Source organism: Streptomyces sp. NPDC053673, assembly GCF_055585225.1.
In genome coordinates, this window is record NZ_JBVJKN010000019.1 from 57,672 (window position 1) to 139,582 (window position 81,911).

76 protein-coding genes (1 of these 76 only partly in view) are annotated in these 81,911 nt (G+C 70.5%); 43 read left to right on the top strand and 33 right to left on the bottom strand.

Annotated features, from left to right (window positions below; all coding sequences use genetic code 11):
* From ACZ6ZQ_RS25035 to ACZ6ZQ_RS25045, 3 genes are all read right to left on the bottom strand, one after another.
* On the bottom strand, window positions 1–603 hold the start of the coding sequence (locus ACZ6ZQ_RS25035) for a glutamate decarboxylase (protein ID WP_469770738.1). The gene continues 816 nt to the left of window position 1, outside the view; the window shows 603 of its 1,419 coding nt (coding positions 1–603); the start codon lies at window positions 601–603; its stop codon lies beyond the left edge, outside the window.
* A 13-nt stretch (window positions 604–616) separates the two neighbouring features.
* On the bottom strand, window positions 617–1,888 hold the full coding sequence (locus ACZ6ZQ_RS25040; RefSeq protein WP_469770739.1) for an ion channel protein: 1,272 nt from the start codon (window positions 1,886–1,888) through the stop codon (window positions 617–619).
* A gap of 134 nt (window positions 1,889–2,022) precedes the next feature.
* Complete coding sequence (locus tag ACZ6ZQ_RS25045; RefSeq protein ID WP_469770740.1) at window positions 2,023–2,388, bottom strand: YbjQ family protein; 366 nt, start codon at window positions 2,386–2,388, stop codon at window positions 2,023–2,025.
* A 132-nt stretch (window positions 2,389–2,520) separates the two neighbouring features.
* On the opposite strand from ACZ6ZQ_RS25045, the gene ACZ6ZQ_RS25050 reads away from it, so the two are divergent.
* Window positions 2,521–3,210, top strand: coding sequence for a DedA family protein (locus tag ACZ6ZQ_RS25050; RefSeq protein ID WP_469770741.1), 690 nt, complete (start codon window positions 2,521–2,523; stop codon window positions 3,208–3,210).
* A gap of 253 nt (window positions 3,211–3,463) precedes the next feature.
* Here ACZ6ZQ_RS25050 and ACZ6ZQ_RS25055 read toward each other — a convergent pair whose 3' ends face one another.
* Both ACZ6ZQ_RS25055 and ACZ6ZQ_RS25060 read right to left on the bottom strand, forming a co-directional pair.
* Entirely contained in the window at window positions 3,464–5,113 is a 1,650-nt protein-coding gene (locus ACZ6ZQ_RS25055) for a threonine/serine exporter family protein (RefSeq protein ID WP_469770742.1), read from the bottom strand.
* Window positions 5,114–5,229: 116 nt separating this feature from the next.
* Window positions 5,230–5,724: an inorganic diphosphatase gene (locus ACZ6ZQ_RS25060; RefSeq protein ID WP_019888410.1), complete on the bottom strand. Its 495-nt coding sequence runs from the start codon at window positions 5,722–5,724 to the stop codon at window positions 5,230–5,232.
* 105 nt (window positions 5,725–5,829) lie between these two features.
* Here ACZ6ZQ_RS25060 and dacB (ACZ6ZQ_RS25065) point away from each other — a divergent pair, with 105 nt between their 5' ends.
* The 7 genes from dacB (ACZ6ZQ_RS25065) (at window position 5,830) to ACZ6ZQ_RS25095 (ending at window position 14,449) form a co-directional block, all read left to right on the top strand.
* Window positions 5,830–7,227: a D-alanyl-D-alanine carboxypeptidase/D-alanyl-D-alanine endopeptidase gene (dacB, locus tag ACZ6ZQ_RS25065; protein ID WP_469770743.1), complete on the top strand. Its 1,398-nt coding sequence runs from the start codon at window positions 5,830–5,832 to the stop codon at window positions 7,225–7,227.
* 268 nt (window positions 7,228–7,495) lie between these two features.
* On the top strand, window positions 7,496–8,623 hold the full coding sequence (locus ACZ6ZQ_RS25070; protein ID WP_469770744.1) for a zinc-dependent metalloprotease: 1,128 nt from the start codon (window positions 7,496–7,498) through the stop codon (window positions 8,621–8,623).
* Window positions 8,624–8,813: 190 nt separating this feature from the next.
* A complete protein-coding gene (gene tilS, locus ACZ6ZQ_RS25075) occupies window positions 8,814–9,857 on the top strand; it encodes a tRNA lysidine(34) synthetase TilS (protein ID WP_469770745.1) in 1,044 nt (347 codons plus the stop codon).
* A gap of 63 nt (window positions 9,858–9,920) precedes the next feature.
* Window positions 9,921–10,460, top strand: a complete 540-nt coding sequence (gene hpt, locus ACZ6ZQ_RS25080; protein WP_093660903.1) for a hypoxanthine phosphoribosyltransferase — start codon at window positions 9,921–9,923, stop codon at window positions 10,458–10,460.
* A 186-nt stretch (window positions 10,461–10,646) separates the two neighbouring features.
* Window positions 10,647–12,671 (top strand): ATP-dependent zinc metalloprotease FtsH, encoded by a 2,025-nt coding sequence (gene ftsH / locus ACZ6ZQ_RS25085; protein ID WP_469770746.1) that lies wholly within the window; start codon window positions 10,647–10,649, stop codon window positions 12,669–12,671.
* A 117-nt stretch (window positions 12,672–12,788) separates the two neighbouring features.
* Window positions 12,789–13,394 (top strand): GTP cyclohydrolase I FolE, encoded by a 606-nt coding sequence (gene folE, locus ACZ6ZQ_RS25090; protein WP_469770747.1) that lies wholly within the window; start codon window positions 12,789–12,791, stop codon window positions 13,392–13,394.
* A gap of 587 nt (window positions 13,395–13,981) precedes the next feature.
* The gene (locus ACZ6ZQ_RS25095) at window positions 13,982–14,449 is read left to right on the top strand and encodes a hypothetical protein (RefSeq protein ID WP_469770748.1); all 468 of its coding nucleotides are present in this window, start codon (window positions 13,982–13,984) and stop codon (window positions 14,447–14,449) included.
* A 16-nt stretch (window positions 14,450–14,465) separates the two neighbouring features.
* On the opposite strand, the gene ACZ6ZQ_RS25100 is transcribed toward ACZ6ZQ_RS25095, so the two are convergent.
* From ACZ6ZQ_RS25100 to ACZ6ZQ_RS25125, 6 genes are all read right to left on the bottom strand, one after another.
* The gene (locus ACZ6ZQ_RS25100; RefSeq protein ID WP_469770749.1) at window positions 14,466–14,957 is read right to left on the bottom strand and encodes a DUF3180 domain-containing protein; all 492 of its coding nucleotides are present in this window, start codon (window positions 14,955–14,957) and stop codon (window positions 14,466–14,468) included.
* A 71-nt stretch (window positions 14,958–15,028) separates the two neighbouring features.
* On the bottom strand, window positions 15,029–15,616 hold the full coding sequence (folK, locus tag ACZ6ZQ_RS25105; RefSeq protein ID WP_469770750.1) for a 2-amino-4-hydroxy-6-hydroxymethyldihydropteridine diphosphokinase: 588 nt from the start codon (window positions 15,614–15,616) through the stop codon (window positions 15,029–15,031).
* Window positions 15,613–15,972 (bottom strand): dihydroneopterin aldolase, encoded by a 360-nt coding sequence (gene folB / locus ACZ6ZQ_RS25110; RefSeq protein WP_453661061.1) that lies wholly within the window; start codon window positions 15,970–15,972, stop codon window positions 15,613–15,615. Before folB ends, folK begins: the two co-directional genes overlap by 4 nt.
* Before the next feature lie 192 nt (window positions 15,973–16,164).
* Window positions 16,165–16,626 (bottom strand): nuclear transport factor 2 family protein, encoded by a 462-nt coding sequence (locus tag ACZ6ZQ_RS25115; protein ID WP_469770751.1) that lies wholly within the window; start codon window positions 16,624–16,626, stop codon window positions 16,165–16,167.
* A 259-nt stretch (window positions 16,627–16,885) separates the two neighbouring features.
* Window positions 16,886–17,746, bottom strand: coding sequence for a dihydropteroate synthase (gene folP / locus ACZ6ZQ_RS25120; protein ID WP_469770752.1), 861 nt, complete (start codon window positions 17,744–17,746; stop codon window positions 16,886–16,888).
* A 50-nt stretch (window positions 17,747–17,796) separates the two neighbouring features.
* Window positions 17,797–19,638 (bottom strand): phosphatidylglycerol lysyltransferase domain-containing protein, encoded by a 1,842-nt coding sequence (locus ACZ6ZQ_RS25125; protein ID WP_469770753.1) that lies wholly within the window; start codon window positions 19,636–19,638, stop codon window positions 17,797–17,799.
* 144 nt (window positions 19,639–19,782) lie between these two features.
* Between ACZ6ZQ_RS25125 and ACZ6ZQ_RS25130 the strand changes: the two genes are divergently transcribed.
* A complete protein-coding gene (locus tag ACZ6ZQ_RS25130) occupies window positions 19,783–20,895 on the top strand; it encodes an alpha/beta hydrolase (RefSeq protein WP_469770754.1) in 1,113 nt (370 codons plus the stop codon).
* Here the strand turns inward: ACZ6ZQ_RS25130 and ACZ6ZQ_RS25135 are convergent.
* Window positions 20,882–22,045 (bottom strand): ABC transporter ATP-binding protein, encoded by a 1,164-nt coding sequence (locus tag ACZ6ZQ_RS25135; protein ID WP_469770755.1) that lies wholly within the window; start codon window positions 22,043–22,045, stop codon window positions 20,882–20,884. The genes ACZ6ZQ_RS25130 and ACZ6ZQ_RS25135 overlap by 14 nt on opposite strands.
* Window positions 22,046–22,188: 143 nt before the next feature.
* Between ACZ6ZQ_RS25135 and ACZ6ZQ_RS25140 the strand changes: the two genes are divergently transcribed.
* The 4 genes from ACZ6ZQ_RS25140 to ACZ6ZQ_RS25155 all read left to right on the top strand — a co-directional run bounded on the left by ACZ6ZQ_RS25140 (window position 22,189) and on the right by ACZ6ZQ_RS25155 (window position 25,793).
* Window positions 22,189–22,881: an ABC transporter permease gene (locus ACZ6ZQ_RS25140; protein WP_469770756.1), complete on the top strand. Its 693-nt coding sequence runs from the start codon at window positions 22,189–22,191 to the stop codon at window positions 22,879–22,881.
* Window positions 22,881–23,549 carry an ABC transporter permease gene (locus ACZ6ZQ_RS25145; RefSeq protein ID WP_469770757.1) on the top strand — a complete coding sequence of 223 codons (669 nt, stop codon included), beginning with the start codon at window positions 22,881–22,883 and terminating at the stop codon, window positions 23,547–23,549. Before ACZ6ZQ_RS25140 ends, ACZ6ZQ_RS25145 begins: the two co-directional genes overlap by 1 nt.
* Before the next feature lie 27 nt (window positions 23,550–23,576).
* Window positions 23,577–24,563, top strand: coding sequence for an ABC transporter substrate-binding protein (locus tag ACZ6ZQ_RS25150; RefSeq protein ID WP_469770758.1), 987 nt, complete (start codon window positions 23,577–23,579; stop codon window positions 24,561–24,563).
* Between the two features lie 141 nt (window positions 24,564–24,704).
* Complete coding sequence (locus tag ACZ6ZQ_RS25155) at window positions 24,705–25,793, top strand: hypothetical protein (RefSeq protein WP_469770759.1); 1,089 nt, start codon at window positions 24,705–24,707, stop codon at window positions 25,791–25,793.
* A gap of 137 nt (window positions 25,794–25,930) precedes the next feature.
* On the opposite strand, the gene ACZ6ZQ_RS25160 is transcribed toward ACZ6ZQ_RS25155, so the two are convergent.
* Together ACZ6ZQ_RS25160 and ACZ6ZQ_RS25165 are read right to left on the bottom strand one after the other, a co-directional pair.
* A complete protein-coding gene (locus ACZ6ZQ_RS25160) occupies window positions 25,931–27,073 on the bottom strand; it encodes an NADH-quinone oxidoreductase subunit D (RefSeq protein WP_469770760.1) in 1,143 nt (380 codons plus the stop codon).
* 283 nt (window positions 27,074–27,356) lie between these two features.
* The gene (locus ACZ6ZQ_RS25165; RefSeq protein WP_469770761.1) at window positions 27,357–28,352 is read right to left on the bottom strand and encodes an SAM-dependent methyltransferase; all 996 of its coding nucleotides are present in this window, start codon (window positions 28,350–28,352) and stop codon (window positions 27,357–27,359) included.
* Window positions 28,353–28,470: 118 nt separating this feature from the next.
* Here ACZ6ZQ_RS25165 and ACZ6ZQ_RS25170 point away from each other — a divergent pair, with 118 nt between their 5' ends.
* Both ACZ6ZQ_RS25170 and ACZ6ZQ_RS25175 read left to right on the top strand, forming a co-directional pair.
* Complete coding sequence (locus tag ACZ6ZQ_RS25170; RefSeq protein ID WP_469770762.1) at window positions 28,471–29,670, top strand: sensor histidine kinase; 1,200 nt, start codon at window positions 28,471–28,473, stop codon at window positions 29,668–29,670.
* 53 nt (window positions 29,671–29,723) lie between these two features.
* A complete protein-coding gene (locus tag ACZ6ZQ_RS25175; RefSeq protein WP_453661038.1) occupies window positions 29,724–30,401 on the top strand; it encodes a response regulator transcription factor in 678 nt (225 codons plus the stop codon).
* Between the two features lie 75 nt (window positions 30,402–30,476).
* Here the strand turns inward: ACZ6ZQ_RS25175 and ACZ6ZQ_RS25180 are convergent, their stop codons facing one another.
* A complete protein-coding gene (locus ACZ6ZQ_RS25180) occupies window positions 30,477–31,814 on the bottom strand; it encodes a threonine aldolase family protein (RefSeq protein ID WP_469770763.1) in 1,338 nt (445 codons plus the stop codon).
* A gap of 178 nt (window positions 31,815–31,992) precedes the next feature.
* On the opposite strand from ACZ6ZQ_RS25180, the gene ACZ6ZQ_RS25185 reads away from it, so the two are divergent.
* The 10 genes from ACZ6ZQ_RS25185 (at window position 31,993) to ACZ6ZQ_RS25230 (ending at window position 40,341) form a co-directional block, all read left to right on the top strand.
* A complete protein-coding gene (locus tag ACZ6ZQ_RS25185) occupies window positions 31,993–32,988 on the top strand; it encodes a Rossmann-like and DUF2520 domain-containing protein (protein WP_469770764.1) in 996 nt (331 codons plus the stop codon).
* Complete coding sequence (gene panC, locus ACZ6ZQ_RS25190) at window positions 32,988–33,983, top strand: pantoate--beta-alanine ligase (protein ID WP_469770811.1); 996 nt, start codon at window positions 32,988–32,990, stop codon at window positions 33,981–33,983. Before ACZ6ZQ_RS25185 ends, panC begins: the two co-directional genes overlap by 1 nt.
* Window positions 33,983–35,869: an L-aspartate oxidase gene (locus tag ACZ6ZQ_RS25195; protein WP_469770765.1), complete on the top strand. Its 1,887-nt coding sequence runs from the start codon at window positions 33,983–33,985 to the stop codon at window positions 35,867–35,869. Before panC ends, ACZ6ZQ_RS25195 begins: the two co-directional genes overlap by 1 nt.
* Window positions 35,866–36,909 (top strand): carboxylating nicotinate-nucleotide diphosphorylase, encoded by a 1,044-nt coding sequence (gene nadC, locus ACZ6ZQ_RS25200; RefSeq protein ID WP_469770766.1) that lies wholly within the window; start codon window positions 35,866–35,868, stop codon window positions 36,907–36,909. The genes ACZ6ZQ_RS25195 and nadC overlap by 4 nt, the downstream gene beginning before the upstream one ends.
* The gene (locus ACZ6ZQ_RS25205; RefSeq protein WP_469770767.1) at window positions 36,909–37,706 is read left to right on the top strand and encodes a type III pantothenate kinase; all 798 of its coding nucleotides are present in this window, start codon (window positions 36,909–36,911) and stop codon (window positions 37,704–37,706) included. Before nadC ends, ACZ6ZQ_RS25205 begins: the two co-directional genes overlap by 1 nt.
* A gap of 134 nt (window positions 37,707–37,840) precedes the next feature.
* On the top strand, window positions 37,841–38,434 hold the full coding sequence (locus ACZ6ZQ_RS25210; RefSeq protein WP_469770812.1) for a hypothetical protein: 594 nt from the start codon (window positions 37,841–37,843) through the stop codon (window positions 38,432–38,434).
* Window positions 38,435–38,448: 14 nt separating this feature from the next.
* The gene (locus ACZ6ZQ_RS25215; protein ID WP_469770768.1) at window positions 38,449–38,637 is read left to right on the top strand and encodes a hypothetical protein; all 189 of its coding nucleotides are present in this window, start codon (window positions 38,449–38,451) and stop codon (window positions 38,635–38,637) included.
* Window positions 38,638–38,777: 140 nt separating this feature from the next.
* On the top strand, window positions 38,778–39,227 hold the full coding sequence (locus ACZ6ZQ_RS25220; RefSeq protein WP_469770769.1) for a BlaI/MecI/CopY family transcriptional regulator: 450 nt from the start codon (window positions 38,778–38,780) through the stop codon (window positions 39,225–39,227).
* Window positions 39,228–39,236: 9 nt separating this feature from the next.
* Window positions 39,237–39,776, top strand: coding sequence for an amino-acid N-acetyltransferase (locus ACZ6ZQ_RS25225; RefSeq protein ID WP_469770770.1), 540 nt, complete (start codon window positions 39,237–39,239; stop codon window positions 39,774–39,776).
* Between the two features lie 226 nt (window positions 39,777–40,002).
* Window positions 40,003–40,341, top strand: coding sequence for a histone-like nucleoid-structuring protein Lsr2 (locus ACZ6ZQ_RS25230; protein WP_469770771.1), 339 nt, complete (start codon window positions 40,003–40,005; stop codon window positions 40,339–40,341).
* Here the strand turns inward: ACZ6ZQ_RS25230 and ACZ6ZQ_RS25235 are convergent.
* Complete coding sequence (locus ACZ6ZQ_RS25235) at window positions 40,320–40,925, bottom strand: SCO3374 family protein (protein ID WP_469770772.1); 606 nt, start codon at window positions 40,923–40,925, stop codon at window positions 40,320–40,322. The genes ACZ6ZQ_RS25230 and ACZ6ZQ_RS25235 overlap by 22 nt on opposite strands.
* 428 nt (window positions 40,926–41,353) lie before the next feature.
* On the opposite strand from ACZ6ZQ_RS25235, the gene ACZ6ZQ_RS25240 reads away from it, so the two are divergent.
* A complete protein-coding gene (locus ACZ6ZQ_RS25240; protein WP_469770773.1) occupies window positions 41,354–43,882 on the top strand; it encodes an ATP-dependent Clp protease ATP-binding subunit in 2,529 nt (842 codons plus the stop codon).
* Window positions 43,883–44,010: 128 nt separating this feature from the next.
* On the opposite strand, the gene dacB (ACZ6ZQ_RS25245) is transcribed toward ACZ6ZQ_RS25240, so the two are convergent.
* Together dacB (ACZ6ZQ_RS25245) and ACZ6ZQ_RS25250 are read right to left on the bottom strand one after the other, a co-directional pair.
* Window positions 44,011–45,627: a D-alanyl-D-alanine carboxypeptidase/D-alanyl-D-alanine endopeptidase gene (gene dacB, locus ACZ6ZQ_RS25245; protein WP_469770774.1), complete on the bottom strand. Its 1,617-nt coding sequence runs from the start codon at window positions 45,625–45,627 to the stop codon at window positions 44,011–44,013.
* A 125-nt stretch (window positions 45,628–45,752) separates the two neighbouring features.
* Window positions 45,753–48,761 carry an NACHT domain-containing protein gene (locus tag ACZ6ZQ_RS25250; protein ID WP_469770775.1) on the bottom strand — a complete coding sequence of 1,003 codons (3,009 nt, stop codon included), beginning with the start codon at window positions 48,759–48,761 and terminating at the stop codon, window positions 45,753–45,755.
* 494 nt (window positions 48,762–49,255) lie between these two features.
* Between ACZ6ZQ_RS25250 and ACZ6ZQ_RS25255 the strand changes: the two genes are divergently transcribed.
* Window positions 49,256–49,870 (top strand): M23 family metallopeptidase, encoded by a 615-nt coding sequence (locus ACZ6ZQ_RS25255; RefSeq protein WP_469770776.1) that lies wholly within the window; start codon window positions 49,256–49,258, stop codon window positions 49,868–49,870.
* Window positions 49,871–49,902: 32 nt separating this feature from the next.
* On the opposite strand, the gene ACZ6ZQ_RS25260 is transcribed toward ACZ6ZQ_RS25255, so the two are convergent.
* Window positions 49,903–50,469, bottom strand: coding sequence for a TetR/AcrR family transcriptional regulator (locus ACZ6ZQ_RS25260; protein ID WP_469770777.1), 567 nt, complete (start codon window positions 50,467–50,469; stop codon window positions 49,903–49,905).
* A gap of 132 nt (window positions 50,470–50,601) precedes the next feature.
* Here ACZ6ZQ_RS25260 and ACZ6ZQ_RS25265 point away from each other — a divergent pair, with 132 nt between their 5' ends.
* The 3 genes from ACZ6ZQ_RS25265 (at window position 50,602) to ACZ6ZQ_RS25275 (ending at window position 53,420) form a co-directional block, all read left to right on the top strand.
* Window positions 50,602–52,290 carry an MDR family MFS transporter gene (locus ACZ6ZQ_RS25265; protein ID WP_469770778.1) on the top strand — a complete coding sequence of 563 codons (1,689 nt, stop codon included), beginning with the start codon at window positions 50,602–50,604 and terminating at the stop codon, window positions 52,288–52,290.
* A gap of 111 nt (window positions 52,291–52,401) precedes the next feature.
* A complete protein-coding gene (locus ACZ6ZQ_RS25270; RefSeq protein WP_469770779.1) occupies window positions 52,402–52,977 on the top strand; it encodes a helix-turn-helix domain-containing protein in 576 nt (191 codons plus the stop codon).
* Entirely contained in the window at window positions 52,974–53,420 is a 447-nt protein-coding gene (locus tag ACZ6ZQ_RS25275; RefSeq protein ID WP_453666540.1) for a VOC family protein, read from the top strand. The genes ACZ6ZQ_RS25270 and ACZ6ZQ_RS25275 overlap by 4 nt, the downstream gene beginning before the upstream one ends.
* Window positions 53,421–53,440: 20 nt before the next feature.
* On the opposite strand, the gene cseC is transcribed toward ACZ6ZQ_RS25275, so the two are convergent.
* The 6 genes from cseC to ACZ6ZQ_RS25305 all read right to left on the bottom strand — a co-directional run bounded on the left by cseC (window position 53,441) and on the right by ACZ6ZQ_RS25305 (window position 58,788).
* Window positions 53,441–54,763 (bottom strand): two-component system sensor histidine kinase CseC, encoded by a 1,323-nt coding sequence (gene cseC, locus ACZ6ZQ_RS25280; RefSeq protein ID WP_469770780.1) that lies wholly within the window; start codon window positions 54,761–54,763, stop codon window positions 53,441–53,443.
* Between the two features lie 115 nt (window positions 54,764–54,878).
* Window positions 54,879–55,583 (bottom strand): two-component system response regulator CseB, encoded by a 705-nt coding sequence (gene cseB, locus ACZ6ZQ_RS25285; RefSeq protein WP_469770781.1) that lies wholly within the window; start codon window positions 55,581–55,583, stop codon window positions 54,879–54,881.
* A gap of 73 nt (window positions 55,584–55,656) precedes the next feature.
* Window positions 55,657–56,265: a hypothetical protein gene (locus ACZ6ZQ_RS25290; RefSeq protein ID WP_469770782.1), complete on the bottom strand. Its 609-nt coding sequence runs from the start codon at window positions 56,263–56,265 to the stop codon at window positions 55,657–55,659.
* An 80-nt stretch (window positions 56,266–56,345) separates the two neighbouring features.
* Window positions 56,346–56,924 (bottom strand): SigE family RNA polymerase sigma factor, encoded by a 579-nt coding sequence (locus ACZ6ZQ_RS25295; RefSeq protein WP_469770783.1) that lies wholly within the window; start codon window positions 56,922–56,924, stop codon window positions 56,346–56,348.
* Between the two features lie 177 nt (window positions 56,925–57,101).
* The gene (locus ACZ6ZQ_RS25300; RefSeq protein WP_469770784.1) at window positions 57,102–58,106 is read right to left on the bottom strand and encodes an HhH-GPD family protein; all 1,005 of its coding nucleotides are present in this window, start codon (window positions 58,104–58,106) and stop codon (window positions 57,102–57,104) included.
* Between the two features lie 22 nt (window positions 58,107–58,128).
* On the bottom strand, window positions 58,129–58,788 hold the full coding sequence (locus ACZ6ZQ_RS25305; RefSeq protein ID WP_469770785.1) for a phosphatase PAP2 family protein: 660 nt from the start codon (window positions 58,786–58,788) through the stop codon (window positions 58,129–58,131).
* 185 nt (window positions 58,789–58,973) lie between these two features.
* Here ACZ6ZQ_RS25305 and ACZ6ZQ_RS25310 point away from each other — a divergent pair, with 185 nt between their 5' ends.
* Window positions 58,974–59,789 carry a hypothetical protein gene (locus tag ACZ6ZQ_RS25310; RefSeq protein ID WP_469770786.1) on the top strand — a complete coding sequence of 272 codons (816 nt, stop codon included), beginning with the start codon at window positions 58,974–58,976 and terminating at the stop codon, window positions 59,787–59,789.
* A gap of 204 nt (window positions 59,790–59,993) precedes the next feature.
* On the opposite strand, the gene ACZ6ZQ_RS25315 is transcribed toward ACZ6ZQ_RS25310, so the two are convergent.
* The 4 genes from ACZ6ZQ_RS25315 to radA all read right to left on the bottom strand — a co-directional run bounded on the left by ACZ6ZQ_RS25315 (window position 59,994) and on the right by radA (window position 64,754).
* On the bottom strand, window positions 59,994–60,260 hold the full coding sequence (locus ACZ6ZQ_RS25315) for a hypothetical protein (RefSeq protein WP_469770787.1): 267 nt from the start codon (window positions 60,258–60,260) through the stop codon (window positions 59,994–59,996).
* Window positions 60,261–60,276: 16 nt separating this feature from the next.
* A complete protein-coding gene (locus ACZ6ZQ_RS25320; RefSeq protein ID WP_469770788.1) occupies window positions 60,277–61,755 on the bottom strand; it encodes an NF041680 family putative transposase in 1,479 nt (492 codons plus the stop codon).
* Between the two features lie 284 nt (window positions 61,756–62,039).
* The gene (gene disA, locus ACZ6ZQ_RS25325; protein ID WP_469770789.1) at window positions 62,040–63,173 is read right to left on the bottom strand and encodes a DNA integrity scanning diadenylate cyclase DisA; all 1,134 of its coding nucleotides are present in this window, start codon (window positions 63,171–63,173) and stop codon (window positions 62,040–62,042) included.
* Between the two features lie 171 nt (window positions 63,174–63,344).
* Window positions 63,345–64,754 (bottom strand): DNA repair protein RadA, encoded by a 1,410-nt coding sequence (gene radA / locus ACZ6ZQ_RS25330; RefSeq protein WP_469770790.1) that lies wholly within the window; start codon window positions 64,752–64,754, stop codon window positions 63,345–63,347.
* A 220-nt stretch (window positions 64,755–64,974) separates the two neighbouring features.
* Between radA and ACZ6ZQ_RS25335 the strand changes: the two genes are divergently transcribed.
* The gene (locus ACZ6ZQ_RS25335; RefSeq protein WP_469770791.1) at window positions 64,975–66,717 is read left to right on the top strand and encodes a BACON domain-containing protein; all 1,743 of its coding nucleotides are present in this window, start codon (window positions 64,975–64,977) and stop codon (window positions 66,715–66,717) included.
* Between the two features lie 47 nt (window positions 66,718–66,764).
* On the opposite strand, the gene ACZ6ZQ_RS25340 is transcribed toward ACZ6ZQ_RS25335, so the two are convergent.
* Complete coding sequence (locus ACZ6ZQ_RS25340; RefSeq protein ID WP_469770792.1) at window positions 66,765–67,595, bottom strand: DUF3109 family protein; 831 nt, start codon at window positions 67,593–67,595, stop codon at window positions 66,765–66,767.
* 40 nt (window positions 67,596–67,635) lie between these two features.
* Between ACZ6ZQ_RS25340 and ACZ6ZQ_RS25345 the strand changes: the two genes are divergently transcribed.
* From ACZ6ZQ_RS25345 to ilvD, 4 genes are all read left to right on the top strand, one after another.
* Window positions 67,636–68,568 carry a Ppx/GppA family phosphatase gene (locus ACZ6ZQ_RS25345; protein WP_469770793.1) on the top strand — a complete coding sequence of 311 codons (933 nt, stop codon included), beginning with the start codon at window positions 67,636–67,638 and terminating at the stop codon, window positions 68,566–68,568.
* A gap of 23 nt (window positions 68,569–68,591) precedes the next feature.
* Entirely contained in the window at window positions 68,592–69,473 is an 882-nt protein-coding gene (locus ACZ6ZQ_RS25350) for a sugar phosphate isomerase/epimerase family protein (protein WP_469770794.1), read from the top strand.
* Window positions 69,470–70,081 carry a TetR/AcrR family transcriptional regulator gene (locus ACZ6ZQ_RS25355; protein ID WP_469770795.1) on the top strand — a complete coding sequence of 204 codons (612 nt, stop codon included), beginning with the start codon at window positions 69,470–69,472 and terminating at the stop codon, window positions 70,079–70,081. The genes ACZ6ZQ_RS25350 and ACZ6ZQ_RS25355 overlap by 4 nt, the downstream gene beginning before the upstream one ends.
* Window positions 70,082–70,227: 146 nt before the next feature.
* Window positions 70,228–72,078: a dihydroxy-acid dehydratase gene (gene ilvD, locus ACZ6ZQ_RS25360; protein WP_469770796.1), complete on the top strand. Its 1,851-nt coding sequence runs from the start codon at window positions 70,228–70,230 to the stop codon at window positions 72,076–72,078.
* A 163-nt stretch (window positions 72,079–72,241) separates the two neighbouring features.
* Here the strand turns inward: ilvD and ACZ6ZQ_RS25365 are convergent, their stop codons facing one another.
* Window positions 72,242–74,506 carry a protein kinase domain-containing protein gene (locus tag ACZ6ZQ_RS25365; RefSeq protein WP_469770797.1) on the bottom strand — a complete coding sequence of 755 codons (2,265 nt, stop codon included), beginning with the start codon at window positions 74,504–74,506 and terminating at the stop codon, window positions 72,242–72,244.
* A gap of 124 nt (window positions 74,507–74,630) precedes the next feature.
* Between ACZ6ZQ_RS25365 and ACZ6ZQ_RS25370 the strand changes: the two genes are divergently transcribed.
* The 6 genes from ACZ6ZQ_RS25370 to proC all read left to right on the top strand — a co-directional run bounded on the left by ACZ6ZQ_RS25370 (window position 74,631) and on the right by proC (window position 78,713).
* Window positions 74,631–74,945: an SH3 domain-containing protein gene (locus ACZ6ZQ_RS25370; protein WP_469770798.1), complete on the top strand. Its 315-nt coding sequence runs from the start codon at window positions 74,631–74,633 to the stop codon at window positions 74,943–74,945.
* A 99-nt stretch (window positions 74,946–75,044) separates the two neighbouring features.
* The gene (locus tag ACZ6ZQ_RS25375) at window positions 75,045–75,650 is read left to right on the top strand and encodes a hypothetical protein (RefSeq protein ID WP_469770799.1); all 606 of its coding nucleotides are present in this window, start codon (window positions 75,045–75,047) and stop codon (window positions 75,648–75,650) included.
* Window positions 75,651–75,706: 56 nt separating this feature from the next.
* Window positions 75,707–76,108 carry a hypothetical protein gene (locus tag ACZ6ZQ_RS25380; protein WP_469770800.1) on the top strand — a complete coding sequence of 134 codons (402 nt, stop codon included), beginning with the start codon at window positions 75,707–75,709 and terminating at the stop codon, window positions 76,106–76,108.
* Window positions 76,109–76,208: 100 nt separating this feature from the next.
* The gene (locus tag ACZ6ZQ_RS25385) at window positions 76,209–77,000 is read left to right on the top strand and encodes an ABC transporter ATP-binding protein (protein WP_469770801.1); all 792 of its coding nucleotides are present in this window, start codon (window positions 76,209–76,211) and stop codon (window positions 76,998–77,000) included.
* Window positions 76,997–77,773 (top strand): ABC transporter permease, encoded by a 777-nt coding sequence (locus ACZ6ZQ_RS25390; RefSeq protein ID WP_469770802.1) that lies wholly within the window; start codon window positions 76,997–76,999, stop codon window positions 77,771–77,773. The genes ACZ6ZQ_RS25385 and ACZ6ZQ_RS25390 overlap by 4 nt, the downstream gene beginning before the upstream one ends.
* Window positions 77,774–77,903: 130 nt before the next feature.
* Entirely contained in the window at window positions 77,904–78,713 is an 810-nt protein-coding gene (gene proC, locus ACZ6ZQ_RS25395) for a pyrroline-5-carboxylate reductase (RefSeq protein ID WP_469770803.1), read from the top strand.
* A gap of 3 nt (window positions 78,714–78,716) precedes the next feature.
* On the opposite strand, the gene ACZ6ZQ_RS25400 is transcribed toward proC, so the two are convergent.
* Complete coding sequence (locus tag ACZ6ZQ_RS25400) at window positions 78,717–79,304, bottom strand: cysteine hydrolase family protein (protein ID WP_469770804.1); 588 nt, start codon at window positions 79,302–79,304, stop codon at window positions 78,717–78,719.
* A gap of 74 nt (window positions 79,305–79,378) precedes the next feature.
* Here ACZ6ZQ_RS25400 and ACZ6ZQ_RS25405 point away from each other — a divergent pair, with 74 nt between their 5' ends.
* Window positions 79,379–80,377: a GlxA family transcriptional regulator gene (locus ACZ6ZQ_RS25405; RefSeq protein ID WP_469770805.1), complete on the top strand. Its 999-nt coding sequence runs from the start codon at window positions 79,379–79,381 to the stop codon at window positions 80,375–80,377.
* On the opposite strand, the gene trpS is transcribed toward ACZ6ZQ_RS25405, so the two are convergent.
* The gene (trpS, locus tag ACZ6ZQ_RS25410) at window positions 80,344–81,342 is read right to left on the bottom strand and encodes a tryptophan--tRNA ligase (protein ID WP_469770806.1); all 999 of its coding nucleotides are present in this window, start codon (window positions 81,340–81,342) and stop codon (window positions 80,344–80,346) included. The genes ACZ6ZQ_RS25405 and trpS overlap by 34 nt on opposite strands.
* Window positions 81,343–81,911: the final 569 nt, after the last annotated feature.

Sequence of the window (81,911 nt, forward strand, 5' to 3'; positions counted from 1 at the left end):
CTGCGGGTCGATGTGGAAGCGGTCGCCCTCCATCGGCACCAGCCGCGGCTCCACCTCCCAGAAGTTGCAGAACTTCTCCCAGCAGACCTGCACATTGACGCCCATGACGAGATTCGGCCGGGCGCCGGGATACCGGTCCGCGTTGCGCTTCGTCCACCGGCGCTTCAGCGCCATCCCGGCGAGCATGCACGCCTCGCTCGATCCGGTCGTCGAGCAGCCGACCGTCGTCTCCGGGGCCGGCGCGTGCCAGAGGTCGGCGAGCATCGCCACACACCGCCGCTCCAGTTCGGCCGTCCGTGGGTACTCGTCCTTGTCGATCATGTTCTTGTCGCGGCACTCTGCCATCAGCACCCCGGCCTCCGGCTCCATCCACGTCGTCACGAACGTCGCCAGATTCAGGCGCGAGTTGCCGTCCAGCATCAGCTCGTCATGGACCAGCTGGTATGCCGTCGCGGGCGCCATCGGCCCTTCCGGAAGCTGATGCTTGGGCGGCGCCGAGGTCATCGACCCGGTCGGATCGGCCTCCCCGTAGAACGGGTTGAGCGAGAGTCTGCGCCGCTCCGGGCTTTCCTCGCGGTCTGTTCCGCCCTTGTGCAGTGCCATGTCCGGTCGCCTTTCAACGCAGGGATGTTCCGTCGTCGTGGAGTTGCATCTGCGGCCGTCCGGTCACCAGCAGCCAGGCGGGCAGCACGGCGACGCACAGCAGCGGGAAAACGTGCGAGTCGGCGGCGAGGACCGCCGCGGTGAACAGGCTCAGCCAGCCCTGCCGGGTGACCGCCAAAAGGACGCCGAGCACCGCGCAGACCACGCCGAGCGTCGGATGCACCTCTGGTACGAGCGCGCTGACGCCCAGCCCGAGCGCGACCCCGACGAACACCGAGGGAAAGATCCGTCCGCCCCGGAACCCGCACGCCGCCGCGACCGTGAGCGCGGCCAGCTTGACCACCGCCATCAGCGCGAACTGCCGGGACGACCAGCCCGTGGGATCCGAGGCCAGCACCTTCATCTCGTCCAGGCCCTTGAAGAGCGTCAGACTCCCGCCCAGCGACCCGAGCAGCCCGAGCACCAGTCCGCCCGCGCCGATCATCAGTACGGGATGCCGGAGTTTCCGGAACACGGCATGGACGCGCGGGAACGCGCACACGGCCGCCATACCGACCAGGGCGCCCAGCGAGGAGACCGCCATCGCCGCCGGCACGTCGCCCCAGCGCGACCCCTGCAGCTCGGGCAGCGCGAGATCGAACGTCGGGTGCGCGATCAGTACGGTGGTCAGCGAGCCGGCCCCGCCCGCGATGAGCGGGGCGAACAGCTTGTCCCAGAGCGCGCCGGGCGCCGGGCGCGACGCCATGCTCTCGGTGATGATGAGCGCGGCCGCCACGGGCGTACCGAAGAGAGCCCCGATCGTGCCCGCGGCGCCGAGGCCCGCCCAAAGCTCAGCGCTCGATCCCCGCATCGCCTTGCGGCCGAGCCAGGCGGCGAGCGCGATGTTCGCGGCGGTGATGGGGTTCTCGGGCCCGAGGCTGACGCCGCCGGCCAGCCCCAGCGCTGCGGCGAGCAGCAGGCTCGGCAACACCGCGGGCGGCAGCGGCGGGTCGACGAGCCCCATCGTGGCCGGATCGGGCCCGGCGTGCCCGGGCACCTTCCACACCACGAGCCCCACGGCCAGGCCTGTCGCCGTCAGCACGGCGATCACCCAGAGCGCCGAATAGGGGCCGATGCCGAGTGCGTCGGGCAGAACCTCCCACAGGACGTCCTTGAGCTGGTCCGAGACCTCGGTCACGCCCAGCAGGATCAGGCTCGAGGCGACTCCGACGACGACTGCGGGGAGGATCAGCGGCAGCAGATCGCGCGCCGGGGTGGCCGGCGGGGCGTGCTCGGTCGTCGTCACGGGCCTCACGATAACGGCACAAATCGCCCGTAAAGCGCGTAATCAAAGGGCTTGCGCCCTGCGTGGCGTGAGGACCGGAGCCGTTGTGCGCACCCCGGCCCGACCGCGGACCGCCGCTGGTCCCGGTGGCGCCGTCACGCCCTGGCGATCACCACGGCCGTGCCGTAGGCGCACACCTCCGTGCCCACGTCCGCCGCCTCCGTCACATCGAAACGGAACATGAGCACGGCGTTCGCGCCCCGCGAGCGTGCTTGTTCGACAAGGCGTTCCATGGCCTGGTTACGGGTCTGCACGAGGGTCTTCGTCAGGCCCTTGAGCTCACCGCCGATCATCGACTTCAGGCCCGCGCCGATCTGGCTGCCCAAGTGCCGTGAACGCACCGTCAGCCCGAAGACCTCGCCGATCACCTGCTCCACCCGGAAGCCCGGGACGTCGTTCGTTGTGACGACCAGCACATCGGCCTGGGGGCCCTGCCCGCCGCCGTAGTCCTCAATACTCATGGCCACAGCTTTGTGGCCGTCCGTTCACCTCGCATCCGGAGAGGGCCGGTGGAACCCGCCACCACCTGGATGCGTTGATAGTTTTGGGCACTCGCCACGTCGATCGACCAATCACACAGGAGCCCGGACCTCGTGAACACCCTTGCGCTCGGACCGAGCTGGCTGGACCCGGACTATCTGATCACCACCTTCGGCCTGATCGGCGTACTCGTCATCGTGTTCGCCGAGTCCGGTCTGCTGATCGGGTTCTTCCTGCCGGGCGACTCGCTGCTGTTCACCACGGGTCTGCTGGTGACCGCGGACAAGATCGACGTACCGCTGTGGATCGTCTGCGCCCTCGTCGTGCTCGCCGCGATCATCGGCGACCAGGTCGGCTATCTCTTCGGCCGCAAGGTCGGGCCCGCACTCTTCAAGCGCCCGGACTCCAAGCTCTTCAAGCAGGAGAACGTGGAGAAGGCGCACGAGTTCTTCGAGAAGTACGGCCCGAAGTCGCTGGTCCTCGCCCGCTTCGTGCCGATCGTCCGTACGTTCACGCCGATCATCGCCGGTGTGAGCCGGATGAACTACCGCTCGTTCCTCACCTTCAACATCATCGGCGGTGTGCTCTGGGGCGCCGGAGTCACGCTCCTCGGCGCCGCGCTCGGCAACGTCGAGTTCGTCCACAAGAACATCGAGGCGATCCTCATCGCCATCGTGCTCATCTCGGTCGTCCCGATCGCGATCGAGTTCCTGCGCGCCCGCTCCAAGGGCAGGAAGGAAGCCGCGGCCGACCCGTCGGCCGAGCCCCAGGGAGCCCAGCGCGGCCGTCACGCCAAGCGCTGAGGGGCCCGCCCTTCTCTTCGGGCCCGGTTCGTTTCCGGGCCTGCAGGCTGAAGCCGCCAGGTCCTGTCCCGGTCCCGGCCACGGCACTAGTTGTGCCCCTCCCTGCAAGCTTTGCCCTGTCGCGTCGTCCTGCACGCACCCTCGCCGCGTTGGCCAAAAGCCCTGGTAGCTCCGCTACAAGGACTTCCGGCCGCCTTGCGATGGCACGCACCGGACGACGCTCCTCGACGGGCAAACATTGCCGGTCGCGGCACTAGAAGCCGCGTGTGCGCTTGGCCGCGCGGCGACGGCCCGCGGCGGCCGGGCTGCGCAGGAACATCCGGGCGATCTCACCGCCCAGGTTCACCCCGATCGCGATGGCCAGTGCCAGCGCCGCCGCCCTGGCCAGCGAGGCGAAGCCCTGGTCCATGTTGTTCTGCGCGATGTGCAGGACCCCGAAGTACGTGGCGCTACCGGGCAGCAGCGGGCCGATCGCCGCCGTCACGTACGGCAGTGACGAGGTGTGCTGGTAGCGCGCCAGGAGCTGCCCGAACAGACCCACCAGACCCGCCGCCACGGCCGTCGCCAGCACCGAAGACCCGCCCGCCGTCACCGCGATCGCCGCGTAGACGACCCATGCGACACCGCCGTTGAACGCCGCGATCAGCACGGTGGAACGGTCCTGCTGCAGTAGTACGGCGAACGTCAGGCACAGCACCATCGACGCCAGGATCTGCACCACGGGCCGCTCGACGACGCTGAGCGCCCCCTCGGGAGTGAGGTTCGCCTCGAACTGCACGCCCACGTACAGCACCGTGAGCACCCCGACGACGATCGCCACGAAGAAGTAGGCGACCTCCAACAGCCGGGCCGAGGCCGTGATGTAGAAGCCCGTCAGCCCGTCCTGGACGGCCGCCACCAGCGCCCGCCCCGGGATCAGCGCGAACAGCCCACCCGTGATCACCGCGGACGGCCTCAGGTCCGCGTGGAGCGCACTGAGCGCCACCCCTATCGCGGCGGGCGGCATCGCCGCCACCACGAACTGGTAGAACTCCGGCAGCCCGCGCCCCGCGCAGAGCCACGCCAGCCGGTCGCCCAGCATCGCGCCGACCGCCGCTGCCAGGAACACCAGCGCCCCGCCGCCCACCAGCACGGACGCCGCGCCGGCCAGGATGCCCGCGGCGAGCGTGAGCACCCAGCCGGGGTACGGGTGCCGGTTACGGCGGATCTCGGCGAGCCGCCGGTACGCCTCGTCCAGCTTGACCTCGTGGTCCTCGGCGCTGATGTCGGCGACAAGCTGGTAGACGGCCGTCAGCCGGGTGTAGTCGGTGCCCCGGCGGCGTACCGTCCGGTTCGCCGTCACCGGGTCGTCGACGAGCGACGGCTGGTACGTGATCGACAGCAGCGTGAACGTGACCGTGGGCTCGCAGTGGTCGAGCCCGTACGAGCTCGTGATCGCGAGCATCGCCGCCTCGACGTCCTCGGCACCCTCGCCGCCCGCCAGCAGCAGCTCGCCGATGCGCAGCGTCAGGTCGAGCACCCGGGGTACGGCGGGCCCGGCCTCGTCGTGCCGCTGCACCGGCTCCGGCACCGGCCGCTCGCTCACCGGGATCCGCAGCATCGTGCGCATCCGGTCCTGCCACGGCGCGTCCTTCGACAGCTGGATCACGGGCATGCCGTGGGCCGGGGTGTAAACGGGCGGCGACTCCCGGGCGCGGTACGTGGACGGCGGCGCGAACGCGGAACCCTCGGGCTCGGCGAGGGGCTCCGTCGACAGGCCGTCGGGGACGGCGAACTCCGAGGACGGATGGTCCTCCTCGGGCGGCCCGGGCTGTTCCACGCCCTCCGGCGGGACGAAGGCGCTGCGCGCCTCGTCCGACTGCGGCTTCCGGTCCTCCACAGGACCTTCCGGCTCCGCCACCACCGCGCTCTCTCCCGACTCTCACCGACGCACCCGTGTGCGGCCAGTATGCGACGGGCGGTGCACCCCGTGTGGGGTGCACCGCCCGTCAGGCCGACCGTCAGGTCAAAGGGGCCGCGTCAGTGCGCGCCGCCCTGCGCCTCAAGACGCTTGTAGGAGGCCTCGATCTCGGCCTCGGCCTCGGCCCGGCCGACCCAGTTGGCGCCCTCGACCGACTTGCCGGGCTCCAGGTCCTTGTAGACCTCGAAGAAGTGCTGGATCTCCAGGCGGTCGAACTCCGACACGTGGTGGATGTCCCGCAGGTGCTCCACGCGCGGGTCGGAAGCCGGGACGCACAGCAGCTTGTCGTCGCCGCCCGCCTCGTCCGTCATCCGGAACATGCCGATGGCGCGGCACTTGATCAGGCAACCGGGGAAGGTGGGCTCGTCCAGGATGACCAGGGCGTCCAGCGGGTCGCCGTCCTCGCCCAGGGTGTTCTCGACGAAGCCGTAGTCGGCGGGGTAGCTGGTCGAGGTGAAGAGGCGTCGGTCCAGACGGATCCGGCCGGTCTCGTGGTCCACCTCGTACTTGTTCCGCGACCCCTTCGGGATCTCGATGGTGACGTCGAACTCCACGGGTGGCACTCCTCCATGATCAACACGTATGTCGGTGACGCGGCTATGCGCAGTGATTAAGTGTCCCCTACGCAGGTGTGTGATCGCGAAAGGGGCTGGTCAAGGGTGCCCGACAGAGGAACATGGCAGCTCACGGCAGGTGCGGCCGTGGTCGGCCTGGCCGTCGCGGCCGCAGTGGTGACCGCGGCCGGCCCCTGGGACAACGGTCAGCGTAAGGCCGAGCGGGAGCGGGCCGCTGCGCTCAGCCGTACAGGTGGCGCACATCACCAGCCGGCGGGGCGGGCACGGACCGCGGCCGAGGCCCCCGGGCCCGCGCCCGCGCCGAGCGCCCCCGGCGTCCTCTCCGCGGCGTCGGCCCCCGCGATCCCGCCCGCGTCCGTTGCCGAGGCCCTCGCCCCGCTGATGGACGACCCGGGGCTCGGTCCCGTCCGCACCGCCTCGGTCGTCGACGTCGCCACGGGCAAGCAGCTGTACGGGCGAGGCGCGAGCACTCCCATGACGCCGGCCTCGACCGTCAAGATCGCCACGGCGGCCGCGGCGCTCTCCGCCACCGGTCCCGGCCACCGCATCCCCACCACGGTCGTCGCCGCGCCGGACTTCCGTGGAATCACGCTGGTCGGCGGCGGCGACCCGACCCTCGACATGCCCCGGCTGCGCGCTCTGGCCGACGGCACCGCGCGTGCCCTGCGCGACCGGGGCGTGAGCACGATTCGACTGGCGTACGACACCTCGCTGTACACGGGGCCCGCTGTGCACCCCATAGGCCGCAACAACGACAACATCGCCCCCGTCAGCCCCCTGATGCTCAATGAGGGACGGCTCGACGACTCGACGAGCGGCACCGCGGACCGCAGCCAGGCCCCGGCGCTCGATGCCGCCGTCGCGTTCGTCGGGCTGCTCAGCGAGCGCGGCGTCAACACGGAGACGGGCCCCGCCTCGGCCAAGGCCCCCGCCAAGGCCGTCCCCCTGGCCAGGACATACTCCGCGCCGGTGTCCGCACTCGTCGAACGGATGCTGACCAACAGCGACAACGACATCGCCGAGGCCCTGGCCCGGCAGACCGCGATCGCCGCGGGCCGCCCGGCGAGCTTCGCCGGGGCGGAGGCCGCCGTCGCCGAACGGCTCAAGCGGCTCGAACTCCCCGTGGTCGGCGCCCGTTTCGCCGACGGCAGCGGGCTCAACCGTGCGGACAAGGTCTCCGCGGCCTTCCTCACCACCCTCCTCGCCCGCTCCGCCGACCCCGCCCGCCCGCAGCTCCGCCCGGTCCTCACAGGTCTCCCGGTCGCCGGCTTCACCGGCACCCTCAGCGGGCGCTCCGCGGCGGGTTCCGCCGGCCTCGTACGGGCCAAGACCGGCACCCTCTCCGGCGTGGACACCCTCGCCGGAACGGTCGTCTCCGCCGACGGCCGACTGCTCGCCTTCGCCTTCCTGGCCGGCGACACCCCGTCCGCGGAAGCAGCCCGCCCGGCCCTGGACCGCCTCGCGGCCGCCCTCGTCCCCTGACGGGCCTCGGGACCGACGCCTCAGCGTGCCCCGAGACCCCGAGACCCCGAGACCCCGAGACCCCGAGACCCCGGAGACCCCGAGACCCCGAGACCGCGAGAGCCCAAGACCCCAAGACACCGCGACCGCGAGACCCCGAGGCCCCGAGACGCCGGGGCCCCGGAGGCCCGGATCCGGGAGGCCCCCGGATACCGCGCACCCCGGCCGGAGGCTCGTGGCGCGGGTCAACACCTCACCGGGTGCCGGGTCGACAACGTACGGTTGACGCATGACGAGCATCGGTGGTGCCGAGATGGTCGACTGGAACCTCGCGGTCGCAACCGCGATCCGCCTCGTACGGCCGGGGCCGGACGTCAGCCGCGACGAGGCACGTGCCGTCGTCGCCGAGCTGCGCCGGCACGCCAAGGCCTCCGAGGAGCACGTCCGGGACTTCACCCGGATGATCCCCGACGGGCACGAGCCGGAGGACACGCCGGTCCTCGTCGTCGACCGGGCAGGCTGGGTCAAGGCGAACGTGGCGGGCTTCCGCGAGCTGCTCAAGCCCCTCCTGGACAAGATGCTGGAGCGTCGCTCCGGCAGCCCCGGCGGAGCCGTGCTCGGTGCCGTCGGCGGCAAGGTGACCGGCGTCGAGCTGGGCATGCTGCTGTCGTTCCTGGCGTCCCGCGTCCTCGGCCAGTACGAGACCTTCGCCCCGCCCACCCGTGAGCTTCCGGGCGCGCCGGGCAGCGGCGGCAGGCTCCTTCTGGTCGCCCCCAACATCGTCCACGTCGAGCGCGAGATGGACGTCGCCCCGCACGACTTCAGGCTCTGGGTCTGCCTCCACGAGGAGACGCACCGCACCCAGTTCACCGCCGTGCCCTGGCTGCGCGACCATCTGGAGGGCGAGATCCAGTCATTCCTCGCCGAGACCGACGTCGACCCCATGACCGTCCTCGAGCGGCTGCGCGAGGCCGCCCAGACCCTCGCCGGCGGCCGTCCCGAGGGTGAGCAGGACGAGGGCCGCTCGCTCGTCGAGCTGGTGCAGACTCCTGAGCAGCGCGAGATCCTCGGCCGGCTGACCGCCGTGATGTCCCTGCTCGAAGGTCACGCGGACTACGTGATGGACGGCGTGGGCCCTCAGGTCGTGCCGTCCGTCGGCGAGATCCGCGAGAAGTTCCAGCAGCGTCGCGCCCGCGGCGCCTCCCGCCTCGACCTGGCGCTGCGCAGGCTGCTCGGCCTCGATGCCAAGCTGCGCCAGTACCGGGACGGCGAGCAGTTCGTACGGGCCGTCGTCGAGGAGGTCGGTATGGACGGCTTCAACCGGGTCTGGACATCGCCGAACACCCTTCCCACCAAGGCGGAGATCGCCAAACCGGCGGACTGGGTCGCGAGGGTGCACCGTAGGGCAGAGCCGTGAGCGTCGTTGCGGCCGACGGCAGAGGGACGCCCCCCTAATCACCCATCCGAGGGACCGTAGGCGATGGGTAGGCGTGCAATGCTCGGGGAACGGCCCGGTTCTGTCACCATCGACGCACTCTGAGTGACCGAATCCCCCGTCCCGACTCCGATCGAGGCTCCCCCCAAACTTTTCACGAAGGGCACCGGACATGGGTCCCCATCCTGCGGTCGCGGCGATACGCCTGGCGGTCCGCCGCGTACTCCACGACGTACTCAACGAACTGAACGAACTCCCCCGCACCGCCGCCGGCGGACGGTCCGGGTCCGGGCAGAGCCCGGACCGGCAGCCCCTCGTGCTGGTCGCCTGTTCCGGCGGGGCCGACTCCATGGCCCTCGCCTCCGCCCTCGCCTTCGAGGCCCCCAAGCTGTCCGTACGCGCAGGCGCCGTGACCGTCGACCACGGCCTGCAGGCCGGTTCCGATCTCCGCGCCGCCGAAGTCGCAGCCCGCCTCACCGCCATGCGCCTCGACCCCGTCGAGGCCATCGCCGTGACCGTCGGCCGCGAAGGCGGACCCGAAGCCGCGGCCCGCGACGCCCGCTACGCCGCCCTCGACGAAGCCGCCGAGCGCCATGGTGCAGCCGCCGTCCTGCTCGGCCACACCCGCGACGACCAGGCCGAGACCGTCCTCCTCGGCCTCGCCCGCGGCTCCGGCATCCGCTCGCTCTCCGGCATGGCCGCCGTCTCCGGAGCCGGCCGCTACCGCCGCCCCTTCCTCAAGCTCGACCGGCAGACCGCCCGCAAGGCCTGCCTGGTGCAGCATCTGCCTGTCTGGGACGACCCGATGAACGCCGACCCGGCGTACACCCGCTCACGACTGCGCCACGAGGGCCTGCCCGCCCTGGAGAAGGCGCTCGGCAAGGGTGTCGTCGAGGCTCTGGCCCGGACCGCCCAGCTCTCCCGCGACGACGCCGACGCCCTGGACGCCTGGGCCGCACAGGCGGACGAGACCGTCCGGGACGACACCGGTCTGCTCGAATGCGCGAAGCTCTACGCACTGCCTCCCGCGGTCCGTCGTCGGGTGCTCCGCCGGGCCCTGGTCGCAGCCGGTTCACCTGCGGGTTCACTCTTCGCCCGGCATGTCGAGGAGGTCGAGCGGCTGATCATCGGCTGGCGCGGCCAGAAGCCCCTGAACCTGCCCGGCCGGGTCGAAGCGCGCCGCCAGGGTGGCAGACTGGTCATTCGGCAAGGCTGAGCCGGCAGCGGGCCGAGCGCCGGGACGCCGAGACAGAAAGCGACGCGGGTGAACGAGAAGGACATGGGCGCCGATCTCAAATCGGTCCTCATCACCAAGGAAGAGATCGACGCGAAGCTGGCCGAGCTGGCCGCGAAGATCGATGCGGAGTACGCGGGCAAGGACCTGCTCATCGTCGGAGTCCTCAAGGGCGCCGTGATGGTGATGGCGGACCTGGCGCGTGCGCTGTCCACCCCCGTCACGATGGACTGGATGGCGGTGTCCTCGTACGGCGCCGGCACCCAGTCCTCCGGAGTGGTCCGCATCCTCAAGGACCTGGACACCGACATCAAGGGCAAGCACGTCCTGATCGTCGAGGACATCATCGACTCCGGTCTGACCCTGTCCTGGCTGCTGTCGAACCTGGGCTCCCGCGAGCCGGCCTCCCTGGAGGTCTGCACGCTGCTGAGGAAGCCGGACGCAGCGAAGGTCGCGATCGACGTGAAGTGGATCGGATTCGACATCCCGAACGAGTTCGTCGTCGGATACGGCCTCGACTACGCCGAGAAGTACCGGAACCTCCCGTTCGTGGGCACCCTCGCTCCGCACGTCTACGGCGGCTGACGACGGCGGCAGAAGCACGGGAACCCGTACCGCCTTCCCGCCGTTGGAGCATGGGAAGGCGGTCACGGGTGACAATGCTGGGGTACCGTCCGAAGAACAGTCTTTTCAGTTAAGTCTCACAGCAGCAGTCTCACTAGCAGCATTTACCTACGGGCAGGAGGGACGGAGCGACACCGCTCCGTATGGATGGACGTGAAGCGATACTTCCGTGGGCCGGTCATGTGGATCGTGCTGGCCGTCCTCGCCGTGGTCGTGCTGATGCAGGTCGTCGGCTCGTCGGGCGGCTACAAGACGGTGGACACCGCCGAGGTTGTCCAGGCGATCTCCAAGAACCAGGTCGAGCAGGCCAAGCTGACGACCGGCGATGAGCAGGTCATCAAGATCGAGCTGAAGGACGGCCAGAAGGTCGACGGCAGCGACAAGGTCCAGGCGAGCTACATCGGCGACCAGGGCGTCGAGCTGGCCAACACCCTGCAGAAGAAGTACGAGGCCGGTGAGATCGACAAGGGCTACACGGTCTCGCCCGAGCGGCAGTCCCCGTTCCTCTCGGTGCTGCTCTCGCTGCTGCCCTTCGTGCTCATCGTCGTCGTCTTCCTGTTCCTGATGAACCAGATGCAGGGCGGCGGCTCCCGGGTCATGAACTTCGGGAAGTCCAAGGCCAAGCTCATCACCAAGGACACCCCGAAGACGACGTTCGCCGACGTGGCCGGGTCCGACGAGGCCGTCGAGGAGCTCCACGAGATCAAGGAGTTCCTGCAGGAGCCGGCGAAGTTCCAGGCAGTCGGCGCCAAGATCCCGAAGGGTGTGCTGCTGTACGGCCCGCCCGGTACGGGCAAGACGCTGCTCGCGCGCGCCGTCGCGGGCGAGGCGGGCGTCCCGTTCTACTCGATCTCCGGCTCCGACTTCGTCGAGATGTTCGTCGGTGTCGGTGCCTCCCGAGTCCGTGACCTCTTCGAGCAGGCCAAGGCGAACGCTCCGGCGATCGTCTTCGTCGACGAGATCGACGCCGTCGGCCGGCACCGCGGTGCGGGCCTCGGCGGTGGCCACGACGAGCGCGAGCAGACGCTGAACCAGCTGCTCGTCGAGATGGACGGCTTCGACGTGAAGGGCGGCGTCATCCTGATCGCCGCGACGAACCGGCCGGACATCCTCGACCCGGCGCTGCTGCGCCCGGGCCGCTTCGACCGGCAGATCGCCGTCGACCGGCCGGACATGCAGGGCCGCCTCGAGATCCTCAAGGTCCACCAGAAGGGCAAGCCGGTCGCCCCGGACGTCGACCTCTCGGCCGTCGCCCGCCGCACCCCCGGCTTCACCGGTGCCGATCTCTCCAACGTGCTGAACGAGGCCGCTCTGCTGACGGCCCGCAGCGACAAGAAGCTGATCGACAACCACTTCCTGGACGAGGCGATCGACCGCGTCGTGGCGGGCCCGCAGAAGCGGACCCGGATCATGTCCGACAAGGAGAAGAAGATCACCGCGTACCACGAGGGCGGACACGCCCTGGTCGCGGCGGCCTCCCCGAACTCCGACCCGGTCCACAAGATCACGATCCTGTCCCGCGGCCGGGCCCTCGGCTACACGATGGTGCTCCCGGACGAGGACAAGTACTCGACCACGCGCAACGAGATGCTCGACCAGCTGGCGTACATGCTGGGCGGCCGCGCGGCCGAGGAGCTCGTCTTCCACGACCCGACCACGGGCGCAGCGAACGACATCGAGAAGGCCACGGCCACGGCCCGCGCGATGGTCACGCAGTACGGCATGACCGAGCGGCTCGGTGCGATCAAGTTCGGCGGCGACAACACGGAGCCGTTCCTCGGCCGCGAGATGGCGCATCAGCGCGACTACTCGGAAGAGGTCGCGGCGCTGGTCGACGAAGAGGTCAAGAAGCTCATCGAGACCGCGCACAACGAGGCCTGGGAGATCCTCGTCGAGAACCGTGACGTGCTCGACAACCTGGTCCTCGCGCTGCTGGAGAAGGAGACGCTCGGCAAGGAGGAGATCGCCGAGATCTTCGCCCCGATCGTGAAGCGCCCGGCCCGCCCGGCGTGGACCGGCTCCGCGCGCCGCACCCCGTCCACCCGTCCGCCGGTGCTCTCCCCGAAGGAGCTCGCTCTGACGAACGGCGCGGCGAACGGCGGAGGCCCGACGGTGACCGATGTCACCAAGTCGGCCGCCGAGGCGATCCAGGACGAGCGTCCGGAGGCCTGACCAGGTAGTTTTCGTGCCTACGGGCCCGAGTACCGGAATGAACGCCGCACCTCCCAGGTTCTAGCCTGGGAGGTGCGGCGTTTTCGCGCCATGGCAGAGCACAGGAACGAGGCACAGATGACCGACCCGGTGACGCTGGACGGTGAGGGCACGATCGGCGAGTTCGACGAGAAGCGCGCCGAGGACGCCGTTCGGGAGCTTCTCATTGCGGTTGGCGAGGACCCAGACCGTGAGGGGCTGCGGGAGACGCCGGGGCGGGTGGCCCGGGCGTACAGGGAGCTCTTGGCGGGGCTGACGCAGCAGCCCGAGGACGTCCTGACCACGACGTTCGACCTGGGGCACGACGAGATGGTCCTGGTGAAGGACATCGAAATCGTAAGTTTGTGCGAACATCATCTCCTGCCGTTCCATGGTGTTGCGCACGTCGGCTACATCCCGGCCACCACAGGTAAGATCACGGGGCTCTCCAAACTGGCGCGGCTCGTCGACGTCTTCGCCCGCCGCCCGCAGGTGCAGGAAAGGCTCACCACGCAGATCGCCGACTCGCTCATGCGGATCCTTGAGGCGCGGGGTGCGATCGTCGTGATCGAGGCCGAGCACATGTGCATGTCGGTGCGCGGCATCCGTAAGCCCGGCGCCAAGACCACGACCTCGGCGGTCCGCGGTCAGCTGCGGGATGCCTCGACGCGCGCTGAGGCGATGAGCCTGATACTGGCGCGATAGCCGGATTGCCAGTGGTGCCCGATACGGTCCCCGATCAGTGGAGTTGATCGCTGATCAAGGGGGATCGCGATGGGGCATGGGCTTCCCAGCCGCCAGACCGTCAACGTCGTCGGCGGTCGTCAACGTGCACGGGACATCCGTGTGGGTGACAGGTTATGGACGCTGGACGGGGAGGGCACGGCTCGGACGGCTGTCACCGGGGTGACAGCCGTCAAAGTGCGTGAGGTGGTCGAGGTTGTGACGGACCACGCCACGTTCATTGCCGCGCCAGGGCAGCTGTTGGGTACGCCCGACGGCTGGGTGCACGCCAGGGACGCTGCCGGGACCGTTGTCGCGTGGACCCATGCGCGGAAGCTGCACCGTGAGCGGCTGACCATCCAACCGGGCTACGAGTTCGGGTACTTCATCGGTGCGACCTGCGCAGACGGCACCGTCGGCAAGAACTACGTTTCTCTCGTCGTGAACGACGAAGAGTTCGCATCGCGGTACGCGGCGTGCCTGATGGCCGCGACCGGGCTGCCCGCCTGGAGCCGGTCACACGACCATCCGGGTGTCTGCAGCGTGATGCCCCAGGGTTCCGGGTCAGAGTGGTCTCGTCGTATCTCGCCGACGCCATGCGGCAGTACACGGGCGGCGATGCGCATCACATGCGGCAGAGCTTTCCACGGGTCGCGCTCCGGGACCGCGAGGTCTTCGACGGGTTCCTGGACGGCTATGCGGACGGTGACGGGTTCCGAGCCAGGCGCTGGAAGGCACGCGTGATCGTCAGCGCCAACGTTCCTTTCCTCGCGGAGTTGGCCGGGATCATCGGAGCGCGGTTCACGCCGAACAACAACGGACGGGCATCGGCCTTGATGGTTTCGGACGCCTGGCCGGAGCGCGGGACGTTTCAGGCGGAGGACCACCCACTGGTGCCGCGGGAATCGCAGTGGGTCCAGGTCCTGGAGGTCCGCAAGCGTGCCATTCCGGTCAAGCCGTTCACCCTCTACAGCTACCGGCTGGACCCGTACCCGACTTTCCTCGTGAACGGGCACCTGGTCCGTGAGCCGTGGTGAGCCCGGATCGGGGCTCTTATGCCGCCGGGACGTGGCCCGGGCCGTTGTCCTCGTCCTCGTCCTCTGGGAGTTTGCAGACCCGCTCCAGGAAGAACGCCGCCGCGATCACCGCGATGCCCGCCAGGACCGAGAACGCGGCGTAGATCGCCTGGTCCCGGCGAGCCGGGATGTCCAGGGAGCCGAGCAGGAAGACACCCGTCCCGCCGTACATACCGCTGACGATCGCCGCGACGAGGGCGCTGGCCTGGCCGAAGACCACCGCGCGCGCCGCCATCAGGGGCTCGACGCCCTTCGCGCCGGGACGGCGCTCGCGCTGGGCGCGAAGGCGGGCGCGCAGCGAGATCGCGGTCGCCGTGAGGACCGCAGCGATCGCCGCCAGGACGATCGGCGCGGCCAGCGGCACGCTCGGCAGGGTGCCGATCGAGTCCCACAGGCGGGCGCCGCCCCAGGACAGCACTCCGGCCACGGCGAAGAGTCCGGCCAGTACCCCGAGCCGTAGTTGCTTCACCGCGTGTCCTTCGTCTTGGGAGTCTTGGCGTGTGGGCAGGTCGTACCGTGCCGACCCCAAGAGCCTAACGACTACTCGGGCAGGCGGAGTTCCAGGTCGGCGCGCGCCGCGACACCCTCCCGGCCCACACTCGCGAGCAGCTCGGCGACCGGCCCGCGGCCCGGCACCTGGGCCTCGGGCTCCACGTCGTGCCACGGGGCGAGGACGAAGGCCCGCTCATGGGCCCGCGGGTGCGGCAGGGTCAGGACCGGGTCGTCGGAGACGACATCCGCGTACGCCACGATGTCCACGTCGATCGTGCGCGGCCCCCAACGCTCGTCGCGCACCCGGTCGAAGGCCTCCTCGATGGCCTGGCCGCGCTCCAGCAGGGAGCTGGGGGGCAGGGTGGTCTTCACCACCACCACCGCGTTGAAGTACGCCGGCTGGGAGCCGGGCTCGACGCCCCACGGCTCCGTCTCGTACACGGGGGAGACCGCCTTGACCCGCACGCCGGGCGTGTCCTCCAGCGCGTCGATGGTGCCCTGGAGCGTCTCCAGCCGGTTGCCCAGGTTGGCGCCGAGCGCGATCACGGCCCGTTTCGGATTGGACAGGGTGACGTCCGCCGCGTCGACCTGCTCGACCACGGCGGCGGGTACGGGCTGCACGGTGGGATCGCTCATACTCGGCTCCGGGTGATCGTGATGGTCACATCGTCGAACGGGACGGTGATCGGGGCGTCCGGCTTGTGCACGACCACCTCGACCTCCTGGACGCCCGCGTGCTTGAGGCACTGCTGGGCGATGCGCTCCGCGAGCGTCTCGATCAGATCCACCGGCTCGCCCTGGACGACATCGACGACCTCCTCCGCCACCACGCCGTAGTGAACGGTCTTCGCCAGGTCGTCGTCCGCCGCCGCGGGGCGGGTGTCGAGGCCGAGCACCAGGTCCACGATGAAGGTCTGGCCCTCCTCGCGCTCCCGGGGGAAGACGCCATGGTGCCCGCGGGCCTTGAGGCCGCGCAGCGCGACACGATCCACGCGAATCACTCCTGCTGTCGTAGGTCCTGCGCGCACGCAGCCGCGTGCGGGCGGCAGCAGTGCACTGATTCGAATCTACCTGCGAGCACCGACAACGCCCGCCCACGGGGGCTATGGACATAACCGTTGGCGACTGGTAGCCGCGCCTACCCCGCACGTGGGAAATCGAACCCCACAAGCCCGTTTACCCACTCAGGAGGGGGATTCGTCGTTCTCCTCGTCCTCGGATTCGGCAAGTACGGGTGACCCGTGGTGTGACCAGATTCTCCACCCGTGCGGTGTGCGGCGGAACACATTCGTGGCCACGACCAGCTGCCCGACGAGCGGCCCGAGCTCACCCTCCTGCTCCGCCGGCCCGCCGCTGAGGATGTTCTCGGTGCAGGTGACGACGGCTGTGTCCCCGGCCACACTGACCCGGACATCGGTCAGGAAGAACTGGATGTACTCGGTGTTCGCCATGATCAGGGCGTACGAACGGAGCACCTCGCCGCGCCCGGACAGCACCGGCCACCCGGGGTGCACGCACGAGATGTCGTCGCCGCCCGCGCCGTCCAGCCAGAGCGCGGAGATCTCCTCGAAGTCACCGCGCTCCATCGCCTCGTAGAAGGCGGTGTTGGCCTCCTCGACCTTTTCGACGTCGGTACGAGGTGTCACAGTGCCGTTCCGATCGTCCCCAGATCCGGCGTCTGGATGGGAGTACCCCCGCCGGAGACAGGCGGCGGACCGCCTGCCCTCAGGCACACAAGTGCGGCGTTGACGGCTGTCTGCGGCCCGGTGGCCTCGCCTGCGTCGCCCTGTGCTTTTCCGTTCTCCCCCAGAGCTGACGCCTGGGAGGGACCCCCATCTCCGCCGGCTCGGCGCAGAGGTGCGGGTTTGGCGGCTGTCTGCGGCCCGGCGGCCTCGCCTGCGTCGCTCACTGTGCTCCCTCTACCGCCCGGGCCACCCGTACCGCGTCCGCCGTGGCCCGTACCTCGTGGACGCGGACCGCCCACGCGCCCTCGTGGGCGGCGATCGCGGAGACCGCGGCGGTGGCCGCGTCGCGCTCCCGGGCGGGCGGCGGGGTCGCGGCGCCGCCGGCCAGCACATGGCCGAGGAACCGCTTGCGGGAAGCCGCGACCAGCAGCGGGCGGCCGAGCTCGCGCAGCGCGGCGAGGTGGGCGACCAGCGCGAGGTCGTGCTCTGCCTGCTTGGCGAAGCCCAGGCCGGGGTCGACGACGATCCGTTCGGGCGCGATACCGCCCGCGACCACCGCGTCCATCCGTTCCCGCAGCTCCGCGACGACCTCGGCGACGACGTCCGCGTACACCGCCCTGCTGTTCATGTCCTCGCTGAAGCCGCGCCAGTGCATGACGACGAAGGGCACCTCGGCGGCGGCGACGGCCGGGACCATCTCCGGGTCGGCGAGGCCGCCGGAGACGTCGTTGACCAGCACCGCGCCGGCCGCGACCGCCCGCGCGGCGACCGAGGCGCGCATGGTGTCGACGGAGACGGTGACGCCCTCGGCCGCCAGACCCCGTACGACGGGGATGACGCGCCGCAGCTCCTCGTCCTCGTCCACCCGGGTGGCGCCCGGCCGGGTGGACTCACCGCCCACGTCCACGAGGTCGGCGCCCTCGGTGACCAGGTCGAGACCGTGCTTGACGGCAGCCGTGGTGTCGAACCAGCGGCCTCCGTCGGAGAAGGAGTCGGGCGTCACATTGACGACTCCCATGACCGCACAGCGGTCCCACTCCGGCAGGCCCACGGCCGTGCCCCGTCCGCGCAACGTACTCATACGACCAGCCTAGGCCTGTATGCCGGTCTCCTATGCCGCCGCCGCTGCGGCTATGCCGCGCGGGCCTCGTGTTCGCCGTCGGTGGCCGGGCGGATGTGGGCGCAGGGGCGGGGCGCGGGGGCCGGCCGGCGGCGGCGGAACGGGCGCGGCAGGGCGAAGGTCACGAAGCCCTCCGCCTGCATCGCGGCGAAGCCGATGCGCGGCAGGTCGCGCGTGTTGCGGAAGACCACGAAGCGCGGCTCCCAGCGCGGCCGGAACTTGGCGTTGAACTTGTACAGCGACTCGATCTGGAACCAGCGGGAGAGGAACACCAGCAGTCCGCGCCAGGTGCGCAGCACAGGGCCGGCGCCCAGCTTCTCGCCGCGGGCGAGCGCCGAGCGGAACATCGCGAAGTTCAGCGAGACCCGCTCGATGCCGAGCTTGGGGGAGGCCTGCAGCGCGGCGACGATCAGTAGCTCGTTCATGCCGGGGTCGGCGGAGCGGTCGCGGCGCATCAGGTCCAGGGACATGCCGTCCGTACCCCAGGGGACGAAGTGGAGGACGGCCTTCAGGTCGCCGTACGGGCCCGGCTCGCCCTCGTCCTGCTTGTGAGCGGTGGCGATCACGCTGTCGCCGTCGGAGGGGTCGCCGATCCGGCCGAGGGCCATGGAGAAGCCGCGCTCGGTCTCGGTGCCGCGCCAGTCGTCCGCGGCCTGGCGTATCCGCTCCAGCTCTCCTTCGGAGAGGTCACGGACGCGGCGTACGCGGGTCTCGTAACCGTTGCGCTCGATGCGCTTCACCATCTGGCGCACATTCCGCATGGCGCGCCCGGTCAGCGAGAAATCCGCGACGTCCACCACCGCTTCGTCGCCGAGCTCCAGGGCGTCCAGGCCGGTCTCGCGGGTCCACACCTCGCCGCCGGTCTCGGAACAGCCCATGACGGCAGGGGTCCAGGAGTGGGCCTTGGCCTCGTCCATGAAGCGCTCGATGGCGCCGGGCCAGGCCTCGACGTCGCCGATCGGGTCGCCGCTGGCGAGCATCACACCGGAGACGACGCGGTAGGTGACGGCGGCCTTGCCGCTGGGGGAGAAGACGACGCCCTTGTCGCGGCGGAGCGCGAAGTGGCCGAGGGAGTCGCGGCCGCCGTGCTTGGCGAGCAGTTCGCGCAGCCTCGCCTCGTCGTCCTCGGTGAGCCGGGCGGCCGGGTGCTCGGGGCGGAAGGCCAGGTAGATGGTGGTGATGGCGGTGAGCAGGCCGAGCGCGCCGAGTGAGTAGCCGACGGTCCAGTCGACGCCGGACTCGTAGTCGACCGGTCCTTCGAAGCCGAAGAGGCCGTACAGGACGTGCTCGAGGCGGTCGGTGAGGCTGGGGTTGCCGATCACCTTGCGCGGATGGGCGCTGACGATGACCAGACCGAGGCCCAGCGAACCCGCGCCCATCAGGACGAAGTTGGCGAGGGCCCGCCAGCGGCTGCTCGGGTCGGGAAGCGCCGCGAACTGGCTGCGGTGGCGCAGCAGAAGCGCGAGCAGCACCAGCGACAGCAGGACGCCGATGACCGAGTGCCGGTAGACGAACTGGGCGGCGGCGCCGGCCGGCAGCAGGACGATCGCGGCGCGCCAGGCACGCCGCTTGTGCCGCTTGAGGCCGTGCGCGAGAAGCAGCAGCAGGACGCCGGCGCTGAGCGAGAGCGCGGCGGCGAAGGGGCCGAGGGCGCCCGGGAGCACCTCGGCGAAGGCGTGCATCCGGCTGTGCCGGAAGCGCGGGAAGACACCGGCGGCGACGTCGATCAGGCCGATGAAGGTGCAGGCCGTGCCGACGAGCGCAGGTACGGATTCGGCGCGCGGGCCGCTGAGGATCCGGCGTACGGCAACCGGAACCAAGCCCGACTTATCCCCATCTATCGTGACAGACATCGCTTCCCGTGACTCCGAGAGAGATCGTGAGTCCTCGGCCGCAGAACAGTCGGCCCGGACAATTTGCGCTCTCTAGGACGGGACTTCGGGGCGGCGGGTTCACTCGCACTCAGGAAATTCTCACGGAAGAAGCTCGATAGCCTCATGGGTCTCACCAGTCACAAGGTTCTGGCGCTGTCCGTTCTGGCCGCAGTTGCTCTCTTCGCCGCGACGATCTGGCTCTGGCCGCGGCTGTCGCGCCGCAGCTGGCGAGCCGTGCTCGGCAGGGTGGGGTTGCTGCTGGTGACCCAGCTGGCACTGTTCGCCTCGGTCGGCCTGGCCGCCAACAATTCCTTTCTGTTCTACGGCTCCTGGGCCGATCTCTTCGGCCAGGAGCAGGACATGGGCGTGGTCGTCGACCACTCGGCCGGCGGCAAGCGCATCAAGATGGTCGGCAAGCAGAAGCTGGACGTCCCGGGCGGCTCGCGACCGGCCGCGGGCGGGCAGATACAGAAGATCGTGATCCACGGGGCGAAGTCGGACATCAAGAGCCCCGCGTACGTCTATCTGCCGCCCGAGTACTTCCAGCCCGCGTACGCGAAGAAGACCTTTCCCGCGGCGGTGGTCCTGACCGGCTACCCGGGTACCGCGGAGAACCTCCTCAAGGGCCTCAAGTACCCGAGAACGGCGTACCAGCAGGCCAAGGACGGAAAGATGCAGCCGATGATCCTGGTGATGCTGCGGCCGACCGTCGCGCCGCCGCGGGACACCGAGTGCGTCGACGTTCCGGGCGGACCCCGGACCGAGACGTTCTTCGCCAAGGACCTGCCGGCCGCCGTGTCGGAGTCGTACCGCGTCGGCACCAAGCCGCGGAACTGGGGCTTCATCGGCAACTCGACGGGCGGCTACTGCGCGCTGAAGATCGCCATGCACCATCCCGAGCAGTTCGCCGCGGGCGCGGGTCTCTCCGCGTACTACAAGGCCGCCGAGGACCCGACGACCGGCAACCTCTTCCACGGGAACAAGAGCGAGCGGAATCGGGCCAATCTGCTGTGGAGCCTCGACCACCGGCCGCAGGGCGCCTCGTCGTTCCTGGTCACCACGTCCAAGGAGGGCGAAGGCAACCTCAAGGGCACCCTCGACTTCATCAAGAAGGTGAAGGCGCCCGCGCGGGTCTCGTCCATCACGCTCGACAGCGGCGGACACAACTTCAACACCTGGCGCCGCGAGATCCCGCCGGCCCTGGTGTGGATGGGCGGCCGGCTCAGCGCGGTGTAGCCGCCTTCGCCGTTTCCACGGTCTCCAGCTCCACCTCGGTACGCGGGATGTCCTGGGCGTCGGCGTCGATGGAGCGGCGCAGGGCCCCGTGCAGCCGAGCCGGGGTCAGGACGCCGAGGAAACGTCCGGTCTCCTCCTTGTCGATGACGGCGATCCAGCCGGCGTCGTGCTGCAGCATCGTCGAGAATGCCTGCTTCAGGGAGGCGCCGACGGGCAGCCAGGCCTCCATGCGGCGGGCGTGCTCGCGTACGGAACCGCTGCGGGCGGCGTGCTCGGCGGAGATCCAGCCGTGCAGATTGTCCTCGCGGTCCAGGACGACGGCCCAGCGGGAGCCGAGCTTGCGGGGCAGCGGGTCGTCGAGGTGCACCACCGGGGGCTGTTCGAGGTCGCCCTCCTCAATCGGGGTGACGGACAGCCGCTTGAGCCCGCGGTCCGCGCCGACGAAGTCCGCGACGTACGGGGTGGCCGGGGTGCCGAGCACGGCGGCGGGTGCGCCGAACTGCTCGATCCTGCCCTGCCCGTAGACCGCGATACGGTCGCCGAGCCGGACGGCCTCCTCGATGTCATGGGTGACGAAGAGGACCGTCTTGCGTACGGCGGCCTGCAGTTTGAGGAACTCGCTCTGCAGATGGTCGCGTACGACGGGGTCGACGGCGCCGAACGGCTCGTCCATCAGCAGGACCGGCGGGTCCGCCGCCAGCGCCCGGGCCACTCCCACGCGCTGTCGCTGGCCGCCGGAGAGCTGCTCGGGGTAGCGGTCGCCGTAGACGCTGGGGTCCAGGCCGACGAGATCGAGGAGTTCGGCGGCGCGCTCGCGGCCCCTGGCGCGCTTCCAGCCCAGCAGATGGGGCACGGTCGCGGTGTTCTCCAGGACCGTTTTGTGGGGGAAGAGCCCGACCTGCTGGATGACATAGCCGATGCGGCGGCGCAGCTCGACGGGGTCGATATCGGATATGTCGTCCCCGTCGAGGTATATCCGCCCCTCGGTCGGCTCGATGAGCCGGTTGACCATCTTCATCGTGGTGGTCTTGCCGCAGCCGGAAGGTCCGACGAGCGTGACCAGTTCGCCGGCGGCCACCTCGAAGGAGAGGTCGTCGACGGCGGTGGTGCCGTCCGGATACCGCTTGGTGACGTGCTCGAATCGGATCATGGTTCCCCATTGTGACGGGTCACGGCGGGGCTTGTGTGAAGGCCGTGTTGCTGGAACGCGAAGCTCCTCGGCGATTGTCAGTGGCGGGGGATAGGGTCGGTTTCCGGTCGAAAAAGTCGAACGCCGGATCGGGGGTGGGGCAAATGGCGGGTCAGGGCTGCCTGGTGGCCAACGACTGGATCTGCGGCGAATATCTCCGTTCCCGCAGCGGGGAGTTGATCGACGCGACGGTCCAGCATGTCTGGATCACCGTGGTCTCGGTCGCGATCGGGCTGGCGGTGGCTTTCCCGCTGGCGCTGCTCGCCCGCAGCCATCCGCGCCTGTCGGGCCCGGTCCTCGGTCTGACGACGGTGCTCTACACCGTTCCGTCGCTGGCGATGTTCTCGCTGCTGCTGCCGTTCTTCGGACTCTCCGCCGCCCTGGTGATCACGGGCCTGGTGCTCTATTCGCTGACGATCCTCGTGCGCAACATCCTGGCGGGCCTGGAAGCGGTGCCCGACGAGGCGCGCGAGGCGGCTCGCGGCATGGGGTACGGGCCGGGCAGGCTGCTGTGGGAGGTCGAGCTTCCGCTGGCCCTGCCGGCGCTGATGGCCGGACTGCGGATCGCCACGGTCTCGACGATCGCGCTCACCACGGTCGGCTCGATCGTGGGCCGCGGCGGCCTGGGCAACCTCATCGAGGACGCGCTGCCCAGCTTCTTCAAGGCACAGGTGCTGACCGCTTCCGTGCTCTGTGTGCTGCTGGCCGTCGCCGCCGATCTGCTGCTCCTGGGCGTGCAGCGCCTGCTCACGCCCTGGACCCGAATACGGGCCGCCGGGACCCGGGGGGCCCACTGATGGACGTACTGGCCAAGAGCTGGACGTGGCTGACCACGACCGCCAACTGGTCGGGGGAGAGCGGTGCCTGGCACCGGCTCGGGGAGCACCTGTACGTCAGCGGGACCGCCCTTGCCCTGGCCTGCGCCATCGCGCTGCCGATCGCGCTGTACCTGGGGCACGTCGGCCGCGGCGGCGCGATCGCCGTGAACATCTCGAACGCCGGCCGGGCCATTCCCGTCTTCGCGGTGCTCGCGCTCTTCATGGTGACGCCGCTGCGCAGCGCCGGCTATGTGCCGACGATCACCGCGCTGGTGCTCTTCGCCGTGCCTCCGCTGCTCACCAACGCCTACGTGGGCATGCGCGGGGTGGACCGGGCGGTGGTGGAGGCCGCACGGGGCATGGGGATGTCCGGCCGGCAGCTCTTCGTGCGGGTCGAGCTGCCGCTCGCGTACCCGATGGTCATGACCGGGCTGCGCTCGGCCGCCGTCCAGGTCGTCGCCACCGCGACGATCGCGGCGATGGTCGGACAGGGCGGCCTCGGCCGGATCATCACGGCCGGGTTCAACACGTACAACACTCCGCAAGTGGTCGCGGGCGCCCTGCTCGTGGCCGTGCTCGCCCTCCTGGTGGAGGCCGTGCTGGTGGTGGTGGACCGCTTGTGCAGTCCCCTCCGGAAAACCGTGTGACGACTCACTCCCTTGGATGGTGACCTGATGAGCAAGACCTCGCGCATCGCGGGTGCGGTTCTGGGCGTCGTGGCCCTCGTCGGCTCGCTCGCCGCGTGCGGCGGCGACAGCCTGGAGCGGGAGAAGGGGAGTTCCGGAGGCTCGGGCGGTGACGCGGGCGGCGGAAAGAAGGGCTCGCTCGTCGTCGGCGCCGCGGCGTTCACGGAGTCCAAGGTGCTGGCCGAGCTCTACGCCCAGGTGCTGCGCGACGCCGGATACAGCGCCTCGGTGACGACCGTGAAGAACCGCGAGCTGTACGAACCGTCCCTGGAGAAGGGTGAGATCGACGTCGTACCGGAATACGCGGCGACGATCGCGGAATTCCTCAACGCGAAGGCGAACGGGCCGAAGGCACCCGAGGAGAAGCCCGTCGCGTCGAGTGATGTCGCCGCCACCGTCGCCGGTCTGGAGAAGCTCGCGACGCCGCTCGGTCTGAAGGTGCTGCCCGCCGGCGAGGCCGTCGACCAGAACGCGTTCGCGGTGAGCAAGGAATTCGCCGAGAAGAACAAGCTCAAGACACTTTCCGATCTCGGCAGGTCGAAGATCAAGGTCAAGATCGCGGCCGGTGACGAGTGCGAGGTACGGCCGTTCTGCGCACCGGGTCTGAAGAAGACCTATGGCATCGATGTGGCGGGCGTGGACCCGAAGGGCGTCGGCACGCCGCAGGCCAAGCAGGCGGTCAAGGACGGTGAGGACCAGCTGGTGCTGACCACCACGACCGACGCCACACTGGAGAGCTTCGGCCTGGTGCTGCTGGAGGACGACAAGAAGCTCCAGAACGCCGACAACGTACTGCCGGTGGTCAATGCGAAGGACGCGGGGGCGCAGGAGATAGCCGACGCGCTCGGCGCGCTTTCCAAGGCGCTGACGACGCCGGATCTCGTCGAGCTGAACCGGAAGGTGGACGCGGAGCGGGCGAAGCCCGAGGACGTCGCGAAGGAGTATCTGGAGTCCAAGGGCCTGATCAAGAAGTAGCCGCGGAAGGGCGGCGGATAGCGGAAGGGCGGCCGCGGACAAAGGGAGCCGGCCCGGTATGCCGAAGGGATGTGTCCTTGTGGCGAAGAGATTGCCGGGCTGACCCCCCAATCGTCACCTACGCACGGTAAATTTCAGGCCATGCCACGTGGACGCCACCGCCATTCCCCACCTCTGCACAGGCTCCTTCCGCCTTCCGCGGTCGCCGGAGCCTCGGTGCTCTGTGCCGCCGGCGCCTGGCTACTCGCGGATCCGGTCGTGCTTCGCACCCTGGTCGCGGCCGCTGCCGCGGCTGCGGTCACCGGCGCTGTCCTCATGCGCAGTTGGGACCGGAGCGCGGGCCGCCGCGTCGCCGAGCTCACCCGCGCCCGCGCCAGCGACGCGTGGAAGACCGAGGAGCGAATAGCCGAGCTGGAGACCGACCTCGACGAATCCCGCGAGCTGCGCGCCAAGCTCGACGCGAAACTCCGCTCAAAGCGGGTCGAACTGGCCGGGTTGCGCAACGAGCACGCCGCGCTGCTGCGGCGGTACGCGACCGCCGAGACCGAGCGGGCCACCGCGCTCGAAGGCCGCAGGCAGCTTGCGCTCGAGGCGGCCGCGCCCAAGGAACTGCCCCCGGCCGGTTCCACGCCGACGCCCTCCGCGTATCTGCGGGCGGCCAAGGCGCTGGACGACCTGTCGCGCAACGCCGCGGCCCAGGAGGCCAGGCGCACCGTCGAGGAGGCCCGCAAGCGCGATCTGGCCGAGCGGGCGCGAGAGGCGGACGAGCCGCAGGGGAAGCACGCGGCGGTCGCCGGGGGAGAGCAGCACGCCCGCCCGTCGTCCGCCGTTCCCGCCACACGGGTGCCGGTCGCCGCGGCGATCGTCCCGTACTCCGCGCAGCGCCGCCGGGCACCGCGCCCCCAGGGCGGTTTCGACTTCTTCGGCACGCAGGCCGGGCAGGCTGCGCAGGCCGCCGCGACCGCCGGCACTGCCGAGACCACCGGTTCTGCTGGTTCTGCGGGGAAGAAGCCGGTCGCGGCTCTCGAACCCGCCCAGCTCGCCTCGGTCCAGAACGAGGACCTGGCGGACGTGGTGGGCGAAGAGGCCCTTGCCGAAGCCGGGGGTAACGCCCAGGCGAAGCTCTTGGGAAGCACCGAGGACCGCGCGGTGGGCAAGGTCATCGACCTGACGGCGCACGACGAGACCGAGCAGCTGGACGTGGCGGAGCTGCGCAGCGCGATTTCCTGACGGCGACGCCCTGACGATGACGTCGTGACCGCGATGCCCTGACGGCCATGCCCTGACGGCGACGTCAGGGCATCGCCGTCCTGGCCGTGATGTCCTGCGCAGCGCGCGGCCCCCGCAGCCCGCTCGGCTGCGGGTCGCTACTTGTCGATGTCGCCGACGACGAAGAACAGCGATCCCAGGATCGCCACCATGTCGGCGACCAGCGTGCCCGGCAGCAGCTCGGTCAGCGCCTGGATGTTGTTGTACGAGGCCGAGCGGAGCTTGAGGCGGTACGGCGTCTTCTCGCCCTTGGAGACGAGGTAGTAGCCGTTGATGCCCAGGGGGTTCTCGGTCCAGGCGTACGTGTGGCCCTCGGGGGCCTTCAGCACCTTCGGCAGCCGCTGGTTGACCGGCCCGGGCGGCAGCTCGGCCAGCCGGTCCAGGCAGGCGTCCGCCAGCTCCAGCGAGTTGTGCGTCTGGTCCAGCAGGCACTCGAAGCGCGCCAGGCAGTCGCCCTCGGTGCGGGTGGCGACCTTCAGGGTGTCCTGGAGCTCGCCGTAGGCCAGATACGGCTCGTCGCGCCGGAGGTCGAAGTCGACGCCGGAGGCGCGCGCGATCGGTCCCGAGACTCCGTACGCGTGCGCGGTCTGCGGGGTCAGGACGCCGATGCCCCGGGTACGGCCACGGAAGATCTCGTTGCCGAGGACGAGCCGGTCGTACACGTCCATGCGGGAACGGACTTCGGCGATCGCGGCCCTGGCCCGGCCGGTCCAGCCGGCGGGGAGGTCCTCCTTGAGGCCGCCGACGCGGTTGAACATGTAGTGCATCCGGCCGCCGGAGATCTCCTCCATGACGTGCTGGAGGTCCTCCCGCTCACGGAAGGCGTAGAAGATCGGGGTGATTCCACCCAGTTCGAGGGGGTACGACCCAAGGAACATCAGGTGGTTGAGGACGCGGTTCAGCTCGGCCAGGAGCGTACGCAGCCAGACCGCACGCTCCGGGACCTCCATGCCGAGCATGCGCTCGACGGCCATGACGACGCCCAGCTCGTTCGAGAACGCGGACAGCCAGTCGTGGCGGTTGGCCAGCATCACGATCTGCCGGTAGTCGCGCGCCTCGAAGAGCTTCTCCGCACCGCGGTGCATATAGCCGATCACCGGCTCGGCGTGCTGGATGCGCTCCCCGTCCAGGACGAGACGAAGGCGCAGCACGCCGTGCGTGGAGGGATGCTGCGGCCCGATGTTCAGCACCATGTCGGTGCTCTCCGCCGCGCCGCCGATGCCGAACGTCGTCTCCGTCATGGGCGACAGTATCCCTCGCGGGGGTGAGTGGGTGCGGCGCTGCCCAGCGGGTGGACGTGCCCCGGCCGGGGCTCCGCCCCCGGGATCCAGCCGGTGCGGCGATCGAGGACACGGCCGAAGGGCCGTACGGGGCTCTGGGGTCCTTCCCCACAGGTCTTGCCCTGCACGTCTTCCCGTGCACGTCATGCCCTGCACGCCTTGCCGTGCACGTCTTGCCCCACAGGTACGGGAACAGGCGGGGCCAGGTACGGAACGGGCGGGGGCTTCGGCGGCGGGGGCCCGCTCACCCCGCCGGGACCGGCTGCAGCAGCCAGGTGAAATCGCCGAGGCCGCCGCGTGCGGTCAGCTCGGCGGCCTCGCCCGCCGACGCCAGGGCGCGGACGTACGCCGTGGGGTCCGACGAGGCCAGAGCGAGCGGCGGACGCCCGCCCGAGACGCCGAGGCGGTGGAGGGCCTCGCGCTGGCTCACCAGCTCGGCGCCGGGCCCTGCGCAGGCATCCAGGGCGACGTGCGCGGTGATGTCGCAGCTCCCGTCCGGCACCGGCTGGGTCTCGCGCCCCGAGCGGAAGCCCGTCAGCGTGCCGAAGGGCGGCCGGGCGCCGGCGTCGTGCGCGTAGTCCACGGCGACCGCGAGCCCGGCGTCCAGCGTGGCGACCGCGGCCGCCCACGCCTCGTCGCGCGGCCGGCCGATCTCCGCCCGCGCCCCGGGCCCGGCCATGGGCCACCAGCGGTCGAGCCACTCGGCGTCCGGCCCGGTCACCGGGTCACCGAGGCGCTCCTCGCCGTCCGCGCGGACCAGGACGTACCGCGCGACGCCCGAACCGTCCGTCTCGGCGATGTCCACCGGGACGTTGTCCAGCCACTCGTTCGCGAAAAGCAGCCCGGACACCCCGGCAGGGGGCCGCTCGCTCCACTCGATGCGTGTGTCGAGGCCGTCGGGCCGGGCGGCACGCTCGACGGCGTACGCCCGTACCGGAAAGCCCTCCGGCAGCGCCGCGAGCACCCCGCTCAGCAGTTCCCCGCGACCCGCGCCCACGTCGACCAGCGCGACCTCGTCCGTGCCCGGAGCCAGGGACTCGGCGGTCTCCACCAGCAGCCGGGCGACCGCACCGGCGTAGATCGGTGAAGCGTGCACGGATGTACGGAAGTGTCCGGCCGGTCCCTCGGGCCGCCGGTAGAAGCCCGCCGGCCCGTACAGCGCCCGCTCCGTCGCCTCCCGCCACGGGATCCATTCGGCACCGCCCGGCCGGCCCGTCTCTTCTGCCACCTCATACGTCACGCGGTCCCACCTCATACGTCACGTGGCCCAGTCTCCACCTTGGGGAGTAGGCATTCCCCGACCGGATCGACCCTCCGGTTGACCCGTGCACCTTTCCGGCTTGCCTACGCTGGGTCACGTGCAGCGCCTCTACGATTTCCTCCGCAGACACCCGACGGGCGTCGACAGCTTCTGGGCTGTGATGCTCTTCGGGTTCTCCATGCTGTGGGTCGTCCAGGTGGACGTCGGGGCGGAACCGCGCGGCGTGGCCGCCGTCATCGTCCTGCTGCTGTGCCTCGCCGTCGCACTGCGCCGCCGCATGCCCGAGAAGGCGCTGCTGCTCGTGGCCGGCCTCGGCGCCGCCCAGCTCGTGCTGGACATCAGAGCCAACCCGGCGGACCTCGCGATGCTGGCGATCATCTACACCGTCGCCGCGCACGACGGACCGCGCTGGGCCTCCCGTCTCGCCCTGCTGGGCGGGCTGTCCGCGGCCACGCTCGCCCAGATCCGCTGGCCGGAGGAGAGCGTCGGCGTCGGTGGGCGGATCTTCTTCGGTGTCGTCATGACCGTCCCGTTCGCCCTGGCCTGGGTGCTCGGCGACTCGTTGCGCACCCGCCGCGCCTACTTCGCCCAGCTCGAGGAGCGGGCCTCGCGGCTGGAGAAGGAGCGTGAGGCGCAGTCCAAGGTCGCCGTCGCCGCCGAGCGCGCCCGTATCGCCCGTGAGCTGCACGACGTCGTCGCGCACAACGTCTCGGTGATGGTGGTCCAGGCCGACGGCGCCGCGTACGTTCTGGACGCCGCGCCCGACCAGGCCCGGCAGGCGCTGGAGACCATCTCCAGCACCGGCCGCCAGGCACTCGCCGAGATGCGCCGGCTGCTGGGCGTGCTGCGCACGGGCGACGCCCCGGAGAGCGGGGAGTACGTGCCGCAGCCCGACGTCGAGCAGATCGAGGATCTTGTCGAGCAGGTGCGGAGCGCGGGCCTGACGGTCGACTTCAAGATCGAGGGCACCCCGCGCCCGCTGCCCAGCGGTGTGGAGCTCACCGCGTACCGGATCGTGCAGGAGGCCCTCACCAACACCCGCAAGCACGGCGGTCCGGATGCCGGGGCGAGCGTCCGGCTGGTGTACTTCGACGACGGGCTCGGGCTGCTCGTCGAGGACGACGGCAGGGGTGCGGCCCACGAGATGTACGAGGACGGCGGCGCCGACGGCAAGGGCCACGGCCTCATCGGCATGCGGGAGCGCGTCGGCATGGTCGGCGGCACGCTGGACGCCGGGCCGCGGCCGGGCGGCGGATTCCGGATCAGCGCCCTGCTCCCGCTCAAGCCCGCCCACTAGGCTCACCACGCACCGAGACGGCTGACCACGCCCCCGAGACAAGGACTCCGTACATGACCATCCGCGTGATGCTCGTCGACGACCAGGTGCTGCTGCGCACCGGCTTCCGGATGGTGCTCGCCGCCCAGCCGGACATGGAGGTCGTGGCGGAGGCCGGTGACGGGGCCGAGGCGATCGAGATCCTCCGCTCGACGGCGGTCGACGTGGTGCTGATGGATGTGCGCATGCCGCGCCTGGACGGGGTGGAGGCGACCAGTCGCATCTGCGCCCAGCCCGGCGCGCCCAAGGTGCTGATCCTGACCACCTTCGACCTCGACGAGTACGCGTTCTCGGGGCTGAAGGCGGGCGCCAGCGGCTTCATGCTGAAGGACGTGCCGCCGGGTGAGCTGCTCGGCGCGATCCGTTCCGTGCACAGCGGTGACGCGGTGGTCGCGCCGTCCACGACGCGCCGGCTGCTGGACCGCTTCTCGCCGATGCTTCCGTCGACCAGCAAGGAGCCCCAGCACAAGGAGCTGGAGCGGCTCACGGACCGTGAGCGCGAGGTCATGCTCCTCGTCGCGCAGGGCCTGTCGAACGGCGAGATCGCCGCCCGGCTGGTGCTGTCGGAGGCCACGGTCAAGACCCATGTGGGGCGCATCCTCACCAAGCTGAGTCTGCGGGACCGGGTGCAGGTCGTGGTCCTCGCGTACGAGACCGGCCTGGTACGGGCGGGCGGCGGCGCGGGAGCCTGACCCGGAGCCCGGAGCCCGGAGCCCGGAGCCCGGAGCCCGGAGCCCGGAGCCCGGAGCCCGCAGCCGCGTGCGCCCCTACCCCGCCTGTACGCGCGCCATGAAGTCAGCCAGCGCCTCCCGGACGTCGTCGGCGGTCCACGACAGGCCGTGGGACGACACCGTCACCTCCGTCACGGAGACGCCCGGAGGGCCGCCGGCGGCCGCCGGGAACCAGCGGCGGAAGAGGGTGACGCCGGTGTCCTCCGCCTGCCGGACCCCCGCCTCGGTCAGTACCTCCGCCTCGTACGGCAGCCAGACCTGGAACTGGTGGGTGTGCGGCGGTTCCGGGTGCACCCGGAACCACGGCGCCCCCGGCGCGTCCGCGAGCCCGGCCGACAGCGCCGCCGCGACCGTCTTGGCATGAGCGACGTACGACGGCAGCCGCGGCAGCTCGCGCTCCAGCCCGAGCAGCGCGGACAGCACCGCCGGGTACTGCTGGAACACCTGCCCCCCGTACCGGTGCCGCCACGCCCGCGCCTCCTCCACGAGCGACTCCGGCCCGGCCAGCACCGCGCCGGACAGCCCCTCCAGGGACTTGTAGAACGACACGTACACGCTGTCCGCGAGCCCCGCTATCTCCTCCAGCTCCCGCCCGAAGTGAGGGGCGCACTCCCACAGTCGCGCGCCGTCGAAATGCACCACCGCATCGACTTCGCGCGCTGCCTCCACCACGTCCACCAGCTCGTCCCACTCGGGCAGCACGAAGCCCGCGTCGCGCAACGGCAGCTCCAGCATCAGCGTGCCGAACGGCTCGTCGAGGGCCCGCACCTCCGCGGCCGTCGGCAGCCGCGGTTCCTGCGTCGGGTGGACCGTACGCAGCCCGCTCACCGCGCCGAGCGCGCCACGCTCATGGACCTCGGGATGGGCGAGCGGATGCAGCGCCACCGTGCGGTTCCCCGTGCGCCCCGCCCAGGACCGCAGCGCCACCTGCTGGGCCATCGTCCCGGTCGGGAAGAACGCCGCGGCCGGGAACCCGAGCAGCGCCGCCACCCGCCCCTCCAGCTCGGCGACGACACCGTCCCCGTACACGTCCACGCCCTCGTCCAGGTCGTGGACCGCCCCGGCCTCCGCCGCCAGGGCCGCCAGACGCTCGCCGATCCGACCGTCCGTCGAGCCGCGCCACAGCAGCCGGTCGGAGGCGCGCCACGCGGCGAGCCTGCGCTGCCGCGCGTCCTGCTCGCTCTTCTCCCCCTGCTCGCCCTTCTCCTCCGGCACGCTCGCCTCCGCCGCCTCGTCGTCCGTCCCGTTCCCCGCCACGTGCCCCGTCACGTCCCCCGTCATGTCCTCCACCGGGCTCCCCGTCACGTTCACCCCCACATGGCCCGTCACGCCCGTCACGTTCACCCCCGCGCTGCCCGTCCCGTTCTCCGCCATCCTGCGATCATCGCCCATGTCCGCCGTCCACGCGCCGTTGTCCACAGGCCCCGCCCGGCCCGCACCCGCTGTCGCCTCCACAGCCTGTGGACAAGCGGAAGGTCCGCCGAAACGCTGGCGTAGCATGACGAAGAATCGTCCGGTACCCCCTGCGGACTGGAACGGAAGGCCGCCGCGCGTGAACGCACCACCACCGCCAGCAACACCACCGGCCCATGAGCCGGCCGACCCCAAGGACCGTCCGGCCCGCCTCACCGTGGGTGTTGTCGGGGCGGGCCGCGTCGGCCCCGCTCTCGCCGCGTCCCTGCAGCTCGCAGGACACCGTCCGGTCGCCGTCTCCGGGGTCTCCGACGCATCCGTGCGCCGCGCCGCCGTGCTGCTGCCCGACGTGCCGATCGTCCCCCCGGCCGAGGTGCTCGCCCGAGCCGAGCTGGTGCTCCTCACCGTTCCCGACGACGCCCTGCCCGGGCTGGTCGAGGGCCTCGCCGAGACGGGCGCAGTCCGCCCGGGGCAGCTGTTGGTGCACACCTCGGGGCGCTACGGCACGGCGGTCCTCGACCCCGCCCGCCGCGCGGGTGGGCTCCCGCTCGCACTGCACCCCGCCATGACGTTCACGGGCACGTCCGTCGACGTCCAGCGGCTGGCCGGCTGCTCCTTCGGGGTGACCGCCCCCGAGGAGCTGCGGCTCGCCGCCGAGGCCCTGGTCATCGAGATGGGCGGTGAGCCCGAGTGGATCGAGGAAGAGGCCCGCCCGCTCTACCACGCAGCGCTCGCCCTCGGTGCGAACCACCTGGTCACCCTTGTTGCCCAGTCCATGGAGCTGCTCCGCACCGCCGGGGTCTCCGCCCCCGACCGGATGCTCGGCCCGCTCCTCGGCGCCGCCCTCGACAACGCACTGCGCTCGGGTGACGCCGCGCTCACCGGACCCGTTGCCCGTGGCGACGCCGGCACCGTCGCCGCGCACGTGTCGGAGCTGCGCAAGCACGCGCCGGGTACGGTCGCCGGCTATCTGGCCATGGCCCGGACGACCGCGGACCGTGCCCTCGCGCACGGCCTGCTCAAGCCGGAGCTCGCCGAGGATCTCCTCGAGGTCCTTGCGGACGGTTCGCAGGGCTCGCGCGGAGCGAACGGAGCAGACGGCTCGTACGGAGCAGACGGAGAGAACGACCGATGATCACCACGCTGCGCACCGCCGCAGAGCTGCACGCACTCACCCCGGCGTCGCCCGCCCGACGCGCTGTCGTCATGACCATGGGCGCCCTTCACGAAGGCCACGCCACCCTGGTGCGCACCGCCCGTTCGCTCGTCGGTCCCATGGGCCAGGTCGTCGTGACGGTCTTCGTCAACCCGCTGCAGTTCGGGGCGCACGAGGACCTCGACCGCTACCCCCGCACTCTTGAGGCGGACCTGAAGACCGCGGCAGAAGCGGGCGCCGACGCCGTGTTCGCCCCGTCCGTGGACGAGGTGTACCCGGGCGGAGCGCCACAGGTCCGGATCTCCGCGGGCCCCATGGGCGAGCTCCTGGAGGGCGCCTCCCGCCCCGGCCACTTCGACGGCATGCTCACGGTCGTCGCCAAGCTGCTGCACCTCACCCGCCCGGATGTCGCGCTGTACGGCCAGAAGGACGCCCAGCAGCTCGCCCTGATCCGCCGCATGGTCCGCGATCTGAACTTCCCGGTGGAGATCGTCGGCGTACCGACCGTGCGGGAGCCGGACGGCCTGGCGCTCTCCAGCCGCAACCGCTACCTGTCGCCCGCGGAGCGGGATACCGCCCTCGCGCTCTCCCGGGCCCTCTTCGCGGCCCACGACCGGCTCGCAGCCCAGCAGGCTCTGCGGGCCCGCGCCGAGTCCGCGCCCGCGTCCACCGCGCGTGCCGCCGCCCTCTCCGCCCTCGGCGAGGCCCGCGCGGCCGCCGACGCGCATGCGGTGGCCGCCGCCCAGCCCGGCGGAGGCGCCGACGCCGTGCGCGCCGCGGCCCGGGCCGTCCTCGACGAGGCCGCAAAGGCGGCGCCGCCGCTCGCCCTCGACTATCTGGCCCTGGTCGACCCGGCCGACTTCACCGAGGTCCCCGACGACCACGCCGGCGAGGCGATCATGGCCGTCGCCGCGCGGGTCGGCACGACGCGGCTGATCGACAACATCCCCCTGACCTTCGGAGCTGCCTCGTGATGAGCACCGGTACGACGAGCAGCGGTGCGACGAGCATCGGTATACGGCTGAACGCTCCGGCTCCCGGCTGGGCCATCGACGCCGACGTCGTGGTCGTCGGCTCCGGTGTCGCGGGCCTGACGGCGGCCCTGCGGTGCACGGCCGCCGGCCTCCGTACGGTCGTGGTCACCAAGGCACTTCTCGACGACGGCTCCACCCGCTGGGCGCAGGGCGGTATCGCCGCGGCGCTCGGCGAGGGCGACACCCCCGAGCAGCATCTGGACGACACCCTGGTCGCGGGCGCCGGGCTGTGCGACGAGGAAGCCGTACGCACGCTGGTCACCGAGGGCCCCGACGCGGTACGACGGCTGATCCTGACGGGCGCCCGGTTCGACACGGACGCCGAGGGCGACATCGCGCTCACCCGCGAGGGCGGCCACCACCGGCGCCGTATCGCCCACGCGGGAGGCGACGCGACGGGCGCGGAGATCTCCCGCGCACTGGCCACGGCGATACGCGACGGCGCGATCCGCGTCATCGAGCACGCGCTGGTGCTCGACCTGCTGACGGACGACACCGGCCGCACCGCCGGCATCACCCTGCACGTCATGGGCGAGGGCCAGCACGACGGCGTCGGCGCCGTGCACGCGCCGGCCGTGGTCCTGGCGACCGGCGGCATGGGCCAGGTCTTCTCCGCCACCACCAATCCGTCGGTGTCCACCGGCGACGGAGTGGCGCTCGCCCTGCGCGCGGGCGCCGAGGTGAGCGACCTCGAGTTCGTCCAGTTCCACCCGACTGTCCTGTACCTGGGCCCGGGCTCCGAGGGCCAGCAGCCCCTCGTCTCCGAGGCGGTACGGGGAGAGGGCGCCCATCTCGTCGACGCGTCCGGCGCCCGCTTCATGGTGGGCCGGCACGAGCTGGCCGAGCTCGCCCCGCGCGACATCGTGGCCAAGGGCATCATGCGCCGGATGCAGGAGCAGGGCGCCAACCACATGTACCTGGACGCCCGTCACTTCGGCGCCGAAATGTGGGAGACCCGCTTCCCCACGATCCTCACGGCCTGCCGCAGCCACGGCATCGACCCGGTCAGGGAGCCGATCCCGGTCGCCCCCGCCGCCCACTACGCCTCGGGCGGCGTCCGCACGGACCTCCACGGCCGCACGACGGTCCCCGGCCTCTACGCCTGCGGCGAGGTCGCCTGCACCGGCGTCCACGGCGCCAACCGCCTGGCCTCCAACTCCCTCCTGGAAGGTCTGGTCTTCGCGGAGCGCATCGCCGAGACCATTGCCGCGAACCGGGCCACCGCACCCGCACCCGCCTCGGCGCCCGCGTCCGGGCACGCCGTGCCACCCGCATCAGCGCCACCCGCATCCGCGGCCCCCGCCGACGGGTGTGTACCCCTGCTCGTGCCCGAGGCGCGCCACGAGATCCAGCGGATCATGACGCACGGCGCCGGTGTGCTCCGCTCCGCCGAGAGCCTCGACGCCGCGGCGGACGCACTGGAGGCGCTGCACCTGTCCGCGCTGCGCGACGCCGAGGAGACCCTCGCTGCCGGCACCCACGCCGGGGGATCCGGCGAGGGGGAGCCGGGCGCCGAGTTCGACAAGGCCGCCGAGCCCGGCGTGGAGTCCTGGGAGGCCACCAACCTCCTGCTCGTCTCCCGGGTCCTCGTCGCCGCCGCCCGCGAGCGCGCGGAGACGCGCGGCTGTCACTGGCGCGAGGACCACCCCGACCGTGACGACGCGGAGTGGCGCCGCCATCTCGTCGTACGGCTCACCGCCGACCGGCGGCTCGTCGTACACCGCACCCCCACCGAAGCATTTCCCGCAACCGTCCCCGTTCCCGCCCCGATCCCCACCGCCATCCCCACTGCCATCCCCACCGCCGACAGGGAGTCGCAACCGTGAGCACGCCCGAAGAACGTCCGGAGCCCGTGGACGTACCGCTGATCCAGATCGGCGCCCCCGCCGCCGACGAGACGGCCTGCGGCGACGACTGCGGCTGCGCCGACGAGGTGTACGAGTGCGGTCTCGACCCGGCACTCGCCGAGCTTCTCGCGGAGGCCGGTCTCGACCCCGTCCAGGTCGAGGACATCGCGCACCTCGCGATCGAGGAGGACCTCGACGGCGGCGTCGATGTGACGACCGTCGCCACCGTCCCCGAGGACGCGGTCGCCACCGGTGACTTCACCGCGCGCGAGTCCGGAGTCGTCGCGGGCCTCCGGGTCGCCGAGGCCGTCCTGTCGATCGTGTGCACCGACGAGTTCACGGTCGAGCGCCACGTCGAGGACGGCGACCGTGTCGAGGCGGGCCAGAAGCTCCTCTCCGTCACCACCCGCACCCGGGACCTCCTCACCGGCGAGCGCAGCGCCCTCAACCTGCTGTGCCGCCTCTCCGGCATCGCCACCGCGACCCGCGCCTGGGCCGATGTCCTCGAAGGCACCAACGCGCGCGTGCGTGACACCCGCAAGACGACGCCCGGCCTGCGTGCCCTGGAGAAGTACGCCGTGCGCTGCGGCGGCGGCGTCAACCACCGCATGTCCCTCTCCGACGCGGCCCTCGTCAAGGACAACCATGTCGTCGCCGCGGGCGGCGTCGCCCAGGCGTTCAAGGCCGTCCGGGAGACGCTCGCGGCCATGGGCACCCCGGATCTCGCCATCGAGGTGGAGGTCGACACCCTCCACCAGGTCCGCGAGGTCCTGGACGCCGGCGCCGATCTGATCCTGCTGGACAACTTCACCCCGGTGGAGACCGAGGAGGCCGTCGCCCTCGTCAAGAACCGCGCGGTGCTGGAGTCCTCCGGCCGGCTCACGCTCGCCAACGCCCGCGCGTACGCCGAAACGGGCGTCGACTACCTCGCGGTCGGGGCGCTCACCCACTCCTCCGCGATCCTCGACATCGGCCTCGACCTGCGGGACGCCCCGGAAGCCGGAGAGGCGCAGGACTGATGCTGCTCACCATCGACGTCGGCAACAGCCACACCGTCCTCGGTCTCTTCGACGGCGAGGACATCGTGGAGCACTGGCGCGTCTCCACCGACCCGCGCCGCACCGCCGACGAGCTCGCGGTGCTGCTCAACGGCCTGATGGGCATGCACCCGCTGCTCGGCGACGAGCTCGGCGACGGCATCGAGGGCATCGCCATCTGCGCCACCGTTCCCTCGGTGCTGCACGAGCTGCGCGAGGTGACCCGCCGCTACTACGGGGATGTCCCCGCCGTCCTCGTCGAGCCCGGCGTCAAGACGGGCGTGCCCGTCCTCACGGACAACCCCAAGGAGGTCGGCGCGGACCGCATCATCAACGCGGTCGCGGCCGTCGAGCTCTACGGTGGCCCTGCCATCGTCGTCGACTTCGGTACGGCCACGACCTTCGACGCGGTCAGCGCGCGTGGCGAGTACGCGGGCGGTGTCATCGCCCCCGGCATTGAGATCTCGGTCGAAGCCCTCGGCGTGAAGGGCGCCCAGCTGCGCAAGATCGAGCTGGCCCGCCCGCGCAGCGTGATCGGCAAGAACACGGTCGAGGCGATGCAGGCAGGCATCGTGTACGGCTTCGCGGGCCAGGTGGATGGCGTCGTCCGGCGCATGAAGCGTGAGCTGGCGGACGAACCGGACGACGTCACCGTGATCGCCACCGGTGGTCTGGCTCCGACGGTGCTCGGCGAATCGTCCGAGATCGACGAGCACGAGCCGTGGCTGACGCTGATCGGCCTGCGCCTGGTGTACGAGCGGAACGTCTCGCGCATGTGACGCCGAAGCCGTGCGGAGCGCCGCAGGGAATGACGGCGGACGGCCGCCGCGCCACGGGTGTCACGTTAAACGAATTTTGTCGGATTAGCGCGTACTGTCGGCCCATGCCCACGCCATACGGATCCCGTGGTGGCATGGCGTTCAGTGCGGAGGAACTGCGTGTGCTCCGCCGCGCCCTCGCCATCGCCCTCAACCCCGCCCAGCCCCGCGAGAACGTCGTCCAGGACTGCCTGCGACTCGCCCAGTCCGTGGACGAGGCCGTCCGTGAGGCGGGCCGGCTGCGCGCGTTCCTCCTCGCCGACCTGGCCCGCTACCGAGATGCCCTCCCGGGCTCGGCCGCCGGCTACCTGGAGCTTCTCCAGGACGCCCTGGCCGCGGGGTACGACCCCGCTCCCGAGGACCTCGCGGCCCTGCGCTCCCTGCGCCGCACGCCCGTCGGTGCCGCGCTGCTGGCGCGCTGCCAGGATCTGGCCGAGCAGTCGGTGCGAGCCCGTCTCGACGGCCGTGGCGCCGCACTTGCCGCCGCGTCGCCGGCCTCGCGCGTCCGGCTGCTGGCCCTCCCCGGCGGCCGGGCCGCCGCCGGCGACAAGCCGGAGCCCCGCCCGGCGGCCCCGAAACCCGGGCCCGCGCCCGCGCCGAGGCCGGACCGCCCGATCCCCACGCCGGGTGAGGTCTTCCCGCCACGCCGACGCCCCGTGCCCCCGTCGGAGAAGCGGGCCGCGGGATAGCTACTCTGGAGGGCATGGACTACGTATCCGCGCTCCTGCCCCCCGTGGTGATGGCCGTCTTCTTCATCGGCCTCGTCGTGACGATCGTCAAGAGTCAGGGCGGCCCGAACAAGGCCAAGGAGGATGCCGCCGTGGACGCGGCGATCGCCCGCGCGGAGGCGGCCCGCCAGTCCACCCCGGCGGACCGCCCCTCCGAGGCCTGACGCCGGCGGCGCGGGCAGCTCGGGCCCGATTGGTCCCGGCTTCTTCCAGGACGTACGGCTCAATACGGCCGTACGTCCTTTTTAGTACCCGAACTACGTCAATAACCAGCCATTCAGACATCTCCGACTATGGTGGCGATGTGCCCCGTCAATTGGGAGAGCTCGAAGACGCCGTCATGACGCGCATCTGGCAATGGAACCGCCCGGTGACCGTGCGCGAAGTCCTGGAAGATCTCCAGCAGGAACGGTCCATCGCCTACACCACCGTCATGACCGTAATGGACAATCTCCATCAGAAGGGCTGGGTGCGCAGGGAAGTCGAAGGCCGCGCCTATCGATATACCGCCGTCTCCACCAGGGCCGCCTACTCGGCCGCACTGATGAACGAAGCCTGGTCGAAGAGCGACAACCCCGCCGCGGCACTTGTCGCCTTCTTCGGGATGATGTCGGCGGAGCAGCGCCAAGCACTCCAGGACGCGATCCGGGTCGTTCAGCGCGACACCGCGGAAGACGCTCCCGAAGTGCACCAGGAACGTTCTCTCGAACAGGACACCGAGGGCGCCGAGGGCGCGGACGGAGCGGGGCGATAGCGTCCGGTCATGTCGTCAGCGCATCCGCTTCCCAATGCCGCAGCAAATGCCGTCACCGTCCGGCGAGCCAGGACCAGCGATGTAGCGGCGGTACGCCGTCTCGTCGACCCTTACGTGAGCGAAGGCATCCTGCTCGACAAAGCCACTGTGACGCTTTACGAGGACATCCAGGAGTTCTGGGTCGCGGAACGCGACACGGACACGCGAGTGGTCGGCTGCGGTGCGCTCCACGTCATGTGGGAAGACCTCGCGGAAGTACGTACTCTCGCCGTTGACCCCCAGTGCCGCGGCTTCGGCGTCGGTCATCAGGTGCTGGGACAGCTGCTGCACACGGCCCGCTGGCTCGGTGTGCGCCGGGTATTCTGCCTCACCTTCGAAGTCGACTTCTTCGCGAAGCACGGGTTCGTGGAGATCGGTGAGACTCCGGTCGACGGAGATGTCTACAGCGAGCTGCTGCGTTCCTATGACGAGGGCGTCGCCGAGTTCCTCGGTCTCGAACGAGTGAAGCCGAACACCTTGGGCAACAGTCGGATGCTTCTGCACCTGTGATCGCCGCATCGACGGGAAGCCGTACGGAACCCCGTACGGAACCCTGGACTGAACCCCGGACTGAACCCCGGACTGAACCCCGGACTGAACCCCCGGCGGAACCCTATGTCCGAATCGCGCACGTTTCCCGCGTTCTCAGGGTTCTGAACCTCTGCCAGGGGTTTGTGTTTTCCAGAGAAAAGCGGTTTCCTTTCCGCGTACTGCATTTTCGATGAAAGGAAATCCGGTGGCACAGAAGGTTCAGGTCCTTCTTGTCGACGACCTCGACGGCGGCGAGGCGGACGAGACCGTGACGTTCGCTCTGGACGGCAAGACCTACGAGATCGACCTCACCACCGCCAATGCGGACAAGCTCCGTGGCCTGCTCGACCCCTACACCAAGGGCGGCAGGCGTACTGGCGGTCGTGCCGCGACCGGCCGTGGAAAGGGCCGTGTCGCCGCAGCGACGGGCAACAAGGACACTGCCGAGATCCGCAAGTGGGCGAAGGAGAACGGCTACAGCGTCAACGACCGCGGTCGTGTTCCCGCCGAGATCCGCGAGGCTTACGAGAAGGCCAACGGCTGAGCATTCGCATGCGGCCCAGCCGCATTCGTACGCACCAAACGGGCCCGGTGGCAGGCATTCGCCGCCGCGTCCACAAGCCGTACGAGGTCGGGGGTGCCCCCACCGCCCCCGGGTCCGGCGCTGCGCCCCACAGGGGCGAACGCGGGCAGTGACGGCTCCACCTCGTGTCCCGGCTCCGGGGGCCGCACCCACACAGCGGCCCCTTGGGGGACAGGTGGGGCAAGAGGGACGGCGCGTCCCGGTGGCGCCGGCGCGGCCATCGAGCCGCCCGGGCCGAGGGCCGTCAGATCGAGGCCGATCCCGCCCCACTCCAGCCAGTCCAGCAGCCCCGGCAGCTCTTCCGCGCCGCCGGCGGCCACCAGCAGCCGCATCCTGCTCCCCGCGAGGGCGACCGGCCCGGTCCGTTCGTAGCGCTTCAGCAGCGCGAAGCCCGCGTCGGCCGGCAGCTCGAGCACATCGAACCGCAGCCCGGTGAGCAGCTGCACCGGCGGCCCGTCGCCCGTCGCCCACCCGAGCTCGTGCTCGTACCACCGCGCGGTGCCGCCGTCGAGCGGCATGCGGGGTGACAGGAGAGTGAAGGCCATACCCCGGGAACTCCCGAGCCCACCCGATAGTTACGCACCGTCGGGGCATGGTTGCCCAGAGTGGCCGAAAGGGGCGGTGCGGGGTGAACCGGTAGCGCAAGGGTGTTCGCCCGTAGCGGAGGGAACCGGCGTGCGCCGCATGGAGTGTCACTGCTAACGGGTAAGACATCCCTAGTGGGGACGGGCGACACGCATGGTTTGGAGTCTCACGTTCGCCATCGGCGTACAGATGGCGCGGGTATCTGCCTGGCCTGCGGGAACATCGTCTCGCACCATCAAGTTAGGGCTGTTGTCGGCGTTCGGGGCAGGAGGCCATCGACGGGTGTCGGCAGTTGGAATGAGCGGTCCCCGCTTGCGGGACTAAGCTGCGGAAGGACAGGGAGGGGATCGACCCCTAACTGACTGACCGCTCTGAGGAGCGATTAACGATGTTCGAGAGGTTCACCGACCGCGCGCGGCGGGTTGTCGTCCTGGCTCAGGAAGAAGCCCGGATGCTCAACCACAACTACATCGGCACCGAGCACATCCTCCTGGGCCTTATCCACGAGGGTGAGGGTGTCGCCGCTAAGGCCCTGGAGAGCCTCGGGATTTCGCTCGAGGCGGTCCGCCAGCAGGTGGAGGAGATCATCGGCCAGGGCCAGCAGGCCCCGTCCGGGCACATTCCCTTCACCCCCCGTGCCAAGAAGGTCCTGGAGCTGTCGCTCCGAGAGGCTCTTCAGCTGGGCCACAACTACATCGGCACGGAGCACATCCTGCTCGGCCTGATCCGCGAGGGCGAGGGCGTCGCGGCCCAGGTCCTCGTGAAGCTCGGCGCCGATCTCAACCGGGTGCGGCAGCAGGTCATCCAGCTGCTTTCCGGTTACCAGGGCAAGGAAGCCGCCACGGCAGGCGGCCCGGCCGAGGGCACGCCTTCGACCTCCCTCGTCCTCGACCAGTTCGGCCGGAATCTCACCCAGGCCGCTCGTGAGTCCAAGCTCGACCCGGTCATCGGGCGCGAGAAGGAGATCGAGCGGGTCATGCAGGTGCTGTCCCGCCGGACCAAGAACAACCCGGTGCTCATCGGCGAGCCCGGCGTCGGCAAGACGGCGGTCGTCGAGGGCCTGGCGCAGGCCATCGTCAAGGGCGAGGTGCCCGAGACCCTCAAGGACAAGCACCTCTACACCCTGGACCTGGGCGCGCTGGTCGCCGGTTCCCGTTACCGCGGTGACTTCGAGGAGCGCCTGAAGAAGGTGCTCAAGGAGATCCGCACCCGCGGCGACATCATCCTGTTCATCGACGAGCTCCACACCCTGGTGGGTGCGGGCGCCGCCGAGGGCGCGATCGACGCAGCCTCGATCCTCAAGCCGATGCTGGCCCGGGGTGAGCTGCAGACCATCGGTGCGACGACGCTCGACGAGTACCGCAAGCACCTGGAGAAGGACGCGGCCCTGGAGCGCCGCTTCCAGCCCATCCAGGTCGCGGAGCCGTCGCTGCCGCACACCATCGAGATCCTCAAGGGCCTGCGCGACCGCTACGAGGCCCACCACCGGGTCTCCATCACCGACGAGGCCCTCGTCCAGGCCGCGACCCTGGCCGACCGGTACATCTCGGACCGCTTCCTCCCGGACAAGGCGATCGACCTGATCGACGAGGCCGGCTCCCGGATGCGTATCCGCCGGATGACCGCGCCGCCGGACCTCCGCGAGTTCGACGAGAAGATCGCCGGTGTCCGCCGGGACAAGGAGTCCGCGATCGACTCCCAGGACTTCGAGAAGGCAGCTTCCCTCCGCGACAAGGAGAAGCAGCTGCTGGCGGCGAAGGCCAAGCGGGAGAAGGAGTGGAAGGCCGGCGACATGGATGTCGTCGCCGAGGTCGACGGCGAGCTGATCGCCGAGGTCCTCGCCACGGCCACCGGTATCCCGGTCTTCAAGCTGACGGAGGAGGAGTCCTCCCGTCTGCTCCGTATGGAGGACGAGCTCCACAAGCGCGTCATCGGTCAGAAGGACGCCATCAAGGCGCTGTCCCAGGCGATCCGGCGTACCCGCGCCGGTCTGAAGGACCCGAAGCGCCCCGGTGGCTCGTTCATCTTTGCCGGCCCGTCCGGCGTCGGTAAGACCGAGCTCTCCAAGACGCTCGCCGAATTCCTCTTCGGCGACGAGGACGCGCTGATCTCCCTCGACATGTCGGAGTTCAGCGAGAAGCACACGGTTTCCCGCCTCTTCGGTTCCCCGCCCGGATACGTGGGCTACGAAGAGGGCGGCCAGCTCACCGAGAAGGTGCGCCGGAAGCCGTTCTCCGTCGTCCTCTTCGACGAGGTCGAGAAGGCCCACCCCGATATCTTCAATTCCCTTCTCCAGATCCTGGAGGACGGTCGCCTGACCGATTCCCAGGGCCGGGTCGTGGACTTCAAGAACACGGTCATCATCATGACGACCAACCTCGGGACCCGGGACATCTCCAAGGGCTTCAACCTGGGCTTCGCCGCCCAGGGCGACGTCAAGTCCGGCTACGAGCGGATGAAGGCGAAGGTCAACGAAGAGCTGAAGCAGCACTTCCGGCCGGAGTTCCTGAACCGTGTCGACGACACGGTCGTCTTCCACCAGCTGACCGAGGACGACATCATCCAGATCGTCGACCTCATGATCGCCAAGGTGGACGAGCGGCTGAAGGACCGCGACATGGGCATCGAGCTCAGCTCGACCGCCAAGTCGCTCCTGGCGAAGAAGGGCTACGACCCCGTGCTGGGCGCCCGTCCGCTGCGCCGGACGATCCAGCGCGAGATCGAGGACGTGCTGTCGGAGAAGATCCTCTTCGGCGAGCTCCGCCCCGGTCACATCGTGGTCGTCGACACCGAGGGCGAGGGTGAGGAGAAGAAGTTCACCTTCCGCGGTGAGGAGAAGTCGGCCCTGCCGGACGTCCCGCCGATCGAGTCGGCCGCGGGCGGCAGCACCGGACCGAACCTGTCGAAGGACGCGTAAGCGTTCGGAACGCGTAGAGGGGCTGCCCCGGACCTTCAGGTCCGGGGCAGCCCCTTTTGTGTTCCGCGGTCACGAGCGGGCGTATCACGGCCCGGACCGCGTCCACCGTACGGTCCGGGCCACCGGCTTCAGCAGAACTTCGGCTTCTGCCAAGCGCATTCGAGTTCGGCGGGCGCCTCAGGTGCGCCGCCCCGCAGGCGCGGAACCGGCACGGCGGCGATCGTGCCATCGGCCGTGTCGGACTTGGCCAGGGTCACCACGATCGCGTCCTCGATGCTCTTCACGGAGGAGGCGAGGTAGTTGTTGAGGACGATGCTGTAGACGAGTTCGCGGCCGCCGGCGTCGGTGACGTACCCGGAGAGGGCTGAGGCGCCGGTCAATGAGCCCGTCTTGGCACGGGTGTTGAGGGCGGCCGGGGTGTTGCACATGCGGGTGCGCAGGGTGCCGCCGACGGCGCGGTCGGGGTTGCAGGCGACGGGCAGTGAGGCGTACCAGTCGGCGTACCAGGGCGCGTCGCGGACGGCCAGCAGGAGACGGGCGAGCTGGTCGGCGGGGAAGACGTTCATCCGGGACAGACCCGAGCCGTCGACCTGGCGGAGCTGCGCCGCGTTCACGCCTTCCTTCTTCAGATAGCCGTCGATGGTGGCGAGGCCCGCGCTCCAGGTTCCGCGTCCGGCGGTCTCGTATCCGATCGTCTTGGTCAGGGCCTCGGCGTGCATGTTGTTCGACAGCTTCATGAAGGGGAGCATCAGCTCCTTCAGCGGCATGGAGCTGTGCGTCGCGAGGACCGCCGCTCCGGCCGGGGTGGGCCGGCCGAGCCGCGGGGTGCCCGAGACCCGTACACCGTGCTCGGTGAGCGCGTCGGCGAACACGGCGGCGGCGTAGCCGGTCGGCTCCCAGACGGTGATCCACTCCTTGGTCGCGGATGCCCCGACCGGGATGTCGCCGCTGATGACAAGGGTGTTGGCGCCGTGTTCGCGCTCGATGGCGAGGGTGTCGGTCTGTCCGGCGGGGACGGTGGTGCCCCGGATGTCGGCACGTACGTAGTCGGTCGGCGGAGTGATCTTCACCCGCGGCTTGTCTCCGGGCGCGGCGCCGGGGAGGGCTTCGACGATGACCGTACCGGCGTCGTAGTCGGTGTCGGGCGCGACGGTCAGCGGCGAGATCTGCGCGGAGTAGTACGAGGATTCGTCGTCGGCCGCCCAGGAACGGCCCAGGCGGTTGGTGTCGAAGCGGGTGTCGTCGGCGACGAGACGGCCCGTGACCCTGCGGATGCCCGAGGCGCGCAGCTGTTCGGCGAGCCGGCCGTAGTCGGTGGCGAGCGTGGTGGGGTCGCCGGTGCCGCGGAGGTAGAGATCTCCGTACAGGGTGGAGCCTTGGCGGCGGCCGGTGGACAGGACGTCCGTACGGAACCGGTAGTCGGGTCCGAGGAGCGCCATCGCGGCGGTGGAGGTCGCGAGCTTGGTGTTGGACGCGGGCATCAGCCGGTCGCCGCCCGCGCGTTCGTAGAGCCGCTCCCCGGTGGTGGCGTCGGCGATGACGACGCTCGCGGCGCCGCCCGCCATCCGGGAGTCGGCGAGGATCGTGTCGATGGCGCCCTTGAGCCCGGTGTCGGAGGGTCCGGCCCCGGCGGGTGCGCTTCCGGTGCTCCAGGTGAGGGCGGCGACGAGGCCGAGGGCGAGCGGCCAGGTCCGGGCGCGGCGAAGGATCCCGCGGCCTTTCATGCTCATCACGGGTCTACTCATGGCACAGGAGGATGGCGGACGGGGGCGGGGGCGGGAAGAAGGCGTGGCCCGTGGCTCTCATGCGGAGTGGCTCGTGGCTCGCATTCGGTGAGACCCGTGGCTCGCATTCGGTGAGACCCGTGGCTCTAATTCGGTGTGGTGATGTGTACCTGGACTCCGGGCGGGAAGCCGTCGGCCCCGGAGATCCGGTCGCGCTCGCCGACGACGAGGACCTGCTGGAGTCTCTCCAGCGCGAGCAGAGGTGACAGATCCACGAGGAAGTTCCGCCGGAACAGATGTACGACAACGATCGAGGTGATGTTCGGGAAACGGTGCGGGACCCGGTCCAGGGACGGTTCCGTGCTGCGCAGCTCGATCTGCAGCTCCCTGACCGGTGACACGGCTTCCATCACGGCGAGTTGCTGATCGTCCATGAGGATCTCGGTGATCGGCAGTCCTGCCACTGCCGAAAGGTCCGTGATCTCGGGGCAGCGGTCGAGTTCGAGGGTTCGCAGCGCGTCCCCGTCCCCGAGGCAGGTGAGGTCTGTCAGCAGCGCGTTGCCGGAGATGCGAACCTCCGGGGGTGAACAGGCCCGTATGGTCTCCGCGATGAGCTCTCCGGGAAGGTCCCCCTGGAAGTGCAGCCCGCGGCCGGCGCCCAAGGCCCTGAGTATCCCTGCCTGTTCGGCGTTCCGGACGGTGAACTGCAGGCCGTCCGGGTCGATGGCCGCGATCACCTCCTTTGCGTACCGCTCGGTGTTGTACCGGTCCCAGGCCCAGACGAGCTGGGACCGCACCGTGAGTACGGGGTGAGAGGTGTACCGCGACAGGAACGGGATCGCCGCGTCCGTCGCGATATGGGAAGCGGCGATGACCGTCATACGGGCCGCTGAACCGCTCCCCACCGTGTCGGGGCCCGGCAGCAGATCGAGCACGAGCGGCCCGGCGGCCGAGAGCGCGCGCGCCTCTTCGACCGAGCGGGGCGGAATGACCTCCGCCGTACGGCGGAGCAGCTCCCCGCGGATGTCCGGGGAGATCTCCGTCGCCTGCTCCATCGCCGCCGCCGCGACGACCAGAATCCGCAACTGCCTGCGGCGGTTCTGCTCAGCGTCCGCCGCGGTCACCAACTCGGTGAAGATCTCGGCGCATTCGCGCGGGCGCGCATGAGCCACGCTCATCCGGATGACGTCCTCCCACTGGTCGTCCGCCGCGTGCTGGGCCAGGACGCCGATGTGCCACTCGTCGACGATCGCCTTCGCGGCGAGGTAGTCCTGGAACGTGCGGTGGACGAAGTCCACAGCGTCCGGGGAGGGTTCGCGGAGCAGTCCGCTGCGGTGGAGCAGATGGTCGAAGACCGCCTGCGGATCTCCGGCCGCCGCCGCCTCGGGAACGGCCGGAATCGCACCGAGGACCAGTGATTCGGCCCGTGAGCGGTCCATCTCCGTACGGCCGTTGAGCGTGAGCCAGTACGCGAGGCGCTGGATGAGCTGGATCTGCGGGGCTTCGGGAAGGTCGATGCCGGACGGCGTCCCCATGTCCCGCTCCCGGTCGCGACGGGCGAGCAGCATCGACAGCGCGGCTTCGTACAGCGCCTTGCGGCCGCGCGGCAGAAAGCCCCGGCGGTCGCGGTGCAGTGCGCAGATGAGACCGCACATGAGGGGGTTGGTGGCGAGGCGGGCGAGGTCCTGCTTGGTGCGCAGCGCGTCGAGGAGCGGCTGCTCGTACGGCTGTGCCTCGGAGCCCGCGGCCCGGTGCCAGCGCTCCACGAAGGCATGTACCTCGGTCCTGCGCATGGGGGAGAGGGTGAGCTCGGTGAAGCCCTCGGGGGTGAGCCAGTCGTCGCCCACGGCGGAGGGGCGGGAGGTGACGAGCCAGCGGTTGCCCCCGCTGCTGCCGTCGTCGTACGTGGCAAGCAGATCGCGCAGCCAGCGGCGGGTGCGGCCCCGCTCGGCCTCGGGGACCTCGTCGATGCCGTCGACGAGGATCAGGCCGCGTCCGGCCGACAGGACGCGGTCGGCCCAGCCTTCGGGCGGGGAGAGCGGGCAGCCGACGGTGGCGAGGAAACGGTCGGGGGCGGGCAGCCGCTCGCCGTGGCGGGTGAGGGTGCGCAGGGGGAGGACGAAGGGGATGCGGTCGTGGAGGTACGCCATCCGCTCGGCCGGGTGCCGGCTCGTGGTGGAGACGGCGAGCCACTGGACGAGCGTGGTCTTTCCGGAGCCCGCGACTCCGCGCAGGAGGACCTTGTCGTGCTGGGCGAGGGCCTGGTCGGCGCGGACCGGTACGGCGTCGAGCGGCACTGCGTTCGCCAGGTCCTCCAGCTCCTCCAGTGTGCTGAGGGGCGGCATGAGCGGACCACCCAGCCGGTCCTCCTCGCGGAGGGCGGACGGCCGCTCCGCGAGGTGCCGAGCGATCCGGCCCGGCCGTACATGGCGCGCCTCGCCGGCGCTCGCCTCCAGACTTAGATACGCCACGTCCAGCGGCCAGACATCCGGCGAGTTGTGCAGGTCGATGCCGTAGATCGTCAGGCTGCCGTGCTTCTTCGCGACGTACGTGAGGTAGCGGTGTTCGAAGGCCACATCACGGGCGTCGGCACGGGGCACTCGGAGGATCAGCTCGTCGACCTTGGCGATCAGCTCGGCCTGGGCGCGGCCCTGCTCGACCAGGGCGCGGGCGACGAAGGACGAGCGCTGGGTGAAGAACTGCAGGATGTGGAGGCAGGCCCACTCGGTGAGCGAGTCGAGGAAGACGGTGGTGTCCGCCGACAGTCCGTCGGCGGCGAGCCGGGCCGCCGAGGCGGTGCGCAGCCGCCGTGCCAGCTCGCGATGGCCGTGGTGCACGGCCTGGACGTGGTCCATCTCCAGGTCGCCGAGGGCGAGAAGTGTGTCGGCGAGGGCGGCGGTGACGGCCTCGGTCTCGTCCGGGGGGAAGGGAAGCTCGCCGCGGTCGGCCAGGGACTGGCGCACGAGGGTGTCGGCGAGCTTGCGTACGTCCTTCTCGGTCAGGGTCCGCTTCTCCCCGCGGAACGAGACGAGACCGGAGAGCCGCACGGGCTTCTCCGTGAGGCCGGCGCCGCTGCCCTCCCGTACCAGGAGCTGCTTCAGGAGGGGAGAGATGGCCGCCGAGGCCAGCCGGGTGCCGATGAGTGCGGGCTCCATGCGTGATCCCCCCAGATCCCAAGATCCCAGAGCCCCTGGATTCCGGAGCTCAAAGGGGGTGTTTCCCCCCGAAAACCGCCGCCTTCCCTGTGACCCACGACGCACTGGCCCCGTCGCGGCCGTGACAAGGCGCACAGGCCGTTCCGAGCCTACTAGGCGCCTTAGTGGGGATTCCCGGTGGAGCTCCGGGGCTTGCGGGGGCCGTGGGAGGGGCTTTCGGCCCGGTGGTGGCGGAGCGAAGGGCGGCCTGCGGCGGGCGCCGGTTTCGAACTGCCTCTACGTGGGGCTAAACCAGCCTTCGTCAGGAGATTTCGGGCAATGTCGGACTGTCGATTCGGCATCGTCAATGGCCCTGCTCACACTGCCCCATCTACGAGTAGATGTCGTAGATGGGGTGTTTGAGGTGGGTTGGGGTGCCGGGTTACCAAGGTGGGGCACCCGGTGCTCCTGCGCCGGGTCGGTTCTTGCCCGTACAGCCCGGAGGTTCTCCCCGCATGTCGAAGCGCATCATCAACCGTTTCCGTTCGTCCGTTCTCCCGACCCGTGGTTCCGTCGTGGCCGCCGGACTCGGCGCAGTGATGGTCGTCGGAGCCGGTGCCGGTGTCGCGTCCGCCGCCGCGGCGGAGACCGTCACCACCACCAATGCCGTCGCCGCCACCGAGGTGAAGGCCCCCACGGCGAAGAAGTCCTCGGCCTGGGTCAAGCCGGTCGTCGGCTACACGCTGACCGCCAGCTTCAACCAGGGCGGCGCCATGTGGTCCCACAAGCACTCCGGGCAGGACTTCGCCGTGCCGGTCGGCACCTCCGTCAAGGCCGCGAGCAGCGGTGTCGTCGTGAAGGCCGGCCCGGGCGGCGGCGGCGACGGCTCGGCATACGGCAACGCCATCGTGATCAAGCACGGCAATGGCATGTACTCGCAGTACGCCCACCTGTCGCAGATCAAGGTCAACATCGGCCAGACGGTGGACGCCGGCAAGGTCATCGCGCTGTCCGGCAACACCGGCAACTCCTCCGGCCCGCACCTGCACTTCGAGATCCGCACGACCCCGAACTACGGCTCGGCCGTCAACCCGGCGTCGTTCCTGCGGTCCGAGGGCGTCAGCATCTGACCGCTTGCGCCGGTCGGCCCGCCGGCGCCGGTTTACTCCGGGCGTCCGCGACGATGGGCCTGAGTCACCAGATCGATGGCGACCTCGAGGAGAGCTTCGCGCTTCTCCTCGGGGTCGCCTTCGACGTGCTGCATGAAGAACATGCCTGCGTGCATCGTGAACAGCGCGCTGATGCAGCGGACCCGGTCGGTCATGCTCGACTCCGGCTCCTGGATCAGCCGGGTCATGGTGATCATGCGTTCCTTGAACGTCTCGCCGATGCTCAGCTCGCGCACGGTGGCCTGGTTCTCCTGCATGAAGCGGAAGAGCGGGGCCGCTCCGGTGAGTGCGGCCTGGTAGCGGTGCAGAAGCTCCGTCTTGGTCTCCAGGGTGCGCGGCTGCGTCTCCGCCCAGGCGATCAGCTCGTCGATCGGCCGGGTCAGATCCTGGAAGAGGCTGATGACGATGTCTTCCTTGGTCTTGAAGTGGTAGTACAGCGCCGCCTTCGTGACCTGCAGCTCCTCGGCGATCTCGCGAAGGGATGTCTTCTCGTAGCCCTGCTCGGCGAAGAGTTCCAGGGCGACGTCCTGAATGCGCTGGCGGGTGTTGCCTCTGGCCATGGGAGCTCTCCTGGAACGAATACTTACTTGACGCCCGGCTAGTTGCGGGGCTACGGTCCCCAGTGTAGTCAACTAGCCGGGCGGCAAGTAAGTGTGCAGCGGGCAGGTACACAGGGGAGTGGATTCGGGACCATGGCCGGAAAAGAAGCACTGAGGGGGGCGGCGCCCGAGGGTGCCGAGAGGCGGGCGGAGGCCGAAGCGCCCGGGTCGTCCGGAGCCTCCGGGGCGTCGGGGGCGTCCGGTGCGGCTGGGGCGGCCGGCCCGTCCGCCGTGCCTGACGGGCCGCAGCCGCGCAGCGTCCGCGTCGTACTGCTCGCGCTCATGATCGCGATGCTGCTCGCGATGCTCGACAACATGATCATCGGCACCGCGATGCCGACCATCGTCGGCGAACTCGGCGGCCTCGCGCATCTGTCCTGGGTGGTCACCGCGTACACCCTGGCCACCGCCGCCTCCACCCCCATCTGGGGCAAGCTCGGCGACATGTACGGCCGCAAGGGCGTCTTCCTCACCTCGATCGTGATCTTCCTGGTCGGGTCGGCACTCAGCGGCATGGCCCAGGACATGGGCCAGCTGATCGGCTTCCGCGCCGTACAGGGCCTGGGCGCGGGCGGTCTGATGGTCGGCGTCATGGCGATCATCGGCGACCTCATCCCGCCCCGGGAGCGCGGCAAGTACCAGGGCATGATGGCCGGTGTGATGGCCCTCGCCATGATCGGCGGGCCGCTGGTGGGCGGCACCATCACCGACCACTGGGGCTGGCGCTGGAGCTTCTACATCAATCTGCCGCTCGGCGCTGTCGCGCTCGCCATGCTCACGGTCGTCCTGCATCTGCCGAAGAAGGAGCGCGGGGCACAGCGGATCGACTACCTGGGTGCCGGGCTCCTCACCGTCGGCATCACCTCGATCGTGCTCGTGACCACCTGGGGCGGCACGGAGTACGCCTGGGACTCCGCCGTGATCATGGAGCTCATCGCGATCGGCGTCGCCTCGCTCATCGGCTTCCTCTTCGTGGAGACCAAGGCGGCGGAGCCGATCATGCCGCTGCACATCTTCCGCATCCGCAACTTCTCCCTCATGTCGGTGATCGGCTTCCTGACCGGTTTCGTGATGTTCGGCGCGGTGCTCTTCCTGCCGCTGTTCCAGCAGTCCGTGCAGGGCGCGTCCGCCACCAACTCCGGACTGCTGCTCCTGCCGATGCTGCTGTCGATGATGGTCGTCTCGCTGATCGCGGGCAGGGTCACCACCAACAGCGGCAAGTACAAGATCTTCCCGATCATGGGCGGCGGGCTGATGGTGGCGGGTCTCTTCCTGCTCGCGCAGATGGACACCGGCACCTCGCGGCTCACCTCCGGGCTCTACATGGCGGTCCTCGGCGCCGGCATGGGCTTCCTGATGCAGATCACGATGCTGGTCGCACAGAACAGCGTCGACATGAAGGACATGGGCGTCGCATCCTCCGCCACCACCCTCTTCCGTACGCTCGGCTCCTCCTTCGGTGTCGCGATCATGGGCGCGCTCTTCACCTCGCGGGTGCAGGACGAGATGGCGGCCCGGGGCGGGGCCGGCGTCACCCAGCAGTCCGCGCAGCTGGATGCGGCGAGCCTGGCGAAGCTGCCGGAGCAGGTGCGCGAGGCGTACCAGTTCGCGGTGTCCTCGGGGACGCACTCCGCGTTCCTGCTCGGCTCGGCGGTCGCGGTGATCGGCTTCCTGGCGGCGTTCCTCGTCAAGGAGGTGCCGCTCAAGGGCGCCGGTCCGGCGAAGCCCGAGCCGGCGGCGGATGCCCCGCAGGCTGGGGCGAAGCTGGCGGAGGCCGTCTGACCAGCAGGTTCTGTGATATCGAGGCCCTCGGCGCATCGGGCGCCGAGGGCCGTTGTCAGTGGGGCGTGCCAGCATCGTGTCCGTGGAGAAGCGCGGGGGAATGACACCCCGGTGACGGCGCACCTCGCCCATCTGCGGCAGTTGCGCCTCGCCAAGGACGCCATGGACCGCGACTGGGCCGAGCCGCTCGACCTGGACGCGGTGGCCGCCCATGCCGGTTACTCACGCTTCCACTTCGTCCGCGCCTTCAAGACGGTCTACGGAGACACGCCCGGTCAGTACCTGTCGCGCAGACGGATAGAACGGGCCGAGGAGCTCCTGCGTACCGCGGATCTCTCGGTCACCGAAATCTGCTCACTGGTCGGCTTCAGCAGCCTCGGCACGTTCTCGGCCCGGTTCAAGAAACAGACCGGTCTGACCCCGAGCGAGTACCGGACCAAGCACGTGGGACGCGGCGCCGCGCTCATACCCGGGTGCTACGCCCTGCTCTGGGCGGGAGGCTTCCCGAGCCGCGACTCCGAGGACCGGAGGGCCAAGGACGAGGACCGGAGTGCCAAGGACAGGGACGGACCTGGGACGGCAAGGACCGTGATTCCAAGGACCGCAATTCTGAAGAAGCCGGTTGACGGGCCGCTGCCTACGGTGGCAGGGCAAGCACGACGAGCGTCGACCAGGAGCGCGAAATGATCAAGGGACTCGCCATTTCCACCGTCTGGGTCCTCGACCAGGACCGGGCCAAGGAGTTCTACACCGAGAAGCTCGGTCTGGAGGTCCGTACGGACATGACGATGGGCGAGGGCGGCATGCGCTGGCTCACCGTCGGAGCGAAGGGCCAGCCGGACGTCGAGCTGACGCTGATGGTCCCGGGCGCGCCGGCCATGGACCCCGAGTCGGCGGAGGCCATGAAGCGGCTCGTCGCGAAGGGCGTCCTCGGCGCCGGGGTCCTGACCACGGACGACATCCACGGTGACTACGCCAGGTTGAAGGAGAGGGGCGTGGAGTTCCTCCAGGAACCGCAGGAACGTCCTTACGGCACAGAGGCGATCTTCCGGGACGACTCCGGCAACTGGTTCTCGTTCACGCAGCGCCGTGAGGGAGGACTGGACCTGGACAAGGACTGGGCCAGTTAAAGGACTGGGCCAGTCAGGAGTCAGACCGGGAGCCGGGGCATCGGGAAGCTGCCCGAGTTCGTCGGGGCGTGCTCCGGCAGCCACAGCACGGCGATCGCGCCGCCCGTGCCCGCTCCCGGCGTCATTCCCTCGGGGGCGGCGTTGCGGAAGGTCAGCCGGGCGCCGAGGACCCGGGCCTGGCCGGCCGCGATGGTCAGGCCCAGGCCGTGGCCCGTGCCCGCACGGTCGCTCGCCCCGGTACGGAAGCGGCTCGGGCCGTCGCGCAGCAGCGCCTCGGGAAAGCCGGGACCGTGGTCGCGTACCCGTACGACGCGGCCCTCGACCGTGACCTCGACCGGCGACTTGCCGTACTTCGCGGCGTTGGTCAGCAGATTGAGCAGGATGCGCTCCAGGCGGCGCGGATCCGTGTTGACCCACGACTCGTGCACGACGCGGACCACCACCGCAGGGTCCAGGACGGTGACCCGGCGACTGACGAACTCGCCGAGCGCGATCTCCTGGAGTTCGGCCCGCTCCGAGGCGCCGTCCAGCCGGGCCACTTCCAGGACGTCCTCGACCAGGATGCGCATGGCCCGGGCCCGGTCCCGTACCAGTTCGGTGGGGCGGCCGGGCGGCAGCAGCTCGGCCGCCGTGAGCAGCCCGGTCACCGGTGTGCGCAGCTCGTGCGCGATGTCCGCGGTGACCCGGCGCTCGGCCTCGATGCGCTCGTTCAGGGCGTCGGTCAGCGCGTCCACGGCCCGTGCGAGCTCGTCGGTCTCGTCGCGTACGACACCACCGACGGCATGGCGGACCCGTACCTCCGTGTTGCCCTGTGCGACCTTGCCGGCCGCGGCGGCGGCCTTGCGCAGCCTGCGCGAGAGCTGACCGCCGATCAGCACGCCCAGCGCAGAGCCGCCCAGGACCACTGACACCGAGCCGATGATGAGAGCCCGGTCGAGGTCCTTCATGATGGCGGCGCTGCGGTCGGAGAGGCGGTTGTGCAGGGACACCACATCGCCGTTGCCGAGCGGCACCGCGGCCCAGATGTCGGGGGCGCCGCTGTGGTGTTCCTGTACATAGGTGGCCTGGCGGCCGTTCCCGAGCAGCGCCTTAAGCTCCCGGGGGAGCGCAGGGTCGTTGAGCCTGGGACCGAAGTTGAGCTCGGGCTTCTGCTTCGCGGGATCGTAGATCCGCTGGGACCAGACCAGCCGCTTCATCTGCATGTCGCGCGCGTTGTCGAGCATCGAGACGCGGGCGGCGTTGTGCACGACGAGACTCAGCGCGAAGGCGATCAGGGCACCGACGGCCGCGATCGCGATGCTGATCTTCCATCTGACGCCGGTGCGCAGGGCGAGCCGCTTCATGCGGGGTCCTGTTCTGCTCTGGGATGTGGCCGGCGTGGGGTGGTTGCTGCCGGGGGTGCGGGGGGTGTCCCCGGGAGGTGCAGCCGTCCGACGCCGGTGCGCAGGGGGAGCCGCTTCATGCCTTGAGCTTGTAGCCGAAGCCGCGGACCGTCTCGATCCGGTCCTGGCCGATCTTCGTGCGAAGCCGCTGCACATGGACGTCGACGACCCGGGTGTCGCCGCCCCAGCCGTAGTCCCAGACGCGCTCCAGCAGCTTGTCCCGCGACAGCACCGTGCCCGGCGCGGACGAGAACTCCAGCAGCAGCCGCATCTCCGTCGGCGTCAGCCCGACCGGCTCGCCGGCCCGGCGCACCTCCATGCCCTCCGTGTCGACCTCCAGGTCACCGAAGGTCAGCACCCCGCGTTCGTCCGCCCGTCCCGGCTCGCCGTTGTCGCCGGCCACGCCGCCCGCGTGCCCGAATCGGCGGAGCACCGCGCGGATCCGCGCGACCAGCACCGCCCCGTCGAACGGCTTGGTGACGTAGTCGTCGGCGCCCGCCTCCAGGCCGAGCACCACATCGATCGAGTCCGCGCGGGCCGACAGCATGATCACGGGGACGGTCGACTCGTCCCTGATCCGGCGGCACAGGCTGACGCCGTCCAGACCCGGCAGCATCACATCGAGCAGCGCGATGTCGGGACGGTTCGCACGGAAGGCCTCTAGACCGGCGAGGCCGTCCGGCATGGCTGTCACCGCGAAACCGTCGCGCTCCAGCGCGAGCTGGGTGGCCTCGCGGATGACGTCGTCGTCCTCGACGAACAGCACATGTGTCTCGGCCATCCCGCAGCTCTCTCGGTTCTCGTCTCTCGATCAGCACTCGGTCGGTACTCGATCGGTGATCGGTCAGGGCAGGTCAGTTCTCACTCGGCGTGGCCGCCGTCGGCGGCTCGACCTCTTCGCCGCCGACCACTTTGCTGAACTCGTTCTCCACCCGGTCGTGCTCGGCGAACTTGTTCCCCGACCAGCGATAGGTGGTCACGATCTCGCCGGACGGAAACGAGACCGAATCGCTCTTCGCGTACACCTGCTTGGTGACGACGAGATCGCCGCGGTCGATCGTCGAATAGACCGCGGGCTCCTCCTGCGCGAAGACATTCTCGTACGTGCCGTCGTCCGCGCGGTACACATACGTACCGATGCCCACGGCGTCTCCGCACGTCATCACATTCACCACGACGTCGGACACAGGACCGTCGGTGAGGCTCCCGTACGACGTGTCGATCGGGTACGCATCCGCCGAGCAGGGTTTGAGATCGCCCTTCACGCGCTTGCTGACCTTCGGGTCGTCCATCAGCAGCTGGACGACGTCGACCTTCTTCACCGGCGAGGCGGTGGTGGAGGGCGCGACTGACGAGGGCGACTGCGCCACCGGGTCCGTACGCGCCGGTCCCTCGTCACGTGTCCCCGTACCGCCCGTCGAGCAGCCGACGGCGAACAGCCCGAAGGCGGCGAGCCCGGCCATCGCCGTGCCACTCGCCGCCCATGGACCGATGCCGCCTCGGGCACCGGCTTCTGCCCCGCCCCCGGGGCCGCTGCCTCTGGCTAGGCCGCGCAACGCTCCCGCCCCCGTTCCTCACGACGTGCTTGCGTGTTTTCCGTACGGTTCGAACGCTCCAGGGTCCGGGCGTTGTGACCACGGCTCTCCAGTTCCTGGCGGAGCCGGGCGAGCGCCCGGTGCAGCGTGCTCTTCACCGTACCTGTCGACATGCCCAGCGCGGCGGCGGTCTCCTCGGTGCTCATCTGCTCCCAGTGCCGCAGCACGACGACGCTGCGCTGCTTGGGCGCGAGCACCTTGAGGACGTCCATGAGCAGGGCGCGGTCGGCGTGCTGCTCGGTGGCGTCCTCCACGCTCGCGTCCGGCAGCTGTTCGGTCGGGACTTCTTCGAGCTTGCGGGCCCGCCACCACTCCGTACGCGTATTGATCATGACGCGGCGCAGATAGGCGTCGGCGAGGGACTTGTCGGCTATGCCGTCCCAGCGGCCGTAGGTCCGTACGAGGGCGGTCTGCAGCAGGTCCTGGGCGTCGACCGGGTCAGGGACGAGTCGCCTGGCGCTGCGCAGCAGCGCCTCCTGCCGAGTGCGTACGTACTCTTCGAATTCGAGCACCTCGCCGTGCGCCATTCCAACCGCCTCCGTCCCCGTCCGAGCCCCGTGACACGCCGTGTGTTTCCGTGGTCTCCCTTACGCCACAAGAAGCTACGGAGCAGTTGTCACGGGGCTGTGCGGAGAAGCCGTCGGAGCACGCACGGCCGTCCATCGGTTGTGTAACAGGCGGGTTGGCCGGTTGGCCGGTGATTCTCAGGTGAGAGGCAGGCGGAACCGGCCATTCTCCAGGGGTTCGACCAATCCGTCCGCAACCAGCCCATCCAGGGCACGCGCCCGTTGGACCGGCTCGTCCCATACCTGGTCGAGCACGGCACGCGGCACAGGCGTCACCGCTTCGCGCAGCACCGCCAGCAGCTTGCCGCGCACCTGGCGGTCCGTGCCCGCGTAGGTCTGGCCGCGTCGCGGAGGCCCGTCGTGCGCCGGCTTCCCGGCCAGCCGCCAGGCACACAGGCCGGCGACCGGGCAGCGCCCGCAGTCCTCGTTGCGTGCGGTGCAGACGAGTGCGCCCAGCTCCATCGAGGCCGCCGCCCAGCGAGCAGCCCGCTCCTCGTCATCGGGCAACAGGGCACGGGCCAGCCTGCGTTCGGCCGCGGTCGTCGCGTTCGGCGGGTACTGGATACCGGTCGCGGCGCGCGCGAACACCCGGCGGACGTTCGTGTCGAGGACCGGGTGCCGCTGCCCGTACGCGAACGACGCCACGGCCGCCGCGGTGTACTCGCCGATGCCCGGCAGCGCGAGAAGCTGCGCGTGCTCGCGCGGTACGTCGCCGCCGTGCCGCTCCGTTATCGCCACCGCGGCGCCGTGCAGCCGCAGCGCTCGGCGCGGATAGCCCAGGCGGCCCCAGGCGCGCACCGCCTCACCGGGCGCCTCGGCGGCCAGGTCGGCGGGGCGCGGCCAGCGGGCCAGCCACTGCTCGTACACCGGCAGGACCCGGCTGACGGGTGTCTGCTGCAGCATGAACTCACTGACCATCACACCCCAGGCGCCGGCCTCGGGGCGGCGCCAGGGCAGGTCACGGGCATGCTGGTCGAACCAGGCGAGGACGGGGGCGTGGAGGCCTGCGGCGGCCTCGGCGATGCCGTCGAGGCCGGACGGAACGCCGTCCGGGCCGGAGAGGACGCGGTCCGGGGCGGAGGGGACGGTGTCCAGGTGCGAAGGGACGTCGGTCGCGGGGGAGGGCATGTCGGTCGCAGTCATGGCACCTCCGATCCTGGCATGTTCAGCGCCGCGCGCGGCGTATGCGCTCCGTGACGTGCTCCGGTGCGGCGTACATGTCACCTGGCCCGGCGAGCCAGAGCGCGAGCGGCGACCGGCTCGTCCGCATGGTCCCGGCCAGGGACGCGGCCGGCCGGATCAGCGACCGGACGAACACGACGGCGACGGCCGCGCCCAGCAGCAGGCCCACGATCACGTCGTGCGGATAGTGGACCCCGACGAAGACCCGCGAGAACGCCATCAGCGCTGCCATGGGCACGGTGAGCCACGCGATCCGCGGCCGTAGGAGTACGAGCGCGACGGCAGCCGCACCGGCGATCGCCGAGTGGTTGCTCGGGAACGACCAGTCACCCGTCGGCGGGCACGGCACCAGCGACACCGCGGCCCCCGCGACCGCGCGGCACGGCCGCTCCTCGTCCACCAACGACTTCAGCGACTCGCTGCAGACATAGCCCGCGGCGGTCGCGAGCGGTGCGAGCACCGCCAGCGCCATGGCCCGTGCGTCCCCGGTGCGTGCCCGCCACCACGCGAGGACGAAAAGCGCGCCGAACAGCAGCAGCCCTGCCTCCGTCCAGAGTTCGGCGAGCAGTCGCACCCAGTGCGGGGTGGTGTGGGCGAAGTCGGTGAGGTCGCGGTACAGCCCGCTGGAAATGTCGCTGTCCATGACTACGGACCGTACGCGTACGCCCTGGTTCATCACCCTGTGCCATCGACCACGGCTGCCCCTGACGAAAGTCGGGGCCCAAGAGGGCCGTGTCCAGCGGGACATGTCGATGATCGGCAAATCTTGTGCATCATGAGCGGTGGGTGGGGCGGGAGTTGCATCCGATCTCTCGTACAGTTCGGTGCGTGGGATCTCTGCGCAATCCGGTCGGGCCGCTCCCCTCCTCCATCTACTGGCGGCGGAGGGCAGTCGCGCTGACCCTGATGGCGCTGCTCGCGCTGCTGATCGCATGGGCCGTCAGTTCCGGTGACAGCGGCGTGAAGAGCAGCGACGACGGCAAGCCGAACGACGCGAAGCCCGCGCCCTCCATCACTCCGGGACCCAGCGGGTCGGGTACCGCGATCAGTGAACAGCCGGGCGGGCGTGACGAGTCGGGCGAATCCGGCGGAAGCGACGGCACGGGCGGAGACGTCGGTACGGGCACGGACGCGGGCACCGCCGACGGTGGCAAGAACGGCGATCCGGGCGCGAGTGGCGCGGCGAACGGCGGCGGCGCGAGCGTGGGGGAGCAGGTCCCGGCGGGCTCCGCACTGCCCGAATGCGCCCCGGGCGCACTGAAGTTGGCGCTGCGCAGCCTCAAGCCCGCCTACGGTCCGGGCGAGACCTCCCGGTTCGCGTTCGAGGTGAGGAACACCTCGCCCGTGACGTGCAAGGCCGACTTCGGGCCGAAGACCGCGGTGTTGACGGTGTCGGCCATCACCGACGGGAAGAACGACAAGGTGTGGTCCTCGAAGGACTGCCCGCCCGGCGGGGGCACGCTGTTCCTGAAGTTCCCGGCGGGCCGGACCGTGACCCACACCGTCGACTGGGACCGCCGCAGGAGCAGCCCCCAGTGCGCGACCCCGCCCGCCGGCCCGGCGGCTCCGGGCTCCTACCTGCTGGAGGCCACGTACCCGGGAGCGACGGTGTCTCCCGCGTCGTTCCGCCTGGAGAAGGACTAAGGGCTGCCCCGCAATACCCACCGGGCGCACGACGACAGCTACGGCACCTCGCTGCGTTGTCGAATCGTCCCGATACATCCAGTATTGGGGCGACCCTCCGCCTTGCGATGCGTCCCCTCGGCCCTCCGGGCCTGGGGAGACCCCATGCATCTGACGCCGCGCGCTGGTCCGCCGGGTATTGCGGGACAGCCCTTAGCTTGTCTTTTATCGTCCGCCGCGGGTAAGCCGTGTCAGTGCTTCGGTAGGCGCGCAGAGCCAGTGCAGCAGTTGACTGTTCACGGCGAAGTAGTGGATGGTCACCTGCCCGTTGGCCTTGTCGAGGATGTCCGGGGCTGCTGCCCGGTAGATGTGTCGCAGGTAGCGGCGGCGAATCGGAGCTCCGGCCACCAGCAGTACTGGCGAAGCGATGATGATCGCTATGGGGGTAAACACCCTGGTCAGGGTCAGTTTGAGTGTCTCATCGACTCGCATGGGGTCAGTGTGGATGTCACTGCCGTTGCCTGTCATCTGTCCGGCGGGGTTTGGTGCCCACTTTGTGGTGGCTGGGTCGGCTGTATGCCTTGCCTGTGGCGAGGATGCGTCCCACGTCGTGGCGGGTGGCGAGGTGCCGGTTCTTCGAGCCGGGTGGGCGGCCGGGGCCGGGTCGGGTGGGTTTGGGTGCACGGGCCGGTGAGGCGAGTTTTGTGCGGAGGTTCCTGAACCCGCGCCGGACTCGGGCGGGGGTGAGTTTGTTCGAGGGGACGGGTTTCTCCCATGGGCGGCGTAGGTCGGCGGCCAGGGGGCGGGCGAGTCGGAGCTGGGTGTAGGCGGCGATGACCAGCCACGTCCAGCGGTCGGCTGCTTGCGAGTTACGCAGGCGGGGCCGGTTCCATCCGAGGGTCTGCTTGAGCAGGCGGAAGGTGTGCTCGACGTCGAAGCGTCGCAGGAACGACTGCCAGCAGCGGTCGACGTCTGCGGCGGTTGCGTCGGTGCCGGACCACCACAGCCAGACAGGCCGGTTCACTCCACCGCTGGGCAGCTTCTCGACGACGAGGCGGATGACGGTGCCTTCGATGATGGGTAGCGGGCCGTCGTGGTTGAGCCAGGCGGCTCGTCGGGTGAGCCGGGGGTGGAGCCGGTCCCAGGCTTGTGCGGTCGCGGTGCCGTAGTGGCGGGTGGCGGTGACGGTCAGGGCATGCTCCAGGCCCCAGGTGCTGGCATCGCCGAAGACGAACTCGCCGCCGTGCTTGGGCGGCCGGCCGCCTTTGGGGTCGTAGACACGTGGTGGAGTCGGCCGGCGCATCACCCGGTCCGAGCGGGGCCGGCCCAGGATCTGGACGGGCAGGTCGGCCAGGAAGTGGGTGATGCGGGGTGCGTCGTATCCGGAGTCGAGCACGACCAGGATTTCCGGATCCCCTTCGTGCCACTGGCCTGCGGCGATGAGGCGTTCGACGACGTCACGGAGCTGGGCGACGGTAAGCGCGGCGACGTCGGCGCCGGGCGCAAGGCGGACCGCGTCCAGGATCGCGGTCCAGGAGGTACTGCCCGTCTCCAGGGCAGCCACGAACGAGTACGGCCAGCCCGGAATCATCTGGTGCTTGGCCTCGCCGCGGCCATAGGTGTGGCAGAACGAGCGGTCCGGGCAGGTCGCGGCGTCGGGCCGCAGCCACGGCGAGACATCCACCGCCAGGACGAGCCGACCGTCCGCAGCCTTCGGCAGGGGTAGTGAGGCCAGAGCCCGGCGCAGTCGTGCAACGTCGATCCGGCCTCGGTTCAATCCGCCGTAGAGACCGCCGTGGCCACGGCGGTGTTCCGGCGCCAGCGCGAGGTCGACCAGGGTCCTGACCGGACCGTCCGTGCACAACATCGCATCCGCCAGCTCGAACAGCGCGTCACCTCGCGCGGTCAGGCACGCGTACAACTCCGTCCTGAAGCATGACAGTTGCCCGATCACGTCCTGCGAGGCACTCACACACGGCAGACTCATCCCCACGGCCTTCCTGCTGAGCGGTGTATCTGTGACGGAGCACAGCATCAGCGGAAGGCCGTTCCCACGTGCCCTGAACTGGGCAAACCCCACTCACGTGTGAAACACGTTCGACGCCGGACGATAAAAGACAAGCTTAGGGCCTGTCCGGTGGATCAGGGGCGGCTGTCCGTGCACGCGGGGACGGCGATACCGGCCGCGGGTTCCGGGCGTGACGACCGCGCGGCGAGGCACTGCTGCTGCGCCCGCGCAGCGGGCCGACGGACGGCTCCCGCTGCGCGAGCTCAGACGTAGCGCTCCAGGATGGACGATTCCGCAAGGCGCGACAGCCCCTCGCGGACGCTTCGGGCGCGCGCTTCGCCGACGCCGTCGACCGCCTGGAGATCGTCGACGCTCGCGGCGAGGAGCTTCTGCAGGCCGCCGAAGTGCTCCACGAGGCGCTCGATGATCGCTCCGGGCAGCCTCGGCACCTTCGCAAGGAGCCGGTAACCGCGGGGGGACACCGCGGAGTCGAGGGTCTCGGGCGAACCGCTGTATCCCAATGCCCTTGCCACGATGGGCAGTTCCAGAAGCTCGGCGTGGGTCAGCTCGTTCAGCTCGACCAGCGCCTCGTCGACCGTGCGGGACCGCTTCGCTGTCGGCTCCGGGACGTAGTCGCGGATGACCAGCTCCCGCTCCGGCTCCACGCCCGCGATCAACTCGTCGAGCTGGAGGGCGAGCAACCGCCCGTCGGTACCCAGCTCCACCACGTACTCCGCGATCTCCGTGGCGATCCGGCGCACCATCTCAAGGCGCTGTGCGACCGCCGTGACGTCGCGGACGGTCACCAGGTCCTCGATCTCCAGTGCGGAGAGCGTGCCGGCGACCTCGTCCAGCCGGAGCTTGTACCGCTCCAGGGTCGCCAGTGCCTGGTTCGCCCGGGACAGGATCGCTGCGGACTCCTCCAGGACGCGCCGCTCCCCGTCCACGTACAGCGCGATCAGCCGCATCGACTGGGACACGGAGACGACGGGGAAGCCGCACTGCTTGGAGACGCGGTCGGCGGTCCGGTGCCGGGTGCCGGTCTCCTCGGTCGGGATGGACGCGTCCGGGACCAGCTGGACGCCGGCCCGGAGGATCTTGGTGATGTCCTTGTCGAGGATGAGGGCACCGTCGAGCTTGCACAGCTCGCGCAGCCGCGTCGCCGTGAACTCCACGTCCAGCACAAAGCCGCCCGTGCACATGGATTCGACCGTTTTGTCCATTCCCAGGACGATCAGGCCGCCCGTATTGCCCCGGAGAATGCGCTCCAGGCCGTCACGCAGGGCGGTGCCCGGGGCGACCGCACTGAGAGAGGCGCGCATCAGCGCTTCCGTGCCGGATCCCCCGGAGCCTCCGCCGGACTTTCCGGGTGCTGAGCCCCGGTCGTTGGCTGCCACTGCACTCCTCCGGCTCGTACGGACTGGCGAGACCAGGGCAAAGTCTAGCGACCCCGGCCAGGCCCGGGCGGCGTCGCGCGGGGATGGCTGTCGCCCGGCTCCTCCCCCGTGGTCCTTCGGGCACGGGAGGTGCCCCCGCCGTCGACCGCCCGTGAACCGGCCGCGGCCGCTTTACGGGCGGACCTCCTCGCCCCGTGGGGCCTTTGCCCTGCGCCCGTGCGGGAGCACCCTGAGCGCGTCCCCCATGTCGGCGACTTCCGTGACCTTCATACCGGGCGGGACCTTGCCCGGGTCGGACGGGACCAAGGCGTGTGTGAAGCCGAGACGGTGGGCCTCGGCCAGCCGGCGCTGGACGCCCGTGACCCGTCTCACCTCGCCCGCGAGACCCACCTCGCCGATCGCCACCAGGTTCTTCGGCAGCGGGGTGTCACTGGCCGCGGAGGCCAGTGCGAGGGCGATCGCGAGGTCCGCGGCAGGCTCGGAGAGCTTCACACCGCCAACTGTCGCGCTGTAGATGTCCCTTTTGCCCAGAGCGCTGATCCGGCCCCGCTGCTCCAGTACGGCCAGCATCATCGACACCCGGGACGTCTCCAGACCGGAGGTCGTGCGCCGGGGCGACGGGATCTGCGAGTCGACGGTCAGCGCCTGCACTTCGGCGACGAGCGGGCGGCGGCCCTCCAGCGTCACCGTGAGACAGGTGCCCGGCACGGGCTCGTCGCGCCGGGTGAGGAACAGCCCGCTGGGGTCCGCGAGGCCGGTGATGCCCTCGTCGTGCAGCTCGAAACAGCCGACCTCGTCCGTCGCTCCGTAGCGGTTCTTGACGCCCCGTACGAGGCGCAGACGGGCATGCCGGTCGCCCTCGAAGTGCAGCACGACATCGACGAGGTGCTCCAGCAGCCGCGGGCCCGCGATCGCGCCGTCCTTGGTGACGTGGCCCACCAGCAGTGTGGACATGCCCCGCTCCTTGGACGCGCGGATCAGCGCACCCGCGACCTCGCGGACCTGGGCCATACCGCCCGGCGCCCCGTCGATCTCGGGGGAGGCCACCGTCTGGACCGAGTCGAGGACGAGCAGCGAGGGCTTGACCGCGTCGAGGTGACCGAGGACGGCGGAGAGGTCGGTCTCGGCGGCGAGATAAAGATGGTCGTTCAGCGCGTCGATCCGGTCCGCGCGGAGGCGGACCTGGCTCGCGGACTCCTCGCCCGTGACGTACAGCGTGCGGTGGTCGCTGCTCGCCGCCTTCGCCGCGACGTCGAGCAGCAGCGTGGACTTGCCGACGCCCGGCTCGCCCGCGAGCAGCACGACGGCGCCCGGGACGAGACCACCGCCGAGGACCCGGTCCAGCTCGTCGACGCCGGTGGTGCGGGCGGTCGCCTGCCGGCCGTCGACCTGCCCGATGGGCAGTGCGGCGTTGGTGACGCGGCCGACGGCGGTGGTGCGGACCGCGGGCGCGCCGTACTCCTCGACCGTGCCCCAGGCCTGGCACTCGGGGCAGCGGCCGAGCCACTTGGCGGTCGTCCAGCCGCATTCGGTGCATCGGTAGGACGGCCGGTCCTTCGCGGATTTCGTACGGGCAGCCATGCGGGAAACCGTAGCGGGACCCACTGACAACGCGGCACCGGAGCAGGAGTAGTCCCCGTGACGCGCGCACATTCATCGTGCATACGCCCCGGGCGACAACCACAATCACACGCGTGGAAGCAAATGCTCCTGTCCTCTTTTGAGGGATACGTTCACCCGTAAGGATTAAATGTGCTCAAGCGGCGCGAAGGGTGTGCCTTCCGCTGCCTACGGTCGCCGGGTGACGAGCAGCATGCTGGAGCCCCCCGCACACACCAACGGCGCACACCGGACGAAACGCCGAGCGCCCCGGCCGGCCCACGGGCGGACGCCGCCCGCGCGGTACGAGGGCCACCTGGACGGGCTCTTCACGTACTGCCTCTCCGTGCTCTGCGACCATGCGGCCGCCACGGCCGCGCTGGGTGAGGTCCTCGCCATCTCGGAGCGGCACTACGGCCGATGTCCTGACGGTGAGGCCGAGCGGAAGGCCTGGCTGTACGCGCTCGCCCGGTGGGCCTGTCTGCGCGCCCTCAGCGAGCAGCGGCGCCGCAAGCGGCAGGGGCCGGGGGCGCACACAGGCCGGTCCGCCGCCCTGTCGGAGGAGGCCGCCCCCCTGGAGTCCGCCGAGTCCGCCGAGTCCGCCGAACGTCACCGTGCCGAACTCGCCGAGCTGGCCTGGCCGGAGGCCGCCGGCACCACCCCCGAGCAGCGCGAGGCGCTGGAGCTCGCCGTACGGCACCGGCTCGGCGCGCGCGAGGTCGCCGCCGTCCTCGGCATGGAGCCCGTTGCCGCGCGCGAGCTGCTCGCGTCCGCCGCCTGCGAGGTGGAGCGCACCCGCGCGGCGCTCGCCGTCGTCGAGACCGGCAACTGTCCGTCCGTCGCCCGGCTCACCGGCGACCACCAGGTCCTGCTCTCCGCGACGCTCCGACGCGAGCTCGTCCGCCATGTCGACGACTGTCCGCGCTGCCGCCGCGCCGCCGAGCGCGCGGGTGCCGCGGGGCCCTGGCCGGGCTCGACCGTCACCCCGGCGACGCTGCCTCTGGTGGCCGCGCCGCGCGCCGAGGCGTACGGGGCGATGCTGCACGTCCCCCGGGCCCGCGCGGCGGCGCCGCGCTTCGGGCGCGACGGCTTCCCCCTGGACCCCAAGGACCACGTGGCCCGGCGCAACCGGCTGCGCGCAGGCGCGGTCACCACGACCGTCGTCGCGACGGTCGTCGCCGCGCCTGTCCTCGCGCTCTGGGCGGCGTACCGGGGCGCCCCCCTGACCGGCGAGCCCCACGAAGGCTCCTTGTTCTCCGCGAGCGAGGCGGACGAGCCCCGAGGCCTGGACGGCGACCCGTACGGCCACTACGAGAACGCGGGGAACGCGCGCGAGGAGCCCGGCTCCCGCTTCACCGTCGGCGGCCTCCCCCGCGCCGAGGCGGCGGGGATCTCCGTCGAGGTCGTCAGCACCGGCCTGCCGCCCGGAGCGCCGTCGGCTCTGGGCCAGGCGCCGGGCCAGGGCCCCGGCCGGCTCACGGTCGAGGCGCAGCCCTCCGGCGACACCACGATGATCACTCTCAGGGCCTCCGGCGGCGCCCCCGTCACCTGGTCCCTGTGGACGGACGCCCCCTGGCTGCACGCCAGCCGCACCTCCGGCACGCTCAGCCCCGGCGAGTCGGTCACGGTCCACATCTCTGTGAACCACGCAACGGAACCGGCCGGCCCATGGACCGCCCGCGTCGGCGTCGATCCCGCAGGTACGGTGCTCAGGATCGACGGCCGCGGCTCCGTTCCGTCGGAGCCCCCTTCGTCTTCCGAGCCCCCGCCGTCGGAGCCGCCGCCGTCTTCCGAGCCCCCGCCGTCGGAGCCGCCGCCGTCTTCCGAGCCTCCGCCCGCGTCGGAGCCGCCGCCTTCGTCGGAGCCCCCTTCGTCACAGCCGCCGCAGTCCCCTGCGGACCCGGCCTCCCCACCCGCGAGCGAGGACCCCGCGCCCTCCGGCTGACGAAGCGTTTCTCCCGTCCGGGCCCCTCGCTGGGCCCCGGACAGCGCCTAGGCCGGATCCGCCGGGTGCGGTGCCACCAGCGGAAGCTGCGACGCCAGACGTGCCTCGCACAGCTCCACCAGCACCTCGTACGCGGCCTTGCCCATCAGCTCCGTCAGCTCGGGGCGGTAGGTCACGTAGACCGGCTCGCCCGCGCCATGGGCCGAGGTCGCAGATGTGCACCACCAGTGGAGGTCATGGCCGCCCGGGCCCCAGCCCCTGCGGTCGTACTCGCCGATCGAGACCTGGAGCACGCGCGTGTCGTCGGGCCGGTCGATCCACTCGTAGGTCCGGCGCACCGGCAGCTGCCAGCACACGTCGGGCTTGGTCTCCAGCGGCTCGCGGCCCTCCTTCAGCGCCAGGATGTGCAGCGAGCAGCCCGCGCCGCCCGCGAACCCCGGGCGGTTCTGGAAGATGCAGGAGCCCTCCCAGCGGCGCGTCTGGCGGTCCCCGTCCTCGTCGAGCTCGACCCAGCCCGACTCCGTACCGACGTCATGGAACTGCCACAGCTCCGGCGTGAGCCGGGCCACATGACCGGCGACCCGCTTCTCGTCGTCCTCGTCGGAGAAGTGCGCCCCGAGCGTGCAGCAGCCGTCGTCGGCGCGGCCCGCCTGGATGCCCTGGCAGCCGCTCCCGAAGATGCACGTCCAGCGCGAGGTCAGCCAGGTCAGATCACAGCGGAAGACCTGTTCGTCGTCGGCGGGGTCGGGGAACTCGACCCAGGCACGCGGAAAGTCCAGCCCCTTCTCGTCCGGCTCGACGCGTGGAGAGCGGGGAGAGCTGTTCGCGGACTTCTTCGGCTTTGCTTTGTCCGGCTTCGCCTTTTTCGTCTTTGGCACGAGTCAAGGGTATGCGCGCTGCCGCAGTAGCGTTCCGTACATGAGACTCGGAGTCCTCGACGTCGGTTCGAACACGGTGCACCTGCTGGTGGTGGACGCACACCCCGGCGCACGGCCGCTGCCCGCCCATTCCCATAAGGCGGAGCTGCGCCTCGCCGAACTTCTCGACGGGGACGGAGCGATCGGCCCCGAGGGCGTCGACCGGCTCATCGCCACCCTGAACGACGCCCTGCAGGCCGCCGAGGACAAGGGCTGCGAGGACGTGCTCCCGTTCGCGACGTCCGCGGTCCGCGAGGCCACCAACGCCGACGACGTACTGGACCGGGTCAGGACCGTGACCGGTATCGACCTGCAGGTCCTCACCGGCGAGGAGGAGGCCCGGCTCACCTTTCTGGCGGCCCGCCGCTGGTTCGGCTGGTCGGCCGGGAAACTGCTGGTCCTGGACATCGGCGGCGGCTCGCTGGAGATCGCGATCGGCATCGACGAGGAGCCGGACATCGCCGTCAGCCTGCCCCTCGGCGCCGGCCGGCTCACCGCGGCGATGCTCCCGGGCGACCCGCCCGGCGCCGAGGACGTGCGGGCGCTGCGCCGCCATGTGCGCACCAGCATCGCCCGTACGGTCGGCGAGTTCAGCCGCTTCGGACGCCCCGACCACATCGTCGCCACGTCCAAGACCTTCAAGCAGCTCGCCCGTATCGCGGGCGCCGCGCGCTCCGCCGAGGGCCTGTACACCCAACGTGAGCTCAGTCATACGTCACTGGTGGAGTGGGTCCCCAAGCTCGCCGGCATGACCGCCGCGCAGCGCGTCACGCTGCCGGGTGTCTCCGAGGGCCGCGCCGCCCAACTGCTGGCGGGAGCCCTGGTCGCGGAGGGTGCGATGGACCTGTTCGACGTCGAGACGCTGGAGATCTGCCCGTGGGCGCTGCGCGAGGGCGTGATCCTGCGACGCCTGGACCACCTCCCCACCCCCTGATGCGGGACCGTAATCTGTCCCTCGTGGCAGAACCAGTGGTGCGCATCCCGGATGCGAAGGTCGCCCTGTCGACGGCCTCCGTCTATCCGGAGTCGACGGCGACGGCATTCGAGGTTGCCGCGCGCCTCGGGTACGACGGCATCGAGGTCATGGTCTGGACCGACCCGGTCAGCCAGGACATCGAGGCGCTGCGCCGGCTCTCCGACTACCACCAGGTGCCGATCCTGGCTGTCCACGCGCCGTGTCTGCTGATCACGCAGCGGGTCTGGTCCACCGACCCGTGGGTGAAGCTGCAGCGCGCCCAGGCGGCCGCCGAGAAGCTCGGCGCGTCGACCGTCGTCGTCCATCCGCCGTTCCGGTGGCAGCGGCAGTACGCCCGCGACTTCGTCTCCGGCATCTGGCGGATGGCGAGCGAAACGGATGTGCGCTTCGCCGTCGAAAACATGTACCCATGGCGCTACCGCGACCGCGAGATGCTCGCGTACGCCCCCGACTGGGACGTCACCAAAGAGGACTACCGGCACTTCACGATCGACCTCTCGCACACGGCCACGTCCCGCACGGACACCCTGGCCATGGTCGACCGCATGGGCGACCGGCTCGGACACGTCCATCTCGCGGACGGCAAGGGCTCGGCGAAGGACGAGCACCTGGTGCCGGGGCGCGGCGACCAGCCGTGCGCCGAGTTGCTGGAGCACCTCGCCCGTACCGGCTTCGACGGCCATGTGGTCATCGAGGTCAACACGCGCCGGGCGATGTCCGCGGCGGAGCGGGAGGCTGACCTGGCGGAGGCGCTGGCCTTCACCCGGCTGCATCTGGCGTCGGCGAGCACGCCTTCGCAGGAAGCGCCCCGGGGCACCGCCGGCGCGGCGGGCGGCGTCACCGGTGCCTCGGGCGGATCATGACCGGCGCGGCGCCCCGGCGGCGCGGCCGGCCCGCCCGCGCGGAGGCGGACACCGGGCCCGGCGCCCGCGAGCGCATCCTCCTGGCGGCCCGCACCGAGTTCGCCGAGCGCGGTTACGACAAGACGTCGGTGCGCGGCATCGCCAAGGCGGCAGGCGTCGACCCGGCCCTCGTCCACCACTACTTCGGTACGAAGGAAGAGGTCTTCGCGGCCGCCATCGAGGTGTCCTTCGAGCCCGCGCTCGTCATCCCGGCGGTCCTGGGCCAGGGCACGGAAGGCCTCGGCGAAAGGCTGGCCCGCTACTTCATCGGCGTCTGGGAGAACCCGGTGACCCGGGCCCCGCTGCTGGCGATCATCCGCTCGGCGCTCACGCACGAGGCGGCGGCGAAGGTGCTGCGCGGCTTCGTACTCAGACGACTGCTGGAGCGGGTGGCGGCGGACCTCGACGTACCGAACCCGAAGTTCCGCGCGGAGCTGGCCGCCTCGCACATGATCGGCATCGCGATCCTGCGGTATGTGATCCAGGTGGAGCCGCTGGCCTCGGCGGACCCGGAGGAGATCATCGCTTTGGTCGCGCCGACGTTGCAGAGGTACCTGACGGAGGCCTGAGCGCCCGCGCGTACGAGGGCTCCCGGCCGGACGGGCGGCTGCCCGAAACGCGGACCCCCGTCCCGCATTCCGGACCAGGCGTCCAGATCTTGGAGCATCGGCGTACGCTCGAGAGCAGCCAGAACTGTCTGAAGGAGCGAGCGACGATGCCCGAGCTGAGGTCCCGCACAGTCACCCACGGCCGCAATATGGCGGGCGCCCGCGCCCTTATGCGGGCCTCGGGCGTAGCGGGCGCGGACATCGGCAAGCCGATCATCGCGGTCGCCAACTCCTTCACCGAGTTCGTGCCCGGCCACACGCACCTCGCCCCGGTCGGCCGGATCGTCTCCGACGCGATCCTGGCGGCGGGCGCGGTGCCCCGCGAGTTCAACACGATCGCCGTCGACGACGGCATCGCTATGGGCCACGGCGGCATGCTGTACTCACTGCCCTCCCGGGACCTGATCGCGGACTCCGTCGAGTACATGGTCGAGGCGCACTGCGCCGACGCCCTGATCTGCATCTCCAACTGCGACAAGATCACCCCGGGCATGCTGATGGCCGCGATGCGCCTCAACATCCCCGCGGTCTTCGTCTCCGGCGGTCCGATGGAGGCCGGCCAGGCGACCCTCGTGGACGGCACGGTCCGCAAGCTCGACCTGATCAACGCCATCGTCGACGCGGTCAACGAGAACGTGTCGGACGACGACGTCCTCCGTATCGAGGAGAACGCCTGCCCGACCTGCGGCTCCTGTTCCGGCATGTTCACCGCCAACTCGATGAACTGCCTCACCGAGGCCATCGGCCTCTCCCTGCCGGGCAACGGCTCGGTCCTCGCCACCCACACCGCCCGCAAGGCCCTGTACGAGAACGCGGGCCGTACGGTCGTCGAGATCACCAAGCGCTACTACGAGCAGGGCGACGAGTCCGTCCTGCCGCGCAACATCGCCACCCGCGAGGCGTTCGAGAACGCGATGGCCCTCGACATCGCCATGGGCGGCTCGACCAACACGATCCTCCACCTGCTGGCCGCCGCCCAGGAGGCCGAGCTGGACTACGACCTGACCGACATCGACGCCGTCTCGCGCCGCGTCCCCTGCCTGGCCAAGGTCGCGCCGAACGTCGCCCCCGGCGGCACGTACTACATGGAGGACGTCCACCGGGCCGGCGGCATCCCCGCCATCCTGGGCGAGCTGTACCGCGGCGGGCTGCTGAACGAGGACGTCCACACCGTCCACTCGGCGTCTCTCGCCGAATGGCTCAAGACCTGGGACGTCCGCGGCGGCTCCCCCTCCGCCGAGGCCGTCGAACTGTGGCACGCGGCCCCCGGCTGTGTCCGCTCCGCTACCGCCTTCTCGCAGTCCGAGCGGTGGGATTCCCTGGACGTCGACGCCGAGGGCGGCTGCATCCGCTCCGTCGAGCACGCCTACTCCAAGGACGGCGGCCTGGCCGTCCTCAAGGGCAACATCGCCGAGGACGGCTGCGTCGTGAAGACCGCCGGTGTCGACGAGTCGATCTGGACCTTCGAGGGCCCGGCCGTCGTCTGCGAATCGCAGGACGAGGCCGTCGACAAGATCCTTTCCAAGGTCGTCAAGGAAGGCGACGTGGTCGTCATCCGCTACGAGGGCCCGCGCGGCGGCCCCGGCATGCAGGAGATGCTCTACCCGACCTCCTTCCTGAAGGGCCGCGGCCTCGGCAAGGCCTGCGCCCTCGTCACCGACGGCCGCTTCTCCGGCGGTACGTCGGGCCTGTCCATCGGCCACGCCTCCCCGGAGGCCGCGTCCGGCGGCACGATCGCCCTCGTCGAGGACGGCGACCTCATCCGCATCGACATCCCGGGCCGCTCGATCGAACTCCTCGTGGACGACGCCACGCTGGAGGCCCGCCGTGAGGCCCTGGGCGGCGTCTACGCCCCCAAGAATCGCGAGCGCAAGGTCTCGGCAGCGCTGCGCGCCTATGCGGCGATGGCGACGAGCGCGGACAAGGGCGCGGTGCGGGACGTGTCGAAGCTGGGCTGAGCCCGATCAGACCGAGCCCTGTCGGACGACGTCTCGGTCGGTTCTCAGCTGTACGGAGCATCTCAGCCGCGTTCTCAGACGCACGAAGCGTCTCAGCCGAGTTCTGAGTCGTACGAAGCCCCGGTGGGAGGTCCCGCCGGGGCTTCGCGCTGTGTACCCCGGCTCACCAGCGTGCCGGATCCGCGGCGTCCACGGCGAAGACCGAGCCGTCCGGGGCGGTCGCGAAGACCTTGCCCTCGGCCGTGACGGGCGCGGGCAGCGCGCCCGCGAAGCCGAGTCTGCCGCCGTGCAGCCGGGCGCGGGTCTGGCCGAGGACGACGCCGCGCTGCGTGTCGACGGCGAAGAGCCGTCCGTCGGCGGCGGAGAAGTACAGCCGGTCGTCCCCGGCGAGAGCGGGGTGGGAGGCGCGTCCCGCCGCGGTTTCCAGGCGCCACAGTTCGGTGCTCTGCGCGGCGGTCGTACGACGGGTGTCGACGGCCAGCAGTGTGCCGCCCCTCGCCAGCAGGTAGGCGATGTCTCCCCGTACGGCGAGCTTCGGCTCCGCGAGGGGGAACGGCAGCTTCACACGGTGCGCGGTCCGCTTGCGGGTGTCGTAGCGGACGATCGCGTCGGTCTGGGTGTTCCGGTCCGTCGAGGTGAGGAAGAGCGTGCCGTCGGCGGTCGCGGCCGGGGTGAGGTTTCCGTCGAGTCTGCGCTGCCACGCCATGTCGCCGCTGCGCGGGTTCACCGCGGTGACCAGGGTGGTGGCGCCGTCCGGGGCGTTCTCGAACACATGGAGAAGGCCGGTCGCCGCGCTGTAGGGACCGAAGTCCGGGCGGCGGTGCCCGGGCAGAGCGTGGCGCCAGCGCGTCTTCCCCGTGGACCCGTCCAGAGCCTTCATCGTGCCGGCCGGCGAGACGAGGAGGACGGTGTCGCCCGCGTAACCGACGCCACCGAGGAAGGCGGAGACGTCCGCGCTCCAGCCGGGTGAGCCGGCGGCCGGACCGTACGTCTGGATCTTCGCCGTCCGTGCCGTGGCCGCGGTGGTGTGCACCAGCCCGCCGGAGACGGCAGGGACGGAGGCGTCGCCCTCAGCGGTCTTTCCCGAGGGCGCCGTGACCGACCAGATCACCCGCCCGTCGGCGGGATCGAGCCGCGCCGCCCCGACACCGCGCACGGAGCAGTAGAGCGACCCGTCCGCGAAGCCGCAGGCGGGGGCGGCTGCGGAGGCGGAGTCACCCGAGGCACGCAGGCTCGTCTCCCACGGGGTGAACTCCTCCTTGGCCGCACCCGCGCGGGAGCGCGCGCTGCCAGGTGCGTCCGTGCCGCCGTACTCCCGTACCGCGAGCGCGCCACCGGCGCCGAGAAGCAGCAGCGCGGCGCCCGCCGACAGCAGACGCCTGCGTGTCCGCGTACGCCGCGTGCTCTCCGTACTTCCCGTACTTCCTGTGCTTCCCGAGCTCCCCGTGCTTCCTGTACTACGCGTACTGCCCGTGCTCCGCATGCGAGTTCGCGAGGCGGGAGACGAGCCGTCGGAGCCGTCAGGGGCGTCCGGCTCCTCGGCCGGCGGGGGCTGCGCACTGCTCGACCGTCGCTGAGCGGGTATGAAGGCCGCGGCCTCGTACGACGGAGGGCGCAGCTCCGCCATGATCTCGTCCGGAGTGGGCCGCTCCGCGGGTTCCTTGGCCAGACAGCGGCTGATCAGCGGCGCGAGTTCGGCCGGTACGCCGGCCAGGTCCGCCTCGTCGTGGACCACTTGGTACGCCACGATGTACGGGCTGTCCGAGTCGAAAGGCCCGCTCCCCGTTGCCGCGTGCACCAGCACCGACCCGAGCGCGAACACATCTGCGGCGGGCCCCACTTCGCGCGGTCGCTGGAACTGCTCGGGCGCCATGAAGGGCGGCGAGCCGATCAACTTCCCCGTCTCCGTACGCAGATCGCTGTCGAACGGCCGGGAGATCCCGAAGTCGATGACCTTCGGACCGGTATCGGTGAGGAGGACGTTGCTGGGCTTGAGGTCCCGGTGGACGACCCCGGCGCGGTGGATGTCGCGCAGGGCCTCGGCGAGCCCGGCCGTGAGCCTGCGCAGCTCGGCGGGGGCCATGGGACCGCTCCGCTTCACCTGGTCGGCGAGCGTGGGCCCGGGGACGTAGAGGGTCGCCATCCAGGGGCGTTCGGCGTCCGGATCGGCATCCACGACGGATGCGGTGAAGGCCCCGCTCACCCGGCGTGCGGCCGCGACCTCCTGCCGGAATCTGGCCCTGAACTCCGGGTCCGCCGCGTACTGTTCATGCACGATCTTGACCGCGAGGCGCAGACCGGAGGCCGAGCGTGCGAGGTGCACGACCCCCATGCCGCCGGCCCCCAGGCACGCCTCAAGACGGTACCGCCCCGCGTATCCGGGCTGTTCCGCTTCCGGGCCGGTCCCGCTCTCTCGCAGCGGCGGCATCGTCCACCCCCGTGTGTTCGTCCGCAAGCGCGACTCACGGAGCCTAGTCGATGGTTCGTTCAATGCGGACGGGGCTTGCTAGCCTGCGCGTCGCAGAGAGTGAACAGCAACGGGGGAGGGCCACATGGCCGTTGAAGAGATCAATGAGAGTGCCGCTGCCGACGCCGTCCGGGCCGAAGCCGCCGCGGACGTCGTCCGGTATCCGATCGCGCCGGGCTACCGGGTCAATGTCCGGTCGGGGCCGGGGCGGCAGTTCCGGCTGATCCGCACCCTGCCGTACAACGTCAGGGTGCCGGTGTACTGCCAGAAGCCCGGTGAGCGGATCACCGGCCCGTACGGAACGACCACCCTGTGGGACAACATCGCCGACGGCGAGTACGTCTCGGACGCTTACGTGAACACGGGCAGCGACGGCTACGTCGCGCCGCAGTGCTCCTGAGCGCCGGAGTGCCTGAGCGCCGGAGCTCAGAGTTCCCGAGTTCCTGACGGCTCTGGTCCCGCGCGGGGGACGCCGGGGATGCCGGGGATAATCGACTCTGTGAGCGAGAACGAAAAGGCCACCCCGAAGGGGAACGGCGGCACCGGGACCCCGGCCGGGACCCCGGCCGGCACCGGCACCGGTAGTGGGACCGGCAAGGGCAATGGGAGCAGTGCCGCCCGTACCGGCCCACAACCCGAGCCGATCCGGTTCTTCGGCACCACCTGGGTCGACCACGACGGCGGCTACGCGCTGCGACGTGCCGCCGTCGCCGCCGGTTCGCTCGCCGCGGCCGCCGCCGGGTGTCTGGTCCTCCGGATCGCGTACCAGGGCCTGGAGACCGCCGAGGTCGGCGGCTTCGTCAACACGCTCGTGGTCGTGATGTTCGCGATCTGCAGTGCCATCGCCTTCCGCAAGGCCTGGGAAGGCTTCACACGCCGCTCCGCGGACCCCGCCCGCGACGAGTCCCTGCGCAGCCTCAAGGCGATCGGTTTCATCGGTCTGCTGCTCGCGTACTTCGTCCGTTCGCTCATCGAGGCCCCGGGCGAGAAGCTCCGGCGCACGGAGTACGAGACGGCCGTCGCCCAGTACGAGAAGCGCCGCACCACGCGCGCGGGCAATCCGGCGGCGCGATCGGCGGCCCGCAAGAAGCCGAAGCGCCGGTAGCCGGACCCGTCCGTCTCGCGTCCGCCCGTCTCCACCGGTCCCGCCGGCTTCCGCGGGTGCCCGCGGGCCACGACGAGGCGGACTGTCACATTCCGTGCTCCGAGGTGTACGTCGCCGGTGACGCGGCGGCCGCCACCTCGCCCAAGGCGGGTGCCCTGCGCATGGCCTGCGCGATCGCACCGCCCACGGGCTCCCACGCCGCCTCGTCGATCATCTCGGAATCCCGCGGCCGCGAACCGCGACCGCTGAACTTCGGCTTTCTCATCCAGTGCGTGAGCCTCGGCCGTTACGACGGCCTGATCCAGTTCGTCCGCCCGGACGACACCCCGCGCAACCGTCTCCTCAAGGGCCGCCTCGCCGCTCGCACCAAGGCACAGGTGGTCAGCTCCACGGTCCGCTTCCTCCACCAGGCCTCCCGCCGCCCGTGGACCATCCCCCTGACACCGGGCATGTCGTGACGTGCGGAGCACGAGCGGATGCGGGCCGGCGGTTGGTTGTGTCCAACCGTTCCTCCTCACAGGCTTGACGCTCCATTCCCCCGGGATCATTATTCATCGCATGATGAATAATGATCCCGGGGGCTCCGAGCGCGCCGGCCACCCCGCCATCCACGCTCGCGCGCTCACCGTCGTCCGCGGTCCCCGCACCGTCCTCCGAGCCCTCGACTTCGACGTCCCACCCGGCCAGATCACCGGCCTCCTCGGCCCGTCCGGCTGCGGGAAATCCACCCTGATGCGGGCCGTCGTCGGCACACAGGCCAAAGTCACCGGCACCCTCGACGTCCTCGGCCGACCGGCGGGCGACGCCTCCCTCCGCTCCCGGATCGGCTATGTCACCCAAGCCCCCTCCGTCTACGACGACCTGACGGTCCGCCAGAACCTCGACTATTTCGCGGCCATCCTCGACCCCGGCCGCGCCGCAGCCGAGCGCCGCCGCCGGCACGTCACCCAGGCCATCGCCGACGTCGACCTCGCCGACCACGCCCACGTCCTCGCAGGCCGGCTCTCCGGCGGCCAGCGCAGCCGCGTCTCCCTCGCCGTAGCCCTGATCGGGACCCCCGAACTGCTCGTGCTCGACGAACCCACGGTCGGCCTCGACCCGGTCCTCCGCCGCGACCTGTGGGACCTCTTCCACCGCATCGCCGCGGACCGGGGCACCACGATCCTCGTCTCCTCGCACGTCATGGACGAGGCCGAGCGCTGCCACCGCCTGCTGCTCCTGCGCGAGGGCGAACTCCTCGCCGACGACACCCCCGACGCCCTGCGGCACCGCCACGACACCGCCACCGTCGAAGGCGCCTTCCTCCACCTCGTCGACACGGCCAACGCCCTTCAGGAGACCGCACGATGAACGCCCAACCGACCGCGCCCGCCGCCGCGCCCGCCATCTCCGCCGCCCGCACCCTCGCCACCGCCGCCCGCGTCCTGCGCCAACTGCGCCACGACCCGCGCTCGATCGCCCTGATGCTCCTGGTGCCGTGCGTGATGCTCTTCCTGCTGCGCTACGTCTTCGACGACAGCGCCCGGACCTTCGACGCGATCGGCGCATCGCTGCTCGGCATCTTCCCGCTGATCACGATGTTCCTGATCACCTCGATCGCCACCCTCCGCGAGCGCACCTCCGGCACCCTCGAACGCCTCCTCGCCATGCCGCTGGGAAAGGGCGACCTGATCGCCGGCTACGCCGTGGCCTTCGGCCTGCTCGCCATCATCCAGTCCGCCCTCGCCACCGGCCTCGCCCTCTGGTTCCTCGGCCTGGACGTCATCGGCTCACCCTGGCTGCTGCTCCTCGTCGCACTGCTGGACGCCCTGCTCGGCACGGCCCTCGGCCTCTTCGTCTCCGCCTTCGCCGCCTCCGAGTTCCAGGCGGTCCAGTTCATGCCCGCGGTGATCTTCCCCCAGTTGCTGCTCTGCGGACTGTTCACCGCACGCGACAACATGCAGCCCGTCCTCGAAGGCATCTCGAACCTCCTGCCCATGTCGTACGCCGTCGACGGCATGAACGAAGTGCTCCGGCACACCGACGTCACCGCCAACTTCATCCGCGACGTCCTCATCGTCGCCGCCTGCGCCCTCCTCGTTCTCACCCTCGGCGCGGCCACCCTCCGCCGCCGCACCGCGTGACCGCCCCTCGGACACCTCCGGCACTTCCACCTCACCGGTGCGAGGATGTTGCCGTACATGGATCACTCATCCACGTACGGCAATGAGCACCACGGCAATCAGCACATCCCCACCGGCGAGGTGACCCCGCATGACCCAGACAGTCGCAGTCCTCGGCACCGGCAAGATCGGCGAGGCCCTGCTCAGTGGCATGATCCGGGCCGGCTGGCCCGCCTCCGCCCTCCTGGTCACCGCACGCCGCGCCGAACGCGCCGATGAGCTCCGCACCCGCTACGGCGTCGAAGCCGTCACCAACGCCGACGCCGCCAAGCGCGCCGACACCCTCATCCTGGCCGTCAAGCCCCAGGACATGAGCAAGCTCCTCGACGAACTCGCCCCCCACGTGTCCGCCGAGCGTCTCGTCATCAGCGCCGCAGCCGGTATCACCACCTCCACCATCGAAGACCGTCTCGCGCCCAACACCCCCGTCGTCCGTGTCATGCCGAACACGCCCGTCCTCGTCGACGAAGGCATGTCCGTCATCTCCGGCGGCAGCCACGCCACCGCCGAACACCTCGCCCACACCGAGGAGATCTTCGGCGGAGTCGGCAAGACCCTCCGCGTCCCCGAGTCCCAGCAGGACGCCGCCACCGCGCTCTCCGGCTCCGGACCGGCCTACTTCTACTTCCTCGTCGAGGCCATGACCGACGCCGGCATCCTCCTCGGCCTGCCCCGAGCCCAAGCCCACGACCTCATCGTCCAGGCCGCCATCGGCGCCGCCGTGATGCTCCGCGACTCCGGCGAACACCCGGTCAAGCTCCGCGAAGCCGTCACCTCCCCGGCCGGCACCACCATCAGCGCCATCCGCGAGCTCGAGAACCACGGGGTGCGCGCGGCCCTCATCGCCGCCCTGGAAGCGGCCCGCGACCGCAGCCGCGAGCTCGCCTCCGGCAACGGCTGACGCTCACTTCGCGGCCGCGACGACCAGCTCTTCCGTCGACACCACCCCGGCGAACCCACCGCCGTGCAGCGACACGGCGGTGGCCCGCGCCAGCTCGTCCGCGCCCAGCGTCCACCCAAAGGGCCCGGCCAGATCAAAGGTGTACGTTGCGTCCAGCGCGAACAGCACGTCGTACCCGAGATTCCCGCCCATTCGCGCCGTGGTCTCCGCACACATATTGGTCTGGATGCCGGCCACCACGAACTGCCGCACTCCCTGAGCCTCGAACCACGCCCGCAGATCCGGTGTCCCGTAGAACGCCGAGTTCACGGTCTTCGTCACCAGCAGCTCCGCCCCGCTGCCCTTCCCCCTCCTCTGCTCCACGTACTCCTTGAAGTCATTCCCTTCGTATCCGGGCCGCAGCGGCGACTCGGGCTTCGAGGAGTCGTGCCGTACGAAGACGACCGGCCTCCCGCTCGCCTGCCATACATCGATCAGCGAGGCGATGTTCCCGTCCGCCTGCGGATTGTTCCGAGGCCCCCAGAACTCCTCCTCCTCGAACCCCTTCTGTACGTCGACGACGACCAGCGCTGCGTTCTCTGCGATCTCCATGACCACCATGCTGTCGCCGCCCGCACCTCCTTCACAGAGGAGCAGAAGCCAGCGATCGATGGTTTACTGCCATCATGGCGACCCTGTCACCAGCAGCTCAGCGCATCGCCCTCCTCTCCTTCCCCGGCATCCGCGCCTTCGATGTCTCCGTCATCAGCGAGGTCTGGGGAGTCGACCGCACCGACCGCGGGGTACCCCTTTTCGAACTCCGCCGCACCGGCACCGACCGCACCCCCGTCCCCATGCGCGGCGGTCTCAGCCTCACCCCCGACCGCACCCTCGCCTGGCTCAGCCGCGCCGACCTCGTCGTCGTCCCCGGCCTGGACGACCACCTCACGACCGCGCCGCCCCCGGTCCTCGACGCCCTACGCCGGGCGCACACCCGAGGCACCCCGATCGCCGCCCTCTGCGGAGGCGCCTTCACCCTCGCCCAGGCCGGCCTTCTCGACGGCCGCCGCGCGATCACCCACTGGAACCTGACTCACCTCCTCCGCGAGCACCACCCCCAGGTCACCGTCGTGCCCGACGCCCTCTTCCTCCACGACGCCAACATCTGGACCTCCGCCGGTACGGCTGCCGGCATCGACCTCTGCCTCCATCTCGTCCGCATCACCCACGGCGCCGAGGCCGCCGCCACCATCGCCCGGTCGATGGTCACCGCCCCCTTCCGCACCGGCACTCAGGCCCAGTTCATCGAGCACCCCACCCCACGCGCCGACCGCGACGCCCACACCCTCGCCGCCGTCCGCGACTACGCCCTCGCCCACCTCGCGGAACCCCACACCGTCGCGTCCCTCGCCGCCCGCGCAGGTATGTCCCCGCGCTCCTTCGCCCGCCACTTCCAGGCCGGCACCGGCACCACCCCCCTCCACTGGCTCATCACCCAGCGCGTCGCAGCCGCCCAGAAACTCCTCGAACTCACCGATCACCCCATCCCTGAGGTCGCGCGCCGCACGGGATTCGGCAGCGAGGTGACCATGCGCCAGCACTTCGCAGCTCACCTCGCCACCAGCCCGCGCGACTACCGGGCAGCGTTCCGTCAGCCGGCCGGAAGCAGCCCGATCGCCCGATAGGCACGATCCACCAGAGGACGGGCCAACCCCCGGGCCCGAGCGGCCCCCGCCCTCAGCACCTCATCCACGTATGCCGGATCGGCCGCCAGCTCCGCATGCCGTTCCCGCAACGGCCTCAGCAGCTCCACCACCGCCTCGGCCGTGTCCTTCTTCAGCGCGCCGTACGACTCATATACACCGGCCAAGGCCTCCGGGTTCCCGTTCTCGCAGGCGGAAAGAATCTCCAGCAGATTCGCCACCCCCGGCCGGCCCTCCCGGTCGTACTCGACGTCCTGCCCGCTGTCCGTCACAGCCCGCATGATCTTGCGCCGGATCACGTCCGCGTCGTCGAGCAGATAGACGGTCCCGGCCCCGTTCTCGTGCGACTTCCCCATCTTCGACGCCGGGTCCTGCAGATCCATCACCCTCGCCGCGACCTGCGGATGCGTCGCCTTCGGCACGGTGAAGACATGCCCGTACCGCTGGTTGAACCGCACCGCCAGATCCCGTGTCAGCTCGACGTGCTGTGCCTGGTCGTCCCCGACCGGTACCTCGTCCGTCGCGTACGCCAGGATGTCCGCCGCCATCAGCACCGGATACGTCAGCAGCGACAGCCGCACACTCTCCCCGGCCGCCCGCGCACGCGCCGCCTTCTCCTTGTACTGGATCATGCGCCGCATCTCGCCGTCCGTGGCCGTGCACTCCAGCAGATACGAGAGCCGGGCGTGCTCGTCCACATGACTCTGAACGAACAGGGTGCACCGTTCCGGATCCAGCCCGGCCGCCAGCAGCAGAGTCGCCGCCTGACGGCTCAGCCTTCTTACCCGCGCAGGGTCGTGCTCCACGGTCAGGGCATGCAGATCCACGACGCTGAACAGCGCGTCCGACTGATGCTGATCGGCCTCGACCCACCGCCGCACGGCCCCGAGGTAGTTCCCGAGCGTCAGATGCCCCGTGGGCTTGACCCCGCTGAAGGTCCGCTTCATCTGTTCGTTCTCCCTCTCCTGCCGGAGCCGCCGCCATCAGCGGCCGGCCCCCGGAGGGAGAAACGCAAACGGCCGCCGAGGCGGCGGCCGTTGAGTGCATGCGTGTGTGCCGGCCGCCGTCAGGCGGCCCACCACTGAAGGGTGCACGCATGCGTAGTCATACGTGGAGAGTACGCCCTCGGGCCTCGGGTTGACATGCGAAACCCCGATCCGTAGTGTTCTCCGGGTTGTCCGACGTGAGCACCGACTCCGGTCGGCCCCGGACAGCCATTCCGCAAGACCTACTCCAAGTGAGCGACACACCGTCGCCTTGCTTTGTGTGCGCTTTTGCGAAATGAGGAATCCGCGTTCGAATGAACGCAGCCCGATTAGCGTCGGGGACGAGGAATCCGCTAAAGTCTCACTCGTCGGAACGGCCAAAGCGACCGGAAAGGCAACCCCCTCTGACTGGGAATCAGGCCCGAAAGGATCTGGTAGAGTCGGAACCGCCGGAAAGGGAAACGCGAAAGCGAAGAACGGCCCGGCAGCCCGCTCCAGCGGGTGGCGGAAACGGAAATCGGATCTGCTAA

Bases quoted from the DNA above. Each gene is read 5' to 3' on its own strand.
- ACZ6ZQ_RS25045 (WP_469770740.1), bottom strand. From the start codon at position 2,388: ATGAGTATTGAGGACTACGGCGGCGGGCAGGGCCCCCAGGCCGATGTG.
- ACZ6ZQ_RS25070 (WP_469770744.1), top strand. From the start codon at position 7,496: ATGACGAGCATCGGTGGTGCCGAGATGGTCGACTGGAACCTCGCGGTC.
- tilS (WP_469770745.1), top strand. From the start codon at position 8,814: ATGGGTCCCCATCCTGCGGTCGCGGCGATACGCCTGGCGGTCCGCCGC.
- hpt (WP_093660903.1), top strand. From the start codon at position 9,921: ATGGGCGCCGATCTCAAATCGGTCCTCATCACCAAGGAAGAGATCGAC.
- ftsH (WP_469770746.1), top strand. From the start codon at position 10,647: ATGGACGTGAAGCGATACTTCCGTGGGCCGGTCATGTGGATCGTGCTG.
- folE (WP_469770747.1), top strand. From the start codon at position 12,789: ATGACCGACCCGGTGACGCTGGACGGTGAGGGCACGATCGGCGAGTTC.
- folK (WP_469770750.1), bottom strand. From the start codon at position 15,616: ATGAGCGATCCCACCGTGCAGCCCGTACCCGCCGCCGTGGTCGAGCAG.
- folP (WP_469770752.1), bottom strand. From the start codon at position 17,746: ATGAGTACGTTGCGCGGACGGGGCACGGCCGTGGGCCTGCCGGAGTGG.
- ACZ6ZQ_RS25125 (WP_469770753.1), bottom strand. From the start codon at position 19,638: ATGTCTGTCACGATAGATGGGGATAAGTCGGGCTTGGTTCCGGTTGCC.
- ACZ6ZQ_RS25130 (WP_469770754.1), top strand. From the start codon at position 19,783: ATGGGTCTCACCAGTCACAAGGTTCTGGCGCTGTCCGTTCTGGCCGCA.
- ACZ6ZQ_RS25135 (WP_469770755.1), bottom strand. From the start codon at position 22,045: ATGATCCGATTCGAGCACGTCACCAAGCGGTATCCGGACGGCACCACC.
- ACZ6ZQ_RS25140 (WP_469770756.1), top strand. From the start codon at position 22,189: ATGGCGGGTCAGGGCTGCCTGGTGGCCAACGACTGGATCTGCGGCGAA.
- ACZ6ZQ_RS25145 (WP_469770757.1), top strand. From the start codon at position 22,881: ATGGACGTACTGGCCAAGAGCTGGACGTGGCTGACCACGACCGCCAAC.
- ACZ6ZQ_RS25150 (WP_469770758.1), top strand. From the start codon at position 23,577: ATGAGCAAGACCTCGCGCATCGCGGGTGCGGTTCTGGGCGTCGTGGCC.
- ACZ6ZQ_RS25155 (WP_469770759.1), top strand. From the start codon at position 24,705: ATGCCACGTGGACGCCACCGCCATTCCCCACCTCTGCACAGGCTCCTT.
- ACZ6ZQ_RS25160 (WP_469770760.1), bottom strand. From the start codon at position 27,073: ATGACGGAGACGACGTTCGGCATCGGCGGCGCGGCGGAGAGCACCGAC.
- ACZ6ZQ_RS25175 (WP_453661038.1), top strand. From the start codon at position 29,724: ATGACCATCCGCGTGATGCTCGTCGACGACCAGGTGCTGCTGCGCACC.
- ACZ6ZQ_RS25180 (WP_469770763.1), bottom strand. From the start codon at position 31,814: ATGGCGGAGAACGGGACGGGCAGCGCGGGGGTGAACGTGACGGGCGTG.
- ACZ6ZQ_RS25195 (WP_469770765.1), top strand. From the start codon at position 33,983: ATGAGCACCGGTACGACGAGCAGCGGTGCGACGAGCATCGGTATACGG.
- ACZ6ZQ_RS25205 (WP_469770767.1), top strand. From the start codon at position 36,909: ATGCTGCTCACCATCGACGTCGGCAACAGCCACACCGTCCTCGGTCTC.
- ACZ6ZQ_RS25210 (WP_469770812.1), top strand. From the start codon at position 37,841: ATGGCGTTCAGTGCGGAGGAACTGCGTGTGCTCCGCCGCGCCCTCGCC.
- ACZ6ZQ_RS25215 (WP_469770768.1), top strand. From the start codon at position 38,449: ATGGACTACGTATCCGCGCTCCTGCCCCCCGTGGTGATGGCCGTCTTC.
- ACZ6ZQ_RS25225 (WP_469770770.1), top strand. From the start codon at position 39,237: ATGTCGTCAGCGCATCCGCTTCCCAATGCCGCAGCAAATGCCGTCACC.
- ACZ6ZQ_RS25235 (WP_469770772.1), bottom strand. From the start codon at position 40,925: ATGGCCTTCACTCTCCTGTCACCCCGCATGCCGCTCGACGGCGGCACC.
- ACZ6ZQ_RS25240 (WP_469770773.1), top strand. From the start codon at position 41,354: ATGTTCGAGAGGTTCACCGACCGCGCGCGGCGGGTTGTCGTCCTGGCT.
- dacB (WP_469770774.1), bottom strand. From the start codon at position 45,627: ATGAGTAGACCCGTGATGAGCATGAAAGGCCGCGGGATCCTTCGCCGC.
- ACZ6ZQ_RS25250 (WP_469770775.1), bottom strand. From the start codon at position 48,761: ATGGAGCCCGCACTCATCGGCACCCGGCTGGCCTCGGCGGCCATCTCT.
- ACZ6ZQ_RS25255 (WP_469770776.1), top strand. From the start codon at position 49,256: ATGTCGAAGCGCATCATCAACCGTTTCCGTTCGTCCGTTCTCCCGACC.
- ACZ6ZQ_RS25260 (WP_469770777.1), bottom strand. From the start codon at position 50,469: ATGGCCAGAGGCAACACCCGCCAGCGCATTCAGGACGTCGCCCTGGAA.
- ACZ6ZQ_RS25265 (WP_469770778.1), top strand. From the start codon at position 50,602: ATGGCCGGAAAAGAAGCACTGAGGGGGGCGGCGCCCGAGGGTGCCGAG.
- ACZ6ZQ_RS25275 (WP_453666540.1), top strand. From the start codon at position 52,974: ATGATCAAGGGACTCGCCATTTCCACCGTCTGGGTCCTCGACCAGGAC.
- cseC (WP_469770780.1), bottom strand. From the start codon at position 54,763: ATGAAGCGGCTCGCCCTGCGCACCGGCGTCAGATGGAAGATCAGCATC.
- cseB (WP_469770781.1), bottom strand. From the start codon at position 55,583: ATGGCCGAGACACATGTGCTGTTCGTCGAGGACGACGACGTCATCCGC.
- ACZ6ZQ_RS25290 (WP_469770782.1), bottom strand. From the start codon at position 56,265: ATGGCCGGGCTCGCCGCCTTCGGGCTGTTCGCCGTCGGCTGCTCGACG.
- ACZ6ZQ_RS25295 (WP_469770783.1), bottom strand. From the start codon at position 56,924: ATGGCGCACGGCGAGGTGCTCGAATTCGAAGAGTACGTACGCACTCGG.
- ACZ6ZQ_RS25300 (WP_469770784.1), bottom strand. From the start codon at position 58,106: ATGACTGCGACCGACATGCCCTCCCCCGCGACCGACGTCCCTTCGCAC.
- ACZ6ZQ_RS25305 (WP_469770785.1), bottom strand. From the start codon at position 58,788: ATGGACAGCGACATTTCCAGCGGGCTGTACCGCGACCTCACCGACTTC.
- ACZ6ZQ_RS25315 (WP_469770787.1), bottom strand. From the start codon at position 60,260: ATGCGAGTCGATGAGACACTCAAACTGACCCTGACCAGGGTGTTTACC.
- ACZ6ZQ_RS25320 (WP_469770788.1), bottom strand. From the start codon at position 61,755: ATGAGTCTGCCGTGTGTGAGTGCCTCGCAGGACGTGATCGGGCAACTG.
- radA (WP_469770790.1), bottom strand. From the start codon at position 64,754: ATGGCTGCCCGTACGAAATCCGCGAAGGACCGGCCGTCCTACCGATGC.
- ACZ6ZQ_RS25345 (WP_469770793.1), top strand. From the start codon at position 67,636: ATGAGACTCGGAGTCCTCGACGTCGGTTCGAACACGGTGCACCTGCTG.
- ACZ6ZQ_RS25355 (WP_469770795.1), top strand. From the start codon at position 69,470: ATGACCGGCGCGGCGCCCCGGCGGCGCGGCCGGCCCGCCCGCGCGGAG.
- ilvD (WP_469770796.1), top strand. From the start codon at position 70,228: ATGCCCGAGCTGAGGTCCCGCACAGTCACCCACGGCCGCAATATGGCG.
- ACZ6ZQ_RS25365 (WP_469770797.1), bottom strand. From the start codon at position 74,506: ATGCCGCCGCTGCGAGAGAGCGGGACCGGCCCGGAAGCGGAACAGCCC.
- ACZ6ZQ_RS25370 (WP_469770798.1), top strand. From the start codon at position 74,631: ATGGCCGTTGAAGAGATCAATGAGAGTGCCGCTGCCGACGCCGTCCGG.
- ACZ6ZQ_RS25385 (WP_469770801.1), top strand. From the start codon at position 76,209: ATGATGAATAATGATCCCGGGGGCTCCGAGCGCGCCGGCCACCCCGCC.
- ACZ6ZQ_RS25390 (WP_469770802.1), top strand. From the start codon at position 76,997: ATGAACGCCCAACCGACCGCGCCCGCCGCCGCGCCCGCCATCTCCGCC.
- proC (WP_469770803.1), top strand. From the start codon at position 77,904: ATGACCCAGACAGTCGCAGTCCTCGGCACCGGCAAGATCGGCGAGGCC.
- ACZ6ZQ_RS25400 (WP_469770804.1), bottom strand. From the start codon at position 79,304: ATGGAGATCGCAGAGAACGCAGCGCTGGTCGTCGTCGACGTACAGAAG.
- ACZ6ZQ_RS25405 (WP_469770805.1), top strand. From the start codon at position 79,379: ATGGCGACCCTGTCACCAGCAGCTCAGCGCATCGCCCTCCTCTCCTTC.
- trpS (WP_469770806.1), bottom strand. From the start codon at position 81,342: ATGAAGCGGACCTTCAGCGGGGTCAAGCCCACGGGGCATCTGACGCTC.